We start from the raw sequence: 113349 nt of genomic DNA, 5'->3' as shown, positions 1-113349 counted from the left end.
GTACGCCTCACCGAGGCCGATCTTCGGGTTCTCCGCGAGCCGGCCGAAGAGCGACTCCGGGCGCTGCAGGACGATGCCCGGCCGCCCCTCCGTACGCGAGCCGCCTCGGCGGTTGAGAAGAGCGCCGTCCGGGAGCACGACGTCCACCGGGACATGCCGGGTCACCAGGCGCAGAATCTGCTTGGCGACCCCGGCTCGCAGGCCCGCGGCGGCCGCGGGCACCCTCTGCACCGGCAGCTCGAGCGACACCGGCTCTGCACTCATGATGTGACCTCTTTCGGGCTGGCTGGACGAGGGGTGAGGGGCAACCGGCGCAGCCACAGCCGGATCCCGTGGAACCGGATGAGCGCGCTGACCCGGTGGGGCATCAGCAGGTGGGTGAGGCTGACCCGCAGCAGCGCACGACGCGTCGCCGGCTCCGGGATCCCGCAGGTGGTCGCCGTCAGCACGCGAGCGCCGTCGCGGTCGAGGCCGACTGTCACGGAGACCTGTCCCGGGTCGACCTGGAGCCGGATGTCATAGGTCCCGGCCATGTCGTTGAACGGCGAGACGTAGAAGGCCTTGTCAGTGCGGGCGCGCCCACTGCGATCGATGTCGAGCAGGTAGGCGTGGCGGCCGCCGTAGGTGTTGTGCACCTCGAAGACGACCGCGCGCAGCACACCGTCGTCCGACTGCACCCAGAAGACGGTGAGGGGGTCGAAGACGTGGCCCAGGACCCGGGCGTTCGCCAGCATCAGCACTCGATCGGTCGATGCGAGGTCGACACCGTGGCCTGCCAGGAACACGCCGAGATCGCCACGGACGCCGGCCCTCGACGAGCCCCCGTCGAGATGGTCTTCGGCCCGGAACCCGGCCAGGGGACGCAGCCAGAGCGGGAGAAGGGGCAGCTCGTCGACGTCGATCAGCCACTGGTAGCTGCGGTGGCGGAACGCGTGCCGCAACGGCCTCTCACGGGTGTGGCTGACGTGGCCCACGACCAGCGCGGGCACCTCGGGAAAGAGCGGTGACGGGATCACCACGTCACCCCGAACGACTCTGCCGCCTCGACGCCGGAGCGGCAGCCGTCCTCGTGGAAGCCCCAGCCGAGGTGGGCGCCGGCGAAGGCCAGGCGAGGTCCGCCGGCCGTACGCAGCCGGGCCGCTGCCGCGACCGCCTCGGTGGTGAAGACCGGGTGCTCATAGCTCATCCGTGCGGTGACCTTGGCGGGGTCGACGTGCTCGGTGGCGTTGAGCGTCACCACGTGCTCGTCGCGGTCGTCGAGACCCTGCAGCCGGTTCATCCAGTAGCTGACGACCACCTTGTCGGCGCCACCTCCGCACGAGGCGAGGCGATAGTTCCACGACGCCCGGGCACGGGGCGAGGCTGGCAGCAATGCGGCGTCGCGGTGCAACCAGGTCTCGTTGCGCGAGTATCCGATCGCGGCCAGGTCCGCCTTCTCCTCCGGGGTCGCATCAGCCAGGAGCCTCAGAGCCTGGTCGGCATGGGTCGCCAGGACCACGCGGTCGAAGTGCCTGGACCCAGCCTCGGTGCGCACCTCGACCCCGTCGGCGTACCGCTCCACGGCGGTCACCGGTTCGCCGACACGGACCTCGCCCACCCGCTCCGCGATCCTGTCCACATAGGCACGGGAGCCGCCCACGACCGTGCGCCACGTGGGCGACCCGGTGACCTGGAGCATCCCGTGGTGGTCGAGGAAGGCGAAGAGGTGCCGAGCCGGGTAGGCGGCCGCGTCCTCGTCACCGCACGACCAGACGCAGGAGACCAGGGGCACGGCGAAGTGCTGGACGAAGTAGTCGCTGAAGCCGCCCTCGTCGAGGAACTGCCCCCACGTCAGATCGCTGTCGGTCTCGAGCAGACGGCGGGCGCGACGGTGGAACCGCGGCACCTGCGCCAGCATGCGGAGGAAGCGCGGGTCACCGAGACGACCCGGATCGGCGAGGATGCCGCTCAGGCCCTTGCCGCCGGCGTACGACAGGCCGCAGTCGTCGCAGACGATGCTCATGCTCATCTCGGTCGGCCGGGTCTCGACGCCGAGCTCTGCGAAGAGGCGGAGCAGGTTCGGGTACGTGCGCTCGTTCATCACGATGAAGCCGCTGTCCACGCGCAGGACGGCTCCCGACGCGGCCTGGACCTCGTGGGTGTGCGCGTGGCCACCGAGCCTCCCCTCGGCCTCGAAGAGCGTGACGTCGTGGCTGCGGCCGAGGAGGTATGCAGCGGTCAGCCCGGAGACTCCGCCACCGATCACGGCAACCGTCGGCCGCGGGGTGTTGGCCGCTCGGCTCATGGGAACTCCCTCGTCAGGCAACGGCATGGTCGCTGGCTACTTTCGGAGATCGAACGTACAATGTTTGTACAAGGTATGTCAAAGGTTTGAAAGGGGCACGATGATGAAGATCGATCGAACCGTGGAGACCTCCGCACCGACCTCCGAGGTGTTCGACTTCCTGGCCGACTTCACCAACACCGAGGAGTGGGATCCGGGCACCGTGCGCACCGACCGCATCTCCGGGAACGGCGGGGTCGGGACGGCGTACGCGAACACCTCTCGCTTCCTCGGGCGCAACACCGATCTCACCTACGTGGTCGAGATCTACGAGCCCGGCAAGCGGGTCAGGCTGCGAGGCGAGAACAAGACGGTCGTGGCCCATGACACGATGACCTTCGTACCGACAGCCACGGGCGGAACCTCTGTACGTTACGTGGCCGAGTTCGAGCTGAAAGGCATGGCCAGGATGGTGGCCCCACTGCTGACCCCCGCATTCACCCGGTTGGGTGACTCCGCCTCCGAGCAGATGCGCGCGACCCTGGACCGACTGGCCCGGTAGCCACGCAGATGTACACCATCAAGCACGCGGCACAGCGGGTCGGCATCACCACCGCGACGCTTCGTGCCTGGGAGCGCCGATACGGCGTCATCGCTCCCCACCGGTCCGAGAGCGGCTACCGCCTGTACGGCGACCACGACGTCGCCGTGCTGCGCTCGATGAAGCAGCTCGTGGACCAGGGATGGTCGGCCGGCCTGGCTGCGGCCGAGGCGATCCGGCTCGATCGTGCGCAGCCCGCTCACGAGGTCACCGCGGAGGCACGGGGCGACGGGGCCGGCCCCTCCGCCGACCTCGCGGAGCGGCTGACGACCGCCGCGTCGGCACTCGACACCACCGCCCTGGCGGCGACCCTGGACCAGGTGTTCGCCCTCGGCGGCTTCGAGACGGTGATGGCCGAGCACGTCTTCCCCGCCCTGGAGGAGCTCGGAGACGCCTGGGCCGACGGCCGGGTCAGCATCGCCGGCGAGCACCTGGCCTCGAACGCGGTGATGCGGCGCCTCGCCCTCGCCTACGAGGCGGCGGCCGCCCATGGCCACGGCCCCCGCATCGCCCTCGGGACCGCACCCAACACCCGCCACGAGATCGGTCTCTTCGCCTTCGCCGTCGCCGCCCGGCGACACGGCATGGACACCGACTACCTGGGTGCCGACCTGCCGATCGACGACTGGCTAGGCGTCGTCGACGATCCCGCTCTCGCCGCCGCGGTGCTGGTGATCCCGACCACCGCCGACATCATCGCCACCGCCGCGGTGATCACCGCCCTGCACGACCACCGCCCCGAGCTGATCGTCGCCGTCGGCGGAGCCCAGCAGAGCCACGCCCCCGAACCCGCGATCCGCCTGGGCCACGACATCGCTGCCGGCGCGAAGACCCTGGCGGCCACCATCTCGCAGCAGCAGCGCTGACCAGCTCGCGCAGACGAACCTGGCCGGGCTACTCGGGCAAGGTGGCACGGAGCACGCGCAGCGTGTTGCCTCCCATGATCGCGGCGACCTCGGTCTCGTCGTAACCCCGATCGACGAGCTCCTGGGTGATCGCGGCGAGGTCGCTGGCGTCCCAGCCGACGGTGGTGGCGCCGTCGTAGTCGCTGCCGAGCGCCGCGGTCTCGATGCCGCCGACCTCGACGACGTGGTCGATGGCGTCGACGACGGCCTTGACAGTCAGGTCGCACACCGCGGCGTCCCAGTAGCCGACGCCGACGACACCCCCGGTCGCGGCGACCCCGCGTACCTCCTCGTCGGTCAGGTTCCGGTTGACGTCGCAGGTCGCCTGTACGCCGCCATGGCTGAGCACCACCGGCTTGGTCGCCATGTCGAGCATCTCGGCGACTGCGGTGTGGCTGGCGTGCGCGACGTCGACGATGATGCCGCGACGCTCCATCTCGGCGAAGACGCGGCGCCCGAGATCGGTGAGACCGCCCTTCTCGACCCCGTGCATGGAGCCGGCCACCTCGTTGTCGAAGAAGTGGGTGAACCCGGCCATCCGCATGCCGGCGTCGTAGAGCGTGTCCAGGTTGTCGAAGTCCCCCTCGAGGTTCTGGAGGCCCTCGACCGAGAAGAGCGCACCGGTGACCTGCTTTCCGGCCTCACGGTCGGCGATGAGGGCGTCCAGGTCGGCGCGGGTGCGGATCAGCCGCAGCTTGCCGTCGGAGTCCGCCGCCGCCTTGTCGAGCTTCTCGGCATGGAAGAGCGAGCGGTCGAGCAGCGACGTCCAGGTGCGGGGAGGCTGGAGCTGGGCGAAGGTCAGCAGGGTGATGTTGTCGCTGTCGCCGGTGTTGCTGTCGTAGTTCTGCCCCTTGGGCGACTTCGACACCGACGAGAACACCTGGAGCGCGACGTTGCCGTCCTCCATGCGATGCAGGTCCATGTGACCCCGGTCGGAGTGCTCCAGAACGTCGCGGTCCCACATCAGGGTGTCGCTGTGCATGTCGATGACCTGCAGGGAGTCGTGGAGCCGTCGCGTCTCGGCCGTGACCTCCGGCAGGCTGGCCGGACGGATCTTGTTCTGGCCGTTCTCCACGATCCCGGGCGCCAAGGCGAAGAAGCCGGCGCCGCAGATGACGAGTATGGCGAGTACGGCCAGAAGCAACGGCTTCATCCAGCGGATCATGTTTTCGGGGTCCTCTCGGGGCAGGCTCGGAACGGGCCGAGCGCACGGGCGGGGACGAGTATCGCGGCGCGTACCTCGACGGCCGGCGAATTGGACCGAATCGCTCGTCCGGCGGGGTGATCCGACAGGATGTGACCATGGCGACACTGGATGAGGACGACTTTTCGCTCATCCACGCACTCCAGATCAGGCCACGCGCATCCTGGACGGACCTCGCGGCCGCGCTCGGCACCTCGCCGACGACGCTGAGCCGCCGCTGGGAGCGACTGCGGGCCGACGGCAGCGCCTGGGTCATCGGCCATCCGCGGGTCCGAGGGCACTACGGGACCAGCCTCGCCATCGCCGAGATCTCCTGTGTCAGCGGGCGCGCGAGCACGCTCGCCCAGGAGCTGGCCGGGTGGCCGATGATCATCACCATCGAGGAGGCTGCCCGTGACTACGGCCTGATCGTGACCGCCGTCGGTCTCGGGCCCGGGGACATGCCCAAGCTGCTTCTCGACGACCTGTCCGCGCTGCCGGGCGTTCTCGGCGTACGCGCCCACCACGTCGCCCGGCTCCACCTCGACGCGAGCAGCTGGCGTGTCGGCGGGCTCGACCACGAGCGCGCCCAGGCCGTCGCTCGCATCCCCGACCACGGTGGCGCCGGAGGCGCCCCGTCCGCCCCGGTCAACCCCTGGGCGGAGCCGTACGCCGGCATCACCCAGGCTCTGATCCGGAACGGCCGCAGCAGCGCTGCCGACATCGCCCGCCAGACCGGCCGGCCGCTGTCGACGTCCCGCCGCCAGCTCGGCCAGCTCCTCGCCTCTGACGCTCTCACCTTCCGCTGCGAGGTCGCCCAGGGCCTGACCCCTCTGCCGATCGTCGTGCAGACCTGGTGTCAGGTGCCGGTCGGCGAGGTCAATGAGTGCGTGAACCGCCTGCGGACCACCCCAGGCGTACGCCAGGTCGTCGGCCTGCCCGGACCGACGAACCTGCTGATCGGCACCTGGGCGCGCTCGGTCGAGAGCGCGATGCTCCTCCACGAGCACCTCCAGCGCGATCTCGCTCTCAAGGTGGTCGAGTCCGCGATCATCCTGCGCCAGATCAAACGCCTCGGCTGGAAGCTCGACGAGCTCGGCCGCGCCACCGGGCCGCTGGTCTCCTACCCACCCAGCGCCCCCATGTGACTGACGCCCTGTCAGGCGTCCCCGGACTCCAGTCGCTCGGTCTCGACCTTCAGCGCCTCGATCACACCGGTGACCCAGCGTGCGATGGCGGCCAGCTCCTGCTGATCGAAGCCCTGGTTCATCGCCTCGATCCGCCGAGCGAGCCCGGCCGCTGTCGGACGTGAGGTCTGCTGGAAGCGCGGCGTGGTGTGGATCCTGAACGACCGGCGATCACGGGAGCTGCGCTCGCGGCGTACGTAGTCGACGGCGACCAGCTTGTCGACGATCTTGGTGACGGCGGCGTTGCTCAGGCCGGTGGCGGCCGAGAGCTCCCCGGGGGTGATGCCGTCGGGGTGGCGGGCGACTAGATCGAGCATCTTGTGCTCGCTGTTGCTGACGCCCAGCCGGTGGGCGATGGCCTCGTGGAACATCACCACATGGAGGCTCAGCTCGGAGCCGAGCCGGTTCCCGTCCTCGGACATGGGCCCCCTCACCTCTTCCCGAAATTTGTTTCACCTTAGTGAAATAACAGGTTAGTCTCCAGCCATGGAGATCGAGCTCTCGCCACCCCGGACGACCACTGATTCCCCCACCTTCGCCGGCGCTCTGCTCCGGTGCTACGTCGCGGCCCTGCTCGTGGGAGCCCCGCTCGCGGCATTGCTGCTGACCCCGGGCCTCATGCGGAGCCGTGTCGCCTTGGTTCCCGGGATCACCTCGTTCGGCATCACCGCGTTCATGGTGCTGTCGTTCCTGCTGATCGCGGTGGCACCACGGCTCTCGGCCCGGGTCGCGCCCGGTCCTGGATGGCGGCCGGGGCTCGTCCGCAAGGTCGGTCCCGCGCTCCGTCGCGAGCTGCCCCGCCAGTGGTGGGGCCGCGCCGGCGAGGCGCTGCTGATCTTCATCGCGTCTCAGCTGACCGGCGGCTTCATCGCCTGGATGATGCCCTACATCTGGGCCGACCCGGCCTCCCCCGACGACCAGGTGATCTGGGTGCTCCACTACCCCAACTACGCGACCCAGGCGGTCTCGATGTACCTCGTCATCTGCCTGGCAGCCGCCTGGTTCGGCACCCGGCTGCGCCAGCTGGCCCTCGGCATCGACTTCATCGACCAGGGACAGCCGGTGTCGTAGGCCGCCGTGTCGCCAGCGCTCGTCGCAGGTCAGCGCCCGAGAACGGCGCGGAGCCGGTCCACCTGGGCGGTGCGCTCGGCGAGACGCTGCTCGTCGAGGCTCCGGCTCGACACAGCCGCCAAGAGCTCGTGCGTACGCCGCACCGCGGTCGCATCGTGGGCGACGAGCGACCCGATCAGGCCGGCGAGCGTGGGGTCCAGCTCGGCCGCCGACACGACGCTCTGCGCGAGACCGATCCGCCCGGCCTCCTCAGCGCCCACCTTGCGCGCAGTCGCACAGATCTCGAGCGCTCGCGAGTAGCCCACGGCCTCGACCAGCGGCTTGGTGCCGGCCAGGTCGGGAACCAGCCCCAGGGCAGGCTCCTTCATGCAGACCCAGGCGTCGTCCGCCATGATCCGCAAGTCGCACGCCAGCGCCATCTGGAAACCAGCTCCGATCGCGTACCCCTCGACGACGGCGATCGAGATGAACCTCGGGTCGGCCAGCGCGACGAACGGCCGCTGATACTCGCCGATCAGGTCGATGACCTCCTCATCGCTCCGCGCCAGCGTCGCGACCAGGCTCCCCGCCACCTCGGTCTGCCCCGGGTCGACCAGCGACAGGTCCAGCCCCGCGGAGAACGTGCCGCCTGACCCACGCACCACCACGACCCGCACCTCAGCCGGAAGCGACTCGAGGAACTCCGCGATCGCCGCCCACATCCCCGGATGCTGCGCGTTGCGTACGTCAGGACGATCCAGCAGCACCGTCGCCACCACACCGTCGATGCTCAGATCCACACCTGGTTCGTTCATGTTCATGGCTTCGCCGATCCCTTCGGGCAGGAGTACGTCGCGCGACGCGTCACCAACCTAGAGGACCCCTGCGTTGGTGTAACGCGAGCAGTGCCTATGCGTCCGGCGGGAGCGTCGCCGCAGCCTCATCGAAGAGCCCTCGTAGCGAGGCCTCCCACGCCTGCAGGTCGCTCGCGAGCGTCAGCCAGGTGAGCTCACGGTTGATCTCGTCGTACTGATGGATGATGAAGTTGCGGTTCGCAACGGCGAGCGCCCACTCCACCCCGTCGGGCGCCAAGACACCCAGCCGGGAAAGCCGGTTCGCAGCCTCGCCGAGCTTCATCATGAGCGAGTCTCCAGCTTCTTGAAGAAGCGCGTCGGCGAGATACGCATCCTTGCCTCGACGCACGATCTCGTCGGTCCGCACGAGCCAGGCCTGAATGTGCAGCAGCTCCTTGGCTCCCTTCAGATCCATCAGAGCAACACCGCATCACGACGTACGTCATCGTCGAGCCGCGGCTTCAGGCCGCCATAGTCGACCAGGTCGATCTCCCGTCCGAGGATCTGTTCGAGCACCCTCTTGAACCGGATGAACCCGAAGGACGACGTCCCTTCCGGCGCCTCGACGACGAGGTCGATGTCGGAGTCGAATCGCGCCTCGCCACGAGCCACCGATCCGAAGACCGCGAGTCTGCGGTAGCCCGCATCCTCGGCAACACTCCGGAGGACCGGCCCGACAGCCTCGACCAGAGTTTCGGGGTGAATCCGCGCCAGGCCATTCGCCACCTTCAGCTGCTGACTGACCGCCGGCTGGCTCACCCCGAGCTCGTCGGCGATCTCCCGCTGGCTCATCCCCGACGCCACCATCGCCCGCAGCGCAAGCACACGTCGAAGCCGCGCGACCTCTTCGTCATGTCGCGCTTGGCGGTACGCAGCCACCACGGTCATAAGGGAACCTTATCATCGGGTGCCCGAACTGCCACGTTCACGCCATTGCGTTGTATCGACCTAGAGGTCAGCCGGGAGTGTCGACGAACACGCGACCCATCGCGAAGATGCCGCGCTGCGGGATCCAGAAGTCGCCGAGACGCGCCTGCTGCGACAGGGGCGCCGGCGCACCCGCATCCATGCCGTTGATCGTCGCCGTCGCGTCCACGACTCGCCAGATCCGGAGCGGGTTCGCATCGAACGGGAGACCGTTCGCGGTGAGCCCGGTCATGGAGACCTTGCCGACCCCGAGGGTTGCGGATGCCATGGCGCCCATCGCCCTGAGCATCGCGGACGAGCGCCAGGCCGCCATCGGCATCCCGCCACCCACAGCGTTCATCACTCGCGTCATCGGCGACGCGGCCAGCGTGAGCCGCCAGTCCACGCGTCTCTCGGCTGTCACGCGCAGCTGCGTGGGCCCGTCCCAGGTCACGTCGATCGGGACGACCACGGACTCCTGGACGCCATGGCCGAACCACCGCGAGCACGCGAACTGCGGCTGCGCCGACTCGTAGAAGTGCCAGGACCCGTCCGGCTCGCGGTGCCAGATGGAGGTGAACTGCTCCCCCACGGACGACGCCGTCCACCGCCGCAGCCCCAGCACATGTCCCGACTCGAAGGTCTGCCCCATCACCCCGTAACCCGCGACGCGCTCCTCCGACCCCGGCGGCAGCTTCGGGTGCCGCCCGGACTCCTCGGCGTACTCGCGCGGTGGCCTCATCTCCACAGGCTAGACCCCCTCAGGCGCCCGGTCGATGACCATCACGGGACGGCCGCAGGCCCGGCGCGATGCGCCGGGCCTGCGATGGTGATGCTCCCAGCACGAAGCCGGGTCAGCGGGTCCCTAGGAGCGGGCCGCCTCGATCTGGGCGCTCACGTCGTAGGGGAACTCCGAGGTGATGCCGATCTTGTCGTACTCCATCTTCGAGGCGTCGAACCCGTCGTTCCAGTTGCCGTTGGTGACCTCGTTGCACTGGTAGGACTGGTAGGACTGATCGGTGGTCTCGCCGACCTCGATGTTGGCGAAGGAGAACCCGCAGCCGCCGGCGTCCATGTGGATACCGCGGGTGCCGGAGTCGGGCATCTCCCCGACCGGGTCGGTCAGCACGTCACCGATCACCATCTGCTCCACCTTGTTCTTGATCGGGTGCGGATCCTGGTTGGCCACGCCGTAGGTGTAGAACGCGCCCATGTCACCTGAGTCCAGGCCTGCGTTCTGGATCTCGATGTAGCGGAAGGTGTTGTTGTCGGTGTACTGCTCGCCATCGACGACCTCCGGACGGGACTCCAGGCTGATGCCGTACCGCGCGGAGTGGTTGACGAAGATGTTCTCGACCAGGTTGTTGCCGGTGTCCATCAGCTCGATGCCGGACGCATCGCCGGGCACCGTCTCGCCGATGTGGTCGATGAACACGTTGGAGATCGTGTGACCGTGGCTCAGGTCGCCCTCCCCCGGCCAGCCACCCTCGATCTTGATCGCGTCCGCGCCGATGTTCTCGAACAAGCTGTTGGTGACCTTGAGTCCCTCGTTGGCGAACAGGGCGTAGACACCCATGAACCCGGTGTCGGAGACGTGCAGGTTGGTCAGCGTGACGTCCTTGGTGTTCTCCAGCGTGATCGCACCGAACCGGTTGCGCGGCATCTCGATCTGCCGGTCGTACTCGGGGTACTTGTGCGGCTCGCCCGAGTCGCCCGCCGAGATCCATCCCGCGCGGTACCAGTCGACGAAGTCGCTGTGCTGCAGCCCGATGCCGTCGAAGGTGATGTCGTGCGCGCGTCGCTCCGGCGTCGCGCCCTTCACATCGATCAGCTTCTTCACCGTCGGCGCCATGATCCGCACCTTGCTGATGTCGCCCTTCGGCTTGTAGTAGATCTCGTTGTTGGCGTAGTCGAAGTAGTACTCACCCGCCTGGTCCAGGAACGGGAGGGCGTTCTGGATGAAGTAGCGCGAGCCGCCACCGCTGTTGACCAGCGCGTAGCGGGTCCAGTACTTCAGCGTGGTGAAGCCCTTGCGGTAGTCGGCCCCACCGAGCGGCACGGTGTCGGTGAACCAGCTCCAGGAGCCACCGGACCACACGGTCACCTGGGCGTTGGCCAGGGGGTTGCTGGTCGGGGTGTCGTCCCACGCCGGGTCCCAGTCACCTTCCTCCCAGTACAGCCACTGCCGCACAGCCTCCTTCTCGGGCTCGCCGAGCTTGGAGAAGAGGTACGGCCCGTGCGAGTCCACCGACCCACGGTTGGGATAGCGGGCGACCTCGGCTCGCGCGCCGTCCTCGAACAGCGTGTAGAACCGCTGCCCCGGCTCGACCTTGGTCTTGTAGATCCCGTCGCGGAACGGCTCCCAGCCGGTCAGCTCCTTCGCGCCGGTCAGAACCGCCTTGCCCGGTCCATCGACCGACCGGTACACCACGTCGTGGCCGTTGCTGCCGCTGTCGCGGTCGTCGAGCTCGAGTGTCGAGTCGACCTGGTACTCACCGCCTCGTACGTTGACCGTGACGTCGCAACCCATGTTGGCATTGAGCTTCTTGTCGCGGATCTCGTCGCGGGCACGCTCCGGGGTCGCGAACGGCGCCGCCTCCGAGCCGGCGGCCTCGTCGCTTCCGTCGGGCGAGACCCAGAGGGTCTTGCACTTTCCTCCCGCCGCGTCGGCGGTTTCTGTGGTGACGGCGAAGCCGGTGACCGCGACGACGGCTGCCGCGGCCAGCGCGCCGAGACGGCGCGTCCTTGGTTGCTGCATGGTCCGTTCCCTTCTCTATGGGGGCGGAGCGCCCGGCGAGAGGCAGAAGAACCACCCGAGGGTGGCCACGCGGCCTCCGAGACGAGCTCCGTGTGACATACGCCACGCCACTAGCGTGATGTCAGACATATGACGTGTCAAGACCTGCCTGGATGATGAGATGTCGCACCCGGCCACGCCGCACGCCCAATGCCCGCGCTCGGCGACGTACGATGTCCTACACTTCCGGGTATGCCGCAACCGCTTACCCGGACCACCACGGTCCTCTCTCAGCCGCGTGACCGGCAGCCGATGCTCGGTGTGGTCGTCGTCGACGAGCTCGTCGATGCGATCGTCTCCGGACGCCTGGCTCCGGGCGACGCGCTGCCGCCCGAAGGCCCCCTCAGCGAGCAGTTCGGCGTGAGCCGCACCGTCGTTCGCGAGTCCGTGAAGCGCATCGAGGAGAAGGGCCTGGTCACGATCGCGCGCGGTCGCGGCACCGAGGTCCGCCCGATGACGGCGTGGAACACGATGGACCGAGTGGTCCTCACCGCCTTGATCAAGCACGACGAGACGCTGGGCATCCTCGACGAGCTCAGTGTCGTACGCGCCCAGCTCGAGTCCGTGATGGCGGCAGAGGCCGCCCAGCGGCGATCGGACGACCAGATCGCCGAGCTCGACCAGGCGATGCAGCGGATGCGGGAGAGCACCGCCGACGAGGACGTCTTCCGCGCCGCCGACGTGGCATTCCACGAGACCGTCATGGAGCTGTCCCGCAACCGGCTCGCCGGCAACATCGCACGTACGCTCATGGACCACGCCCTGGAGAGCTCGCGCTACCACGGGGTCGACACCCCCGACGCGTTCGCGCTGACCCTGGGTGAGCACGAGGCCGTGCACGCCGCGATCTCCGAGGGCGACCCGGTGCGGGCGCAGGACGCGATGAACAACCACATCCTCGAGGCGTGGCGCCGCCGCAGGCTGCCGTTGCCCGAGGCCGGCAACAGCGAAGGCTGAACCCGGGTGTGGGCGGCCGCCACCTGGCCGCCCACACCTCAGCCCTTGACCGCTCCGGCGGCCAGGCCGCTCATCACCCAGCGCTGCGTGAGCACGAAGATCACCAGGATGGGCAGCACGGCGAGCAGCAGCGTGGGGAACACCTGCGTGTAGTCGGCGGAGTACTCCCCCACCGAGGCGTAGACACCGGTGGTGACCGTGTAGAGGCCCGAGCCGGGTCCCAGGATGAGCTGCGGACTGGCGAAGTCGTTCCACACGCTCAAGGTGTTCAGGATGAACACGGTCGCCAGGATCGGCTTCATGAGCGGCAGGATGATCGTCCACAACGTCCGATAGGGGCCAGCGCCGTCGATCGCCGCGGCCTCGTCGAGCGAGGCTGGCAGCATGCGGATGAACCCGGTGAAGACGAAGATCGTGAACGGCACCGTCGCCGAGGCCATGAAGAGCACCAGCCCGGGGAACGTCGACATCAGCCCGAGTGCCCGGAGCACGAAGATCACCGGCACGAGAATCACCTGGGTCGGGATGAACATGCCCGAGATGAAGAACAGCAGCGCCGCACCGAACACCGGACACGGCGAGCGCGCGATGACGTACGCCGCGGGCGCGCACACGCCGATGGAGACGATGTTGACGCAGATGACCAGCCCGATCGTCACGGCGTAGCCGAACGCGATGTCGAAGTCCGGGTTGTTCCAGGCCGCGACGAGATGCTCGAGGGTGAACTGGCCGGGCGACAGCGAGAAGGGCCTGCTGACGATGTCGCGCTGGTCCTTGAACGCGTTGACGACGAGCAGGTACATCGGCACCAGCATGAACAGGCACAGCGCTGTCACCGCGGCGTACCAGCCCGGCGTACGACGCTCGCCGATCGGGCTCCGGCGACCCGTTAGTGCTCGCAGCGCGCTCATTCCTGGACCCCCTGGTCGTGACGGCGTCGCAGCGCGAGTACGCCGAACGCGAGGATCGCAGCCACCAGGATGAGGACCACGGCCTCAGCCGAGGCCAGCCCGACCTGCCGCTTGGGGAACTCCACGGCGAGGATCTGGTAGGCGAAGGTCTTCGTGGAGCCTGCCGGCCCACCGCCGGTCAGGGAGACCACGACGTCGTAGGTCTTGAGCAGCGAGATCATCGAGGTGATCAGGGCCACCGTCACCGAGGGCGCGAGAGCCGGCCAGGTGACGTGGCGGAAGGTCTGCCAGCGGTTGGCGCCGTCCATGCGCGAGGCCTCCAAGAGCTCGGCGGGCACGGCCTGCAGCCCCGCGAGATAGATGAGCAGCTGGACGCCGAACTGCGCCCAGGCGATGACGAGGATCAGGGTGGCGAGCGCCCAGGTCTCGTCACTGAGGAACGGGAGCGGGCTGCTGCCCAGGTTCTCCAGCAGCGAGTTGACGGCGCCCTGCGGGCCCAGGATCGCCGACCAGAGGAAGCCGACCACGATCAGGCTGAGCACGTGCGGGTAGAACATGACCACCCGGGCGAACGCGGTGAAGCGCGTGGTGCGCCACAGCAGGAGAGCCAGGCCCAGTGCCGCGGCGTTGATCACCATCGAGCCCGCGACCGCGACGATCGCGGTCACGACCATGGAGCCTCGGACGTCCGTGGATTCGAAGAGCCGGACGTAGTTGTCGAAGCCGACGATCTCCGGGGTCTGTGTCGGGAAGCCGTTGTAGTCGGTGAAGCTGTAGTAGACGGCGTACCCGACGGGCACGACGAGGAGTCCGACGAAGACCACCAACGCGGGCAGCACCATCGAGGCCTCTACCCACCGCGAGGTGCGCGGACGGGAACCGGAGGACCGGCCGATCGCCCGGCGAGGCGGGGCCCCTCCCTCCCGCGGCAGGTCCACTGCCGCGGGAGGGCTGTCGGTGTTGCTGGCGCTCATGAGAGCCATCATCGTTCTCCTCGTCGTGGCCCCGAGGGGTCAGCCATTCTGCTCGGCCCAGTCGTCGAGTGCCTTCGCGGCGTCCTCGGGGCTGGTTCCGGTGTAGAGGCTCTGCACGATCTCGGTGAACTTGTCGTTGAGACCCACGACAGGCAGGCGGATGTCGCCCGCGCCCTCGCCCACCGCCACCAGCTCGGGTGCCTCGTCGATGATCGCCTGGATCTCCGTCGCGACCGGGGACTGCTCGACGGAAGCTCCGGCACGGAACACGCCGTCGGCGGTCAGCTGGCTCTCGATCGCGGCCTGGTCGGTCACCAGATACTCGACGAGTTGGAGGGCTTCGTCGGAGTGCTCGCTACCGCCGTAGACCATGTAGGGGCTGGCCATGGTGGCGCCCTGCGGGCCGGGGTAGGCCATGCCCTTGTCCACCGGCGGGGAGAAGACGCCCACCTCGAAGGGGAGCTCGCCGGCGTTGTCCAGGCTGGCGACGAGCCAGCTCCCGAGCGGGTACATCCCGACCTTGCCGTCCATGAAGTTGGCGTCGGCCGTGGTCGGGTCGAGGCCGACGTCGGTCTTCTTGATGTAGCCGTCGCCCAGCCAGGTGGCGTAGTGCTCGAACATCGGCTCGAAAGCGTCGCCGAGCGTCAGCTTCTCGTCGGCGACGGCCGTCTGCCACTCGGGCTGCTCGGTGTTGAGGGTGGGGTGCCACAGCTGCTGGAGCTGGAGGCCGGTCTCCCACTGGCCCGCGGTCTGGAGCGGGGTGTAGCCGGCAGCGGCGAGCTTGCCGAGCGCGGCGTCGAACTCGTCCCAGGTCTGCGGCGTGGCCTTGATGCCGGCCTTCTCGAAGGCGGTCTTGTTGTAGTAGACGAGCGACTGCGCCTGGGAGCCGACACCGGCGACCAGTCGCTTGCCGTCGATGGCGTAGGTGTCGACCATCGGGGTGTCCTCGACCCAGCTCTCGTCGGAGAGATCCAGCACCTCGGGAGCGATCTGATCGTCCGGGAAGATCGACTGGACCACGTCGGGGGCGGTGCCCGCCGCGAGCTGAGAGCTGAAGGTCTCGCTCACGTTGGTGCCGGTCGGGCCCTCGATCTTGACGTCGATGCCGGTCTCGTCCTCGAAGGGCTTCACCAGGTCGTTCCAGAAGTCCTTGGTGAGGTTGTCGGTCAGGTTGACCAGCACCCGCACCTCCTTGCTGTCGTCGCTGGCGGCGCCGTTGCCTCCGCAGGCCGCGGTCGCGATCAGGGGAAGCAGAGCCGCTGCGACAGCACCCGCCCTCCACAAGCGTCGTGTCTCCACAGGAATCTCCGTTTCGTCGTCCGTCGATCTTCATCCGACGGAGGTTGTACGCGTGGACTCTGGCGATTCGGACTGCCGACCACCGGAGTGAGGAAAGCGCTATCCCGGGCGCCAACGTGACGAAGATAACACATCTTATGTTTAAATGGGCAAGCCCAGATCTCGCCGTTTCCGAAACGGCTCCGACAGCCTCGACGACCGAGAGGATCCGCCTCGTGCGCGCCGCTTTTGCGATGACTCCCCATCTTCAGCATCGGTTCTTCGATGCGCCCCTACTGGCCGAGCTGGGCGAGCTCGTCGACATCGATCCCGACCTCGTACTGACGTCGTACGACGACCCGCGTGCCGCCGACGTGGACGTGCTCGTCACCGCCTGGGGCACGCCGACCATCGACGCACCGGCGCTCGCCCGGATGCCTCGGCTGCGCGCCGTCGTCCATGCCGCCAGCTCGGTGAAGTACTTCCTCACCCCGGCGGCCTGGGAGCGTGACCTCCGGGTCACCTGCGGCGTGGAGCCCAACGCTCGCCCGGTCGCCGAGTACGCCCTGGCCGCGGTGCTGTGGGCGACGAAGTCGGTCCTGCCGCTGACCGAGCGGTTCCGCGCCGATCGGGTGGCACCCGATCTCACCGTCGATGACACCATCGACGGTGCGTACGGCACGACCATCGGTGTGCTGGGCGCCTCGGCCACCGGCCGGGCGCTGATCGAGCTGCTCGCCCCGTTCGACCTCACCGTCCTGGTCAGCGACCCCACGATCGACGCAGCGCGCGCCGCCGAGCTGGGCGCAGACCTCGTGGACCTCGACCAGCTCTTCACGCGCTCGCGCGTCGTCTCGCTCCATGCGCCGCTGCTGCCGCAGACCCGACACCTCGTCGACACCCGCCTGCTCGAGTCGATGGGCGACGGCGCGACGCTGATCAACACCGCTCGGGGAGGCATCGTCGACCACGACGCGCTCCGTGCCGAGCTCGTCTCGGGCCGGCTGCGCGCGGTCCTGGACGTGACCGAGCCCGAGCCGCTCCCCGCTGACGATCCGATGTGGACCCTGTCCAACGTCACCCTGACCCCGCACATCGCCGGCTCGCAAGGCGGTGAGCTGCGCCGTCTGGGCCGCTGCGCCGTCGACGAGGTGCGCGCCCTGATCGAGGGCCGGCCGCCGCTGCGCCCGGTCGACCCCACCAGCCTGGCCACCAGCGCATGACCGACACCTTGAAACCGGAGACCGACGTGACGACCCCCACCACCGCGCCCGACCTCGCCCATCTCACCCGCTGGTTCCTGACCTGGGTCACCGACGAGGGGGCGATCAACGGCTTCCACAACCACAGCGTGTGGGGCACGAACCCCGCGACCTTCCTCGACTGGACCAGCGGTCATGCCGCCTTCTCCGCGCCGGCACTCGGCGCCGTCGCGCAGCTCCTCGCCGCACAGCCCGACGACCGGGCCGCCGAGGTGTGGCGCCGGATGATGCGCTTCCAGAGCAGCGCCCTGCAGGACGACGACCAGTACAAGCACGTCGGCTTCCAGGTCGGCGAGTCGGCCACGACCGGCCTGATCCACAACGCCACCGGCAGCATCGGCCTGCTCCTCGGGCTCAAGCACGCCCGGCACCTGCTCGACGACGCCGAGGTCGACCGCATCGTCGACGTGGTGCGCCGCAACCTGGTCGCCCTCCACTCCTTCGGCGGTGGCCGCCCTGCCGAGGACGGCACCTGCAACCAGGAGTACGCACGGGTGTGGGTCAAGCTGCTGCTCTCCGAGGTGACCGGCGATGACAGCGGCCTGGCCGAGATCGGCGAGGACCTCGACGTCCTCATCGCCCGCCACCACGAGCCCGGAGTCCCGGACGCCGACTCCTCGGGCACCTGGCGGCAGGCCGAAGACCGGGTCACCGGCGGGATCCTCGAGCCCGCGGAGTACTACGGCCTGATGATCATGCCGCTGCTGCTCGGCCACCTCCGCCTGGGTGAGCAGCGCTACCTCGACGAGGCGGTCCGGCTGTGCCGCCACGTCGCCCGCTCGGCGTGGACCGACGCGGACGAGCAGACCCGCTTCCACCGCTACTGGTACGTCGCACCCAGCACGACCCTGAAGAGCGACACCCCCATGCTGATCGCTGGCATGGGCCTGACGCTGCACGGCATCCGTGAGGTGTGCCGGGTGCGCCCCGACGCCGAGCTCGAGGAGTTCATGGCGCGCTGCCGAGCGACGTACGCGCACTATCAGGCGCCGGCCGGCTACTTCGCCTCGGCGACCCACTGGGGCACCGAGGCCGACGTCGCCCCGAGCACCGCGTGGCACGCCCACGACCTGGTGTTCCTCGCCGACGACGTCGAGGACCCGGGCCCGGACTTCTGGACGACGGTGCTCACGCCCGACGAGCGCCAGTCGGTGCTGATGACCAACCGGGCCGTATGGGCCGAGTACGGCGCGCACTGGTGCATCCGCAGCCCGCTGACCGCAGGCGACCTCCACCTCTACGGCCGCAAGGACCGGGCGGTGTTCGGGCGCGACTTCTTCGCGTGGACCGACAAGGTGCCGCTCGACGACGAGCTGCGCTACCCCGACGCGCCGCTCTTCCTCGAGACCAACGACGGCATGCGTCGCGTGGACGCCTCCGATCGCCCCACGGACGTCTCGACGCTGGGCACGACCTACCGGGGCACGCTCTGAGCGCGCCCACCGGCTGGCCCCTGCTGCGGCCCGGGATGTGCTCGGTCACCGCCCGTCATCTTCCGACGGACGGGGTGCTCGAGGTCGCCGCGAAGGCGGGTCTGGCCTGCATCGAGTGGGGGGCAGACGTCCACGCCCCGCCTGCCGGCGACCTGCGCGGCCTGGCCGATGCGACCGCTGCTGCCGGGCTGGCCGTCGCCTCCTACGGCACCTACTGGCGGGCGCCGGCGGACGACGACGGGGCCGCGCTGATCGACGCGGCCGTGGCGCTGGGCTGCACACGCCTACGCATCTGGGCCGGCACCACCGGCTCGGCCGAGGCCTCCCCCACCGAGCGCGCCGAGGTCGTACGTCGCGTACAGAGGCTGGCCGACGAGGCGGCGGGCCACGGCCTCGAGCTCGCCTTCGAGCACCACGACCGGACACTGGCAGACACCGCCGAGTCCACCCTCGACCTCCTGGCCGAGGTGGACCGGCCGAACCTCGGCACCTACTGGCAGCCCCGGGTGGGCGAGCCGGCAGAAGTGGCCCTGGCCGGGCTGGCTCGGCTGCTCCCGCACGTACGTGCGGTGCACGCGTTCTCCTGGTGGCCAGGTCTCGAGCGCCTGCCGTTGGCGGCCCGCGCCGACCTGTGGCCACCGGTGCTGGAGATGCTCGCCACCACCGGGCGACCGACGGACGTCCTGCTGGAGTTCCTGCCCGACGACGACCTGACCCTGCTGACGAGCGAGGCAGGTCGCCTGCGCGAGTGGATCGCGCAGGCGACCTGACAGCTCAGCCGGCGGCCGGGCCGCCGGGGAGCCCGATGCCGTCCCTGGTGACCAGCCGGTTCCAGTCCGCCACCCACTCCTGACCGAAGGTCTGCGCGACCTCCCCGGTGTAGCTGAAGCTCAGCGTGTCGAGGTCGAGCCCGGCGGCCTCGAGCGACGCGGGCTTGCTGAGGTTGGTGTTGATCGCGTCGCTCCAGGTGGCGAGGCGATAGGTCGCGGCCGGGTTCGCGAACGAGTTCTCGCCGGCGCGGTACTCGCCGCCGCCGATGATGACCGAGCGGTCGATCGCGTTGCGGGCGGGCACGTAGAGAGAGTTCGGGTTCTCCCACACGGTTGCCCGGTCGCATCCGTTGGTGGCGGCGGGCGCGTAGTCGGCCTTCTTGCAGTCATCGCCGGTCGCGGTGACGCGCGGGACGTACCAGTCGCCGATCTCCGGGAACACGATCGGCTTTCCGTCCGAGTAGCGGGCCTTGCGGTCGGTGTAGTGCCGGTGCCAGCGGGCGACGTCCTCTTCAGTGGCTGAGTACTTCTCTCCGGGTCGCACGTCGAGGAACGAGTTGTAGCGGCTCTGCACCACCCAGCCGTTGGGCACGGGCAGGCCGGTCTCGCCGTTGCGGTGGTAGAGCTGGTCGTGGCCGGTCTGGTCGACGTCGATGAACACGTTGTCCGTCGCCTTGTTGCTGTGGCCCGACTGGAAGAACACTCCCGAGTGGGCGTTCTTCACGACGTTGTGGTGGAACCGCATCCCCGAGACACCGTCGTCCATGTAGAACGCGTCGTTGGAGCCGCCGATGGTGTCGAAGAAGTTGTACGCGACCTCGTTGCCCAGATAGGTGTAGTCGCGCCCGGTGTAGACGACGCCCTGGTCGCCGGCGTTCTTCACCAGGTCGTAGAAGTGGTTGTGGTTGACGCGCATGTCGTTGCCCATGATCTGCACCGCCATGTGAGGCGCGTCGTGGACGTAGTTGTTCTCGAAGCTGTTGCCGACGCCGTACAGGTAGCCGGCAGGCGTGTAGGTCGCCAGGCGCGAGAAGCGAGCGATCTCGTTGTTGCGGGCCACGTTGTCGCCGCGCTCGAGCGTGCTGCGGTCACCGCCCCCGAGCAGGACTCCGCCGCCGCCGAGGTCGTGGAGGTAGGAGTTCTGCACGATGTTGTCGTGGCCGCCGCGTACGGTCTCGTAGTCCGGCAGCGCGGTGATGGACTCGGTGGTCTCGCCGATGCGGATCGCGTCCATGCTGACGTTGGAGATGTCGACACCGTCAATCAGCGTCTTCTCGGCGTCGAGCAGCTGGACCGCGCTGACGAGCGAGTCCGACATCGACAGATCCTCGATCCGTACGCCGGTGGTGCCCTCGAGCCGGAAGATGTTGTCGTCGAAGGCCCGCAGGGTCGCGCTCTTGCCCTCCATCGTCCCGCCCGACGGCTTGTAGTAGACGACATCGTTGCCCGCGTGGCGGTCGATGTAGTACTCACCCTCGACGTCCATCTCGGAGAGGATGTTCATCGCCTTGACCTTGGTGTAGTCGTTGCGAGGCCAGTACATCGAGGGGTACTTGGCGTACATCGTGGTGCCGCTCCAGGAGACCAGCCGCACCATGTCGTTGGCGTAGTTGTTGCCGAGGTAGCCCGAGAGCCACGCCTCGGTCTCGTACGCCGTGTTGTCGACGTCGGTGAGCTCCTGCGGGTCGGCCTGCACCGGGATGTGGGAGTAGGCGCCGAAGCCGCGGGTGCCGTGGTCGATGATCTCCGGCACGCCCTCAGGAGCCCAGCCCTGGTAGCGGTTGTTCTCGAGCAGCCGGCCACCGACCTCGTAGAGGGGAGGGGTCATCTTGCGCATCTCCTCCTGGGACCAGGTGTCGCGGTCCTCGGGGTTCGCGAGCTGCTGCTTCTTGTCCTCGAACTGCGCGCGCGGCGTCGTCCCGCTGATCCCCCAGTCGGGCTCCATCCCGAACCGGTCGCGCAGCGTCCACTGGATGAGGTCGTTGGTCGCGGGGACCTTCCACTTGCCGCCGTCGCCGTAGAGGTGGCAGCTGGAGTCGGCGCCCGTGCAGCCTTCCTGGTTGGGGAACTGCGCGAGCGTCTGCGTCCCGCCGTCGACGACGAGCTCGGGCGCGAAGGGCTGCGGCAGCCAGTTGAACCCGTTCTTGTAGAGCGTGCCGGGGTCGATGCCCTCGGCGCCGAGGTCGTAGACCCACACGCCCTCGCGCAGGGCCGCTGAGTCGAGCCGGGTGTTCGAGGAGAACTGCGGCTGGGCGAGCTCCTCCTCGGACAGGTCGGCGAGCGGCCGCCAGCCCTGGGCGTCCAGGGCGTGCGCGCCCGTGAGGCGGGCCTTCTCCCCCGCCGCGGCACGGTAGGTGACCCACGAGTGCTCGGGACCGCTCAGGTCGATCGCGTCGTCGAGGACGTACTCGCCTCCGTGCACGATCACCGTGCCCCGGTTCTCCGCTGAGGTACGTCCGGCCAGCGCGTCGCGGGCCGCTTCCACCGTGCGCAGCGGCTGGCCCTTCGTGCCTGGGTCGGCGTCGTCGCCGTCAGGGGCGACGTGGATCGTGAGGGTCGTCTCGGCCGCGGTGGCGGGCTGCGTACCGGTGACGAGGACCGTCGAACCGAGTGCTGCCAGGACCACGGCCGCCGCCGCGCGGGCGCGGCGTGTCGTGCGAGTCTGCATGTCCGTCTCCTTGAGATATGACGTATGACATGTGTCTAACATCACAGACAAGGTGCGGGCAAGCGTTTTCCAAGGTTTCCCGGCGGGCGGGAATCAGCCCACCGATCAGGCGACGCCGTAGACCCGTGCGGCCGTGCCACCCCAGACGTCGGCGCGGCCGGCGTCGTCGAGCCCGGCGAGGACCGTGTCGGCGAGGTCGATCACCTCGCCGTAGGGCGAGCGCAGCAGGCAGACCGGCCAGTCCGAACCGAACATGGTGCGCGCGGCGCCGAAGACGTCGACGACGTGTGCGGCCCAGGGAAGGACCGCGCCGATGGGCTGGTCCGGGGCGAGCTCGGTGACGAGCCCGGACAGCTTGCACGCCACGGAGTCGTGGCGGGCCAGGGCAGTGACATGTCCCGCCCACTCGTCGAAGGCGGCGGGGTCGATGACGGGCTTACCGACGTGATCGAGCACCCACCGCCCGTCGGGGACCCGCTCGACCGCGCCGACGGCGGCCGGCAGCTGGGGCTGGCGCACCAGCAGGTCGTAGACCAGGCCGGCGTCAGCGACGGCGGTGAGGCCCCGCAGTACGTCGTCACGGAGCAGCCACTCGGGATCGGGCTCGGACTGCACCAGGTGCCGGATGCCGACCAGGAGGTCTCCCCCGGGGCCCTCACGCAGTTCGGCGAGCCGGTCGGCGACGTCCGAGGCGGTGAGGTCGACCCAGCCGACGACGCCGAGGATCTCAGGCGTGGCAGCCGCCAGCGCGAGCAGCTCGGGGGTCTCCTCGGCGACCGCGACGGTCTGGACGAGGACGGTCCCGGCGATCTCGTGGTCGCGAAGATGGGGCCGGAGGTCGTCGAAGGAGAAGGAGCGCCGGATGGCCGGGAGGTCGCGCGTCCAGTCCTGGTCGCGGACCTCGAGGTCCCACACGTGGTGGTGGGCGTCGATGCGCCGGGACTCAGTCAAGGGCCCGACCGAGGGCTCAGTCAAGGTGGAAGACCTCGGTCATCGTGGACCACTGCTCGTCCTCGGTGGCGGTGGGCAGCCGCTCCTGGCACGGAGCGGTGAGCTCCCACCACCGCTGGGTCACGTCATGGGCGGCGATCGCGGCCATGTCCGCCTCGTAGTCGGTCCCGACGTACTCGAAGTAGCTGAAGAGCCAGCCGTCGCGCAGGAAGATGGAGTAGTTGCGGATGCCGCTGGCGGTCAGGCGCTCGAGCACCTCGGGCCACACAGCCGCGTGCAGCTCGACGTACTCCGCCTCCTTCTCGGGGCGCAGCCGGACCACGGAGCCGTGGCGGGTCATGGTGGGGTCCTCTCAGCAGTGGTGGGGAACGGTCAGAGGTCGTCGACGAGGACGACGTGCAGGGTGCGCGGGCCGTGGACGCCCTCGACGCGGTCGAGCTCGATGTCGCTGGTCGCCGACGGGCCGCTGATCCAGGTCTGCGGCCTCGCGGGGTCGAGCCGGGCGACGGCCTGCGGGACGCCGGCCACTACCTGGGCGGCTCCGAGCACGCACACGTGCAGGTCCGGGACGAGGGTGAGCGCTCGACGTCCCTGGCCGGGGCCGTGGTCGAGCACGACCGTGCCGGTGGCGGCGATGCCGAGCGCGGCCGCTGAAACGACCGCGTCGATCGCATCGAGCTCGGCGGCCGACTGCCCGGTGTCATCGACCGATCCGGGGACCGGCCACGGCAGGCCCGGGGGTACGACGACGCTCAAGCCTGCGACCGCCCGCGCCAGCACCTCGGCGACCTTCGCTTCGCGGCACCGGGTAACCGTGGCGCGGTAGTCCTCGACCCTCTCCACGAACCGGGCGAGCACCGTGGACCGGTCGAGGTCGTCGCCGACAGCCTGGTAGCCGCGTGGCACCTCGGCGGTCGGGTGGGGCGCGTCGCCGAGCGCCCGCCGGACTCGACCCAGGATCTCCTCACGGGTGCTCATCGGCACCTCCTTCGGTGCGGCGCCACCAGGCGCGGAAGGACTCAGTAGGCGCATCCGGCAGGTCGCGAGCCTGCGTCCAGGGGCGCGCCCCGGCGCGGCGGGCGAGCCTGACGCCGGTGCCGACGAGGCGCTCGGCGAATCCGAGCCGGCGCCCGGACGCGAGCGTCGCCCCGGCAGCCTTCATCGCCACCGCCTCGGGCTTGGGTACGCCGCCCCTGTGGGCGTCGACGACCTGCGAGCGCAGCTCGACGAGCACCGAGGGGATGTCGATGCGTACCGGGCAGGCCTCGAAGCAGGCGCCGCACAGCGTCGAGGCGTACGGCAGGGAGTCGGTCTGCTCGTCGTGGCCCACGCCCTTCAGCAGCGGGTTGAGGATGGCGCCGATCGGACCGGGATAGACCGAGCCGTACGCATGGCCACCCGTGCGCTCGTAGACCGGGCAGACGTTGAGGCAGGCCGAGCAGCGGATGCAGCGCAGCGCCTGGCGGCCAACCTCGTCGGCCAGGGCCCGGGTGCGGCCGTTGTCCAGCAGCACGACGTGCACCTCCTGCGGGCCGTCATCCGGGGTGACCCCGGACCACACCGAGGTGTAGGGGTTCATCCGCTCCCCCGTCGCCGAGCGCGGCAGGAGCTGGAGGAAGACGTCGAGGTCGTCCCAGGTCGGCACGATCTTCTCGATGCCGACAACCGAGACCAGCACCTCGGGCAGGGTCAGGCACATCCGGCCGTTGCCCTCGGACTCCACCACGACGAGGGACCCGGTCTCGGCGACCGCGAAGTTGGCGCCCGAGACACCGACCTTCGCGCGCAGGAACTTCTCGCGCAGGTGCAGGCGGGCGGCCTCCGCGAGCCGCGCGGGCTCGTCCGTGAGGTCGTCAGGAGCGGGACGGCCGACCTCACCCATCGCGGAGGCGAAGATCTCGCGGATCTCGGCGCGGTTGCGGTGGATGGCGGGGACCAGGATGTGGGAGGGGAGATCGTCGCCCAGCTGCACGATGAGCTCGGCGAGGTCGGTCTCCCAGGCGTCGATGCCGCGGGCGGCGAGCGCCTCGTTGAGTCCGATCTCCTGGGTCGCCATCGACTTCACCTTCACGACCTCGGTGGCGTCGTGCGCGGCGGCGATGTCGCCGACGATGCGGCATGCCTCGGCGGCGTCGCTCGCCCAGTGGACGGTCGCGCCGGCTTTCGTGAGCGACTCCTCGAGGCGTACCAGGTGCTCGTCGAGGTGCAGCAGCACGTTGTCCTTGATGGCCGCACCGGCCAGGCGCAGCTCCTCCCATTCCTCGACCTCGCCGACCACGGCGGCGCGCTTGGCGCGGATGGTCCCGGTGGCGTGCGCGAGGTTGCGGCGCAGCTGGGAGTCGCCGACCGCCTCGCGCGCGGCCTTCGGGAACACCGGCATCCCGACGAACGTGCCGGTCACGAGGCGACCACCGGGGCAGCAACCGAGGCAGGCTCGGTCTGGGCGAGAACGTCGGCCAGGTGCATGACGCGTACGCCGGCGCGCTGCCGGGAGAGCAGGCCTCCGACATGGGTCAGGCAGGACCGGTCACCGGCGACCAGCACCTCGGCCCCGGTCTCGCGTACATGCCGGGCCTTGTCAGAGCCCATGGCCACCGACGTGTCGGAGTTCTTCATCGCAAAGGTGCCGCCGAACCCGCAGCACTCGGTCGCGCCGGGCAGGTCCACCAGGTCGATCCCCCGGACGTGCTGGAGCAGCCGCAGCGGCCGGTCGCCGACCCCGAGCATCCGCAGCGAGTGGCAGGTCGGGTGGTAGGTGACCCGGTGCGGGAAGTAGGCACCGACGTCCTCGACGCCGAGCACGTCCACGAGGAACTCGCTGAGCTCGTAGACGCGCCGGGACGTCTCGCGGGCGGCCGCCCGCAGACCGTCGTCGCCGCTGCGGCGCGCGACGAGGTCGTGCTGATGGCGGGCCGAGCCGGCGCACGAGCCGGACGGCGTCACGACGGCGTCGTACCCCTCGAAGGCGCGGACGAAGGTGCGCAGCACCGGCACCGCCTCGTCGAGGTAGCCGGTGTTGACCATCGGCTGGCCGCAGCAGGTCTGGGCCTCGGGGAAGTCCACCTCGACGCCGAGGCGGCGGAGGAGCCGGACGACGTTGCGCCCGGTGCCGGGGAACAGGGCATCGTTGATGCAGGTGACCATGAGGGCTACGCGCACGACGGCACCAGCTCCTGGCCGGCCAGGTCGGCCCACAGCGCCTCGGGGACCGTGGCTGCCAGACGCTCGAGGTTCTGCCTGATCTGCTCGGGCCGCCCCGCGCCCGCCACGACCGATACGACCCGCGGGTCCCGCAACGGATAGTGCAGCGCAGCGGTGGCGATCTCGACCCCGTGCGCCTCGCACACCTCGCCGATCCGCAGCGCGCGTTCGAGGATGTCCTCCGGCACCTCGCCGTAGTTGTACATGGCGCCCCTGCGCGGGGTGGTGGCGAGCAGGCCGCTGGAGAACACGGCCGCCGCGACGATCCTGGTGCCGTGCCGGTCGCACGCCTCGAGCAGGCCGTCGGCGACGGACTGATCCAGGAGCGTGTAGCGGTTGGCGACCATGACCACGTCGGCGAGGCCGGTCTCGACCGTCGCGGTCAACGCCTCGACCGACAGGGAGCCGGTCCCGATCGCATCGACCATCCCCTCCTCGCGGAGCTTCGCCAGACCGGTGAGCGCGGTCTCGACGGCCGCCGGGTCACCGGACAGCTCGGGGTCGTGCACGTAGAGGATGTCGACCCGGTCGAGGCCGAGCCGGGCCAGCGACTCCTCCAGGCTGCGGCGTACGCCGTCGGCCGAGTAGTCCAGGACCCGGTGCGAACTTGCTGGGACCGCGAAGCCCATGTCGTCCTGGGACTCCCCGTCCCAGGACGGGTTGGGCCGCACGAGCCTGCCCACCTTGGTCGAGATGACGAACTCCGACCGCGGACGCGTCGCCAGGAACCGCCCGATCCTCTCCTCCGACAGCCCCAGCCCGTAATGGGGCGCGGTGTCGAAGTGACGTACGCCTGCCTGCCAGGCCGCGTCGAGCGTGGCGTAGCAGTCCTCGTCGGTGCGCGGCCGGAACAGGTTGCCCATCGGTGCACAGCCGAGTCCGAACAGCGGGATCTCCATCCGCCCTCCTCAACCTCTGACTCCACGGTCGTCCGACCGCCACATCGAGGCTAGACATCTGATGTTTAGACTGTCAATATGCATTCGGTGCCTCATTTGGCGCTTCCAGACCACCATAGATCCGATTAATCAACGTTGGAGGCCACACCATGAAGTTCGCCCGCCTGGGACCCGCAGGTGAGGAGCTGCCCGTCGTCGTGCTCGACGACGAGGTGCGCAGCCTGGCCGGTCTCACCAACGACATCGACGGAGCCTTCTGGGCCTCCGACGGACCGGCGCGAGCCGCCGCTGCCCTCGCCGCGGGGGATCTCCCGCTCGTCGAAGACGCCGACACGCTCCGCGTCGGTGCCCCGATCACCCAGCCCGGCGCGATCGTCTGCATCGGCATGAACTACGCCGCACATGCCGCCGAGTCCGGCGCGGAGCCGCCCACGGTGCCGGTGATCTTCTTCAAGGCCCCCAACACGATCGCCGGGCCGAACGACACCGTCACGATCCCGCGCAACAGCACCAAGACCGACTGGGAGGTGGAGCTCGGCGTGGTGATCGGAAAGCGCGCGTCGTACCTCGACTCCCCCGACCAGAGCCTGGAGCACGTCGCGGGCTTCGTGGTCGCCAACGACCTCTCCGAGCGCGAGTTCCAGCTCGAGATCTCCGGGGGCCAGTGGAGCAAGGGCAAGATCGCCCCCGGCTTCAGCCCGATCGGCCCGTGGGTCGTGACACCCGACGAGGTGGAGCACCAGAAGCTCGGCATGCGGTCCTTCGTCAACGGCGAGCCGCGCCAGGACTCCGTGACCGCCGACCAGATCTTCGACGTCGCGGCTGTGATCCACCACCTCAGCCAGTTCATGGTTCTCGACCCGGGCGACCTCATCATGACCGGGACCCCGGAGGGCGTCGCGCTCTCCGGCCGGTTCGCCTACATCCAGCCCGGCGACGTCGTCGAGATCGAGATCGACGGACTCGGCCGCCAGCGCCAGGAGTACGTCGCCTACGGGACGCAGTCATGAGCAGCCAGGGAACGCCCGAGCTCGACGGGCTCGTCGCCCTCGTCACCGGTGGCGCGTCCGGCATCGGCGCCGCCGTCGTCGAGGTCCTGCTGGAGCGGGGCGCCCAGGTCGCGGCCCTCGATCTCGACCCCGACGGCATCAACCCCAAGGCCCTCGGCATCCGCGCCGACGTCACCGACGACGCGAGCATCCGGGCGGCGGTGGAACAGGCGATCGCCACCTTCGGCCGCCTCGACATCGTGGTCAACAACGCCGGCATCGGTGCTCAGGGCACCGTCGAGGACAACCCTGACGAGCAGTGGCACGCGGTCTTCGACGTCAACGTCCTCGGTGCCGTACGAGTCTCGCGCGCCGCGCTCCCCCACCTGCGGCGCTCCTCTGCCGCGGCGATCGTGAACGTGGCCTCGGTGGCCGCGACCACGGGCATCCAGCAGCGGGCCGTCTACTCCGCGAGCAAGGGCGCGGTGCAGTCCCTGACGCTCGCCATGGCCGCGGACCACCTCCGGGAGGGCATCCGGGTGAACTGCGTGAACCCCGGCACCGCGGCGACCCCGTGGGTGCAGCGCCTGCTCGACTCGGCCGAGGATCCCGAGGCCGAGCGTGCCGCCCTGGACGCTCGGCAGCCGCACGGCCGGCTGGTCAGCGCGGACGAGGTCGCCCTCGCGGTCGCCTACCTGGCCGGCCCTTCTTCGGGGTCGACCGCCGGAGTGGCCCTGGCAGTCGACGGCGGCATGGCAACGTTACGGTTGCGACCGACCGAGTGAGAGGACCAGGATCCCGATGGCGCTGACCGACGAGGCGATCGAGAAGATCAAGGAGATGATCCTCGACGGCAGGCTGAAGCCTGGCGACCGTCTCCCGCGCGAGGCCGACCTGTCCGTGCAGCTCGGCATCTCCCGCAGCTCCCTGCGAGAGGCGGTGCGCGCGCTCTCGATGATGCGCATCCTCGACGTACGCCAGGGTGACGGAACCTACGTCACCAGCCTGACGCCGGAGATCCTGCTGGAGACGATGGGCTTCGTCATCGACTTCCACCAGGACTCCAGCGTCCTGGACCTCTTCGAGGTACGACGGGCGCTGGAGCCGCTGGCGGCCGAGAAGGCGGCCCTGCTGATGCTCCCGGACGAGTCCGCCGAACTGCTCGCGCTGGTCGACTCCGTCACTCCGGAGACGGCGTTGGAGGAGGTCGTCGCCAACGACCTGGAGTTCCACCACCGCATCGCCCGCGCCTCCGGGAACACCGTGCTGTGCTCGTTCATCGACGGCGTCGCCAACCGCACCCAGCGGGCCCGGATCTGGCGTGGCGTGACCCAGCAGGACTCCTTCGACCAGACGCAGCGCGAGCACCGAGGCATCGCCCTGGCCATCGCGGACCGACAGCCGAGCATCGCCGCCGCGCTGTCCCTGGCCCACGTCGCGGGCATCGAGAACTGGATCCGCCGCAGCCTCGCCGAGGACCGGGAGGAGGAGTGAGCACGCCGAACCAGGGCCGGCTGCACGTCTCCTTCCGGCCGAGCGACCGCGCCCGCCAAGCGCTGGACGGACTGCCCGGGCCGGTGACCTGCGCTGCGGAGCCGTCCGGGCAGGACCGCTCGGAGCTGCTGTCGGACGTACGCGGGGCCGCCGCGCTCGTCTGCCTGCTCACCGACCGCGTCGATGCCGAGCTGCTCGACGCGGCCGGTCCGTCGCTGCGCGTCGTCGCCAACATGGCGGTCGGTCACGACAACATCGATGTCGCCGCCTGCACCGCTCGCGGCATCACCGTGACCAACACGCCGGGCGTGCTCGACGAGGCGACCGCCGACCTCGCCTTCGCGCTGCTGCTCGCCACCTCCCGTCGCGTGGTGGAGGCCGATGCATTCGTACGCAGCGGCGGCGAGCCCTGGTCCTGGCGGCCGGACCTCTTCGTGGGCCTCGACGTCAGCAGCGGCGCCACCTTGGGCATCGTCGGCCTGGGCCGGATCGGCCTGGCCATGGCGCGGCGCGCCCGCGCCTTCGACATGCGCATCGTCGCGACCCCGTCCCGCTCCGCCGGCGAGGAGGCGGCGCGCCTGGGCATCGAGACCCTGCCGCTGCCCGACCTCCTGGTCACCTCGGACGTCGTGTCGCTGCACTGCCCGCTGACCCCTGACACCCGGCATCTCATCGGCGCCAAGGAGCTACGGCTGATGGGACCGGGCTCGGTGCTCGTCAACACCGCTCGCGGCCCGATCGTCGACGAGGCCGCCCTGGCGACCGCGCTCGCCGACGGCACGATCGGCGCCGCCGGGCTGGACGTCTTCGAGAACGAGCCGGCCGTCCATCCCGACCTGCTGGCACTCCCCAACGTCGTCCTGCTGCCGCACATCGGCAGCGCCGGCCGTGCCACCCGCGACCGGATGGCGATGCTCGCGATCGACAACGCCCGCGCCGTGCTCGCCGGCGAGCCCGCGCCGACTCCGGTCCACCCGTAGACAGACTCAGGCCGGCCGCGGTCCACCCGCGGCCGGCCTGAGATGGTCCTACCGCGGAACCACGGTGTAGGTGCTGCCGCGCCGAGTGTCGAACTCGACGACGCCCTCCTCCGGGCGGGAGACGTCCGTCCCGGTCACCTTGACCGGCTGCTGCGTACGCAGCCGGAGCCGGTTGCCGAGCAGCGACCGGATCCGCGCCACCTCGACCTTGCCGTCAGCCCACTGCAGATCGACCTCGAAGCCCCCGCGGGCGCGCAGGCCACGGACCTTCCCCTCCGGCCATGCTGCCGGCAGCGCCGGAAGGAGGAAGACCTCACCGGAGTGGCTCTGCATGATCATCTCCGTGATCCCGGAGACGCCACCGAAGTTCCCGTCGATCTGGAAGGGCGGGTGCAGGTCGAAGAGGTTGGGAGCCGTCCGGGAGGGATGGAGCATGTGCCCCACCTCCTTGTAGGCGTTCTCCGCCTCGAGCAGCCGCGCGCGGATGTTCATCTTCCACGCCAGCGACCAGCCCGTGGTGATCGCCGGGCCGCGCAGCTCGAGCGCCTTGCGGACGCCGTCGGCCAGCTCAGGCGTACGCAACGGGGTGATCTGGTCTGAGGGGAAGATGCCCCACAGGTGGGAGACGTGACGGCTCCGCTCCAGTGCCGCATCCTCCCAGTCGATCAGCCACTCCTGCAGCTGGCCCAGGTAGCCGATCTGGTTGGGCGGCAGCTGATCCCGCATCGCCACCGCCTTCTCGACGAGCGGGTCGTACTTGCCGAGCGCCTCAGCGGCCTTCTCGAACGCGGTGAACAGGTCGCGCAGGATCTGGCAGTCCATCGTCGGGCCGGCGCAGATGCTGACCCCCTCGTCGTCCTGCTCGTGGTGCTTGATCTCCGGCGAGTGCGACGGGCAGGTGACCATGTAGCCGGACTGCTCGTCGCGCACCATCGTCTCGAGGAAGAACTCGACGGCTCCGCGCAGGGTCGGGAAGTGCTCGGCGAGGTTCGCCTTGTCGCCGGTGTACTCGTAGCGCTCCCAGAACAGCAGCGACAGCCAGGCGCCGCCCATCGGCCAGACTCCGTAGTAGGCGAAGTCGACCGGTGCAGTCCCCCTCCAGCCGTCGGTGTTGTGGTGGGCGACCCAGCCCTTGTCCGACCCCCACATCTTCTTGGCGGTGTTCCGCCCGACCTCCGCGAGCTCCTCGGTCATCGCGAACATCGGGTCCCAGCATTCCGCGAGGTTGGCCGGGCCCGCGGGCCAGTAGTTCATCTGGGCGTTGATGTTGAGGGTGTACTTCGACTGCCACTCGGGCTGCATCTTGTAGTTCCACAGGCCCTGCAGGTTGGCCGGCTGCCCTGGGGTCCGGGAGGACGAGATCAGCAGGTAGCGCCCGAACTGGAACCACAGCGCCGCCAGCTGCGGGTCGCCGCCGGCCCGGAACCCCGCCACCCGCTCATCGGTCGGCTTCTCGATCGCGGCGGAGGTGCCCAGGTCGATGTCGACCCGGCCGAAGAGCGACTGATAGTCGCGCACGTGCGCCGACCGCAGCTGCCCGTAGCCTCGCCCAGTTGCTGCCTCAAGCGGCTTCGTCGCTCGGCCGATGTGGTCGGCGTTCACGTCGGCGTAGTTGCGGTAGCTGGTCGCCATCGAGAGCAGCAGGGTCACCGATGTGGCGTTGCGTACCCGAAGGTGGGCGCCCTGGCACTGGACGGTTCCGTCCTCGGTCTCGGCGCGGACGAGGCTGACGAAGCGGACGGCACCTTCCATCCCTTCCGTGGGCCCGCTGATGCCCTCCAGCGCGAGCGTTCGCGCGTCGTGGGGACGTACGTCGCTCTGCTGCGGTGACTCGAAGGTGGCGTTGAACGAGACCTTCTCGGCCTGGTCCGCGGTGAGGTGGACGACCATCACCTGGTCCGCGTGGCTGACGAACGCCTCGCGGCGGTAGCGGACGCCGCCGACCTCGAACTCCGAGATCGCCGTCGCCGACCGCAGGTCGAGCGAGCGCCGGTACGTCACCGGCTCGCCCTCGATGCCGAGGAACTCGAGCAGCAGGTCGCCCACCGGCTGGTAGAAGGCCTGCTCGCTGGGTCGCCCGAGGAACTCCTCGTCGGCCAGACGCTGGGCACCCACCCAGTTCTCCTCGAAGATCATCCGACGAATCTCGGGGAGCACCTCCGCCCCACGCGGTGGGTCGTAGCTGTGCGGGTGGCCGGCCCACACCGAGTCCTCGTTCAGCATCAGCTTCTCGCTGGCCACACCGCCGAAGACCATCGCGCCCATCCGGCCGTTGCCGATCGCCAGCGCCTGCAGCCACTCCGCGGCGGGCTGGCGGTACCAGAGCTCCAGCGGGTTGGTCTCCGGCTCATCGTCGGCGGCCGCGGCCGCCTCGGCGACGACCGGCTGCACCAGGGCGCCGCCCGCCAGCGCCGAGGCGGCCTGCAGCACCCGTCGTCTCGTGAAGTCCACCATCAGCTTCCTCCTGACTCACGCCCCAGGTGGGGCAAACATCGGTTGTTTCAATGTAATAGACATCACACGTCATGTCGATGCTTGCCGAGATTTGGGCTCGTGATGGCCGATATAGGCCGAGCGGTGACAGCCAGAACGGACAAATGATCTGATCTCTGAGGATCAGAGCGCGTTCCGAGCGGACGCCTCCGCCGCTGCCAGCCGCTGGTCGTCGAGCTGATAGAAGCGCCGCGCGCTGCCGGCGTAGATCTCCTCGCGCTCGCCGCTCGACAGGCCCGCCAACGCGTCCCGGAGCCCGGCGAAGACCCGCTCGTAGCCACCGGCGGCAGTGGAGATCGGCCAGTCTCCGCCGTACATCAGCCGGCTCGGGCCGAACACCTCGACCGCCCGGTCGACGAAGGGCTGGATGCCGGCAACGGTCCAGTCGTCCGGGGCCGCACCCGGATAGAGACCCGAAATCTTGCCGAACACCTTCGGGTTCTCTGCCGCCCGCTCGATGAGGCTCCACCACGGCTCCCGCTCGGCCTCGCCGATCGGTGGTTTGGAGAGGTGGTCGATCACGATCCGCAGGTCCGGGTGGCGTTCGGAGAGCGTCGCGACGTGCTCGAGGTGGCGCGGCAGCACCGAGACGTGGTCGTAGGTGAGCCCGAGACGTTCCAGCAGCCGCAATCCCTCGGCGACGTCCGGACGGAGGATCCAGTCGGGGTCGGGGATGTTGTGGATGAGGTTGCGTACGCCGACCACCCGGTCGTCTCCGCGCAGCGACTCGAGCCGTTCGGCGGCCAGGTCCGGCTGGTCCAGCGGCACGTAGACGACGATCCCCACCACCTCGGGATGTCGGTCGGCGACCTCGATCATCAGGTCGGTGTCCCCGTCGTGGTCGTCGGACTGGACCAGCACGGTCGCGTCCACTCCCTGCGCCCGCAGCTGCGGCTGGACCTCGTCGAAGGTGAACGTGCGGTTGTACTCGGGCACGTCGGGGCCGAGCCACGGGTAGGGCGAGCGGGCGAGGTCCCAGACGTGCTGGTGGCTGTCGATGATCATCCGAGGCCTCACCGGGTCGCCCAGTAGCTGCCGTCCGGATAGGCGTACGTCGCCACCGACGCGGGGTGCATCTCCGCGCTGTAGCCGGGCCTGGACGGCAGCCGGTAGGCGCCGTTCTCGACGATGCAGGGGTCGGTGAAGTGCTCGTGGAGATGGTCCACGAACTCGGTGACCCGGTCCTCGAGCGTGCCTGAGACGGCGACGTAGTCGAAGACGGAGAGGTGCTGGACGAGCTCGCACAGGCCAACTCCGCCGGCATGAGGACAGACCGGCACATCGAACTTCCTCGCCATCAGATAGACGGAGAGGATCTCGTTGATGCTGGCCAACCGCGCGGAGTCGAGCTGGCAGAAGTCGATGGCCTCCGCCTGGAACATCTGCTTGAAGAGCACCCGGTTCATGCCGTGCTCACCGGTGGCCACCCCGATCGGGGCCACCGCCTTGCGTACGGCGGCGTGGCCGAGGATGTCGTCGGGACTGGTCGGCTCCTCGATCCACCACGGCTCGAAGCGCGCCAGCGCGTTGACCCACTCGATGGCCTGCGGCACGTCCCAGACCTGGTTGGCGTCGATCATCAGCTTCGCGTCCCAGCCGATCACCTCCCGCGCGATCTCGCAGCGCCGGATGTCGTCCTCCAGGTTCGCGCCGACCTTCAGCTTGATGTGCGTGTAGCCGGAGTCGACGGCTTCGGCGGCCAGCCTGCGCAGCTTGTCGTCGGAGTAGCCCAGCCAGCCGGCGGACGTGGTGTAGCAGGGGTAGCCGGTCGACTCGAGGTGACGGATCCGCTCCTCACGGTGAGGGACGCTGGCGCGGAGGATGTCCAGGGCCTCCTCCCGGGTGAGGGCGTCGCTGAGGTAGGTCAGGTCTGCGACGTCGACGAGCTCCTCGGGGGTCATGTCGGCCAGCAGACGCCACAGCGGCTTGCCGGCCTTGCGGGCAGCCAGGTCCCAGACCGCGTTCATCACCGCGGCGAGGGCCAGGTGCTCGACCCCCTTGTTCGGGCCTAGCCAGCGCAGCTGGGAGTCCGAGGCGAGATCCCGGTAGACCCCGCCCAGGTCACCGACCACGTCGCCGACCTCTCGCCCGACCAGGGGCTCACCGCGGCGCTGCGCGGCCAGGGTGCAGATGTCGTTGCCGCGCCCGATGGTGAAGGTGAAACCGAAGCCGGACAGCTCCGGGTCGTCGGTGCTCACCACGACGTACGTGGCCGAGTAGTCACCGTCCTTGTTCATGGCGTCGGACCCGTCCATCGACACGGAGGTCGGGAAGCGGACATCGGTGACATCGACGGCGGTGATACGGGTCACGAGGGATCCTCCTGTGGGGATGGGTGGCGCTTGTTCACGAGGTAGAGGTGGGTCAGCACCAGCACCGTCTCGCCACGCTGATTGGTGACGGTGACGAGCTCGTGGACGTAGCCGAGCTCGTCCGGCTTCTTCCGGTGCTGCGCCGTCTCGGTGATCTCGGCGGTGACGGTGATGGTGTCGCCGATGAACACCGGACCGATGAACCGGATCCGGTCGTAGCCGTAGGACATGGACTGTGGGTTGATGTCGGTGGCCGTCATTCCGACCGCCACCGCGAGGATCAGCGTCCCGTGTGCGATCCGCTGACCCGCCGGCTGGGTGGCCATCCACTCCGCATCCATGTGGTGCGGGAAGAAGTCGCCCGTCTGACCGGCGTGCAGGACGATGTCGGCCTCGGTGATCGTGCGGCCCAGGGTGGCCCGGGACTCCCCGACCGCGTAGTCCTCGAACCAGCGCTCCTCGACTCTCATCGGGATGCTCCTTCCTCGACGCCGTGCGCGTCAGCCACCATGAGCAGGCGCTCGGCGAGCTCGCCGGCCCGGCGGACCAGCTCGGCGTCGGTCATCCGGCCGGCCAGCGCCTCCGTCACCCACGGAGAGACGGTGTCCTGGAACTCCAGGTAGCCGGCGGTACGCGGCCGCACCCACGCGCCCTCGAGGGTCGCCCGGGTGCCACGGAAGAAGTCCCAGGAGTCTTCGTTGAGCCGATCGTCGTCCCACGACGACGCGTAGCCGGGCTGGCCACCGGCGTCGTAGTAGATGCCCGACTGGATCTCCGGCGAGGCGACCCACAGTGCGTACGCGCGGGCGGCGTCCAGATCTCTCGACCGGGCCGAGACCGCCACGCCGGCACCCCCGAGCTGCGAGCCGGCCACCCCTCGGGGACCGGAGGGCATGTCGACGTACTTGAGGCGATGTGGCCGGAACCCGGCCCGGGAGTAGTTGCTGTAGCCGTACATCAGCGGTGCGTAGGCCCACGGCTCGGTGGTGTCAGCGGCGAGCGCCTCGGCGACCTCGATCGGGTTCGCGTCCAAGCACCACGACGGCACCTGCTCGCAGAGCCGATGCATGAGGTCGAGGATGCTCAGCGCATCCTCCTCGGCCAGGAAGCTCCCAGGCTCGGCGTTGACCGGCGTCCCTCGGTTGGCCGCCAGGGTGCACAGGGTCGAGTAGGCATCGATGGGCTTACAGGGCCAGAGCACCCGGCCGCCGGTGGCGAGGTCGAGCACCTCCTCCCACGTGCGGGGCGGAGCCGGCAGCCGGTCCGGGCGGTACGCAGCCACCTGGGCGGCGGCGTCCGTGGCCAGGCCGTACTGGCGCCCGCCATGGCGGTACGACGCGTGGCTGCTGCCCACGGCATCGGCGGCCAAGTCGGCCAGCTCGTCGTCGTGTCCTGCACCGTCCAGGGGCGCGAGTACGCCTTCCGCGACGGCCAGGGGCACGTGCGGGTGGTCGATGACCAGGAGGTCGAAGCGCTCCGCCAGCTCAGCCAGCGGGGCGTCGGCGAAGGCCTGCAGGGAGCGGTACTCCCAGCGCACCTCGACCCCGGTCCGGCGTGCGTACTCCCGAGAGGCCGCCACCTGGCAGTCGTAGCCACGCGGGTGCTCCCAGGTCATGCCGTGCAGGACGGTCATCGATCCCCCTCGAGGTCGTGCTCGCCCAGGCGTGGAGCCGGACGCGGGTTGGTCAGCCGCTCCCCGTCGATGCGGATCGGGCTGCGGGTGGTCGTCAGGGAGAGGCCGTCACGACGGATCTGCTGGGTCATCGCGATGGCCTCGAAGCCCTTGTGCTCCACCAGCTCGGAGAGGGTGAGCACCGGGGCACACCACACGTCCTCGGCGTCCAGGACGGCCAGCCAGGCGTCCCGGGTGTCGCTCCGGAGACGGTCGCCGATCGCCTCCTCGATCTCCGACTGCCGGTCCCACCAGGTCTGCGGATCGGTCATCGCCTCCAGCTCGGGGAGCCCGAGCAGCCGCCCGATGGTGGGCACGGGGTTCATCGCGATGGCGAGGTAGCCGTCGCTCGTCGGGTAGATGCCGTAGGGAGCGGAGAGGAAGGCGTGGGCGGACCGGGGGCCCTTGCGGCGGACCTCGACCGACGGGTCGTTGAGCCGCGTGGTCAGCAGCTCGAACTCCAGGTCCAGCAGGGACTCCATCAGGCTCGTCTCCGTCAGCCCGCCCTTCCCGGTCCGGAACCGTCGGACCAGCAGGGCGGTGATGCCCTGGGCGAGGTGACAGCTGGCGAGGTGGTCGGCCACCGCCAGCCCGACGGGGACCGGCGGGTCGTCGGCCGACCCGTTGAGCCAGGGCAGCCCGGCGATCGCTTGGGCGAGCAGGTCCTGTCCCGGGCGGTCCTGGAACGGGCCGACGCCGCCGTACCCGGTCACGCTGCCGTAGACGATGGCGGGGTTGAGCGCCCGGACGGAGTCGTAGTCGAGACCGATCCGCTCCATCACGCCGGGGCGGAAGTTCTGGACGATCACGTCGGCCTCCGCGACCAGTCCGCGTACGCGCTCGAGGTCGGCGGGATCCTTCAGATCGGCCGCCACGCTCTCCTTGTTCCGGTTCATCGCGTGGAAGGAGAGGCTGTCGCCGTTCACCGTCCGTCCGGCGAAGGCCAGACTCCGGCCTGCGTCTCCCCCGGCGGGTCGCTCGATCTTGATGACCCGGGCGCCGAGGTCGGCGAGCCTCAACGCCGCCACCGGACCGGCCAGGAACTGGCTGAAGTCCAGGACCGTGACGCCCTCAAGTGGCAGGTCGGAGGCGCGGAGGCGGGTGCCACTCATCGGCGTTCCTTTCAGATGATCACTGGTCATAAGCCGGCGGCTCTCCACCGCGGGATGCGTCCGTGTACGCCGCCTCGACGACCGCCATGGTGCGGAAGACGTCCTCGACCCCGGTGGGCAGAGACGGGATCGACCCCTCGAGAAAGCGTTGGACCACGGCCATGGAGCCGATGAAGGCGTCGGGGAACCAGGAACCCTCGAACGGCACCGGTCGCCAGCCGGCGTCGAGCCGATCGTCGGTGACCACCTCGAGCGAGTCCTCACCACCGCGCGGGTAGTCCAGCAGCAGGCCGAGCTGTGCGCGGATGGCGCCGCGGGTGCCCTCCCACTTCACGAAGGCCTCTTCGTGCCGGGGTCCGTAGTGGTGGTCGTGGTTGGTGGAGACGACGACCCTGATCGGTCGGTCCCCGTAGCTCAGCGCGATGTCGGAGCGGGAGTTGGCGTGAGACTTCTCGGGGTGGCGCACGGTGACGGCGTGGACGCCGGTCGGGTCCCCCAGGAAGGAACGCACCAGATCCAGGTAGTGGACGCTGTGCATGTTGATCTCGAGCCGGTCCAGGTCGAGCACGTAGGGAAACATCTCCCACGGGGTCCGCACCGAGACCCGGACCTCCAGGTCGTAGAGCTCCCCGATCGCGCCCGCGGCGATGAGCTCGCGGGCAGCGACGACGTACGGCGCGAAGCGGAGCTGGGTGTTGACCGCCGCCACCAGCCCCTTGCGCCGGCACACCTCGCGGATGCGGACTCCCTCGGCCAGGTGGTTTCCCAACGGCTTCTGCAGCAGGACCGCTGCACCGTCCGGCAGCTGCTCGAGGACCTCGACGTGCGCCTCGGGCGGAAGCGCGACGTCGTAGACCGCGTCGGCCGGAGCCGACCGGACCGCGTCCGCGACGCTCTCGCACACGGCCTGGATGCCATACCGTTCGGCGAGATCCTGCGCCCGCTCGGGGACGAGGTCGGTGATGCTGGCGACCTCGAACCCCGCTTTCGCGTACGCCGGCAGGTGAGCGTCACGGACGATCCCGCCGGCGCCCACGAGCACGATCGGACGCGGGCTCTTCGGCATCTCGGACGAGTAGCCAGTGTGCGGGTCGAACTCCGGTGGCGGATGCGGGGCCATCAGCCCTTCACCGCCCCCATCGTCTCGCCCCGCATCAGGAACTTCTGCGCGCCGAGGAAGACGATCAACAGCGGGAGCATGGAGATGAAGGTCGCCAGCGCCAGCTGCGGCATGTAGAGCTTCACGTCCAGCCCGGCGGCGACTGTCGGATTGAACAGCGGACTGGCGCCGATCAGCTGCTGCAACCCGACGGGGAGGGTCTGGTTGTTCTGGTTGGAGGAGAGCAGCGCCAGCGGCAGGAAGAAGTTGATCCAGTTGGCGACGAAGGCGAAGAAACCGACCAGCACCGCTGCCTGGCGGGAGATCGGGAGCGCCACCCGCCAGAAGATCGCCACCTCGCTGAGACCGTCGATCCGGGCTGCCTCGACGAGCTCCTGGGGCATGGTCGTCATGAAGTGGATGTAGGCCAGGTAGACCCCGAACGGGAAGAAGCCCATGATCAGCCCCACCGGCCAGAGCTGGCCGACCGCGCCGATGGCGTTCACCTCGAGGAAGATCGGGATGACCAGCACGGTGTTCGGCATCACCATCGTGATCAGGGTGATCAGGAGGACGGCCCGGCGGGCGCGGAACCGGAGCCGGGCCAGCGCGTATCCGGCCGGCAGAGCGGCGAAGACCGCCAGCAGCGCGCCACCGCCGGCGACGGCGAGCGTGTTCATCAGCCAGCGGGTGTACAGGCCCCCGCCGTCGGGTCCGAACCCGTTGACCTGGGACCAGCTGTACTGCGCGTTGTCCCACGACATGTCGCCGAAGCCGAACGGGCCGCCGGCACCGGATGCGACACCCTCGTTGGACCGGAACGCCATCGCGATGAAGCCGGTGATCGGCAGGACGAACAGGCAGGCGACGAACAGCATCGTCACGACGCGTGCGGTCTTGCCGACGCTCCAGTCGAACATGCCTGGCTTCTTTCCGGCCTCCCGGCGCTCGGCCACGGTGGTCTGGCTCATCGGTGCTCCTCCTCGCCGAACAGCCCGGTTCGGAAGACGACCAGCAGGCCGATGCCCAGCGTGATCACGAGCAGGATCAGCGACATCGCGGCGGCTGCGGGGAAGTTGTAGCTGCTGAAGGCGAAGGCGTACCCCAGCTGGGTGGGGGTCCAATGATCGTCCAGAGCGTTGCTGGCGACCTGGTCGAGAAGCTGTGGCTCGAGGAACAGCTGGAACCCGTAGGCGAGGTTCATCAGCACGGCGTACCCGATCCACGGCCGGATGATCGGCAGCTTGACGTGCCAGGCCAGCCGCCATTCGTTGGCGCCATCCAGCCGCGCCGCCTCGAGCGTCTCCTCGGAGATCCCGTTGAGGCCGCCGTTGACCACGATGACCCACTGACCGACACCCTGGAAGAACATCATCGCGGCCAGGATGAACGGCAGATTCCCAGGTCCGGCGACCGCCTGCTTGATGGTGTCGACGCCCAGCGCCTGCCAGAATCCCTCGATCGGGGACTGGCTCGGGTTGAGGAGGTAGACCCAGAGCACGAGGTTCGCGACGCCTGCCAGGGCCCCGGGGATGTAGTAGATGAAGCGCATCGACGACCCGAACCATCCGGGGCTGGCATGGACCAGCAGAGCCAACCCGACGATGCCGATCGTCATGATCGGAAGCCAGACGACCAGGGTCGCGAAGATGTTGACGAACGTGTCGACGAACCGGTAGTCGGTGACGACGGTCCTGAAGCTGTCCACACCCCCGAAGCCCCCGGTCGGGTCGAGCGGCGTCGGCGCCTTCTCCAGGGATGTCTTGATCGCGTACGCGACGGGGATGATGCCCGCGATCATCAGCAGGACGAGGTAGGGCGCCATCAGCACCCAGGCGCCGCGCGTCTCGCTGGGCCGCGCGACGCGTCGTCGGGGACGGCGCCTCGAGCCCACCTCGGGCGGCGAGGTCGCGACGTCCTCCATCAAGGCGGTCGACATGTTGCTCCTCCGATGTGTCCGGGATGGTGCTCCCTCGGCCCGGAGGTTCCGGGCCGAAGGAGCTCGTGCGCGGCCGGGTTATTCGACCGTGTAGCCCATCGCCTTCGCCTGGCTGACCAGCTCGTCCCCGAAGGATGTCCAGGCCTGGTCGACGTCGCCGCCTGAGGCAAGGGCGGCGGCCACGGTCTCGGTCCACACCGCTCCGGTGTTGTAGAGCATGTAGGCGTGGCCGTCGACGACGTAGTCGTTGGCCTTCTTCATCGCCTCGAACGTGGTCTCGTTGTCGGCGAAGTAGTTGGCCTTGGCCTGCTTCTCCGCCCACGCGTCCTGCACGGGACCGTACGCCGGCAGGCCGGTGGAGAGCTCGACCTGCCACCTCGGGTCGGTGGCGACGAACTCGGCGAAGATCAGCGTGTTCTCGAGCTGCTTGCCCGTGATGTGGTTCGAGACGCCCCAGAGGCCGCCGCCCTCGTTGCCGGTGGAGGGCTCGCTCTCGCCGTCCCAGGCCAGGGGTTCCACGGCGGTCATCTGACCGGCCGGGATCTTCCAGGTCTGGTTGAAGAGGTAGTCGCCCCACCATGCAGCGCCGGGGCTCATGACCAGGTCTTTGCCGACCTTGGCCGCGTCCGGGTCGAAGATGCCGACGGTGGAGACTGCCTTGCCCTCCAGCATCGTGCCGATCAGGTCCACCGCGCGGGTGCACTTGGCGTCGGAGGTGTCGATGTGGACGACGGTCTCGGACTGCCGGTCGTTGGTGGGACAGCCCGACCCCCACAGGTAGCGGTCCGGGGCGTACGCGTCACCGGTGAAGCCGCTGATCTTGCCGGGGTGCTCCTTGGCGATCCGTACGGCCAGGTCGCCGTACTCCTCCCAGGTGGTCGGCGCCTCGTAGCCGTTGGCGTCGAAGAAGGCCTTGTTGTACCAGAACACGTCGGGTGCCGCGTCGTTGCGCAGGCACCGGACCTGGCCGTCGATCTCGCAGGCGGCGTTGATCGAACCCTCGTAGCCGTCGAGCACCTCGGGCAGGTGGTCGGTCAGGTCGAGCGTGTAGTCGATCTGCGCACCGGAGGCCCAGGCGATGTCGTCGTTGGAGGGGAAGAAGATGGCGTCCGGCCACCCCTGTCCGGCCTCGTTGAACTGGGCGAACTGCTGCTGGAGGGACTTGCCTCCGACGGTCCCGTCGATCTGGTTGATCTTGATGTCGATGTCGGGGTACGCCTTCTTGAAGGCGTTCGCCGCAGGCACTCGCGGCGGGTCGACCCAGACGGTGATCGCGCCACCGGAGTCCGTCTTCTCGCCCGCGGCATCATCTCCTCCGCCGGAGCCACAGGCACCCAGGACCGAGGCGGCCAGCAGGGTCACGGCGGCCACCAGGGCCGCCCGGTGACGTGAACCGAGTGGGTTTCGCTTCATGGACATGGCTCCTTCGACGATGTGTCCCGAGCGGGTGCAGTGTGACGCAGGCCACTGCTCAAACGTTAGAGCAGATCACTGGGACTGGTCAATCGTTTGAGTAGATCTTCCTTCGGGCGGGGAGGCGAGAGGCCCAGTGACCGCCGATTCCGGGCGCGCGGACGCACGCCCCAGCCGAGGGCGTGCTCTTCCGGCCGAGTTCTCAGACGTCCCGGCGCGGTGGCGCCGTGGACTCCCGCACGATGAGCTCCGGGGCGGGGTCGGTGATCATCTCGTCGGCCATCTCACCGGTCTCGATGCGGCGGACCACCCTGCGTACGGCCGCGCGGCCCATGTCGTAGAACTGCATCTTGACCGCGGTCAGCGGCGGCCAGGTGTTCTCGGCGGTCCAGGAGTCGTGCACGGTGGCCACGGACAGGTCCTCAGGAACACGGATCCCGTCGGCTCGAGCGGCAGCGAGGAGACCGATCGCGGCGTTGACGTTGGCGACCACGATCCCGGTGGGCCTCGGCTCGCGCTCCATCAGTCGCCGCAGGGCCGTACGGCCGTTGTCGGCGGTGTAGCCGACCCGGGTCTCGTACCCCTGAAAGATCGGCAGGCCCGCCTCGACGAGGGCCTCCTTGTAGCCCACCCGCCGCCGCTTCGCGGTGAACGAGCGGGGAAGGCCGTTGGCGAAGGCGATCCTCTCGTGGCCGAGGTCGATCAGGTGCTGGGTGGCGATCCGGGCACCGGTGCGGTCATCGAGGGCGACCGAGCCGGCGTGTCCCGGGTAGGTGGAGTTGATCAGCACGATCGGAGCGCCCGAGGCCAGCAGCTCGCCCATCCCGGCCGGCGCGACGCCGTCGCCCACTTGGATGACCATGCCGTCCACGCGTCCCTCGCCGATGAGCCGGGCGATCATCTCGCCTTCGGGACGTACGTCGTCGGCGCGGCCGAGCAGGAGGGTGTAGCCCTTCGCGGCGGCCTCGTCCTCGGCGCCGTGCATGAGCTCGGTGAACAGGGCGTTGGTCAGGTCGGGCACCACCAGACCGACCACCTGGGTTCGCGCCGACTTCAGGGCGCGACCGGCGAAGTTGGGGCGGTACTGCAGGTCCCTCGCCGCCTTGACGATCCGTTCGCGGGTCGCCTCGCTCACCCGGGCCGACGGCGCGTCGCTGAGCACCCGCGAGACAGCGGAGATCGAGACGCCGGCAAGGGCTGCGACATCGCCGAGGGTGGCCATGGGCCGCAGCCTAGCTCTGCCCGGCAGCGGCGGCTTGGGACCCGGCGGCTCCGGCGTGGCAGCAGCCGGTTGGCCGTCACCGGCCATGCGGATCGCCTCCGAGCGGGTCGGCTCCGTCGCGCAGGCTGCCGTGCTCGCCGAGCTGCGGTGCGCCGCGTCGATGGCGGAGGATCTCGCCGTCGACGCGGATGGGGCTCCGTGTGGTCCTCAGGGTCACAGGCGTTCCGCCCGGCTCCACGGCCGAGCGCTCGACCTCCTGTGTCATCTCCAGCGCGGCGAACTCCGGTGAGGCGAGCAGCTCCTCGAGGGTGAGCACCGGCGCGATCCATTCGCTCGGCCGATCCTGGGCAGGCAGCGCGGCCAGCCAAGCGGCCGTGGTGTCGCGGCCCAGAGCGGCGGCGATCAGGTCGCTCACCCGTTCGGTCTCCTTCTCGCACGACCCGGTGGCCGCGAGCTGGGCCAGCTCGGGGTCGCCCAGCGCCGTCGCGAGCTCGTCGAGGGGCGCTCCTGCCAGGGCGACGAAGCCGTCCTTGGTGGCGAAGATCCCGGTGGGTGTCCAGGCGGACGTCGGACGGGTCGAGCCCGCCAGGTTCTCGCCCTCGGGGCGGGTCAGAAGCGTGGCCTGCAGGTCCAGCATGCCCTCGAGCAGGCTGGTCTCGACGAGCCCGCCCCGACCGGTCCTGGCCCGACGTACGAGCAGTGCGGTCACGCCTTCGGCGAGGTGGCAGCTCATCAGGTGGTCCGCGAGGGAGAGCCCGACCGTCATCGGCCGGTCCGCACCGGCGAGCCAGGTCACCCCGGACACCGCCTGAGCCAGGAGGTCCTGACCGGGTCGGGTCGCCCAGGGGCCGATGTCGCCGTAGCCCGAGGCGCTCGCGTAGACCAGCGCAGGGTTGAGCTCACGCACGCTCGCGTAGTCGAGGCCGATACGCTCCATGACCCCCGGCCGGAAGTTCTCGATGATCACGTCGGCGCGGGCAACGAGGTCCTTCACCCGAGCCAGGTCAGCCGGGTCCTTGAGGTCGGCGACCACGGCTTCCTTGTTGCGGTTCATGGCGTGGAACGAGAGCGTGTCCCCCGCTGCCGAGCGGCCTGCGAACGCGAGCGTACGGCCGATCTCGCCGGTGTGCGGCCGCTCGACCTTGATCACCCGCGCACCCAGGTCCGCCAGCCGAAGTGCGGCGACGGGGCCCGCCAGGAACTGACTGAAGTCCAGGACGACGGTCCCGGCGAGAGGCAGATCCTCCGGTTGCATCGCCACTCCCCCATCGCGCGATCAATCGTTTGCGCAATAGTACGGCTCCGCCCACTCGGAGACAAGCAGCGCCGAGGCGTCACCTAGGTCGGCCGAGGCGTCACCTACGCCGGCCGAGTTGGCAGGGCGCTGCCCACTCGGCCGACGCGGCTGACCTCTCGGCCGACGCGGCTGACGCCTCGGCTTGTGTCAGGCGTACAGCGTGCCGTCGATGCGGCGAGGGGTGCCGGTGTGTCCGTCGCGCAGCTCTTCGGGCAACAGCTCTTGGGGCGCGTCCTGCCATACGAGCGGGCGCAGGAACCGGCGCACAGCGGTGACGCCGACCGAGGTGTGCAGGGTGTTGGTGGACGGCCACGGTCCGCCGTGGTGCTGCGCCCACGAGACACGTACGCCGGTGGGGAAGCCGTTGAAGACCAGGCGTCCGGCGAGCGGGGTGACCACCTCGACGAGTCGTCGGGTCAGCGCTGACTCCTCGGGCTCGGAGTGGAGGGACGCGGTGAGCGATCCGGGCACCTGCCTCAAGGCGGCGACGAGGTCTGCCTCGTCGGCGTACCTCACCACGACGGCGGCGGGGCCGAAGCACTCCTCGAGGACCTCCTGGAGCCCGGCCGAGCCGGTCACCAGAAGCCCCGCGGCGGCCCAGGCGGGCTCGCTCTGCTTTTCCGCCGTCACGGCGGCGGTGACGCCGGACGCCGACGTGAGGCGGCCGAAGATCTTTCGGTACGAGTCGGCGATGCCGACGCTGAGCAGCGGCTGCGCGACCGACTCGGCCAGGGTCGCGGCCAGCTTCTCGACCAGCTCGTCGCCGGCCTCCCCCGTCGGCACGAACACCAGTCCCGGCTTGGTGCACAGCTGCCCGGCCGACCCGGTGATCGAGGTGGCGAGGCCCTCGGCGACGGCTGCCCCGCGAGCCGCCGCGGCGCCGGGGGTGACGACGAGCGGGTTGAGGCTCCCGAGCTCGCCATAGAACGGGATCGGCTCGGGGCGCGCGTTGACCAGATCGAGCACCGCCCGGCCCCCGGCGGGCGAGCCGGTGAAGCCGACCGCCTTGATGAGCGGGTGGACGACCAGGTCAGCTCCAGCCTGGCGGCCGTGGACCAGGCCGACCGTCCCGGGCGGTAGCCCGAGGTCCTCGATCGCGGCACGCAGCGCGTCGAAGGCGAGCTGGGAGGTCAGCGGGTGCGACTCGTGCGCCTTGAGCACGACCGGGCACCCGGCCGCGACCGCGGAGGCGGTGTCGCCGCCCGGCACCGAGAAGGCGAGCGGGAAGTTGCTGGCGCCGAAGACGGCGACCGGGCCGAGCGGCACGAGCATGCGGCGTACGTCGGGGGCGGGCCCGAGCGGTGTCTCGCCTGCGTGGTCGATCGCAGCCTCGAGGAAGCTGCCCTCCCGGACGGCCTCGGCGAAGAGGCGCAGCTGGAAGGTGGTGCGGCCGACCTCACCCTCGAGGCGGGGCCTGGGCAGCCCGGTCTCCGACATCGCGGTCTCGACGAGCCGGGCGCGGATCTCCTCGAGCCGACCGGCCATCGCTTCGAGCAGGCGGGCGCGCCCCTCGCGGCCCAGCGCTGCCAGCGCCGGCACGGCGAGATGCGCCTCCGCGACGACCCGGTCGACCTCCTCGATGGTGGTCGTTCGAAGCCCGGTCGGGATCTCCTCGCCGGTGGCGGGGTTTCGGGAGGACAGGGCGGTCACAGCAGCTTCCTTCCGGCGAGGTTGCGCATCAGGTCGGCGATGCCGAAGTCCCACGGCGCGCACTCCTCGCTCGCCCTGACGAGGTTGACGAGCGTGCCGAGCTCGGGCGCGGAGATCCGGACGACGTCGCCCGAGTGATGGGTGAACCCCATGCCGGGCTCGTCCCGGTCGTCGGAGGGCGCGAACATGGTGCCGAGCAGCAGCACGGCGCCGTCGGGGTACTGGTGGTGCGGGCCGATCAGCTGGCCGACCAGATCCGCGGGATCGCGGCTGATCGCGCGCATCGACGACGTGCCCACCATCTCGAAGTCGTCCTCGCCACGCACCTCGAGCGAGACCGTCATCGCGCGGACGTGGTCGAGGGTGAAGCCGTCGTCGAAGAGACGTACGAACGGACCGATGGCACAGGCGGCGTTGTTGTCCTTGGCCTTGGGCAGCAGGAGCGCCGAGCGGCCCTCGACGTCGCGCAGGTTGACGTCGTTGCCGAGGGTGGCGCCGACGATCCGGCCATCGGAGGTGACGACCAGCGCCACCTCCGGCTCGGGGTTGTTCCAGCGCGACGCGGCCAGCACCCCGACCTCGGTGGCGGTGCCGACCGCGGACAGCGGCTGGGCCTTGGTGAAGATCTCGGCGTCGGGTCCGATGCCGACCTCGAGGTACTGGCTCCACATGCCGCGCTCGCGCAGCACCTCCTTGAGCCGCTGCGCCTCCGGCGAGCCGGGGACCAGCTCGTCGAGCCCGCCGCCGATCGCCGCGGTGATCTCGGCACGTACCTCGGCCGCGGCGTCGGCCTCACCCCGAGCGCGCTCCTCGATGAGCCGCTCCAGCATCGAGACCGCGAAGGTCACGCCAGCGGCCTTGACCGCCTGCAGGTCGACCGGCGCGAGCAGCCAGGGACGGGCGGGATCGCGGCCCTCCGGCGGCGTGTTGGCGAGCAGGTCGGCCACCGTGGCCAGCGGCTCGCCGGGAACGCCGGCCAGCGCGGCGCCGGGGTCGGCCTGCTCGCAGAGGTCGCGCACCGTCGCGAACCTGCCGCTCACGTCGTACGCCGTGCCATCCCGCACCACGACGACGCTCGGGCCCCGCGCCTCCGGATCCCAGACGCGCCCCACGAGGGTGGGGACGGCGCCATCGGCGGGCATGGTGGTGGCCAGGTCGGGCCCCCAGTCGGTGGTGACTGTCATCGGTGGTCCTCCGGTCAGGCTCGGACGAATCGGGGTGCGCGCTTCTCCATGAACGCCGCGCGGCCCTCGGCGGCGTCGGCGGTCGCGAAGCACACGGTCTGGATGTCGCGCTCGTAGGTGACCGCCTGCTCCAGTGGCATGTTGGCGGCGGCGGCCAGGTTGGCCTTGGCGGTCTCGACCGCGATGGGCGCGCGGCTCGCGATGGTCTCGGCGAGCTCGAGGGCTCGCGGCAGGAGGGCGTCCGGCTCGAGCAGCTCGCTGACCAGCCCCCAGGCGAGCGCCTGCTGGGCGTCGATCGGATCGCCGGTCATCAGCATCACCGCTGCGTTGCTGGGGCCGATCGAGCGGTCCAGCAACGCCGACATGCCACCGCCGCCGATCCAGCCGAGCTTCACCTCGGCGGCGGCGAGCTTCGCGGTGGTCGACGCCAGCCGGATGTCACAGATCAGCGCGGTCTCCAGCCCACCGCCGAGGGCGTACCCGTTGACGGCGGCAATGATCGGCTTGCGCAGCACCTTGAGCGAGTCGCAGTAGTCCTCCCGATTGCGGAAGGCCCACGGGCTGGCGTACTCGTCGAGCTCGGCAATGTCCGAGCCCGCGCAGAAGGCGCGCTCTCCGGCGCCGGTGAGAACCACGACCCGGACCTCGTCGGCGTCGTTGCACCAGCGCGCCAGCGCGACGAGCGCGTCGGACATCTCCTGTGTGACGGCGTTGAGCTTCGCTGGCCGGTTGAGGGTGATCACGCCGATGTGGCCGCGCTGCTCGAACAGCACCTCCGGGCAGGTCGACTCGGGTGCGGTCATCGGGCAGCTCCTTCCGGGTTCGTGCGGCCGAGGGTGGCCAGGTGGCTGTCGTCGATCCGGCCGAGGGCGGCGGCGATGCTGATCGAGCCGGCCAGGGCCTCGCGTACGACCTCGGCGGCCTCGGTCTGGAACGTCACGTAGCCCGGGTGACGGGGCCTGACCCACGCACGTTCGACCGTCTCCAGGGTGCCGCGGTAGAAGTCGCCGACCGGCTCGTTCACCGTCGGCGAGGTCCACGCGGAGCGTGCGGACGGCTGGCCGGCGTGTGCCGGGATGAAGTCCTCCTGCACCGGCCCCGACATGAGGTGGCGTACGTGGTCGAGCAGCTCAGGCGTGACCTCGCACCGTGCCGTGAGGGCCAGGCCGGTTCCGCCGAGGGTCGATCCCGGACGCGTACCGGGTGCCAGCCTGGGGGCATCGGTGAAGCGCACCGGACGGTCGAGCGTTGTCTCGGCGTAGGTGACGTAGCCGTAGACGAGTGGCACGTGGGCAAGCGTGTCGCCCGCGGTCATCTCGGCGAGCAGGCCGATCGGGTCGAGGTCCAGGGTGTGGCGCGGCGCCCGCACGGCCAGGTCGGCCATCAGCTCGAGGGCCTGCCGTCCGACCTCGTCGGAGACGAAGCGCTCGACTCCCCCAGGCTCCTCCCCCAGCGCGACGCAGACCGAGGAGAAGGTCAGGAGCGCGTGCGGGCCGGCGACCGACAGCGCGACCGGCGCCCGATGGGACAGCGCGGCGACCTCCGCCCACCGCCGCGGCACGGCGTCGACGAGGTCCGCGCGCGTCGCGGCGACCTGCGTCGCGGCGTCGAGAGGCACTGCCCACAGTCGTCCGTCCATGACGTACGACGCCAGGCTGGGACCGACAGCCGCGTCCGCCCACGCCGCGACCTGCTCGTGACCGACGAGGTCGTCGAACGGCTGCAGGCAACCGCGCGCGACGGCGTCGCCGAGGTGAGGGTGGTCGAGGACGACGAGGTCGTAGTCGGCGGCGATCTCCTCGATCGGGGTGGACTCGAAGCCGCTGAGCGGATGGACGTCCCAGGCCAGGCCGAGGTCGCTCGCCTCGGCCGCCGCGACCAGGGCGTCCCGGCCGCGGGGGTGGTCCCAGGTCAGGCCGCGGAAGGTCGGCTGGGTCATCAGACCGGCTGCTCGGGACGGGTCTCGGCGACCACACCGCCGGCGGTCAGCGCCGCGATCTCCTCGCCGGTGAATCCAGCCTCTGCGAGCAGCTCACCGGTGTGCTCCCCGACCAGCGGAGCGCCCCGCTCGATCGAGGCGGGCGTGCGGGAGAAGACGTACGGGAATCCCGGGGTCGTGACCCGGCCCTCGGTGGGGTGCTCGTAGTCGACGAAGGTCCCGTTGTGCTTGATCTGCGGATCCTCGACCAGGGCCGCGTAGTCCTGGACCGGCCCGCACCAGATGCCGGCGGCGCCAAGAGCGTCGAGCCACTCGGCCGTCGTACGCAGCACCAACCGGTCCGCGGTGCGGCGGTGGACCTCGTCCCGGTGGCTCCAGCCGTGCACCTCCGAGCTCATCTCGGCGAACGCGGGCTCGTCGATGACCTTGCCCAGCGTCGGCAGGTCGGGCATGGCGAGGGCGAGGAAGCCGTCGGCCGTCTTGAACGTGCCGTAGGGCGCACGGATGTAGACGTGCGCATGCGGCTCCGCGCTGCGCTGCTGGGGCACCTTGCCGGCCACGAACACCGACAGCTCCTGCATCTGCAGGGTGGTGATCGCGTCCAGCATGTTCACCTTCACCAGCTGCCCCTCCCCCGTACGCTCGCGGTGGAGCAGCGCGGCCAGCACAGCCTCGAACGCGGTGGACGCGGTGACCGCGTCGACGAGGTACTGCCCCGCCGGCTGCGGCGGCTCACCGTGGCGACCGGTCGAGAGCATCGCGCCGCTGCGGGCCTGCAGCAGCAGGTCCTGCCCGGGCTGGTCGACGTCGGGGCCGTCCTCGCCGTAGCCGGACATCGAGACGTAGACCAGGCGCGGGTTGATCGCCGAGAGCGTGGCGTAGTCGACGCCGAGCCGTTCGGCCACGCCTGGGCGGTAGTTCTGGAGGAACACGTCGGCCGTCTCGACCATCCGCAGCAGCACCTGCTTGCCGGCGTCGGCCTTGAGGTCGACGGCCAGCGAGCGCTTGTTGCGGTTGAGGGAGAGGAAGGAGACGTTGATCTGGTTGCCCTGCGCGCCACCGGCCGCGGCGTGGCGCTGCCACTCACCGGTGACCGGCTCGACTTTGACGACGTCGGCGCCCAAGTCACCCAGCCGCTGCGCGGCGAACGGGCCGGCCATGGCGATCGAGCAGTCGAGGACGCGGTATCCCTCGAGGATCCTGGGTGTGGTGGTCATCAGTTCGGGTCTTCCTTGCCTGGATGGTGGGCCGGTCAGTCGGGCTGGTCGCCGAGCGCGCGGATCGCGGCGCGGGACGCCCGGACGTCCTCCGCGCCGTCGAGCACGCGGATCGTCGTGGAGTAGCTGCGCGAGTCGCCGTGCTCGAGCCAGGTCATCGACCCGTCCGCACGGGCGGCGGCGTCGCCGGCGACCGCATGCGTCGACGGCTCCAGCCCGATGGCGTACTGGCCGCTGCGGAGGTTCTGCCACTCGAAGAAGTGCGGCATCGTGGCGGAGTCCCAGGACACCTCCACGCCGAGGGTCTCGTCGCCGCGGAGCAGTGCGACCCGGTGCCGGCCGTCGCCCTCGGCGACGAGGGTGTGCTCGTGGACCTGCTCGACGAACCGCAGCTGCGGCTCGGGGAGGGTGCGATAGGAGACACCCTGCTCTGCGACCGAGTCGGAGCGCCACGGGGTCTCGCTGATCGCCGCGACGAACTCGGTGCCCGCGTCGACCAGGGGCCAGCCGAAGTTGAGGTGGTAGAGGAACATGTGCGGCGTCGGGTCGAAGCCGAGGTTGTCGACGATGTCGTGGAGGCGGATCTCGAGCCCGTCGAAGTCGACCTCGATCGTGCGGGTCAGGCGCAGGTGCTCACCGAAGGACGTCGCCTGGACGACCTCGCCACGCACCCGCAGCACGCAACGGTCGCCGTCCCACACCTCGCCGGCCTCGAGCAGACGCCCCGGGATCGCGGTGAGCCGGCCGTGCAGGCCGTGGTTGACCGTCTGCTTGGGCGGATAGTTGTACGCCGTCGCGTCGACGTCACCGCCGAAGAGGGTGTGGTCGAGGCCGCCGGAGACCAGCAGGCCGTCGAGAGCGCGCAGCCAGGACAGGCCGCCCTCGTCGTGGTGCTCGTGCAGGCCCGGATGGCGGAAGCCGTTGCCGCTGCGCCACCCGAAGGGCACGCCCCGCAGCCTGGCCGCGCCGAGGTCGAGCGCCCGGTCGACCAGCACCTCGAGCTCGAGCCCGGCCGAGGTGCGCAGCTGCACCGCCCGTACGCCACGCTCGGAGCCGTTGTCGAGGACGACCTGGCGCACTCCCGCGACGGACTCGGTGTCGCCGGTGCGCTCGCGCAGCGCGCGTGGGGCGAGTCGGTGTCCGAAGATGTCGAGCTTGTTGTCGGGTTCGCTCATTGCATGTTCCATCCGCCGTCGACGTTTAGGGTCTGCCCGGTCATGAAGGACGCGTCGGGCCCGACCAGGAAGGCGACCACGGCCGCCAGCTCGGCGGGCCGGCCGCGCCGTTTGAGGGACTGGTGGTCCAGCACGTGGGCCGTGTAGGCCTCGGGATCCTCGTGGATCTCCTCGGCCTTGGTCGGGAAGGCACCGGGGGCGACCGCGTTCACGCGGATGCCCTGCGGGCCGAGCTCGCGCGCGAGCGCACGGGTCAGCGCCACCGCGGCTCCCTTGGTCGAGACATAGCTGGCGAGCTTGTCCCAGCCGCCGGAGAAGGTGATGGAGCCGATGTTGACGATCGAGCCGCTCCTCCGCGGCGCCATCAGTCGGGCCGCGGCCTGGGCGGCGACGAAGTAGGCCCGCTGGTTGACCGCGACCACGTCGTCGTACTCGCTGACCGGGATGTCCAGGAACGGAGTGGCTGGATAGATCGCGGCGTTGTTGAGCAGCACCTCGAGGGGGCCCAGCTCGCGGTCGGCCTCCTTCAGGGCGGCGACCACGGCATCAGCGTCGCGTACGTCCACCGACAGGGTGGCCTGCCGGGCTCCCGTCGCCTCGACCTCGGCGGCCGTGGTGGTCAGTGCGTCCCCGGCCAGGTCGAGCAGGGCGAGCGAGAAGCCCTCCTTCCCCAGGCGTACGGCGCTGGCGCGGCCGAGCGAGCCGCCCGCTCCGGTCACCACGGCACAACCGCGGGTCTGCATGGTCGGGGACGTCATCTGGCTGGTCCTTTCGTGGGTGTAGCGGGTCAGCGTGCGGAGGGGCCCTGGGAGCGTGGGTGGAGGGACGGCTTGCGCACGAGCCGGCGACCGGCCCGCTCCGGGCGTACGTGGGGGCCGATGTGGCGACCCCAGTCGGCGGCCTCGTTCATGCGCTCGATCGCCGCCTCGTCGACGACCAGGCCGAGACCGGGGAGGTCGCCGAGCACCAGGTGCCCGTCCTCGATCTCCTGGTCGGACTCGATGCCGAAGGGCAGCTGCAGATCCTGCACCTCCAGCGAGAGATGGTTGGGAACGACCGTGGCCGCGTGGGCGATCGGATTGGCGTTGTAGCCCACCGGGCTCACCGGCAGGTCGAACGCCAGTGCCAGGGCGGACACGCGCAGGAAGTGGCTGATCCCCCAGACGCTGCCGGTCTGCACGACGTCGACCGCGTTGGCCTGCAGCAGCGGCCGGAACTGCTCGAGTCCGGTGAGGTTCTCCCCGGTCGCGACGGCCGCACGCACCGACTGGGAGACGCGAGTCAGGCCGTCGACGTCCCACCGGCGCACCGGCTCCTCGACCCAGGCGAGGTCGACCGACTCCTCGAGGCGGCCGATGTGGCGTACGGCCTCCTTGCGAGACCAGGACTCGTTGGCGTCGAGCATCAGCGCGGGCGCGGCGCCCGTCCGGTCGTGGAAGACGTCGCTCACGAGGTGGAGGCGCCGCAGGTCGGCTTCGACATCCAGACCGCCCTTGATCTTGACGGCCGTGAAGCCACGGTCGGCGAACCGTTCCTGGAGCGCGGCCAGCTCCTCGTCGGTCAGCGGCCCGTCCAAGCCGGAGGCGTACGCCGGCACGACCCGGTCGCGCCCGCCGAGCAGGCGCCACAACGGCTGGCCTGCGGCCTTGGCCTTGAGGTCCCACAGCGCCATGTCGAGTGCGCCGATCGCCCCGAACACCGCGCCGGCGTGCCCGGACTTGAAGACCCACGACAGCATCCGGTCATAGAGCGCCTGCACGGCGAGGGGGTCTTCGCCCTCCAGGGCCGGGAAGACGACGTCGAGGCCCTGGTGATGGCCCAGGCCGATGCCCTCCAGTCCCGAGTCGGTGGTGAGCACGACGATCGGGACCGCCGTCTTGCCCGAACCGACGACGCCGTTGACGTCGCCGATGGGACGTCCCCAGTCGTGCACCGTCGTCAGCGTGCGATAGCCCGTGATGTGCATAGATCGTCGGCCCCTTAACTCTTTCATGGAGTCCGTGAATCATCAGACATCATTTGTCTGTTGTCAACTGTATGCTGTTTGCATGCAGAGGTAGTCACCGTGCTCGCGCGAGCACGGTGACCGAGGCGTACAGAAGCTCCGATAGCCGGCCTCAGGCCGCGCCGTCGCGTTCCAGGAGACCTGCGATGCGCCACTCCAGTGCTCCGTCGACGGCGCGGCTGGCCCGGAAGCCTCGCTGGGAGAGAAGGCGTACGGCGTCGTGCGCGAGCACGCAGTACCGGCCACGGCAGTAGGCGACGATCTCGCGGTCGGCCGGGAGCTCGGAGAGGCGGGCGGCGAGCTCTTCGACCGGGATGTGGAGGGCGCCCGGGAGGTGGCCCCCGGTGTACTCGGGCTCTGGCCTGACGTCGAGGATGACGACCTCTCCATCGGTGATGCGGGCGAGGAGCGTCTCGGTGGTGACGGCTTCGGCGTCCTCGGGCCCCAGGTAGGCGGCGCGGGCGCGTTCGGTGTGGGGACGGTGGCGCAGGGCGACGCGCCTGAGGTCGTCCCACAGGCTCGCGACGTCGTCGCCGACGAGGGAGTAGTAGATCCGTCTGCCGTCACGGCGGGTCTCGACGAGCCCCGCTTCGCGCAGGGTCTGCAGATGGGCCGAGCAGGTGCTGATGGCGAGGTCGGCGGCGTCGGCGAGGGCCTCGACGCTGCGGGGCCCTTGGGCGAGCAGGTCGAGGAGCTCGAGGCGCCCGGGGCTGGCCAGAGCCTTGCCGACTGCGGCGAACTCGGCGAACAGGGCGTTCTTGGCGGTGCGGTCACCCACGGGAGGCTCCTTCACGGTCATCGGCGCCGGAACCGGAGATTGGCGCACTGCGGGGATGGGTCTCGTACATCCGGAGGGCGACGAGGAGGGCGGAGAGCGCGCTGACGGCAGCAGCGGCCCAGACGGCAGCACTCAGGCTCCACCGGTCCGCGACCACGCCACCCATGAGTGCGCCGACCGCATAGCCGAGGTCACGCCAGACCCGGTAGATGCCCACGGCTCGTCCACGCCACGCCGGGTGTGCGACGTCTCCGATCACGGCGAGGAGCGTCGGGTAGACCATCGCGGTGCCGGCGCCGAGGAGCATGGTGCCCGCCGCCCAGGGAGCGAACGTGTCGGCGGAGGCGATCACCGCAAGGGCAGTCGCCTGGGTGAACATGCCGATGCTGATCAGATGTTTGCGGCCCCATCGGTCCGACAACGCTCCGGTGAGCAGCTGGCCGAAGCCCCAGACCGCTGGATAGAGCGCGAACAGCACTCCGATCTGGCCTACGGGCAGGCCCGACGTTGCGAAGAGAAGGGGAAAGAGTCCCCAGGAGAGTCCGAAGTTGAGGTTGTTGACCAGTCCGGCCTGGCTCGCCGAGGACAGCGCCCTCTCCCGGAAGCTGGTCTGCACGAAGACCTCTCGGTTGCTGAGCCCGCCGTGGAGATGGTCGTGAAGTCCGTCGGATCGCGGAACGTGACCGGCGGCTTCCGCGTACGCATGGCCCCGGGTCTCCTTGACGGCGATGACCGAGAGCCCGAGTGCGAGCGCGGTGTAGGACAGGCCGAGCAGGAAGGGCGCCGGGCGAAGGCCGTGATGCGCTGCCAGGTAACCGGCGGCGATTGATGTGAGAGCTACCGCTCCGTAGCCGGCGGCCTCGTTGAGTCCCATCGCGAGGCCTCGTTGCCGGGAGCCGACGAGGTCGATCTTCATGATCACCGTGGTCGACCACGTCAGACCCTGGTTGATGCCCAGCAGCACGTTGGCGACCACGACCCAACCCCAGCTGGGAGCCCAGATCAGCATCAGGGGCACCGGTATCGCGACCAGCCATCCGGCGATCAGCACCGGCTTGCGGCCGTACCGGTCAGACCAGGCGCCCGCGAAGTAGTTCGCGGCCGCCTTCGCGATCCCGAAAGCGATCACGTACGTGAAGATGAAGGTGTATCCGCTCAGCCCGAACTCGCGTTCGGCGAGCAGTGGCAACACTGTCTGTTGTTGACCGACCATGCCGCCGACCAGTGCGTTGATCGCAACCAGGAGCGTGAACTGGGCGGCGTTGGCCCGCAACCCGAGGCGAGGCCGGGCGCGGGGGCCCTGTGCGCCGGCCTGGTTCACGATCCCGCCTCGAGACGGTGACCGGTTGCGTCGGCCCAGTCGCCCGGGCCGCCGACGAGAACGGCGACGTCCTGCTGGCCCGCCCGGGCCAGGAGACTGGCGGCACCCATGGCGCGTTCGCCGTGGCCGCACATCACGACGGTCGGGCCGTCGTGGGCGCTGTACGCCGCCTTGCCCGGTAGGTCGCCGAGCTCGACGTGCGCAGCGCCAGGGATGTGACCGGCAGCGAACTCGCTGGTCTGCCGGACGTCGAGCACGCTCGCGCTTCCGATGTGGCGAGCGTTGACGAGCGGGATGGAACCGGTCGGGCGCCCGCCCTGCACCCAGGCGCCGATGCCGCCCTCGAGCTCACCGATCAGGTGGTCATGGCCGATCTTGCGGGCCTGCCAGAGGATCTCGGCCGGGTCCTGGTCGGCGTCGCGGACGATGACCACCGGCTTGGCCGCAGGCAGGAGCCATCCGAGCCAGGTCGCAAACGCCGGTCGCAGCGGGATCGACACCGAACCCGGCAGATGGGCCGCAGCGAAGTCATGGACCGAACGGACATCGACGATCTCGGCGCCGGTCTCCCGCAGCCGAGCGACCGCGCCGGGCGACAAGCCGGGCAGCGAGTCGCCCGCGACGAGGTCGGGTCCACGGCGGTTGATCTCGCCGAGGGTCAGGAAGTACGGCGGGAAGCTGCCGAGCGAGTCGAGCAGCTGTTGGACGAAGGCGTCCTCGGACTCCGCCCGGAGCAGGGAGTTGGTGGCCCGTTCGGCGCCGATGGTCGACGTACGCTCGGCGCCTGGGGGTGCCGAGCAGAACGAACCGGCGCCGTGAGTGGGCCATACCGCAACGTCGTCGTCGAGCTCGGCCAGTCGCCGGAGCGACCTGTACTGAGCGCGGGCGAGCTCCTCGGTCCGCTCCGGCGAGACGAGGTCGGTACGTGCGGCCGAGCCCACGATCAGAGAGCCACCGGTGAACACGCCGACGACCCGGTGGTCATCGAGCAGCTCGAAGGCGATGTGCTCGTGGGTGTGGCCCGGGGTGGCCAGTGCCCGCAACCTCAATCCGCCGAGGTCGACCTCGTCGCCGTCGGAGAGGCCACGGTGCGGGAACTCCCGCCCACCGGCCCGCGACGCGAGGACGCTCGCCCCGGCGTCGGCCGCCAGCTGCACCGCCCCGCTGAGGAAGTCGGCGTGCAGATGGGTGTCGGCGGCGTACGCGATCTGCAGGCTGCGACGGTCCGCTTCGGCTCGAATCGTGCGCAGGTCACGGCTCGGATCCACCACGAGCGCCCGTCCGTCGGACAGATCCACCAGGTAGGCGGAGTTGCCCAGACCTTCATCGACCACCGGGATGACGGAGATGCCCATGGATTGACATTACGTCATTCCAAGGAATATTGGAATGACTTGCCTCGGACGCCGCGACATCGCCGCCAGCAACCCGTTCGTCACAGAGCGATCTCCGGACGTACGCGCTTGGGCGTCCAGACCCGTTGCCGACGGGCGCCGTAGCTGGTCAACAGCAGCGCGCCGACGAGGAAGGCGGCCAGGACGAGGGCGTCGGCGACGACACGTCCAGAGAGCCCGCCGTACATCAGCTGGCGCAGCCCGTCGACGGCGTAGCTCATCGGCAGGATGTGGTGGAGCCAGTGCAGCGGCTCGGGAATGGTCTGCCAGGGGAACGTGCCGCCGGCGGTGACGAGCTGGACGACCATCAGGACCAGGCCGAGGAACTGGCCGGGCGCTCCGAGGAGCGCGTTGAGCATGTGCACGATCGCGATGAAGGTCGCGGAGGTGAGCAGCAGGAATCCCAACGTGCCGAGCCAGTTGACCGGGGTGATGTCGACGGCGAGACCGACGACCACGAGCACGACGACCATCTGCGCGACGCCGATGAGCGCCGGGGTGAGCCAGCCTCCGAGAGCCACCCGGAGCGGGGTCTGGTTCGCGGCCAGCGCTCGGGTCGAGATCGGCCGGACGAGCAGGAAGAGGACGTACCCACCGATCCATGCGCCCAGCGCGAGGAAGAAGGGCGCCAGCCCGGCGCCGTACGAGGACGCCTTCGCCTCGGAGACCGAGTCGATGGCGACCGGGTCGGCGATCGTCGAGGCGATCCGGTCGCGCAGCTCCTCGTTGGTGGCGGGTGCGTGTGCGGCGCCGTCCCGCAGCCCCTTCTCCAGGTCACCGGCACCGGTGGCGAGCTGGGCGGCACCGTCACGCAGCTTGGTCGCGCCGGTACTGAGCTCGCCGGCTCCGTCGGCAGCCGAAGAGATCCCGGCGACGAGATCGGGCATCGCGGAAGCCAGCTGCTCGTTGCCGTCGGCCACCTGGTTCGCACCGGTGGCGAGCTGGTCGAGCTGGCCGGAGACATCGCCGACGCGCTGGTCGACACGGTCGAGAGGGGCGGAGCCGCGGTCGTAGATGGCCAGCACCTCGGCTCGCTGCTGCTCATCCAGCCCCTGCGCCTCGAGTCGGGCGTCGAGGTCGTCCCGATTCGATTCATAGGCCGCGACGGCGTCGTCGACGGCGGTCGCGGCCCGCTGCCCGGTGGCGGCGATCTCGCCGTTGGCGTCGGCGACCTTGCGGGCGCCGGTGGCGAGCTCACGCGTCTTGGTGGGCAGGTCGGTGACCTTTCCCTCGATGGTGTTCAGGCCGTTCTCGAGGTCGCCCGCGCCGGTGGCCAGCTTGCCGGCTCCGTCGCGGAGCGTGCCCGCGCCCTTCTCCAGCTTCGCGGCACCGTCGGCGGCCTTCACCAGCCCCGAGCGGAGGTCGGAGATGCCGAGCAGGAAGTTGGCCGCGGCCTGCTCGGAGACCTCACTGGCGATGGCGTCGCGGACCTTGTCGGTGACGTTGGTCGCGATCGTGGTGGACAGGTAGGAGTTGGCGTCGTTGGTGATGACCTGGATCTGCGCCTGCTTCGGGTCGAGCCGCTCCGCGCCGGCCAGCGTCCGGGAGAACCCCTCCGGGATCCGCAGGGCGAAGTAGTAGTCGCCCTCCCGGATGTCCTTCTCCGCCGTCGCGGCGGAGACCTCCGACCAGTCGAAGTCGCCCGACTTCAGGAGCTTGTCGGCGACGTCGCGCCCGGCGTCGATCTTCGTGCCGTCGGTCGTGGTGGCCCCGGCGTCCTCCACGATGAGCGCCGCCGGGAGCTCGTCGAAGTGGGCGTACGGATCGTGGTTGGCGTAGAGGTAGAGCCCGGCGTAGAGCGTGGGGACGAGGACGAGCGCCACGATGACGAGCTTCGCCAGCCGTCCGGCCGTGATCCGGCGCAGCTCGGTCAGGGCGATACGCAGCGAGTTCATGCTTCCTCCGTCGGACCGATGGTGAACGTACGCACGCCGGCGGGGATCGCGACCGCACGACTCGCGGTGACCAGCACCCCGGGCCGGCTCTCGGAACCGGCGAGGTCGTTCGCGATGTCCAGCCACCGTGCGACCGGCAGGCCGAGGCGTTCGGGGTAGGTGAGCACGAGGAAGCGGGTGCCTGGCCGCAGCAGCGCCATCCGCGCGAGGATCTCCAGGCGCGGCACCGGCGGGACCGCCTCCGTGGTGATGCCGGTCGCGAGGTCGTACTCTCCCAGCCAGCGGTCGATGGCCGCGGCACTCGGCTTCTGCTTCGCCATCGCGAGCTCCTCACCGAGGATCGTGCGGAACGGCACCACCTCGTCCGGCTCGGAGACACCCGGCACGTCGACCAGCGCCACCGCGGCCTGCAGGACCCGAGGCGACGCGTCCCTGTCCAATTCCACCCTGCCCGCATCCAGCCGGAGCCGCCCGGCCAGCGCCAACGCCAACGACGTGTGCCCACCTCCGGGAGGGCCGACAGCCACCGCGACCTCTCCCCCGTGCAGCGTCAACGAAGTGGTCGGGAGCAGGTCCCGAGCCCCCTGCCGAACACGTACGCCGAGGGCTCGCAGCCTCTTCGTCTCCTCTTCGACCGCGTCCTCGCTCATGGCCAAACCCTGTCACCAAATGTCGGCAAAGACGGTCAGGCGCAACGATCCAGCCGCAGCCACACCGAGAACGTCGTACCGTGATTTCAGCCGTACGACCCGAACGGAGGTTCCCGCGATGCCCGATGTCGACGTGGTCGTGGTGGGAGCCGGTCTGGCCGGCCTGAGCGCGGCCGACAAGCTCGCCGGTGCCGGCAGGTCCGTGGTGGTGCTGGAGGCCAGGGACCGGGTCGGCGGTCGCACCGAGGGCGCAGTCCTCGAAGGGCATCCGATCGAGCTCGGTGGCACCTGGATCGGCGAGGGGCACACCGAGATGTACCGGCTCGTCGACGAGCTGGGCCTGGAGACGTTCCCGACCTGGAACGACGCCGGTGAGCTGCTCCTCGACCTAGGCGGCAAGCAGTCCCGGCTCGGCCCGCAGAAGGGCGCGACGCCCAAGCTCAACCCGATCGTCCTGGCCGACCTCGCCCAAGGCCAGGCCCGCTACGAAAGGCTTGCCCGCAGCGTCGACGTCGAGCGTCCGTGGGCTCATCCGAAGGCCACGCTGCTGGACGGACAGACCTTCGAGTCGTGGATCCGCCGCAACCTGAGGACAGCGATCGGGCGTTCCTACTTCCGCGCGCTGGCCGAGGCGCTCTACTCGGCCGACTCCTCCGACCTCTCCCTGCTGCACACGCTCTTCTACACGATCAGCAACGGCGATCTCGAGACTCTCGCCTCCACCGACCAGGGTGCCCAGAAAGACCGCGTCGTCGGTGGATCGGTGCTGGTCTCACAGCGCCTCGCCGAAGGCCAGGACGTACGGTTCGGGTCGCCGGTGGCTCGCATCGTCCAGACCAGCGAGCGTGCCACCGCCATCACCCGCGATGGTGCCGCGCACACGGCACGACACGTCCTGGTCACCCTGCCTCCGACCCTCGCCGGGCGACTCGACTACGACCCGATCCTTCCACCCGGCCGCGACCAGCTCACCCAGCGCGTGCCGGCCGGAACGGTGGTGAAGTGCTTCGCGGCGTACCCGAAGCCGTTCTGGCGCGAGCAGGGACTCAACGGCCAGGCGTTGTCCGACCTCGGCCCGGTCAAGGTCACCTTCGACGTCTCCCCTCCGGGGGCGGAGGTGGGCATCCTGATCGGCTTCGTCGAGGCGGGTGAGGCCCGCAGCTGGCAGCGTCTTCCCGACAACGAACGCCGCAGCGGCGTCATCGACTGCTTCGTGCGCTACTTCGGGCGCGAGGCAGCCACACCCACCTCGTACGTCGAGAAGGACTGGAGCGCCGAGGAGTTCACCCGCGGCTGCTACGGCGCCGGTTTCGGGCCCGGGGTCTGGACGAACTACGGACCGATCCTGCGCGAGCCCGTCGGACGGATCCACTGGGCCGGCGCGGAGTACGCCACCGAATGGAGCGGCTACATGGAGGGAGCCGTCCGCTCGGGCCGACGGACCGCCGACGAGATCCTCGCCGCCCTGGCGTGATCCCTGAAAGATCCGAAGCCGCGGCAACCCTTTGCAGTGCCTGCGACCACTAGGGAGCGGATCAGGCCACTCAGTTGCCCGGATCCGCCTTCCTCCGGTCAATGACATGCAAGGAGCACATCCCCCATGGACAACCTCACGCACCGCGTGCGCCGCGGGCGGTACCGCCGCCGCTGGATCGCGACCGTTCTGTTGGTCGGCGTGCCCGCCATCGTCGTGCCGTCACTCGTGTTCGCGCAGGAGGACACGCCGGCCGCGACGGCCGACGGCAGCGCCGACAACCAGCTGACTTCCGTGCGCAGTGGCAAGGTGATCGACGGCAACGGCTCCTCCACCGCCGACGGCACCCGTATCCAGCAGCGGAAGCTGGTGAAGTCGGCCCAGCCCCAGGCGGCCGGGTCCGGACCGTACAGGTGGAAGAACGCCCAGGTGGTGGGCGGCGGTTACGTCACCGGGCTGGTGTTCAACCCGCGGGAGAAGGGCCTGCTGTACGCCCGCACCGACATGGGCGGCGCCTACCGCTGGGACGTGGCGGCCGAGCAGTGGATCCCGCTGACCGATTGGCTAGGCGAGAAGGACTGGAACCTGCTGGGCATCGACTCGGTGGCCACCGACCCTGTCGACCCCGAGCGGCTCTACCTCGCGGCGGGGACCTACACCAACGAGTGGGCCGGCAACGGCGCGCTTCTGCGCTCCACGAACCGGGGCCGCACCTTCAAGCGCACCCCTCTGCCCTTCAAGCTGGGCGCCAACGAGGACGGCCGCGGGGCGGGCGAACGGCTGGCGATCAACCCCAAGGACAACGGCACCCTGCTGCTGGGCACCCGCAAGAACGGCCTGTGGCGCAGCACCGACCGCGGCGTGACATGGCGTCAGGTCGCCTCGTTCCCCGTGAAGGACGGGGCGAGCAGCGGCGTGGGCATCTCCTTCGTGACGTACGACCCGAAGAACAGCAAGACGATCTACGTCGGCGTCGCCGACAAGTCCGCCTCCCTGTACCGCTCCACCGACGGCGGCAGCACCTGGCAGGCCGTCCCCGGGCAGCCCACCGGCCAGATGCCACAGCACGGAGTGCTCTCCGGTAACGGCTCGCTGTACCTGACGTACACCGATGTCGTCGGACCCAATGGCGTCACCGCGGGCTCGGTGTGGAAGTACACGCCGGCCAGCGGGGCGTGGAAGAACGTCTCGCCGTCCCAGGGCGGTTACGGGTTCTCCGGTCTGGCCGTCGACCCGCGGAAGCCGTCCACGGTGATGGTGACCACCCTCGACCGCTGGTGGCCTGACGACGAGATCTACCGGAGCACCGACGGCGGCGCGCACTGGAAGGCGCTGGCCGACAAGTCGAAGCGGAACGCCTCCGGCGCTCCTTACGTCGGTACCGACACCGGGCACTGGATGACCGCCCTGGCCATCGACCCCTTCAACTCCGGGCACGTGCTGTACGGCACCGGCAGCGGCATCTGGCGCAGCAAGGATGCCAACGCCTCCGACAGCGGCGGCACCAGTCACTGGACCGTGGGGGCCCGAGGTCTTGAGGAGACCGCGGTGCTGGACGCGATCGCCCCGCCCGGGGGTGCCACCGTCATCTCCTCCATGGGTGACCTGGGAGGTTTCCGCTACGGCTCCTCCGGCTCCCTGGCCAAGGTGCCCGCCGGGCGGCTCAAGAACCCGATGATGGTCACCAGCACCGACATCGACTTCGCCCAGTCCAAGCCCTCGGTGATGGTCCGCGTCGGCCGTGGCGCCGAGCAGGACGGCGCCTACTCCACCGACGGCGGCAGCAGTTGGAAGGGCTTCAAGTCGGAGCCGGTGGGCAGTGCCGACAGCGGCCAGGTCGCGCTCTCGGCGGACGGCTCCGCCATCGTCTGGACCGAGGAGGGTCAGGCCCCGTACCGCTCGACCGACAAGGGGGCGAGCTGGTCGAAGGTGAGCGGTCTGGGCACCGGCGCCGTGGTCATCGCCGACCGCTCCTCGGCCAGGACCTTCTACTCACTGTCCGGCGGCACGCTCTACGCCAGCACCGACGGCGGCGCGACCTTCACCGCCCGCGCCGGCAACCTGCCCACCGGCCGCCTCACGACCGTGCCCGGCATCGCCGGGGACCTGTGGATCGCCGGCAGCGACAAGGGACTGTTGCACTCCACCGACGGCGGCCGGAACTTCGCCACGCTCAAGTCCGTGCAGTCCTCCTCCGCCCTCGGCTTCGGCAAGGCAAAGCCGGGCACGGGCTACCAGGCCCTGTACCTGATCGGCACCGTCAAGGACGCCACCGGAGTCTTCCGCTCCACCGACAAGGGCGTCACCTGGCTCCGCGTCAACGACAAGGCCCACCAGTGGGGCGCCATCGGCGCCGTCGGCGTCATCACTGGCGACCCCGACACCTACGCCCGCGTCTACATCGGCACGAACGGACGCGGTCTGCAGTACGGCGACCCGTCCTGACCCCACGACCCATCGAGCCCCGGGTCGGCCTGTCAGCAGGCTGGCCCGGGGCGGCAACCTTTTCGGCGCCGGCGGCAACTGCGCTGCGGAACGTCGACTCGATCTACCGAACGGATGGACATGAGGACAACGAATCACGGCGCGGCGCAGGCGCGGCGCAAGCACCGGCGGGCCATCGGCATTCCGCTGGCACTGCTGGCTGTCGGCGTTGTGGCCTGCCTCGCCACCGTGCTCCTCGCCGGGGGCAGCACCGACGCCTGGCGTACCACCGACGGGTCCGTCACGGCTGCGTCGGCGAGCGGCTCTCCGACCGCGGCACCCGACGCCACGATCGCTTCGCCGCAGCCACCAGACGCGAGTCCGCTGCCATCGCCCCGCGGTACCCCAACGCCGTCGGCCAAGAGCAGGCCGCGTACGGAATCCGCGGAGTCCACCGGGTCGTTGACTGGTCGGATCAGGCCCGGCATCCGTTACCGGGGCGTCGCGACCGCCTACGAGGCGGGTGACGGGAATGGCGCCTGCCTCTACGGCCCGTCCGACGACCTCATGGTCGCAGCGATGAACCACACCGACTACGAGTCGGCCAAGGCATGCGGGGCGTACGTCCTGGTCCGCGCCGCCAACGGGGCTTCCATCAAGGTGCGGATAGTCAACGATTGCCCCCTGCCCTGCAAACCCGGGCAGATCGACCTCAGCCAACAGGCCTTCGCCAAGCTCGCCGACCTCAAGGTCGGCCGGCTCCCGATCACCTGGAAGCTGCTGAGCCCCGCCGCGTCCGGCACCATCTCGATCCGATACAAAGACGGGTCCAGCCAGTGGTGGTGCGGCGTCCAGGCGATCGGCCACCGCAACCCGTTGGCCAGGCTCGAGGTCCGGACCGGCAACGGCTGGCGAAAGCTGCAGCGCACCGGCTACAACTACTTCCTCGCCACCGACGGTAGGGGGTGCGGCAGAGCGATCAGGATCACCGACATCTACGGTGAGCGGCTGACCATCCGCGGGATCGCTCTCAAACCGGACGTCGCGCAGCCGACCGGGGTCCAGTTCGCCCGGCATTGACCGGGGGAGGGGCGCTGCTACGCTCAGCCGATTGTTAACGCGCACATCGTAGGGAGAGGGCAACCGCGGGAGATGCTCGCCGACGACGCGTACGCAGAGTTCCACGATTTCTTCGAACGCCACTACGCCGAACTGGCCCGTCTCGCCCACCTCTTGACCGGCGAGAAGGATGCGGCGGACGACCTCGCCGCCGATGCGCTGGTCGCCCTGTGGCAGCGCTGGGACCGGTTGCGGGCAGCGCATCACCCGGTCGCCTACGCCCGCGGCGTAGTGGCCAATCTGGCTCGGGAGAGGATCCGGAGCAGGGTGCGCGAGCGACGGCGAGTAGCGCTGTTCTGGTCCCTCGGTACGGAACTGGTGGAGGGGCCGGACGTTGCGGCCGTGCTGGACGTCCGAGCCGCGCTCACCCGGCTGCCGTTCCGCAAGCGGACGTGCGTGGTCATGCGCCACGCCCTCGACCTGTCGGAGAAGGACACCGCCGCTGCGCTGGGCATCTCGGTCGGTACGGTGAAGAGCCAGACCTCGAAGGGGATGGCCGAGCTGGAACGGTTGCTCGGCGCGGAAGCGGTCGGAGAGATGGCGACAGGGGGGAGGAACTGGTGAACGACGAGATCAGCCGACGGCTGCGAGAGACCGCCGCGGCTCACGAGCCCAACCGCGCAAGGATCCTGGCACGTGTGGAGCGCGGCGCGGCCGACCCCAGTGTCCGGCATCGCACACGTTCGATCGCGAGATCAGGGCCCCGGGCGGCGATAGTCGGTCTCGTCGCCGCCGCCACCCTGGCGACCGGCGGTCTCGCCGTCGCTGTCGCCGCCATCGGCGGAGATCCGTTGCTGCCGGCCACCACACCCGCACCCACTCCCACGGCCCCGTCCGCGACCACGACCGTCACGTCCGCTCCGACGCCATCAGCCCGCCCCACCACCACCGCTCCGGCCCCTGCCCCGGCCCCGACCTCGGGCAGCGCGCGACCAGCTCCGCCGGACGGCAGCCGGGTCAAGAACGGGCCGTTGTGGTCCGAAGGCTCGCTGGGCGCCAACAGCAACATCTACTGGGCTCAGAGCAACCTGACCCTGAAGACCGCCAAGCCGCTCACCTCAGTCACCGTGGAAATGCGCATTGCCCAGACCGGCGGCGTGCGAAGCACCGGCCACTGGCGGACCCTGCCGAGCGACGACTTCACCGTCACCGTTCAGGAGTCCGGCGGTGCGCTGCTCTACCGCTGGGTCCTCAAGCCGGGCCGCACCGTGCCGGCCGGACAGCACGTGTTCGCCAGCCAGTACAACCACGCGACCGGCGCCCGCGATCTCGAGCGCGACATCTACCACGTCGATGCCCAGAGCTCAGGCGGTTCCTTCGCAGTCTGGGGAGGGTTCACCACGACCCGGTGAGGCTGGACTGACTGCCGTGTCGTCAGGGCTCGAGGATCTCCTTGAGCCTGGCCAGGTCCTTGGTCGTCGCTCGCCGCATCGCCCGCTCCATGACCGGCGCAGCGACCCGAGAGAAACCGGACGGGTTGCCGCGGTTGCGCAACGTCATCCGCGTTCCGCCCTCCTCCGCCGGCTCCCACGTGTAGGTCGTCTCCATCGGGAACGGTCCGTCCGACGTACGCATCAGGAGCCGCTCACCTGGCACCCACTCGACCACCTCGTAGGTATAGGCCAGCCGGCGCCCGAGGAACTGCGCGACGAAGTCCATCCGCGACCCCACCCGAACCGGCGGCGCCGTACGCCAGTCGACCGAGCGGATGTTGGCGTAAGGCCGGCGCGTTGCTCGGGTCGCCGGCGTACGCAGACACCTCGACCGGCGATCGCCGAATCACCGTCTCCACCAACACGTCCACGCTCATCGCCCCATCGTCCTCCGAAATCGGGCCGTTGTCCTCCGCCACGGTCGGCGCTTGCGCGTTGAGCATTGTTCGCCCTGAAGACGCCTCGACCAGGGCCCGGATCTCTAGCGTATGTCGCGCACATTTCCATCTGCCGAGACTCCAGAAGGACTCCACCATGGATCGTCGCAACTTCTTACGTGCCGCCGTTGTCGGCGCTGGAACCGTCGCCTTCGGGTTCAGCGTCACTCGTCCCGCCATCGCCTACCCAGCCAAGACCGGACCGAGCCCCTATGGCGCTCTCCTGGGCGCCGACGCCAACGGCATCATGCTGCCGGCAGGGTTCACCAGCCGGGTGGTCGCCCGCTCGACGAGGACCGTCGCGAACACCGGATACACCTGGCACAGCGCCCCGGACGGCGGGGTCTGCTTCGCCGACGGGACCGGCTGGATCTACGTCTCCAACTCGGAGATGAGCAGTGGCGCCGGCGGCGCGAGCGCCGTCAAGTTCGACAGCAACGCCAACATCACCAGCGCCTACCGCATCCTCGGCAACACCACCCGGAACTGCGCGGGCGGGCCGACGCCGTGGAACACCTGGATCTCGTGCGAGGAGCACGACACGGGCTACAGCTGGGAGACCGACCCGTGGGGCGTCAAGCCCGCCGTCCGTCGTGCCGCGATGGGCCGGTTCACGCACGAGGCCGCAGCCTGCGACCCGGTCCGCAAGGTCGTCTACCAGACCGAGGACAAGAGCGACGGCGGCTTCTACCGCTTCGTCCCGACCACCTGGGGAGACCTGTCCGCCGGGAAGCTGCAGGTGCTCACCACGAGCCTCACCTGGGCCGACGTCCCCGACCCCGACGGCTCCCCCAAGCCCACGCGCGACCAGGTGTCGACCATGAAGCTGTTCAACGGCGGTGAAGGCGCCTACTACCGCAATGACATCTGCTACTTCACCACCAAGGGCGACAACAAGGTGTGGGCCTACAACGCAGCCGCCAACACCCTCGAGGTGGTCTATGACGACAACCTGACCAGCAACCCGCCGCTCACCGGCGTCGACAACATCACCGGCGCCTCGGCAGGAGACCTGTACGTCGCCGAGGACGGCGGCAACATGGAGATCTGCATCATCACCCCCGACGACGTCGTGGCGCCGTTCCTCCGGGTCACCGGGCAGAGCTCGTCAGAGCTGTGCGGCGTGGCCTTCAACCCTGCCGGCAACCGCATGTACTTCTCCTCGCAGCGAGGCACGAGCGGCTCGTCCAGCGGCGGAATCACCTACGAGATCAGCGGCCCGTTCCGCTCGTAGCCGACCGAACCACCTAGCCCAGAAAACCACGAAGGCCCGGACCTCTCGGTCCGGGCCTTCGTCTTGGAGTAGCGGGGACAGGATTTGAACCTGTGACCTCTGGGTTATGAGCCCAGCGAGCTACCGAGCTGCTCCACCCCGCGTCGCAAGAAGAACATTACACGCGAGGGGAAACGAACCCCTAATCGGAGGTGTCCTCAGCCTCCCGAAATGAGGTCGGCGGCCTGGTCGACCTTGTCCTGAGCCTCGGCGATGAGCCGCTCGCGCTCGGCGTAGTCGCCGGACTTGCCGGCCTCGTCGGCCTGGGCGAACAGGGCGCGCGCGTCCTCGAGGAGCTGGCCGACCTCGCCCGGTGAGTCACCGGATGGTGGCGGGGTGGTCTCGGCCGGGTCCTCGTCGGGATCGGAGGCCGTCGGCGGCGTCGGCGCGGCACCGGTGAGCGCGACCTCGAGGGCCTCGCTCAGCGTCGAGCCGTAGCCGACCCGTCCGTCGTAGGAGACCAGCACGAACGCCAGCTGGGCATAGCCCGAGGTCGAGGCGGTCGCCCGGCGGGCGTAGATCGGCTCGACGTACAGGATGCCGTTCTTCGCCGTCGGATAGGTGATGACCTGGCCCCACACCGGCGCGGAGCCGGAGCGGTTGAACGAGGCGACCTCGTCGGCTATCGCCTTGTCCGTACGGAACTCGTTGGAGACCATGCCCGGACCCTGGGTGTCGTCGGGGAAGCCGGTGGTGATCCGGATCTTCCCGTAATCCTCCGAGGTGGCGTCCGAGTCGACCGACATCATCGCCGCCAGGTTCGGACGGTTGTACGGCACGAAGGCCGACGTCAGCGACCACCGCGCGGTCCCGGAGCCACCGTCGAGGAACATCCGGTAGGGCGTCTGCTGGTGGTTGTCGTCGTTCGGGTCCTCGGGTACGGCCCAGCGCTCGTTGCCGGAGAAGAAGACGTCCGGGTCGGAGACGTGGTAGCGCGCCAGCTGGTAGCGCTGCACCTTGTAGAGGTCCTCGGGGTAGCGAAGGTGCTCCATCAGCTCCTTCGGGATCGACGACTTCGGCATCACGGTGCCGGGGAAGGCCGCCTCCCACGTCTGCAGGATCGGGTCCTCCTCGTCCCACTGGTAGAGGGTGACGGTGCCGTCGTACGCATCCACGGTCGCCTTCACCGCGTTGCGCATGTAGTTGATCTCGTCGGTCGGCAGCGTCTGCACCCCGGCCGAGGTCTGGGTGGCGTCGTCGGTCATCGAGGCGAACGAGTCGCGCGCGGCCTGCGGGTAGCGGTCGGTGGTCGTGTAGCCGTCGACCACCCACTGGATCCGCCCACCGACGACGACTGGATAGACGTCGTCATCGAGGGTCAGCCACGGCGCGACCTTCTGCACCCGCTCCTTCGGGGAGCGGTCGTAGAGGATCTCGGAGTTCTCGTTGACGCGCGAGGAGAGCAGGAAGTTGGTGGAGCCGAACTGGATGGCGTACATCAGCTGCCGGAAGTTGGACCCGATCGGGACGCCACCGGCACCTTCGTACGTCGTCCGGGTCTCGCCGTCCTCGGAGTTGTAGTCGAGCTCGACGGCGGCGCTCTTGCCGCCCTTGCCGACGATCGAGTACTCCGGCGAGTCCTCGCCGAAGTAGACCTTGTCCTGGAACTTGCCCTGGCCCGAGGTCAGGTCGTGCTGGCCGGTGCGGTCACCCTCGGCCCACTGCATCTGGTTCGACTCCGACTTGTCATCGGCGCCGCGCATGTTGGCGTAGGAGGCGATCACGCCGTTGGAGTGGGTATAGACCGTGTGCAGGTTGGTCCAGGTGCGGTCGGAGTCGGAGATGCCGGCCTGGTTGAGCTCGCGTACGCCGAGCACGACCGCCCGCTCCTTGCCGCCGACCTCGTAGGTGGAGATGTCCAGCGGCTCGTGCACCGAGTAGTAGGAGCGACCCTGCTGGACCTGCTCGAACTCACGGTGGACGACCGCGGGGTCGACGATCGGCAGCGAGGACGCGGTCTCGTCGAGCTGGTCGGGAGAGGCGCCGTCGGCCTCGGCCTGCGAGGTGTACTCGGTCACCTCGAGGTCGTCCTTGGCGATCCCGTAGGCGTCCTGCGTGGCCTTGATGTTGGCCGCCAGGTAGGGCTTCTCCTTGTCCTGCTCGCTCGGCCGGACCTGGAAGCCCTGCACGACCGCGGGCCAGATCATCCCGATCAGCAGCACCGAGATCGCGAACAGCGAGATCGCGATCGAGGGCAGCTGCCAGCTGCGCCGCCACATGTTGAGGATGAACAGCACGCCGCAGATCACCGCGATGCCGAGCAGGATCTGGTTGGCCGGGAGCACCGCGTGCTCGTCGGTGTACGTCATCCCGTCCAGGCGGGGCCCGGAGCCGTTGACCAGGTCGTAGCGGTCGACCCAGTAGTCGAGCCCCTTGACCAGCAGGATCAGCCCGATCATGGCGCTGAGCTGGATCTGCGCCGAGCGGGTGAACCGGTCGCGCTGCGCGGTGAGCCGGATCCCGCCGTAGACGTAGTGCACGATCATCGCGCCGATGGTGCCGAGGATCAGCCCGGTCAGCGCGAAGTTGACCAGGTAGTGCCACCACGGCAGGTCGAAGACGTAGAAGCCGATGTCCTTCTTGAAGAACTCGTCGGTCTTGTCGAAGTCGCGCCCGTGGCGCCACATCAGATACGTACGCCACTGGCCGGCGCCCGAGAAGCCGGCGAAGATCCCGGAGACGCCCGCGATGCCGATCAGCAGCCAGGTGCGGATCGGGGCGATCGCGTCGCGGTAGCGGTCGAGGCCGCCGATGTCGTCGGCCGGGTGGAAGTAGGGACGTGTGCGGTAGGCGAGCGCCGCGGGCAGCCCGATCATGATCGCCATCAGCACGCAGAAGATGACGAAGAGTGCCGTACGCGTCCAGAAGACCGTGCCGAAGACGCTGCTGAAGTCGATCGCGTCGTACCACAGCGCGTCGGTGTAGATCGCCGCGAAGGCACTGATGCCGAAGAAGAGCACGATCACCGAGACGGCCGCGATCGCCAGCCATCGGTTGCGGCCGGTGCTCTGTGTGCGCGCCGGCGCCTGTGCCGGGTCGTCGTCGTCGAACAGGCTCATGCGTCAGCCTCGCTGTCGGGGTTCTCCTCAAGAGTGACACGCAACAGTTCGAGGAGCTCGGGGACCAGGTCGACGCCGCCGATGACCGATTGGTCGTCGTCGTGCGCCTTCAACCGCAGAGCACAGTACGTGGCACCAGCACGTGTCGCGCCGGCCACGATGCGTACCTCTTGACGGTCGGGGTGCGCCTTGGCGAACTCCGCGGCCGCCTCGGCGTCATCGGGGATCTTGCCGTCGGCGTCGGGCGGCAGCACCAGGCGCTCGACAACCGCTGCGCAGCCGGTGACCCCTGCGGGCCAGGCGGTCGTCTGGAGGACCTCCTCCAGCTGGGTCGTCACCGGCACCTGGTCCTGCTCGATCGGGGTCAGCGACCCGTCCTGATCGGGAGCGTCGAGGCCCATCATCGCGGCGAGCGCGGGCTCGGCCTGGACCAGCGCGGCGGTGTCGACGAGCGCGAAGAGCCTCGCCGGTCCGTCCCAGCCTTCGCCGGCGACGTGGGCCTCGATCTCGAGGACCGCTGTGGCCAGGGCGGGGTCGGTCTCCAGGTCGAGACCGCGGCTGAGCTCGGGGGTGGGCTCAGGGGTGTCGTTCACTTCGTGCTCCCACAGGTCGGCAGCTTGGCATTCGGGTCCTCGGTCCAGGTTTCGATCGCCTTGACGGCGTCATCGAGAGTCTCCACACGGGTCAGGCGCATGTCACCGTTCTCGGCACCCTCGACGTCTTGGCAGTTGCCGGCGGGCACCAGGAAGAGCTCGGCTCCGTCCGAGGCCGCACCCGGGATCTTCTGCTGGATCCCGCCGATCGGGCCGACGTTGCCGTCGCCGTCGATGGTGCCGGTGCCGGCGATCTTCTTCTCGCCGGTCAGCGGCCCCTCGGTGAGGGTGTCGTAGACCGAGAGCGCCATCATCAGCCCGGCGCTCGGTCCGCCGATGGCCGGGTCGAGGGTGATCTTGACGTCGTAGGGGAACTCGTAGGTCGCTCCCAGCGAGACGCCGATGAAGGCCTTGCCGTCCTTCTCACCGGTCTTGATGGTCTGGGTGAGCGTCTTGCCCTTGCGCTCGATGGTCAGCTCGACGGTGTCACCGGGCTCGACCTTCTGCACCTCGGCGACGACCTCTTCGGGGGTGTCGACCGCCTTGTCGCCGACCTTGGTGACGACGTCGTCGGCCTTCAGCTTGCCGGCGGCCGGCGCGTCCTTGGTCACCTCGGCGACCGAGACCTCGTCGACGTCCTCACCGAGCTTGGTGAACGCCGCGGCGATCGCCGCGTCCTGGGCGCTGGCCATCTGCACCTGCCCGGCCTCACGGTCGTCCTCGACGGTGCCCTGGTCGGGGTAGGCGACCTCGCGCGGGTAGACCGCCTCGGTGTCGCTCATCCATGCGCCGAGCAGGGTCCAGAGCCCGAGCCGGGCCTCGCGGGTGGTCTCGGAGACCGTGGTCATCCGCAGCTGCCCCTTGTCGCGGTAGCTCTTGTGACCCTCGACCTGGACGATGTCCTTGCCGTCGAACTCGCCCAGGACGTTCACGGTCGGCCCGGGGCTGTAGATCGTGTACGGCAGCGGAACGACCCAGGCGATCACGATCAGGGCAACCACGAGCGGCAGGGCGACAAGGCCGGCCAGGGTGCGCTGTGTCATAGCGTCACCTTCTCATTCGAGACCAAGTGCACCCCAAGAGGCGTCGCGGTTGACGCGGACCGCGACTCCGGTCGACCTGTCGGGCGGCGGCTGGGGCGCTGCGTACCTTCTCGAGCGCTCGCGCGTCTTCTCCTTCTCCAGCGCGATGCCGAGGCGGCGTACGACCTCTTCGCGGTCCTGCTCGCGCCCCTCACGTCCGAGGAACGCGACCCAGGCCATCGCCAGCACGGTGATGACCGCCGACGGTACGAGCCAGAGCAGGATGTCCACGTACGCAGCCTATTTGGTGGGCACAACGCCGCGCATCAGGGCGCGCCGACCCACTCGTCTGTGCCGTCGGTGAAGACCTGGTGCTTCCAGATCGGCACCTCGGCCTTGAGGGTGTCGATGAGGTCGCGGGAGGCGGCGAAGGCCTCGCCACGGTGGCCGGAGGCGGTGGCCACGATGACGGCGATGTCGCCGATGTCGAGGTGGCCGGTGCGGTGGACGGCGGCGAGGCCCGCGACGCCGTGGTCGGCGGCCACCTTCTCGGCGACGTCCGCGAGGCGTGCGAGGGCGCTCGGATGGGCCTGGTAGTCGAGGCCGGTCACGCCCTTGCCCCCGTCGTGGTCACGTACGCGGCCGACGAAGAGCGTCACCCCGCCGGAAGCGTCGTCGTCGAGTGCGTCCAGCACCTCGGTGACATCGAGAGGGGTCTCCCGGATGTCGAGAAGCTTGACGGCGCCATTCTTCGGTTCAGCCATAGGAACAGGGTAGTGCTTGCTGACAGCGGGCTTCCGTAACCGCGTAGGCTGGACATATGAGTCAGACCCCAGGTGGCCCCGACGAGCCGGAGGAGCCGGAGAACCCCTTCAAGGGCACGCCCTTTGAAGCATTCTTCGGTGGTTTTCCTATCGGCGGCGTCGGCGGAGGCCCCGGCGGCATGCCTGACCTGAGCCAGATCTTCGGTCAGATCCAGTCGCTGCTACAGCCCTATGACGGCCCGCTGAACTGGGACGTCGCGATGGACCTCGCCCGCAAGGTCGCCGCGTCCTCGCCCGACCCGACGCCTTCTCAGCGGCAGAAGGACGCGGTCGCAGATGCGATCCAGTTGGCCGACCACTGGTTGGAGGAGACCACGTCGTTCCCCTCCGGCGTGAAGTCCGCCACCGCCTGGTCGAAGGCGGAGTGGCTGGTCAACACGCTGGACGCGTGGAAGCCGCTGATCGAGCCGGTCGCGGCCTCGACCGCGGCTGCGATGAGCGGTCAGCTCCCCGAAGACATGAAGGCCCAGATGGGCCCGATGATCGGGTTCGTCGGCAAGGCGATGGGCGCTTTGTACGCGAACCAGGCCGGCACCGGCCTCGGTCATCTCGCCGGCGAGGTCATCTCCGTCTCCGACATCGGCATCCCGCTGACCGAGCCCGGTCAGGCCGCGCTGCTGCCGGTCAACGTCGAGCCCTTCGCCGAGGGCCTGGGCGTCAGCACCGACGACGTGCTGCTCTTCCTGGCCCTGCGCGAGGCCGCCCACCAGCGGCTCTTCGCCGGTGTGCCGTGGCTGCGTGACCACGTGGTCTCGGCCGTGACCGACTACGCGCGCGGCGTCGAGCTCAACATGGAGGCCATGCAGCAGCGCATCGAGGAGCAGATGCGCGGCCTGGACCTCTCCGCGATGCAAGACCCCTCCCAGCTTCAGAACATGTTCGAGGAAGGCATGTTCGAGGTGCCCGACTCACCCGCGCAGAAGGCGGCGCTGGAGCGGCTCGAGATCGTGCTGGCGCTCGTGGAGGGCTGGGTCGACGAGGTCGTCGCCCTGGCCACCGCCGAGCGGATGCCGGTCGCGGCGCAGCTGCAGGAGGCCGTACGCCGCCGCCGCGCTGCCGGCGGTCCGGCCGAGCAGACCTTCGCGACGCTGGTCGGCCTCGACCTGCGGCCACGACGGCTGCGGGACGCGGCCGCGCTGTGGGGCTCGCTGCGCACCCGGCAGGGCATTGAGGCCCGCGACGGCGTCTGGATGTCCCCGGCGCTGCTGCCCACCTCGGCCGATCTCGACGACCCGCTCGGCTTCCGTGAGGGCGCCGAGGCTCCCGATGTCGACTCGATCGACTTCGATGCGGAGCTCAAGAAGCTGCTCGGTGGAGACGCTGACGAGTGACCCTGCACGCTGACGCGCTCGCGAACCTGCGGGCGTGGGACGCTCCGTCGGCTCCCCAGGAGACCTTGCGGCAGCGCTACGTCTCCCATCTCGAGGCCGAGCCCACCGGGGTCTTCAAGTCGTGCGTCCCCGACCACCTGACGGCCTCGTGCGTGGTGCTCTCCGACGACGGTTCCTCGGTGCTGCTGACCCACCACCGCAAGGCGCGGCGCTGGTTCCAGTTCGGTGGTCATCTCGAGCAGGACGACGCGACCCTGTGGGCGGCTGCCGCCCGCGAGCTGCGTGAGGAGTCCGGCGTGCCCGACCTGGTGCCGCTGCCCGGGCTGGTGCAGCTCTCCGAGCACCCGGTGCCCTTCTGCGCTCCGTCCGGGGACGTCCACCACCTCGACGTACGCTTCATGGCCATCGCCCCCGCCGGTGCGGTTCCGGAGGTGAGCGAGGAGTCCCTGGACGTACGTTGGTGGCCGGTCGATGCGATCCCCGAACCCGAGGACAACCTGATCGAGCTCATCAAGCTCGCCCAGGCTCGCCTCTAGCTGCCCGGCCATCTGGGCTCGTGCCGAGCGCGGTGTGAGCGGTCGGACGCCGGCTGACGGCGAGCGCGGACGGCGGTTCGCCGGCGTACCTGACGACATCGCGGGTCAGATGGCTCTGGTCGGCATAGCCGTGACGGGCGGCGACCTCGGCGACGGTCAGCGTGCCGAGGCGATGTATCGAGCTTGTCGAGATGTCGGCGGCCGCGCGCTCGAAACGTACGACACCGGCAGCCGCCTTCGGGGTGAGCCCGACGGCGCCCTGGAAGCGGGTCGTGACGTACCGGTGGCTCCATCCGGTCTCGGTCACGAGGTCCCGGATGCGCACCTGACCCCCGGACTCGGTGATCCGGTCCCACAGCCAGGACACCAGTGGATCGGCCGGCGGACCGGCCCGCGCCAGCAGAGCGGACTGGACCAGGTCGAACCTCGGCCGCCAAGTGCCAGCCTCTGCGAGCTGCTCCGAGAAGGACGGCCCGAACTGCGGGATCAGGTCCTCGGCCGCCATCACCCTGCCGGCCACCTCACGACCTGGGACGTTGAGTAACCGAGAGACACCGAGCGGCGTCAGATAGACCTGCACGCACGCATGGCTACGACCGGACCGGGTCGAGACAGGCCCAGGCATGAAGCCGGAGAGGAACGACCCGTACGTCCCGACGCCCACCCCCGCGGCGACGTCGAGGACCTCGAACGGGTCCCCGAAGGAGAGGACCAGCGGCAGCAGGGTCCCCGCGGGCTGGCGCCGCTCGAGCGGCGCGGCCGACTGCTCGCGGAAGCCGACGACGCCCGCCACCAGGCCCCGCAGACCGGGGTGAGTGGGCAGTCGTACGATCTCGCGGGTCTCGCCCGTCATACATCGATGATCGCCGGTCGATTTCGTTCAAGCCAGTCGATTCGAGCAGGGCGCAGGCTGTTGTCATGCGAAAACTTGCGATCGTGGAGTTCCTGAGCGTCGACGGCGTCATGCAGGGACTGGGTTCCCCCGACGAGGACCGGGACGGTGGCTTCGAGCACGGCGGCTGGGGCGCGGCCTACGGTGCCGCGGTCGGGGAGGTCCTCTCCCCCGACGTCGGTGCGCAGACCTCGGCGTACGTCATGGGACGGCGGACCTACCAGAAGATGGCGGAGTTCTGGCCGACCCAGCCCGATACCAACCCGATGGCGGCGAGCCTCAACTCCACCCCGAAGCACGTCGCGACCCGCGCGCTCCACGACCTCGCCTGGAGTGGTGCGAGCGTGCTGGAGGGAGACGTCGTCGAGGCGGTCGCCGGACTCAAGACCGAGGGGCAGGGAACCATCGTCGCGCTCGGGAGCGGTGACCTCGTGCGTCAGCTGATGAGCGCCGGGCTCGTCGACGAGCTGCGGCTGTTCGTGCATCCGTTGCTGCTCGGCACCGGCAAGCGACTCTTCGGCGACCTGCCGTCGCCGTGTTCCCTGCGGCTCGAGGACATCGCCTCGACGAGTCTCGGCACGGTCGCGCTCACCTACGCCGTGGGTCCGTCGATCTCTTCGGCCCCTTCGACATCGTCGTCCTCCTCGCCCGGAGGGGCGGGAAGCTTGGCGGCGGCGGACCAGCCGGCCAGGTAGCCCTTGGCACGCTCGGCCTGGGGGTAGCGGTCGACCCACGCCCAGAACGCCTCGTTGTGCTTGGCCTCGAAGAGGTGGGCGAGCTCGTGGACGAGGACGTAGTCGACAACCCAGCTCGGCATGCCCCGGAGACGGTCGCTGAGCCGGATCGAGCGGTCACCCGGGGTGCACGAGCCCCAGCGACTGTTCTGGTTGTCGACCCATCGCACGGAGTCGGGCTTGGCCAAGCCGCCGAAGTACTGGTCGCTCAGCGCGGCCGATCGCCGCACCAGATCATCGTCACTGGGCTTGCGACGCTTTTCGGCCTTCTCCAGGCGGGCGACCATCTGCTCGACCCACTCCGCCTCCTCCCGCTGAGACATCGCGGCCGGGATCATCACGATGATGCGGTCGCCGTCACGGTAGGCGGAGACCGTACGCCGACGCCGCTTGCTGCGTCGCACCTCGATCTCCGGGCCGTCCATAGGTCAAGAAACTACCTGTTCGCCCAGGCCAGCAGGCGATCCCGAGGCCAGGTGTTGATGATCCGTTCCTCTTCGATACCCGCCATTTCGGCTCGTTCGCACCCCAGGACGAGGAAGTCGAGCTGCCCCGGAGCGTGTGCGTCGGAGTCGATCGAGAAGAGGCAACCGGCGTCACGAGCGAGCTCGAGGAGCTTGGTCGGCGGGTCTCTCCGCTCCGGTCGGGAGTTGATCTCGACCGCGACCTCGTGCTCGGCGCACGCCTCGAAGACCTTGCGGGCGTCGAACTGGCTTCCGGGGCGGGTGCCGCGGTTCCCGGTGACCAGCCGGCCGGTGCAGTGGCCGAGCACGTTCATCCGGGTCGTGGAGACCGCGGTGACCATCCGCTTCGTCATCTGCTCCTTCTCCATCTTGAGCTTGGAGTGGACGCTGGCGACCCGGAGCTGGAGCTTGGCGAGCATCTCGTCGGTCTGGTCGAGGCTGCCGTCGTCGAGGATGTCGACCTCGATCCCCTTCAGCAGGGTGAACCCGTGTCCGGCGAGGTGGTCGTTGACCGCGTCGACGACACCGAGCTGGCGCTCCAGGCGGGCGGCGCTGAGACCGTTGGCGATCGTCAGGCGCGGGCTGTGGTCGGTGAGCACGAGGTATTCATGGCCCAGCTCGATCGCGGTGAAGGCCATCTCCTCGATCGGCGAGCCGCCGTCGGACCAGTCGGAGTGGCTGTGCAGGTCGCCGCGCAGCTTGCTCCGCAGCCTCTCCCCCGCTCCGGTCAGCGGACCGCCGTGGATGCGCTCGGTGTCCTGTAGGCGCTGCGGAACCTCGCCGCGCGCAGCCTCGGTGATGACCTTGGCCGTGCTCGCCCCGACCCCGCTCAGCTCGGTCAGGGTGCCCTCGGCCGCCCGGCGGCGTACGTCCTCCTCGGAGAGGGGAAGGATCGCTGCCGCCGCGGTGCGGAAGGCCTTCACCTTGTAGGTGTCCTCGCGTCCGCGCTCGAGCAGGAATGCGATCCGACGCAGGGCTGCGACGGGCGACAACGGCTCGTCTACCAAATCTTCCTCCAACTATTTTTGCCTCCACAGGCGGTGGAGAATGCTTTTCCCAGGTCAAGGTCTGGATTCAACCGAATATTCTCCGTCCGGTCACCTTGGTTACTCACAGGAAAGCGGATGTCTTCCACCGGATGTCCCCAAGCAAAGCGGGGTTGTCCACATCTTGTCCACAAGCAACGCGGAGTGGGACGTTGACGCGCTCCCACATCCTCTTTAGGTTCGATGTCAGTGGGACCCCCGGCGCCGCCGGACGGCCTTCGCAAGGGGAAGGCGAAGGACGATCCAGGCACCGGGGGTCCCTCCAGTCTTAGCGCCACCTCGAGACCTTCGCGAGAGCCTTCGACAGACCTTCGATGCGTCCTCGAAAGCCTCGAATCCCCCGGTATGACGCCAACACGCCGACACTCGCTTGGTAGCCCGTGTTGCCGCAGGAAGCGCCGCGTGTCGTAGGGTCGAGTTGGCTCGTCATGACGAGCTTCCGACGGGCTTCCCTGACAACCCCGTCGCGACGACCAGTTACATATAGGCAAGGAGGCCGTCATGGCGGAGACCTGGAGCGGCGAGTTCTACTGCGTGAAGTGCAAGGAGAAGCGCGAGGCAACCGGTGAGATCCGGGTGAACGACAAGGGCACCAAGATGGCCAAGGCCGTCTGCCCCGTCTGCAGCACCAACCTCAACCGCATCTTGGGCAAGGCCTGATCACTGAGCTCATCCTGAGCCCACGCGGCGGCGTCCCCCGGCAGTTTCGGGCGGCGCCGCTGCCACGTTTTCCCGAAGCGTCAGCCCCGTCGGCCGAAGCGTCAGCCCCGTCGGCCGAAGCGTCAGCCCCGTCGGCCGAAGCGTCAGCCCCGTCGGCCGAAGCGTCATCTAAGTGCCAACTCGGCCGACGCGCGTGACGTCTCGGCAGTTATCCACAGGGTCTGTGGATTGTCGGTGCAGGAATTCTGGCACGGTGTGAGACTCCCGGCATGAGCACGCGCTACCGGATTCGGCCGGGGTATGTGGCCGTACGACGTGATGAGACCCGACTCCAGATCGGCATCGACCCGCCACGGCGGGCGATCGTGCAGGACGGCGTGGAGGTACGCCGCCTGCTGACCGACCTCGCCGCCGGCCGGGCGGTCGAGCCCGACCACCTGCCCGGACGACACGCGATGCAGCAGCTGGGCAACGCCGGCCTGCTGATGGAAGCGGACGGCGTCGAGCCGCCACCACGGGTGGGCTTCGACGGGCCGCCCGCACTGCTCTCTGCGGCTCGGGCGCTGATCGGACCGGGTCCGGCGGCGCCGAGCAGCATCGTCGTGCTCCTCTCGGAAGGGCCGCTGGACCGCGAGCGGGCCGATGAGATGGTGCGCGAAGGCCGGGCACACCTCGTTGTCGAGAGCGGACCCGACACCTGGACGGTGGGTCCGCTGGTCGTACCCGGCGTCACCGCCTGCCTACGATGCGTCGACGCGACCCTCGCCGAGGAGGACGAGCGGCGGGCCGTGGTCGTGAGCCAGCTCGTCGGCAACGAGGTGCCGAGCGACGCGCTGCTGCAGTCCCTCGCGCTCTCCTGGGCCGTACGCGACGCCCGCACCTACCTCGCCAGGCGCACCCCGGCCTCGTGGTCGACGTCGGTGATCCTCACCCGGGACGACGCGCCAACCGTCCGATCCTGGCTGCGGCATCCCTACTGCGGCTGCGCCTGGGACCTGATCGCCTCGGCCGGGCCGGAGGCGGGCGAACCGGCTTGACCTCCGCCGATGCCTCCGGCACCCTTGCGGACATGGTCACGAAGAGTGCGCTGCGACGACGAGGCATGGGTCTCTGACCCCGCCCTCGCGTCAGCCTGCCCTCTTCACCTCCTAGGACCACTCTCGTGCACGAGCACACTCTTGCCCTGTCCGCATACCTGCAGGACGCCGTCGTCGCCTGCTTCGGCGACGCCTACGCCGGGATCGATCCCGAGCTGCGGCCGGCCACCCGGCCCGAGTTCGGCCACCTCCAGTCCAACCTCCCGCTGCGGTTGGCCGGTCCGCTCGGCCTGTCCCCGCGGGAGATCGGCGCCCGCCTCGTCGACGCCATCGATCTGGGTGACATCTCGACAAGCTCGATACATCGCCTCGGCACCCTCGACTTGGCCGGTGCCGGGTTCCTCAACTTCACCTGGTCCCCCGCGGTCCTCGGCGCGGTCGTCAGCGACCTGCTGACCGACCCACACCTGGGCGTACCCACCCCGGAGAACCAGAAACGGGTCGTCGTCGACTACTCCTCCCCCAACGTCGCCAAGCCGATGCACGTCGGCCACCTGCGCTCCACCGTCATCGGCGACGCCCTGGCCAGGGTGCTGGCCTACGCCGGCCACGACGTCGTGCGGCAGAACCACCTCGGCGACTGGGGCACCCAGTTCGGGATGCTGGTCGAGGAGCTGCTCGGAGAGGGTCTCGACGACCCGGCGACGGTCGCCGACCTGGACATGACCGAGCTGCTCGCGCTCTACCGGCGGGCCAAGGCGCACTTCGACGACGACCCGGGCTTCGCTGACTCCGCCCGGCGCCGGGTGGTGGCGCTCCAGTCCGGCGAACCGACCACTCTCGCGCTCTGGCAGGCTCTCGTCGACGCCTCGATGGCCGAGTTCGACGCCACCTACAGCCGGCTCGGCGTACTCCTGACCGACGACGACTTCGACGGCGAGAGCCGCTACAACCCGCAGCTTCCGGGTGTCGTCGACGACCTGCGGGCATCGGGTCTGCTAACCGAGTCGGCCGGTGCCCAGGTCGTCTACCCCGACGGCTTCACCGGCCGCGACGGCGGACCGCTGCCGCTGATCGTGCGGAAGGCCGACGGTGGGTTCGGGTACGCCGCCACCGACCTCGCCACGATCCGGCACCGCGTCGACGACCTGGCCGTGGACCGGGTCGTCTACATCGTCGACCACCGGCAGAGCCAGCACTTCGAGATGGTCTTCGCCGTCGCCCGGGCCGCCGGCTGGCTGCCCGACTCGGTGGAGGTCCAGCACATCGGCTTCGGCACCGTGCTCGGCCCCGACGGCCGGCCGTTCAAGACCCGCTCGGGCGAGACGGTCACGCTGACCGCACTGTTGGACGCCGCCGAGGAGGCGGCCGCGACCAGCTACGCCGGCCCCGAGGTCGTACGCGCTGTCGCCAATGCCGCGGTGAAGTACGCCGACCTCTCCAACAACCTGGCCCGCGACTACGTCTTCGACCTCGCCCGGATGTCGGCCACCACCGGCGAGACCGGCCCGTATCTGCAGTACGCCCACGCCAGGGTGTGCAGCATCCTCGCGCAGACGCCGCAGCAGACGTACGCCATCGGCACCCTGTCCCACCCGGCCGAGCAGCGGCTGGCGCTGGAGCTGACCGGCTTCGCGTCGGTGGTCGCGAAGGTCGCCGACACCTTGGAGCCGCATCACCTGACCGCGTACCTCTATGGTCTGGCGACCGCCTTGACGGCGTTCTACGAGAACTGTCCGGTGCTCAAGGCCGAGGGTGAGGTCAGGCAGACCCGGCTCGCATTGTGCGAGGCGACCCGGCGAGTGCTGTCAGAGGGACTCAGGCTCCTCGGGATCGAGGCGCCACAGAGGATGTGAGCGTGGGGGTCAGGCCCACCAGTCGGAGTCGAGCTTGGCTTCCATGGAGCGTACGTGACGCCGCGAGCAGGCCTCGCAGAACGACTTCGCACGCCCACGCTCAACCGCGGTGGTCCACGCGAGGAGGCGGTTGGGGTCGGCCTCGTAGCATCCGCAGAAATCGCAGGTCTTCATGTATCAACGATAGGTCGAAATCCTGCGGTTCAGAGGGTGCAACACCGAAATTCTGCATCACCTGAATGTCAGCGCCGTGTTACCTCCCGGACGGCAGGACACAGGCGGTGTCGAGGCCCAGAACATGGTTCAGACGACCGAACGCCAGCCATGAGCCGAGGCACATGCTCAGCTCCACGATCTCGGCATCGGTGTAGTGGGCCGACATCCGATCCCAGAAGTCCTGGTCGATGCCGTGGTGGTCGATCGCATAGCGCTCGGCGAACTCGGCAGCGAGTCGGGTGCGGTCGTCGAACGCGTCGGTCGTACGCCACTGCTCGACCGCCTCGGCGAACGACTCCTCGACCTTCTCGCCGTCTCGTTCGGTGCGCCAGTCGAGGCAGAAGACGCAGCCGTTGATCTGCGCGATCCGCAACCGGGCGGCCTCGAACTCGCGGAGCCCGAGCGTGGTGTGCTCGTAGACCGCTAGCGAGAGACCGGCGGCGGCCGGGCCGATGCCGGGGACCATCTCGCCCCAGACGTACGCGATGGGGTCCTTGTCCTCGGGGACATCGATGATCATGCGGTCGCACCTTTCTGGGCGACCTTGGCCGCACCGAGCTTGCCGGTCGCCGGACGCAGCGGGACGTCGAGCGCATCGTAGAGGCCGGGAGCCGAGTCGACGAGCCACTCGATCGCGCCGACGAGCCGTCCGACAGCGGTGGCGTTGCCGCCTGCCGCCCGGTTGCCGGCCTTGTCGGTCGCCTCGATTGTCACCTCGATCCGCGGGTCGCCCTCGATGATCACCCGGTGGGCACCGTCACCGTCGGGTGGCGTGGGCCAGTCTGGCGCGCAGGAGGGGTGGATGCGGGTGACGTGCTCGATGACGATGAGCGGCTCCCCGGCGACGATCCCCTGGACCTCGAAGCGCACCGCACCCTGGGTGCCCTTCTCGAAGTCGCCCATCGACTCGGTGGTCACGGTCTCGTCGAGCGGCAGCCGCTCGACGGTCTCCCGGATCTCGTCGAGCTCGACCTCGAGGCCGCGGGCCAGCAGCCGGACCTGGCCGCCCCACACCATGGTCGGGACGGTTGCCGCGAGCATCGGGGCGTCGTAGTCCATCGGCTGGCCCATCCCGACGAGATAGCGGACGGAGTCGGGCTGGTCGTAGGTGGAGTAGTCGAAGATCTCCTGGCAGCGGACGACGTCCACGGTGCTTCCCAGGCCGCTGACCAGCAGCGGCAGCACGTCGTTGCCCCACCCGGGGTCGACACCGGAGACGAAGAGCGACCCGCCGCCCTCGGCGATCGCAGCCAGCACCGGCTCGCGCATCTCCGGCGGAGCGTTGCGCTGGTCGTAGAGCGCGTAGAGGGCGGGCGTGACCACCACGGCCCCGGTCCCGAGCGCTCGCACGATGTCGGCGAGGGCCTCGTCTGGGCGGATGTCGCCCGATGCGGCGTACACGATCGCCTGCGGACGCGTCGCGAGCACCGAGTCGATGTCGTCGGTGGCGGCGACGCCGAGGTCACGGCCGAGCTCCGCGAGGTCGCCCGCGTCGCGGCCGACCTTCTCGGGGTCGTGGACGAGCACGCTCGTCAGCTCGAGTCGTGGATGTGCGTCGACCGCGCGGATGGCGAGTCGACCGATGTTTCCCGTGCCCCAAACGCATGCGCTGACCATGCGATCTCCCTTGCCGGTTGCCCTGGTTGGTTTGCGTTGCCGGTTTGCGCGAATGTTGCGAAACCTGTGACACCCCCACCGGCATACTAGAACATGTTCTAGGAATCAGTGATGAAAAGGGAGGTCATCTTGAGCAACACACCACGAGAGGACAGGTCGCGAGGCCTGTCACGCCGAGGGTTCGTGCTCGGCGCGGGCTCACTGGCTGGTGTCGGGATGCTGGGAGGAGCATTCGGAGCCAGCCCGACATGGGCATCAGCCGCAGCGTCGTCGATCGGCAACGGCGCGCAGGTCCCGGTGCTGGTCATCGGCACCGGCTACGGCGGCTCGGTCGCGGCCCTGAGGCTGGCCCAGGCCGGCATCAACGTCCACATGGTCGAGATGGGCCAGGACTGGGCCACAGTCGCACCGGGGAGCGACGGCAAGATCCATCCGAAGATCACCAGCCCGGATCACCGCGCCTTCTGGATGCGTACGCGGACCAAACAGCCGCTCAGCAACTTCCTCGGGTTCCCCATCGACAAGGACATCACCAAGCATGCCGGCATCCTGGACGCCGAGGACTTCGCCGGGATCTCCGTCTACCAGGGACGCGGCGTCGGTGGCGGCTCGCTCGTCAACGGAGGCATGGCCGTCACGCCGAAGCGGGAGAACTTCGGAGCCGTCCTCCCCTCGGTGGATGCCGCGGAGATGTACTCCACCTACTACCCGCGGGCCAATGCCGCCCTCGGCGTCGGATCCGTCGACCCCGCCTGGTTCGAACGGACCTCCTACTACCAGTACTCACGCGTGGGCCGGAAGCACGCTCAGCGCTCGGGCTTCGCGTGGACGTTCGTCCCGGACGTGTACGACTGGAACTACATGATGGCCGAGGACAACGGCAGCGTCCCGAAGTCGGCGCTGGCCCAGGAGGTCATCTACGGAAACAACCACGGCAAGAAGACGCTGCCGAAGACGTACCTCGCCCAGGCGGCCGCCACGGGGAAGGTCACGATCTCCTCTCTGCACCGGGCCACCTCGGTCCGGCCCGCGGCAGCCGGTGGATACGACGTCGTCCTGGAACAGATCAACACCGCCGGCGACGTGGTGGCGACGAAGACGGTCAATGCGGGCAAGGTGTTCTTCGCGGCCGGCAGCGTCGGTACGAGCAAGCTGCTGGTGAAGCTGAAGGCGACCGGCGCGTTGCCCGCGCTGAACGGCGAGGTCGGCCAGGGCTGGGGCGACAACGGCAACGTGATGGTCGGGCGCGCCAACCACATGTGGGACCCGACCGGTGACGTGCAGTCGACGATCCCGTGCTCGGGCATCGACAACTGGGACGCCGGCGGCGCCTTCGCCGAGGTCGCGCCGCTGCCTGCCGGTCTTGAGACGTTCGCGTCCTTCTATCTCGCGATCACCAAGACCCAGCGCCGGGCGGCGTTCAGCTACAACTCGGCCACTGGCAAGGTCGACCTGTCGTGGCAGACCGCGTGGAAGCAGGACTCCATCACGATGGCGAAGACGATCTTCGACAAGATCAACAGGACGGAAGGGACGATCTACCGGACCGACCTCTTCGGCACGAACAAGATCTGGGGTGACCACCTGACCTACCACCCGCTGGGCGGCGCCGTCCTCAACAAGGCGACCGACAACTACGGCCGGCTGCACGGTTACAACGGTCTCTACGTCATCGACGGCTCGCTCATTCCGGGCAACACGAGCGTCAACCCGTTCGTCACGATCACCGCCCTCGCGGAGCGGAACATCGAGAGGATCATCGCCACCGACCTCTGATCGGATCAGGGCACAACATAGGACCGGCCAGTCCGAGGGTTTCTCGGACTGGCCGGTCATCTTCCACACCCGCGATCAGAGGGGTGAGGTCTTCTGCCCTGAGAAGGGCTTACAGCGCGCGGGCAAGAGCCAGCTTCGCCTGGACGGCGGCTCGCTCGGCCTTGCGGCCCAGGCGAGCGGCCTTGACGAGGGCATGTCCTCGCCGCAGTTCGCGCGCCTCTCCCAGGCGCGCGGACATTTGCGCGCGCGCCAGGTCTTCGTAAAGCAAGTTCATCTGAGTGCTCCGTACTCGGTTGGTGTTCATGTCTGTTGTTCTCCTGCTGGTCAGCGGGCTCCGGCGCCCATGGTCATCACGATCGGGTTCATGGCTGTTGGCCTTTCGTCGTTGAAACGGCTGCTGGTGTTGAGGTGCTCGGTTGTTCAGGCGGCGTCCTTGCGGGGCCGGCCACGGGGCCGCTTGCGGGGGATCACCTTCCCCTGCAGGAGCAGCTGGCCGCCCCAGACGCCCCAGGGCTCACGCCGGTCGAGAGCGCTGGCGAGGCAGAGCGGCTGCACGGGGCAGGTCGCGCAGAGCGCCTTGGCGAACTCGACGTCGGCAGGCGACTCGGCGAACCAAAGCTCCGGGTTGTTGACCCGGCAGGGCAGCTGGTCCTCGTCGTAGCGGTTGGCGCGGTCGTGGAGAACGCCGAGAGTGACCTCGGGCTCGAGAATGCTGGTCATATGTACACCTCCTTTGTGACTGATCGCGGGTTTTGAGAAACAGAAAGGCCGCGGATCCCGGGTTTCGGGTTCCGCGGCCTGGAGGCTGCTGTGACTACGTGGTTCTACGTAGTCGGACAGCTCCAGGCTCGAATCCCGTGGGACTTGACCTTGATGGCATCCGCCTGCGGGGACACGAGTCCCTCGAAGCGCGTGCCGTAACCGGCGCCCATAAAGGCACCAGCAGCCGGGGTGGCCCAGGTCGGGCTGGACAGCTCGGGGTGGCCGCACGCGGACATGGCGATGCCATTGATCGGCGTCTGGATCGTGTTGATCTTCACTGGGGCCACCTCCTTCGGGGCTGTCGGGCGCGCCTCATCGGCACGCGGCTTTACTTGATGAAAGAACAGTAACCGGCCGGGCAGGTCGGCCGCAAACGATTAAACCCGTTGATTTCGACGAATTTCCGTGAAGGACTTTTAGGCCTCAGCGGCAATCACACCAAGGACTTCCGAGCCGTACGTCTCCACCTTGCTGCGGCCGATGCCGGCGATGCGCTGCAGATCCTGGAGGGTGCCCGGCTTCCGCTCGGCGATCTGCTCCAGCGTCGCGTCGGTGAAGACCACGAATGCCGGCTTGCTGATGGCCTCGGCAGTCTCCTTGCGCCACTGCTTCAGCCGGCCGTAGAGCTCCTCGTCGTAAGGCGCGTCGCAGCCCTCGTGACGGCCCATCCGCTTCTCGGCCGCCGAGCCGAGCGGCCCACCGCAGGCCTTGCACATCCGCGCCTTCCCGGAGCCGGGGCGCCGCGTCGGCGCCGCGGACCGCGCCGGCCGCAGCGGGTCGAGGAACCGCGACGGCCTGCGCCGGGCGGCCTGGCCCGGCTGGCGTGCCAACGCCCAGGACAGGGTCAGGTCCACCCGTGCCCTGGTGAGGCCGACGTAGAGCAGTCGCCGCTCCTCCTCGATCTCGGCCGGGGTCGGCTCCTCGCCGCGGAGGATGAACGGCATCGTGCCGTCCTGGAGGCCGACCAGGAACACCGAGTCCCACTCCAGCCCCTTGGCGGCGTGGAAGGTCGCCAGGGTCACTCCCGACGGAACTGGTGCGTGCTGTTCGGCCGCACGACGGTCGAGCTCTGCGACGAGGCCGGCCAGGTCGCCGCCGGCCGCGGAGAAGGTGCGCGCCTGGTCGATCAGCGCCTGCCACGACTCCCAGCGGTCGCGGGTCTGCCCCCGGCCCTCGGGCGGCTCGGAGGTCCAGCCCATCCCGGCCAGGATCCCGTGGACCGACTCCAGCAGCTCGTCGCCGATCACGGCGCCCTGGCCGCCTCGCGCCGCGCCGCGGATCCGGGTCACCGCCTCCCGGACCTCGGGACGGTCGAAGAACCTGGCGGCGCCGCGCAGGACGTAGGGAATCTTGCGCGCGGTGAGCGCGTCCTCGTACGCCTCCGACTGGGCGTTGATCCGGAACAGGATCGCCATCTCGTTGTAGGGCTTGCCGGACTGGTGCAGCCGCAGGATCTCGGCCGCGACGCCCTCGGCTTCGGCGACCTCGTCGGGCTGCTCGACGTGCTCGACGGCCGGCCCGGCGTCGCGCTGCGCCTGCAGTTGGACACCGGCGCTCGGCGTACCTTCCAGGATCTTGTTGGCGGCCTTCACGATCTGCGGGGTGGAGCGGTAGTTGCGGACCAGCTCGACCGAGGTGGCGGCAGGATGCTTCTTCGGGAAGTCACGCAGGTAGGTGGCGTCGGCGCCTGCGAAGGTGTAGATCGTCTGCGCCGGGTCGCCGACGACGCAGAGCTCGCTGCGCCCGCCCAGCCACAGGTCGAGCAGCGCCGACTGCAGCGGCGACACGTCCTGGAACTCGTCGACGGTGAACCACTTGTACTGCCGCCTGACCTGCGCCGCGACGCGCTCGTCGTGCTCCAGAAGGCCTGCGGTCAGGAGCAGTACGTCCTCCATGTCCATGCGCGCCTGGGTGCGCTTGACGTCCTCGTAGGCCGCATAGATGTGTCCCACCATCGACGGCGTCAGCCCGCCGACCTCCCGGCCCCGCGTCTCGGCCGACTTCGGGTAGTCGTCGGGGTGGACGTTGGATACCTTCGACCACTCGATCTCCGAGGCCAGGTCGCGCGCCTGAGCCTGGTCGACATTGATCCGCTGGCGCTGCGCGGCCGCGCGGACGAGAGGGATCTTCGACTCGGTCAGGTTGGGCAGCTCGGTGCCGTAGACCTTCGGCCAGAAGAACCGCAGCTGGCGCAGGGCGGCGGAGTGGAAGGTCCGTGCCTGGACCGCACCGGCGCCCATCGCGCGCAGCCGCTGCCGCATCTCGCCCGCGGCCCGGGTGGTGAAGGTGACCGCGAGGATCTCCTGGGGCGCGTAGACCCCGGTCGCGACGCCGTACGCGATCCGGTGGGTGATCGCCCGGGTCTTGCCGGTCCCCGCGCCCGCAAGCACCCGGACCGGACCCCGCAGTGCCTCAGCCACCCGGCGTTGCTCAGGGTCGAGGGCGGCGAGGAGGGACTCGGGGGTCACGGGCGGGGCAGGGTTCAATTGGGAATGGCTCCTCGGGGTGGGAACGTTGTGCCTTGCGGGTCAAGACTATTGGCTCGCACCGACAGTTCTGATGAGGAGAGCCCCCCAATGAGCAGCTTCACGATGTACACCACACCCTGGTGTGGATACTGCCAGCGACTCAAGGGACAGCTCGGCCGTGAAGACATCACCTTCGACGAGGTCGACATCGAGCAGGTCCCAGAGGCCGCGCAGATCGTCGAGCAGGTCAACGGCGGCAACCAGACCGTCCCGACCCTCGTCTACGCCGACGGCACCGCGATGACCAACCCGTCGATCGCTCAGGTCAAGGCGAAGCTCGCCGAGCTGGTCTGACGCGGGTCACCACGAGCCGGGCAGCTCCCCGCCGTACCACTCCTCGACCAGCGAGCGGCTGATCGAGATGCCGCTGGGCAGCTTGATCTCACCGCTCTCCGCGACCGCGGCGAGCTCCGCGCGGGTGAACCAGCGCGCCTCGCGGATCTCGTCCTCGTCGACCGTGATGTCGGTCGACGCCGCACGCGCGAAGAAGCCGAGCATCAGGCTGGCCGGCAGCGGCCAGGGCTGGTTGCCGAAGTAGTCGACCTGCCCGACGCGTACGCCGACCTCTTCGGCGACCTCGCGACGGACCGCGTCCTCGAGCGACTCCCCCGGCTCGACGAAGCCGGCGAGGGTGGAGAAGTTGGGTGCGGGCCAGCGGGTGTGGTTGCCGAGCAGACAACGCTCCTCGTCGCTCCCGGGCTCCCCCGACGTCACCAGCATGATCACCGCCGGGTCGGTGCGCGGGAAGATCACGTGTCCCTCCGCGCAGGCCAGCTCGTGACCAGCCGCGCGGGGTTCGAGGGTGCCGCCGCACCTGGAGCAGAACCGGGTCGCCCGGTGCCACTCGGCCAGGCCGATCGCGTGCATCAGGAAGCTCGCCTCGGTCGTGTCGGCGAGGAGCGCGGGGAAGAGCCCGCGCAGGTCACGCCACGTCTCGCCGGCCTCCTCGCGACCGGTGAGCACCGCGAACCGGGCGCCTTCGGCGGTGTCGCCGAGGAGCAGCCGGATCCCCTCCGGAGAAGCCTCCGGCGTACGCCACCTCACTCCGGTCTCGCCTGACGGCTCGACCCTGTTGCCGGCGACCACGAGGACCCTCGTCGTCTCCTCCAACCAGGCCTTCTCTACCCAGCCGTCATCGGCGCGCAGATGGCCAGAGCGGTCGTGGGGATCCTGAATGATTCGCAGATGGATGGGCAGCTTCGGGGAGTCCACCCGTCAGAGCCTATGAGGTGGGTATAAGTTCCGCCGCGTGGATCGGTTCTGGCGCATCGCCGCTGTCGTCTCCGTCGTGGTCGCTCTGGCGATCAACGTCTACATCGCCTGGGGCTCCAACCTCTCGTTCATGTACGACGAGATCGGCACCGTCATCCATGGACGGACCGTCCTCGGGCTCGATTCGCCGCAGCTGAACACCCCCGGCTACTACCCCGGGTGGGGTGTGCTGCTGGCGCCGTTGTGGCTGGTCGCGTCGAATGTTTTCACGTTCTACCAGATGGCGATCGTCGTCGGCCTGGTGATCAGCATGCTCACGATCTGGCCGCTGGCCCGGGTCGCGGTGCGGCTCAGCGGGGTCACTCCGGCGCAGGGTGTGGTCGCCGGCGCCGTCGTGATCGCCCTGCCGCCCCGCGCGATCCAGGCCGACTACATCCTCTCCGAGCGGCTGATCACACTGCTCGTCGTCCTGGCCACCCTGGCGGCGTTCCGGCTCTGGGACAAGCCCACCTACCGCGGCGTACTCCTGCTCAGCCTGCTCACCGGGCTCGCGCTCTTCTCCCATGCCCGGATGCAGGTCTTCGTCGCCGCGGTCGCGTTGTGGCTGATCTTCTTCTTGGTACGCAAGTGGCAGATCGCCCTCGTCGGGCTGGTCGCCACCGGCGTGCTCGCCATCGTCGCCAACAGGGCCGCGCTCTGGTTCCACGCGCAGCTGGTGCCGTGGAACTTCATCCAGGCGCAGGGCTTCTTCGACAAGGTCGTGCAGGCCAACCCGCGGTACTGGGTCGACACCTTCGCCGGCGAGGCCTGGACGCAGATGATCGGCAGCTTCGGCGTCGTGGTCGTCGGCCTCGTCGTGGTGACCGCCCTGTTCTGGAAGGAGCTCCGCTCGCGCCAGGTGGGGCCGGCCGGGTTCGTGCTGATCGCGGCCGGGTCGATGTACGTCCTCAGCTGCCTGAACTGGGGCAACGAGTACTCGCTGTTCACCATGGAGTGGCGGCGCTTCGACTACTGGATCTACGGGCGCTACATCGACCCCGTCTTCGCGGTCCTCGTGCTGGCCGGGGTGTGCGCGGCGATCCAGGCCGTACGCTCCCGGGCGGTCCTCGTCTGGACCTGGGTGATCGTCGCCGGGATCTCGCTGGTGACCATCCTCGTCGTCGCCCCCGACGCCCCCACCTGGGCCTACACCACCCCGGCGCACATCCCGGGCGCGATCCCGTGGTGGTGGGCGCTTCCGGACGGGCAATTCCCCCAGCCGGGGCCGATCCCGTCGTTCACCAACGACAACCGCTTCTGGCTGATCGCCACTCTCTGCTCCCTGGTTCCGCTGGCGATCTGGACGCTCCTCGCCGCCCTCTCCCGGTTCAGCCCGCGACTCGGTGACCGGGTGCGCTCGGTCGTAGTCACCGCGCTCGTCCTCGTCGTGGGCACCGCGGGATCTGCCGTCGCCGACGTGGCCTCCGACGAGTTCCACGACCGCTTCGACCACGCCACCCCGGTCGTCGACGACCTGCGCTCGATCCTCGCCGAGCACCCCGACGCGGTCGTCGCTTACGACGACAACTGCCCCCGCCGCCCCTCGGCGATGAACTCCGAGCGCAACTGGCTGATGTGGTGGATGCTTCCCACCATTGTCGAGCGTGAGTGGGAGTGGGGCGACGACATCGTCTTCTCCTGTCCCGACGGCGAGCCGGCGTACGTCACCGGAGCGGTGATGCTGCGCGAGCGGCCCTTCCCGTATGCAACCGTCTGGATCCTTCCTGGCGATCTGCTCGACTCGTTGCGTGAGTCGGGTGAGTTGCCGGAGGTTGCGCGGACGGTGAAGTAGTTTCGGCTGCTCGCCGCGTCGGTTCGGGTTTTGGTTTCTCGGTCTGGCGCTTGGATGGGACCGATTTCTGTGGCTGGTCTTGGGCCGCCGACCCGTTCTTTGAGGGTCTCCCGATCTGGACCGGCGTCAAGGACGCCCTTCGGGCGCCGGCTTCGCCGGCCGCTTCGCGGTCCTGGACTCCGGACCAGATCGAGAAAAGACTTGGCTGGCTATCGGGGCGGCGGCCCGAGTGTGGCCACGGCACACTCACCCAGAAGGTGACCGCTCCGTGCCTAGACCAGACAAGGGTCTCCGCGTGAAAGAAAAATTTCTTCCACGCGCCAACCCCACCCCGGGCCGAGGCCGGCCTTTGCGGGGCGAACGAATTTTCGTTCGCCCTCCAACCCTCCTGCGGAGAACGGGGCTCTGGGTGGAAAGAAAATTCCTTCCACCGGCCGGACCGACCACCCAAGCTCCCAAGCCCCCGCCCAACCCAAATCCCCGCACCAAACCCCTGCCGCCGACCCGATACACAGCCAAAATTCTCGGTGGAGCCCGGTGTCAAGGCGATGTATCGAGCTTGTCGAGATGATCGCCGCAGGCGACCGGCGTCAGCCGGCGGCCGCAGGCCGTCCTTGACTCCGGGGTTCGGCGAGAACACCCTCCAAGAACGGGTCGGCGGCAAACAGCCCCCCGAAAAACGGGTCAGCGACCCCCGCCCAAGATCCGCTCCAACTCCTCCCGCCCCGGAAGCAGAGAAGGCTCGACAAGCCGACCAGAGCGTACGTAATAGAAGGCAGCCCGAACCCGAGACAACGGCACCCCCATCAGCTCAGCCCACCCAAGCCGATAAAGAGCCAGCTGAAGCGGATCGGCGTTCTGCGTTTGGTTGGTCTTCCAGTCGACGATCAGGAAGCTCCCGTCAGGCTCCTGGTAGACCGCGTCGATCCGCCCACGCACCACCTGACCTGCCAGGACGATCGCGAAGGCCGCTTCGACCCGGTACGGCGGGCGGTCGGCGAACGGGCCCTGTTCGAAGGCGGCGATGACCTCCTCGAGACCGGACTCGTCCTCGATGCCGTGGTCGGCACGACCGGGCAGGTCGTCGGGGTCGAAGAGGTCCTGCTGGCCGAAGCGGGCCTCGACCCAGGCGTGGAACCGGGTGCCGAAGCGGGCCTGGGAGGAGGGCTTGCGGGGCATCGGGCGGACCAGGTCGGCGGCGAAGCCGAGGGGGTCGTCGCGCAGCTTCGACATGGCGGTGGCCGACAGCGACGACGGCAGGGGTACGACCACCTCGGGAGCGCGCTCTCGCTCCGCCTCGGTGAGCAGCCGCTCGATCTCCTCGTCCCACTGGTTCACCGTCTCGAGCAGGGTGAGGTCGTCGAGGTCATCAGGCCCCGGGCCCACCTCTCGGACCAGCCTGGCCGCCTCCAGACGCCGCTCCACCTCGGGGGTGTGGTGGTTGATCGGCCAGGGCAGGTCGACCTCCTGCGCGGCGTACGGACTCTCCTCCTCACCCTTCACCACGACCTCGGCCCACCGGTCGGGCTTGGCTCCCCACTGGAGCAGCGCCTCGCGGGTCTTCTCCACGTAGACCGACGGACCCCGCCCCTCCTTCAGCGAGGGCGACCAGCGCCAGCACGAGACGAACTGGATGTGGCGGGCGCGGGTCCAGGCGACGTACGCCAGCCGAAGCTCCTCGACGCGCTCGTGCTCCTTGCGCTCGGCGAGGAGCTCGTCGATCGAGTCGGCGTCGTGGCCCTGGAGCTGCGGCAGGTCGTCGCGGTCGCCGCGGAGCGCGGCCGGCATGACCGAGGGGACGGTCAGCCACGACGAGCGCGTCTGGCCGGTGGGGAACTTCTTGTGGGTGACCCCGACCAGGAAGACGACGTCCCACTCCAGCCCCTTGGCGCGGTGGACGGTGAGCAGCTTCACCGAGTCGGCCTCCGACGGCGTGGCGACATCGAGACCCTGGCCGTATTCGTCCTCCGCCTCCAGGTAGGCCAACAGCGCGGCGAGGGTGACCTGGCCGTCGAGGCCCTCGAAGTCGGCGACCGCCTGGACGAAGAGGTCGAGGTTGTCGCGCCTGGCCGAGGCCGCCGGGGAGACCGAGGCGGCCAGCTCGACGTCGATGCCGGTGACGTCGATGATCCGCCGGACGAGGTCGAGGAGCGGCTCGTTGACCGCGCGCCGTAGCCCGCGGAGCTCGTCGGCGAGAAGCTTGAAGCGCTCCCGGGCCTGCGGGGAGTAGTCGTAGTCGGCGGCGTCGCCGGGATCCTCCAGCGCGTCGTTGAGCGAGGGGATCTCGGTGGGGTCGGTGCCCTCGACCGCCGCCTCCAGCTGCCGCTCGATGTCGGCGAACTCCTCCGCGCCGCCGACGACGCCGGCCAGGTCACGTGACCTGCGGCCGAGGATGGCCAGGTCGCGCGGCCCGATCGCCCATCGCGGACCGGCGAGCAGCGTGAGCAGGGCGGCGTTGGCGGTGACGTCGTGGAGCAGCTCCATGGTGGCCACGACCTCGGCCACCTCGGGCAGCCGGAGCAGCCCCTTCAGACCGACGATCTCGACCGGGATCTCGCGAGCGGTGAGCGCGTCGAAGACCGCCGCCGCCTGCGAGTTGTCCCTGGTCAGGACGCCGATCTCCTTCCACTCCCCGACCGCCTCATGGGCCTCGATCACCTTGTCGGCGAGCCAGAGCAGCTCTTCGTCGTACGTCTCGTGGACATGCACCCGGACCTCACCGTCGCGCGCCCCCTCGGCGGCGACCAGGCGCTCCTTCTCGCGGCCCTCGTAGAGCTGGGCGGCCAGATGGTTGGCGGTGTCGAGGATGCGCGCGTCGGAGCGGCGGTTGACGGTCAGGGAGTAGGCGGGGCGGCGGCCGTCCTTCGTCGGGAAGTCGCGGCCGAACTCGAGGATGTTGCTCACCGAGGCGCCGCGCCAGCCGTAGATCGCCTGGTTGGGGTCGCCGACGGCGGTGACCGGGTGTCCGTCACCGAAGAGGCGGGCCAGCATCTGGGCCTGGGCCACCGAGGTGTCCTGGTATTCGTCGAGCAGCACGACCTTGAACTTCCCGCGCTCGATCTCACCGACCTCGGGGGTCTCCACGGCCAGCCGGGCGGCCAGCGCGATCTGGTCGGAGAAGTCCATCAGCCCGAGCCGGTCCTTCAGCCGCCGGTAGCCGTCGACCAGGTCGAGCAGCTCGTAGCGCTTGTCGATCGCGTCGATCGCCTTCTCGACCTTGGTCAACTTGGTCTTGACCCGTTTCCCGTCGGCCAGCTGGGCGTTGAGGTCGGCCACCTCGAGCGCGAACAGCGACCGCTCGTTGCGGTCGTAGGCCCGCAGCCTGGCCGGGTCGATGAGGTGCTCGGAGAGCTCGGAGTCGAGCGCCAGCAGCTGCTGGACGGCCAGCTTCGGGTAGTCGGTCAGCTTGTCCACCGGGTTGGTGTGCCGGGCCACGGCTCGAGCCGCAAGCTGGTAGCGGGTCGCATCCGCGATCAGCCGGGTGTCGGGCTCGTGACCGATCCGCAGCCCGTGCTCGGAGAGCAGGCCGGAGGCGTAGGAGTGGTAGGTCGCGACCGTCGGCTCGGTGGGCTCATCCTCTTCCTCGCCGGGCCGCGGTGGGCCCTCGCGCCGTTCGGGCCACAGCCCCGCCTTCTGCAGCGACTCCCGGATCCTGGTGGCCAGCTCGGCGGTCGCCTTCGTGGTGAAGGTCAGACCGAGCACCTCCCCGGGAAGTACGCGGCCGGTGGCGACCAGCCAGACGACTCGGGCGGCCATCACCGCGGTCTTGCCGGACCCGGCGCCGGCGATCACCACGGCCGGCTCCAGCGGAGCCGTGATCGCGCGGAACTGCTCCTCGCTGTAGAGCCAGTCGTGGCCCATCAGCTTGGCGAGCTCTTCGGGGGTCTCGACCTTCATCGCCGGGTTCATGAGAGCACCGATCCCGAGGTCTGCGCCGGGCAGAGCGCGACGAACTGGCACCGGTCGCACTGCTTGCCCGGCCTGGCCACGAACTCCTCGGCCCGCACCGTCGCCACCGCCTTCTCCAGCTGGGTGATGATCTCGGGCGGCTCAGGTGCCTGCACCTGCACCTTCGGCAGCTCGCTCCCCGAACCCGCGGGATGGCGCAGCTGGATCAGCTCCGCTCCCCCGGAGGTCGCGTCCGGCGCCAGCGACGAGGCCGCGCCGTGCTCCACCGCCAGCTGGTAGAGGCCGAGCTGGCCGTGCTCCTTGACCTCCTGCGCGGTGGGCGGGTACTTCCCGGTCTTCAGGTCAACGACCACGATCCGGCCGCTCTCATCGAGCTCCAGGCGGTCGGCATAGCCGTTGAGCCGCACCGTTTCCCCGCTGGGCAGCGAGACCTTCGCGGTCAGCTGCTCCTCGAACCCGATCACGGTCCGCGCGCCGGGGCGACGGTGCCAGGTCAGGAACCTGGCCAGCACATCCCGGACCGCCTCGCGCTCGCGGGCAGCGGACCAGGGCGTACGGAACTCGAGGCGACCCCAGACCTCGTCCACGAACGGCATCAGGTCCTCGACGGTGGCGGCGTCGAGGTCGCCGCGGGCGAGCTGCTCGGCGATCGCGTGCACCACCTTGCCGAACCCCTGGCTCGAGGAGTCGGTGACCGCGCCACCCGCCTCCCGCGCCAGGAACCACTGCGCGGGGCAGGTCAGGATCGCCTCCAGCGCCGACGCGCTCAGCGTGATCGGACGGTCCTCGGGGCGCACCGCGGCCGAGGCGTACGTCGGGGCCCGCAGCCCCCACCAGGTCGACGGGTCGGCGGCGAGCGCGATCCGCTTGCCCCGCACCTCAGTGGCGGCCAGCTTCTGCAGCCTTCTCGCGGCCGCCTCGCGCAGCGCGTCGGGCTGGGCCGGATCCGCGGCGGTGCGGCGCAACTCGGCGACCAGACCTGCCAGCGACAGCGGTCGCGCCGGCCGGCCGACGCGATGACGGATCTGGTCCTCACGGAGGCCGAGCTCGTTGATGAACCGCGACGGCTGGTCACCGTCGTCGTCGGGCGACTTCACCGCGGTCACGATCAGCCGGGACCGGGCCCGGGTGGCGGCGACGTAGAAGAGCCGGCGCTCCTCGGCGAGCATCGCCGAGCGGGTCAGTGGCGGCAGCAGCCCGCCGTGACGGCCGTCGGGCAGCGCCGGGGCGATCCGGTCGGGGCCGAGGAGCGAGTCGCGCCGGCGCAGGTCGGGCCAGGCGCCCTCCTGGACGTGGGCGACGACCACGAGACCCCACTCCAGCCCCTTCGAGCGGTGGGCGGTGAGCAGCCGCACCGCCGAGCCGCGTACGCCCTTGTCGGCCAGGGTGTCGGCCGGGATCTCCTGGGCCCGGAGCGTGGCGAGGAAGGTCTCCACCGAGGTGAACTCCTGGCGGCCCTCGATCTTGGCGGCGGTGTCGAAGAGCGCCACGACCGCATCCAGGTCGCGGTGGGCCAGCCGCGCCGCGGCACCGCCCGACTCCACCTGCGCCCGGAGCCGCTGCCCCCACTCGGCCCCGTCCCACAGCGTCCACAGCACCTGCTCCGCCCCGGCCCCGTCCTTCAGCGCGGCCCGGGCCTCGGCGAGAAGGGCCGCGAGCCGGCGCACCCGACCCAGCACCCGCTCCTCGCCCTCCCCATTCACCTCCGGGTCGAGCAGCGACGGATCGAGCACGGCACGACGTACGAGATCGTGGGCGGCGACGTCGGGGAACCTCGCCCGCAGGGTGCGGGTGAGGGCGCGTACGTCGGTGGCGTCGAGGCCGCCGAGAGGACCGGTGAGCAGTTCCTCGCAGCGATCGGGGCGTACGTAGCGCTCGTCGAGGTCCGACTCGAGGTCGGCGTCGACGACGACCCCGAGCGCGTCGAGGAGGACCGCGGCGGCGGGCTCGCGGACCAGCGGGGTCTCGTCGGCGGCGACCTCGACCGGCACGCCGGCGGCGGTCAGCGACCGGCGCAGCTGCGGGATCGAGGTGCGTCCTGAGCGCACCAGGACAGCCATGTCGGACCAGTCGATGCCGTCCTCGAGATGCGCCCGGCGGAGCAGGTCGGCGATGTGCTCGGTCTCGGCGCGGTCGGTGTCGAAGGTGAGCACCTCGGCACGGCCCGGGTCCTGGGCCAGCGGGTGCGGGTTGCGGAAGGTGTCGTAGGCCGCGGCCGGGATCGAGCCGCGCACCGAGATGCCCGCCGCGATCGAACGCGACGCCCGCAACAGCCTCGACCCGAACCGGCGGGTCGTCCCGAGCGCCACCACCGGCGCATGCCGACGCTCCCGGGTCAGGAACTGCGAGGGGAAGTCGAGGATCCCGTTGACGTCCGCACCCCGGAACCCATAGATCGACTGGTCGGGGTCACCCACCACGATCAGGTCGCGCCCGTCGCCGGCCAGAGCCTGCAGCAGCGCGACCTGGCTCGGGTCGGTGTCCTGGTATTCGTCCACAAACACGCAGGCGAACTCGGCCCGGAGCTCGGCCGCATGCCGCTCGGCCTCGATCACCCCACGCATGATCAGGTCGGGGTAGTCGATGGCCGACTGCGCACCGAGCACGTCGAGATACTGCTCCAGGAACCACCCGGCCGCGACGAACTCCTCGATGCCCTCCTCCCGGCCGAGCGCCACCAACTGGTCAGGGTCGAGCCCGCGCTCGCGCGCCCGCGCGATGACGGTCTGCACCTCGCGCGCGAACCCGCGCGTGCCGATCGCCATCCGGAACCGCTCCGGCCACCTCACCGACTCCGGGTGGTCGGCCAGCAGCTCCTGCAGCACCACATCGGCCTCCGGCGCGGAGAGCAGCGTCAGCGGGGCGGCGTAGAGCTCGGCCGGCGCGTAGCGCCGCACCAGCCCGTAGGCGAAGGAGTGAAAAGTCGAGGAGACCGCCCCCGACAGCGTCCGCCCCAGCCGCGCCGTCACCCGGTCGCGCAGCTGCTCGGCGGCCTTGCGGGAGAAGGTCAGCGCCAGCAGCTGGTCAGGACGTACGCCTCGGTTCTCGATCCGGTCGACCACCGCCTCCACCAGCGTGGTCGTCTTACCGGTCCCTGGTCCGGCCAGCACCAGCAGCGGTCCGCCGGGATGCTCCACGACCGACCGCTGGTGCTCGTCGAGAACCGGCACGCCGACAGCACTCGACGGCGGGGCAAGGCGGTAGGCGACACTCACGGGGACTACCCAATCAGACGGCGCCGACAGTTTCAGGCGTCCCTTCAGACGTCATGCCCCAGACGCATCCGCACCGCGACGACATCGTCCAGATCGAGACCCTCCGCCTTCCGCACGACCACCTTCAACGGCAGCAGATAGGTGCCGTCCTTGGGGAAGAGCGCGGTGGTGAAGGTGGTCGCGCCGATGGTGGCGGTGACGGCGACCTGGCCCCAGTACTCCAGACCCTTGGCGTCCTCCTTGAGGTCCTCGGCGTCCTCGACAGGCATCGGCACGTAGTAGAACGGCGCCGGCCCCCGCCACTCGATCACGGCTCCTTCGAACGCGTACTCCATCTCCTTACTCCGAGACGAGCTCGAAGTCGTCGAAGTCGAACCCCGGTGAGACCACACAGGAGACGAGCGCGTCCTCGGCCGAGGGGACCGTACGCTGCCACACCCCCGCCGGCACGACCGCCTGCGGCACTTGGCCGGCGGCGACGTCGACCCCGACGAGCACGGTCTCGCCATCGACCGGCGCCGAGCCGGCGCCGCCGAACTGCAGGGACACGACGCCGGTGTGCGCCAGCCAGATCTCGTCCGAGGTGACGCGGTGCCACGCGGACGACTCCCCGGCCAAGAGCCGGAAGTAGATCAGGGTCGCGGTCGGACGCACCCGCCCGTCGGGCAGGGTGACGGTCTCGGCGGCAGCCCAGGTCTGCCGGAACGCCCCACCTTCGGGGTGCGGCGCGAGGTCAAGAGCGGAGGTGATGGAGTCAGCGGTCACCCGGCTCATTGTGCCGGGTCTCGTTGGCCGGGTCGTCGGGGAAGCGCGGGTCGCCGAGCAGGTACTGCCAGAAGAGTCCCGGCTCCTTGTGCGGCAACGGCTTCGGGTTACCGACCGACCGGCCCTCGACCGAATCCCAGATCGCGTCGATGGGACGGGCCAAGCGGCGTACGACCTTTCCGGACAGGCCGGTGTGCGGGAGATGGGGGTGCGGGCGCGAGGGCGCCCTCCGCTCGGCCAGCGTCATCCGACCCGCGACGAGGACGAGCACGTCGTCGGAGGCCTCTTCGGCGAGGTGCGAGACCATTTCGTCCTCCTTCACCTCCTGGGCGACGAGCGCCTCCTCGACCTCGCCCCACAGGGTCGGCCAATCGTGGGTGGTCTCCCAGGTGGAGCCGTACTCGTGCGCCTTCACGTGGAAGAGCAGCACCTCCAGGTGCCGCGCCGTGGGGAGGTATTCATGGACCAGAGCGGATCCGTTCTCGACGTGAGCGGAGACCGCCGGCAGCAGCGCCTCGTCCACCGCGTGCAGGTGACGGGACGTACCGGCGTTGAACTGGTCGATCGGCGGGCAGCCCCGGCGGGTCTGCTCGGGCCTGGCGATGATGCTCCGAGCGCGGGCCAAGCGCCCGACGAGCTCGTCGTGCTTGTGTCGCAGCTCTTCCTGCAACACGGTCGTGGTGGCCATCTGCCTCACCTCGGCTGCTAGCCCTCTGATTTATCGGTCACCCTCCAGAGTGCGCCCCTTCGCGCCCCGGCGCAACAGGCAATCAGACGTCGGCGGGCCGCTCGTTGTAGACCCCGGCCAGGTCCTGGCCGCTGAGCGCGGCGATCGCCTCCATGACCTCGTCGGTGAGGGCCCGGCGGGCCTTGCCGAGAGGTACGCCGTCGAACCGGCCGGCCACCTGGATCGGCTGCCCGAACTCGACCGTGACCTTCGCCAGCCGCGGCAGGCTCGACCCCACCGGCTGGAGCTCCGCGGTCCCCCGCAGCCCCACCGGCACCACGGGCACGCCGGCGGTCAGCGCCAGGTGCGCCACCCCGGTGCGTCCGCGGTAGAGACGACCATCCCGCGACCGGGTGCCCTCCGGATAGATCCCGAAGGCCTCACCCTTGCCGAGGACCTCCAGGGCCACCTCCAGCGAGCCGATCGCGGCCTGCGGGTCGTCGCGGTCCACCGGCAGCATCCCCAGGCCCTCGAACCACGCCCGCTGGGCAGCGCCCTTGAGCCCGGTGCCGGTGAAGTAGTCGGACTTGGCCAGGAAGTGCACCCGCCGAGGCGAGACAGACGGGATCACGATCGAGTCGGCGAAGCTGAGGTGGTTGCTGGCCAGGAGCACCCCACCGGTGCGCGGGACGTTCTCTGCCCCCATCACCGTGGGGCGCCAGACGGCCCGTAGCAGGGGTGGCACGACGGCGTGGAGGACGCGATACATCACGTGCTCATCGTAGGCGGCAGCCACAGCGCCGCGCGCAGGTCCACCGCCCCCGAGACACGGCGCGGGGTGCCCTCCTCGAGATAGGCCTGCCGAGCCTCCTCGCCGTGGGAGGCGGGGAGCGAGCCATCGGCCCGCACCACCCGCCACCACGGCATCCCCGCGCCCTCGCGCGCCATCACCGAGCCGACCTGCCGAGGCCCTCCCCCGAACTCGTCGAAGAGGGCATCGGCGATCGCGCCGTACGTCGTCACCTGTCCACGTGGGATCTGCTCGACAAGACGCAGAACGGCCTCTACGTACGCCTCCCGGTCGGTCATGTCGCCGCCTCCGTAGCGCAAGCGCAACCATACGGACGCGGCGACCTGACCCTTATTGTCGCTCGCTGGCGCTCGCTCATGCCGCGCACATTAGCGCGGTGTCACAGGCAGTGCTCAGAGGATCGGGCTGAACGGCTCCGTGCCCTCGACCAGACGCAGACCGGAGATGCCCGAGTTCGCCTGGGCGTACTTCAGCTCGAGGTCCATGTCACCGATGTTGTTGGACCCGGCAAGCGGAAGCAGACCCAGCGTCGACAGGGTGCCGACCGCCTTGCCGTCGGCGTTCAGGAAGCCGGAGCCGGAGTCACCGGGGATGCCGGGGGTGAGGTTGTAGAGCGGGTGCGACCAGCGGGTGCCGTTGACACTGTCACCGAGCGAGAGGCCGATCTTCGGCGAGAGCAGGTCGACGTCGGCGCGCAGCGAGGAGTTGCCGTAGGAGTAGACCTTGTCGCCGGCCACGGTGCCGTCGGTGTCGATGCCCGTCGGACCGCCCCAGATCGGCACGCTCGGGTTGACCTTGCCCGCGTCGGCGGCGTTCACCTTGACCAGGGCGAAGTCGTTGTAGGCGCAGGCGTTCTCGTCCTTGGTGCCCAGCTTCTGCATGGTGTCCCAGGAGGAGTACGCCAGCTTGCCCTTCCCCAGGACGGTGCCCTCGCTCAGCAGCGAACCGCCCTCGTTGAAGGTCACCTCGGTGCCCAGCGGGAGCGACTTGGCGGCGCAGCCGTTGGTGTCGGTGGCCTCACCGAGACCCGCGCAGTGGGCGGCGTAGCCGACGTAGACGTTCGAGGCGGAGTCGGCGAAGACGAAGTTGGCGGTGCACTGGGCACCGTCGGTGTACATCATCACGCCCGGGGTGATGGTGGCCGTGTCGGCCGGGGCCCAGGCGTGGGCCGGAGACGGGATCAGGGCCGGGACGAGCGCGGCGGTCAGAGTGCCGGCGGCAACGGCTGCGGCGCGGCGTACGGAACGGCGTGTGCGGAGCATGTGGGGGCCTCGGTCTGTAGGTGATGTGACTCACAAGTAACGAGGCTCGACGGCTCCGGGTTACGGGACGGCCACCACCACGGTGTTGCCCTGGAACGAGGTGCCGTCCCAGTCGTCGCAGGTCACCACGACCAGCTTCGGCTCGCCGTCGGGGTCGAAGAGCCGCTTGCTGCGCTTGGCGACCTGCTCCTTGGTGAGGTCGCGCACCGACCGGACGGTGTAGCTGAACTCCCCGTCCTTGGTCCGTACGACGATCTCGTCGCCCTCGTTCACCTCGCCCAGCCGGTCGAGGATGCCGCCGCCGTTGTGCAGGGTGTGGCCGACGATCAGCACCGAGCCGTCATCCGCCCCGGGCTTCGCGCCGCCCTTCCACCAGCCCATGAGCGAGGCGTCGGCGGGCGGGGTGAGCGTGCCGCCGTCCATCGCCAACGGCACCACGTCGGCGTGCACGTTGAGCGAGGGGATGGAGACGCCGCGTACCTTGCCCTTCTTCTTCGGCACCTCGGCCAGCGCCTCGGCCGGGATCGAGGAGGTCGTCCCGGGCGGGGTCGCGTTGCTCTTCTCCGCCTCGTCGATCTTCGTGTAGTAGTCGTAGGCGGCGTAGCCGAGCACAGCGACCGCGACCACGAGGACGACGATGAAGATCTCCCCGATGAAGGTCCTCAGGCTGGGTTGACCGTTGCTCACTCGGCCGAGCGTGCCACAGCCTCAGCCCGTTTGCGACGTACGGCCAGACCGGCACCCGCTCCCATCAGCAGCGCACCGACCCCGGCGAAGACATAGGACGGAGGTACGCCGCGGGTCGGGTCCGCGACATTCGACTCCAGCCTCTCCGGGTCGATCGCAGAGCCTACGGCCGCGCCGGAGGCCGGCTCCGGACCCTGGTCGCTCGCGTGGGCAGGGGCACCGAGAAACAGTCCGCCGGCCAGGGTGGCACCGGCGAGCGTCGCGCTGAGACGAGCGCGTGTGGACAACGTCGAATCCTCCGAGGTTCGTGCATTGATGCAACTCCGCCCCCCGCAGCTGCGACCGCAAAACTATCGGTATCTCCACGTACAGATAAAGCCAGCGGCGGCCCCAGAGGAGCCACCGCTGGCCAACAGTTCAGTAATGCTCAGCTGTGTTGATTCAGTACGAGGGCTGCGAGGGGTCGATCTGGTTGACCCATGCCACCACACCGCCGCCGACGTGGACCGCGTCCGCGTAGCCGGCGCCCTTGGCGATCGCGAGCACCTCGGCGCTGCGTACGCCGCTCTTGCAGTGGAACACGAGCGGCTTGGCACCGTCGCCGGTGAGCTCGGCGACCTGCGGGATCGCGTTGCCGTTGAGGAACTCGCCCTTGGGGATCAGGACGGCACCGGGGATCTTGTTGATCTCGTACTCGTTCGGCTCGCGCACGTCGACGAGGACGAAGTCGCGGCTGCCCTCCTCGCGCTCCTTGATCATCTCGGAGAGCTGGGTGACGGAGATCGTCGCGCCGGCCGCGGCGTCGGCCGCCTCGGTGGAGATCGCACCGCAGAAGGCGTCGTAGTCGATCAGGTCGGTGACCGTCGGGTTCTCGCCGCACAGCGCGCAGTTGGGGTCCTTGCGGACCTTCAGCTTGCGGTACTCCATCTCGAGTGCGTCGTAGATCATCAGCTTGCCGACCAGCGGCTCACCCATGCCGGTCAGCATCTTGATGGCCTCGTTGACCTGGATCGAGCCGATCGAGGCGCAGAGCACACCCAGCACGCCGCCCTCGGCGCAGGAGGGGACCATGCCCGGGGGCGGCGGCTCCGGGTAGAGGCAGCGGTAGCACGGGGCGTCGTCGGTCAGGGTCGGCGCGAACACCGAGGCCTGGCCGTCGAAGCGGTAGATCGAGCCCCAGACGTACGGGATGCCCAGGAAGTACGCCGCGTCATTGACCATGTAGCGGGTCGCGAAGTTGTCGGTGCCATCGACGATGAGGTCGTAGCCGGTGAAGATCTCGCGCACGTTGTCGTTGTCGAGCCGCACGTCGTGCAGCACGATGTTGACGTACGGGTTGACCTCCTTGATCGCCGCCGCGGCGGAGTCGGCCTTCGGCTGGCCCACCGTCGACTGCTTGTGGATGATCTGGCGCTGCAGGTTGGACTCGTCGACCTCGTCGAACTCGACGATGCCGAGGGTGCCGACGCCGGCCGCGGCCAGGTAGAGCAGGGCGGGCGAGCCGAGACCGCCGGCGCCGATGACCAGCACCTTGGCGTTCTTCAGGCGCTTCTGCCCGTCCATGCCGACGTCGGGGATGATGAGGTGGCGGCTGTAGCGGCGCACCTCATCGATCGTCAGCTCGTCAGCGGGCTCCACGAGCGGGGCTAGGGACACAACTGCTCCTCAGTTCGGACGTACGTATGCCTACTTGAACACCGCAGGCACTTCTCCATGTTCCCTCATCCATGGGCGAGGCAACGACGCGTCCCGCGATCCGAGTACCAGCGGGTAGGCTGCTGGGGTGACCACGCACCAATCCGAGCTCGACCCCACTCGACCGCGAGGGGCGCGACTGCCCCGGACGGAACGACGAGCCCAGCTTCTCGATTCCGCTCTCGAGGTCTTCGTCGCCTACGGCTTCCACGCCGCCGCGATGGACGACATCGCCGAGAGGGCCGGGGTCTCGAAGCCCGTTCTCTACCAGCACTTCCCCGGCAAGCTGGACCTCTACCTGGCCCTGCTGGAGAAGTCCGCGAACGAGATCATCGATCGCTGCCGGGAGGCCCTGGCGTCGACTGATGAGAACAAGGAACGCGTGGCCCGCTGTGTCGCGGTCTTCTACGACTACGTGGCCTCCGAGACCGGTGCCTTCCGGCTCGTCTTCGAGTCCGACCTGACCAACGACCCCGCCGTACGCGAGCAGGTCGACCGGGTCACCAACGAGTGCGCCGAGGCGGTCGCCGAGGTCATCGCCGAGGACACCGGCTTCGCCGCCGCGGCCTCGCACCTGCTCGCCGTCGGCCTGGTCGGCCAGGCACAGGTCAGCGCCCGCTACTGGCTCCACAACAACGGCGACCTCTCCCAGGAGGACGCCGCCCGCCTCGTCGCCGGCCTCGCCTGGCGCGGCATCCGCGGCTATCCCAAGACTGATTGATTCCGCTCGTAGCGCAACGACGGGGTTCCTCACGGTCCGTGTGAGAGGATTCCGAAGCATTGATCGACCCATCGCAAGGAGGACCCGTGGAGGTCAAGATCGGCGTCCAGCAGGCCGCCCGTGAGCTCGTCGTAGAGACCGAGGAGTCCAGCGAATCGGTGGAGAAGCTCATCGCCGACGCCCTCGGCGGCGGCGCTGTGCTCGCTTTGACCGACAGCAAGGGCCGCAAGGTCATCGTCCCGACCGAGAAGCTCGCCTACATCGAGATCGGCCCGGCCAAGGTCGGCAAGGTCGGCTTCGCCGGCTGAACTACTCCGGACTCAGGGATGGCCCTGATTCCGGCGGCGAACTTCCGGTTTTGAGCCATGTTGTCCGTGCATTCGAGTCCCAACAGGTGCAATATCAAATGATGGGCGCATTCATGGCGCCACTCACAACCTGAAGGGAAATGGGCATGATCTCTACGATCCTCGTCACCCTCATCGGCGGCGTCATCATTGGGGCCCTCGGCAAGTTCTTCGCGCCGGGCGATAAGGACAACATCCCGTTCTGGCTGACGATCGTTTGCGGCATCGGCGGCATGCTGATCGGCAGCTTCGTCTACTGGTTCATCTTCGGCCAGAACAACGGGCCGTTCGACGGCCATGCGGCTACGTGGGACAACGCGACCAACGGCATTGACTGGTGGCGTCACATCTGGCAGGTCGTGATCGCCGCCGTTCTGGTGGTCATCGCCTCCGGTGTCACCGGAAAGTCCAAGGCCTGAGCTTCATCCAGGTCATCGAAGCGGTCCCGCCCCTGTGGGGTGGGGCCGCTTCTGTCGTTGCAGCCAGCCTCACCAGTTCGGCTGCGCCGGCGGCTCCGGCAGGGCCACGTCCGGCGGCCGGAAGACGTAGACGATCCGCCCGGAGCGGGCCCAGGCGCGGTCGAGCTCGCCGAGGTCGTACGTCGTCCGCACCGCCGCATCGCTGACGATCTTGTGGGACGCAGGGTCGTGGACGACCGGGTCGCCGCCGTCGTCGAAGCCGGTCAGCACGAGCAGATGGCCGTTGGTGACGTAGCCGGCGCCGGTCAGCTCGCCGTCCTGGTGCGAGACGGCCAGCACGAGCGGGATCCCGGCCTCGAGGAACCGGGCGGCCTCCGCGAAGGAGCGGAGCCGGGTGACGTACGCGACCAGCCCCCGAGCGCCCGCATAGGCGGTGTTGAAGGCCCAGTTGCCGGCGCCACCGAAGGACTCGTCGTAGACCTCCCGGACGGTGAACGGCACCTGCGGGTCGGGGGTCTCGTAGTCGACCCAGGCCGTCTCGGCGGGCGTCGGCCCGGCGCCCCAGAACTCGGCGACCATCGCCGTCGAGGCGGCGCTGCACCAGGACTGCCCACCGCCGTCCCAGTGCGGATAGCGGTCACGATGGAGCTGCTGCGAATAGGCGGGTACGCCACCCACGACCGTCCCGCGAGGTACCGCCCCCGGCGCCGGCGCCGAGTCCCGGGCGTCGGCCGAGACCATCGCCCCGAGCAGGCTCGCCCGCGGCAGGTTCCCCCCGGAACCGTGCAGGCTCAGCCGCAGCGAGAACGCCGTGAACCTGCGCCCGCCTCGCCCCAGGATGGTGTCGTCGGACGCAATCGCGACCGGGTCGTCCTGACCTGCGACGGAGGTGGAGGTGAAAGCGGGGTCCGAGGACCAGCGAGCCAGCACCAGCCAGCCGCTCCGCTCCCCCGACTCGCCGATGACCTGAGCCGCGACTTCCGCCCAGGTCCCGGGCGGGGTCGCCACGTTCCAGGAGGCGACCAGCTCGTCGAAGCGAAACCCGGGGCTGACCTCGGGAGACGTCCACACACCGGCTTCGGGGACGATCTGCGTCCCTACCCAGCCGGTCCAGTGGATGTCAGTGCTCAAGCCCGAGCTTGCCCATTCGCTCGACGTGGCGCTGGGTGAGCCGGGTGAGCATCTCGCCGATGGTGCCGAGGTCGAGACCCGGAAGGTGGCCACCGGCGATCAGCTCGCTGAGCCCCTCACGGGCGGCCGCGACCTGCTGCGCCTGAGTGATCGCCTCGCCCATGAGGCGGCGGCCCCACAGTGCCAGGCGTCCGCCGATGAGGTGGTCGGCCTCGATGCCGGCCCGGACCCGGTCGACGACGAAGTCGGCGCGCCCGGCGTCCTCGAGGGTGGTGACCACGAGCTTGTGGGTGTCCTCGTCGAGGAACCCAGCGACCTCACGGTAGAAGTCGTTGGCGAGCCCGTCACCGACGTACGCCTTGACCAGCGACTCCCACCAGTCCGCGGGCTTCGTGTGGATGTGGAACTCGTCGAACCCCTCGCGCAGCGGCTCCATGGCCGCGTACGGGTCGGTGCCGAGCTCCACCAGCCGGTCGAGGACTGGCTGGATCTTGGCGTGCTGAGCGGCCGCCATCGCGAGAAGAGCCGTCTTGTCCTCCAATGACGGCGCCATCTTGGCGTCGTCGGTCAGCCGCTCGACAGCCGAGACCTCGCCATAGGCGACCGCTCCGAGAAGGTCGATGACGGCGGCCTTGTAAACAGGATCACCGAACGGATCCTGAGGACCCGTGAACTCTGACGATGCAACCACGAGAGAACCCTACCGATAGAATGCCTTTTGACCGACCCAGCGCCGCTGTAATGCACTTCATATCGCGGTGGTCTGGTTCCCGTATGTGCGCGGCGTGGCACTCGCTTGGCAAGCTCGAGACACCCGTGAGTCGCTCGCCGCATTCGATGAGACAAGCGAGTAGCGACGAATCATGACAACGTTCAAGGACCTCGGTGTACATCCCGAGATCTGCGCTCCCCTCGAGCGCAAAGGCATCACCACCCCCTTCGCCATCCAGGAGATGACCCTCTCGGTCGCCCTGCAGGGCACCGACCTGATCGGCCAGGCCCGCACCGGCTCCGGCAAGACGCTGGCCTTCGGCATCCCGGTCGTTCAGCGCAGCGTGTCCCCCAAGGACCCCGACTACGTCGACCTTCCGCAGGGCAAGCCGCAGGCGCTGATCGTGGCTCCGACCCGCGAGCTGGCCATGCAGGTCTCGGCCGAGATCTCGCTGATCTCCGAGGACCGCGGCCTCCGCGTGCTGACCGTCTACGGCGGCGCGGGCTACGACCCCCAGCTCGACGCGCTGGAGAAGGGCGTCGACATCGTGGTCGGCACCCCCGGCCGCCTGATCGACCTGGCCAACCGGAAGGTCCTCGACCTCTCCCACGTGCACGCCCTCGTCCTCGACGAGGCCGACGAGATGCTCGACCTCGGGTTCCTGCCCGACGTGGAGAAGCTCGTCACCCTCACCCCGGAGACACGTCAGACGCTGCTCTTCTCGGCCACCATGCCGGGTGCGATCGTGGCGCTGGCGCGCTCTTACATGCGCCACCCGATGAACATCCGCGCCGAGTCCGCGAGCGAGCGCGAGACGGTGCCCGCCACGGCGCAGTTCGTCTACCAGGCCCACGACCTCGACAAGCCCGAGATGATCGGCCGCCTGCTGCAGTGCGAGGACCACGACAAGGTCGTCGTCTTCGCCCGCACCAAGCGGCAGGCGCAGCGCGTGGCCGACGACCTCGCCGAGCGTGGCTTCCCGGCCTCTCCCCTGCACGGCGACATGCAGCAGGCCGCCCGCGAGCGGGTGATGCAGAAGTTCCGTGACGGCAAGGTCGAGGTCCTGGTGGCCACCGACGTCGCCGCCCGCGGCATCGACGTCACCGGCGTCTCCCACGTGGTCAACTACACGACCCCCGACGACGAGAAGACCTACGTCCACCGCATCGGCCGCACCGGCCGCGCCGGCGCCTCCGGTGTCGCGGTCACGTTCGTCGACTGGGCCGATCTCCACAAGTGGAAGATGATCAACAAGGCTCTCGACCTTCCGTTCGACGAGCCGCAGGAGACCTACTCCTCCTCGGAGCACTTCCTCCACGACATGGGCATCCCGAAGGGCACCAAGGGCCGGGTCAAGGCCGCCGCGCCCGCGAAGCCCAAGGACAAGGACTCCGACAAGGACGGCGAGAAGCGCGAGCGCGCTCCCCGCAACCGCGACCGTCAGCGCACCCGTTCCCGCAGTGGCCAGGTCGTCGACAAGTCCGCTGCTCCGGCGACCGCCGAGTCGACCGAGTCGACGAAGCCCGCCGACGGCGAGGCCAAGTCCGAGGGCTCCGCGCCCCGTCGCCGCCGTCGTCGCCGCTCTTCGGGCTCGGGCGGTTCCGCGCCCAAGGCCGACGCCTGAGCCTGAGCCCGCCTAAGGGATCACGACCACCTTGGTGCCGAGCCGCGCGAAGCGCCACATCGCCTTCGCGTCCGGCTCGGCCTGGCGGATGCACCCGTGCGACAGCGGTGTGCCGAGCTGGGCGCGGGTCTGCACGCGCTTGCCCTTGTCCACCGGGATGTTGTGGAAGCCGATCGCGGCGCGGGGGCCCTTGGTGAAGCGTACGAACCACTTCATCCGGCCCGAGTCGTCGATCCCCCTCGCGTGCTCGGAGCGGGAGAAGACCTTGTAGGTGCCGGGCTTGAGGTTGTCGTAGATGCTGCCCGAGACCGGATACGTACGCCGCGTCCGGTCGGCCGCGGACACGATCCAGACCCGCTGACGGCTGATCGAGAAGACGGCCCGGCGACCGGTGCCGGAGTCGTCCGGAAGCACCTTCTCCGCGGCGGCCGTCCTCGCGTCGACGTGACGGTCGATCGCGGCCTCACGCTGGCTGTCGTGCGGCCAGACCGGAGTGCGTGCCCCGGCGTCCGCGCCCAGCTTCATCCCGCTGTCGGCCACACTGGGCCGGCCGTTGGCCACCGGCTCGGCGATGACCTCCATCCCGACGAACAGACCGGCCGACGTCAGCAAGGACGCAGCGAAGAGCATCTTGGTGCGCCGGAGAGGCCGAGATCTCATGTGGCGCGCACTGCGGCTCACTTCTCCATCACGCGCCCGAGTCCCCCTACGAAATCCACGTCGAACATCATCCAAACACGTATGACCGCAAGTCAACTGTCACACGACAGACAGAAACCGTGATTCCGCGGGCGAACCGACGGCGCGGCGGCCGGATCACCCTCCCGACAGGTGGTGGCAGGATTGCCCCATGTCGAACCCCACCTCCCTGATCACCGGCGCGACCGCCGGCATCGGACTCGCCTTCGCCCAGCAGCTCGCCGCCCGCAGGCACGACCTCGTTCTCGTCGCCCGTGACGAGGAACGTCTCAACGGCGTCGCCAAGGATCTGACGGACGCTCACGGCATCGGCGTCGAGGTGCTCCGCGCCGACCTGACCGACAGCGCCGACCTGGCCAAGGTCGAGGCCCGCCTGGCCGACGCCGAGCACCCGGTCGACCTGCTGGTCAACAACGCCGGTCACGGCCTCAAGCACCGCTTCCTCGACAACACCGCCGACGAGGAGACCGCGATGGCGGAGGTGCTCATCATCGCCCCGTTGCGCCTCTCCCACGCCGCCCTGGGCGCCCAGGCGGCCCGCGGCCACGGCGGCATCATCAACGTCGGCTCCGTCGCCTCCTACCTCCCCCGCGGCACCTACTCGGCCGCCAAGGCGTGGATCAACTCCTTCACGGAGTGGGCCCACAACGAGTACGCCGGCCAGGGCATCAAGGTGATGGCCCTGCTGCCGGGGTTCACCAAGACCGAGTTCCACGAGCGCCTCGGCTCCGGCTACGACTCGGCCCCCTCCTGGATGTGGCTCGACGTGAACGACCTGGTCCGCGAGGCGCTCGAGGACTACGACGCCGACAAGACCTTCTCGATCCCGAGCAAGCGCTACAAGGCCCTGGCCACCATGGCGAGGGTGGTCCCGTCCGGCGTACTCCAGAAGTTCCAGTCGCTGGGCCGCAAGTAGCCCGGCGCGGCTCAGGCGTTCGCGATGAAGGTCGTGACCGCGTCGGCGACCATCTGAACGGCGATCGCAGATAGGAGCAGACCGGCGATCCTGGTGATGAGAAGGACGCCGGACTCCTTGAGCACCTTCAGGATCGGGATGGAGAAGACCATCGCTACCAGGAGGGCGAGGTGGACGACGACGAGTCCGAGGCCGAGCCCGAAGGCGGTCCCGACGGAGTCGACCTCCTGGGTGAAGACCATGGTGGCGACGATCGCACCGGGGCCGGCCAGGAGCGGGGTGCCGAGCGGCACCATCGCCACGTTCGCTCCGGCGGCGGCGACGGGGTCGTCGAAGTTGTCGGTGAGCAACTCGAGGGCGACCAGCAGCAGGAGCAGGCCGCCGGCGCACTGCAACGCCTCGAGGGAGATGTGCAGGAAGTGCAGGATCGCCTGTCCGAACAGCGCGAAGATCGTGATCACCAGGAACGAGACCGCGACCGCGAGCAGCGCCGCGCGGCGCTGCTTGCCCGGTGACTGTCCCGCGGTCAGCGACAGGAAGATCGGGATCGTGCCGACCGGGTCCATGATCACGAAGAGCGTCACGAACGTGGAGACGAAGATCTCGGTCAACGTACGACCTCAGGGGTGGCTCGTCCGGAGGCGGCCGCGGCTGCGGCGGCGCGCTCCAGGAGCCGCTCGTACTCGGCGGGTGCGGTGGTGTTCACTCCCAGATGGTGACCCACCTTCCCGGTGCCGTGGTAATCGCTGGATCCGGTCACCACGAGGTCGAGGTTTCGGGCGATCACCCGCAGCTTCTCGCGTACTTCCGGGCTGTGATCCTGGTGGTCGACCTCGAGCCCGGACAGGCCCGCGTCGACCAGTGCGGAGATGGCCGCCTCGTCGGGCTGCTCGTGTCCGGACCGCCCCCAAGGGTGGGCGATCACGGTGACTCCTCCGGCGGCGGCGACGGTGCGGATCATCGGCTCGAGCGGGGCCGCGTAGCGGCTGACGTTCGCCGGTTTGCCGGCCCCGAGGTAGCGGTTGAACGCCTCGTCGCGACTGCGCACATATCCCTTGGCAACGAGCGCGTCGGCCAGGTGCGGGCGGCCCGAGGCGGCGGCATCACCGGAGACGGCGGCGACGTCCTCGAGCGACACCTCGATGCCGAGACGGGCCAGCCGGGCAAGCATCAGCGGCAGCCGTCCGTCCCTGCCGGCCAGTATCCGGGCGAGCTCGGCAACCAGCGGCGGGTGGGTCCGGTCGGGCAGGTAGGCCAGCAGGTGCACGCTGTGGCCGACGTAGTCGGTGCTGATCTCCATGCCGCGCACCAGCTCGATCCCGGCCTCGGTGGC

The 113349-nt window shown here is 69.5% G+C and carries 110 protein-coding genes and 1 tRNA gene (2 of these 111 only partly in view); 32 read left to right on the top strand and 79 right to left on the bottom strand.

Features of this window, described 5'->3' with window-relative positions:
• The 3 genes in view from ABTW65_RS08255 to ABTW65_RS08245 are tightly spaced (each overlapping or abutting the next) and all read right to left on the bottom strand, a layout consistent with a single transcriptional unit that may run on beyond the window.
• On the bottom strand, positions 1-264 hold the 5' end (the start) of the coding sequence (locus tag ABTW65_RS08255; protein WP_350659517.1) for a class I SAM-dependent methyltransferase. Its footprint begins 1005 nt before the window's first position; the window shows 264 of its 1269 coding nt (coding positions 1-264); it begins with the start codon at positions 262-264; its stop codon lies off the left edge, out of view.
• Positions 261-1016: a DUF1365 domain-containing protein gene (locus tag ABTW65_RS08250; RefSeq protein ID WP_350659516.1), complete on the bottom strand. Its 756-nt coding sequence runs from the start codon at positions 1014-1016 to the stop codon at positions 261-263. Before ABTW65_RS08250 ends, ABTW65_RS08255 begins: the two co-directional genes overlap by 4 nt.
• On the bottom strand, positions 1013-2284 hold the full coding sequence (locus ABTW65_RS08245; protein WP_350659514.1) for an NAD(P)/FAD-dependent oxidoreductase: 1272 nt from the start codon (positions 2282-2284) through the stop codon (positions 1013-1015). Before ABTW65_RS08245 ends, ABTW65_RS08250 begins: the two co-directional genes overlap by 4 nt.
• 103 nt (positions 2285-2387) lie before the next feature.
• Here ABTW65_RS08245 and ABTW65_RS08240 point away from each other — a divergent pair, with 103 nt between their 5' ends.
• Both ABTW65_RS08240 and ABTW65_RS08235 read left to right on the top strand, forming a co-directional pair.
• A complete protein-coding gene (locus ABTW65_RS08240) occupies positions 2388-2825 on the top strand; it encodes an SRPBCC family protein (protein ID WP_350659513.1) in 438 nt (145 codons plus the stop codon).
• A gap of 8 nt (positions 2826-2833) precedes the next feature.
• Positions 2834-3730 (top strand): MerR family transcriptional regulator, encoded by an 897-nt coding sequence (locus ABTW65_RS08235; protein WP_350659512.1) that lies wholly within the window; start codon positions 2834-2836, stop codon positions 3728-3730.
• 28 nt (positions 3731-3758) lie between these two features.
• On the opposite strand, the gene ABTW65_RS08230 is transcribed toward ABTW65_RS08235, so the two are convergent.
• Complete coding sequence (locus ABTW65_RS08230) at positions 3759-4922, bottom strand: dipeptidase (RefSeq protein ID WP_350659511.1); 1164 nt, start codon at positions 4920-4922, stop codon at positions 3759-3761.
• Positions 4923-5071: 149 nt separating this feature from the next.
• On the opposite strand from ABTW65_RS08230, the gene ABTW65_RS08225 reads away from it, so the two are divergent.
• Positions 5072-6100, top strand: coding sequence for an Lrp/AsnC family transcriptional regulator (locus tag ABTW65_RS08225; RefSeq protein WP_350659509.1), 1029 nt, complete (start codon positions 5072-5074; stop codon positions 6098-6100).
• Between the two features lie 11 nt (positions 6101-6111).
• On the opposite strand, the gene ABTW65_RS08220 is transcribed toward ABTW65_RS08225, so the two are convergent.
• Positions 6112-6561 carry a MarR family winged helix-turn-helix transcriptional regulator gene (locus tag ABTW65_RS08220; protein WP_350659508.1) on the bottom strand — a complete coding sequence of 150 codons (450 nt, stop codon included), beginning with the start codon at positions 6559-6561 and terminating at the stop codon, positions 6112-6114.
• 64 nt (positions 6562-6625) lie between these two features.
• Between ABTW65_RS08220 and ABTW65_RS08215 the strand changes: the two genes are divergently transcribed.
• Positions 6626-7210, top strand: coding sequence for a hypothetical protein (locus ABTW65_RS08215; protein ID WP_350659507.1), 585 nt, complete (start codon positions 6626-6628; stop codon positions 7208-7210).
• Between the two features lie 29 nt (positions 7211-7239).
• On the opposite strand, the gene ABTW65_RS08210 is transcribed toward ABTW65_RS08215, so the two are convergent.
• From ABTW65_RS08210 to ABTW65_RS08190, 5 genes are all read right to left on the bottom strand, one after another.
• Positions 7240-8010: an enoyl-CoA hydratase/isomerase family protein gene (locus ABTW65_RS08210; protein ID WP_350659505.1), complete on the bottom strand. Its 771-nt coding sequence runs from the start codon at positions 8008-8010 to the stop codon at positions 7240-7242.
• An 88-nt stretch (positions 8011-8098) separates the two neighbouring features.
• Entirely contained in the window at positions 8099-8458 is a 360-nt protein-coding gene (locus ABTW65_RS08205) for a HepT-like ribonuclease domain-containing protein (RefSeq protein WP_350659503.1), read from the bottom strand.
• Positions 8458-8931 (bottom strand): nucleotidyltransferase domain-containing protein, encoded by a 474-nt coding sequence (locus ABTW65_RS08200; protein ID WP_350659502.1) that lies wholly within the window; start codon positions 8929-8931, stop codon positions 8458-8460. Before ABTW65_RS08200 ends, ABTW65_RS08205 begins: the two co-directional genes overlap by 1 nt.
• 67 nt (positions 8932-8998) lie before the next feature.
• Entirely contained in the window at positions 8999-9691 is a 693-nt protein-coding gene (locus ABTW65_RS08195) for a hypothetical protein (RefSeq protein WP_350659501.1), read from the bottom strand.
• Positions 9692-9814: 123 nt separating this feature from the next.
• On the bottom strand, positions 9815-11707 hold the full coding sequence (locus ABTW65_RS08190) for a right-handed parallel beta-helix repeat-containing protein (protein ID WP_350659500.1): 1893 nt from the start codon (positions 11705-11707) through the stop codon (positions 9815-9817).
• Positions 11708-11938: 231 nt separating this feature from the next.
• Here ABTW65_RS08190 and ABTW65_RS08185 point away from each other — a divergent pair, with 231 nt between their 5' ends.
• A complete protein-coding gene (locus ABTW65_RS08185) occupies positions 11939-12703 on the top strand; it encodes a FadR/GntR family transcriptional regulator (RefSeq protein ID WP_350659499.1) in 765 nt (254 codons plus the stop codon).
• A 38-nt stretch (positions 12704-12741) separates the two neighbouring features.
• Here ABTW65_RS08185 and ABTW65_RS08180 read toward each other — a convergent pair whose 3' ends face one another.
• Genes ABTW65_RS08180 through ABTW65_RS08170 form a run of 3 tightly spaced genes read right to left on the bottom strand, consistent with a single transcriptional unit; the run spans position 12742 to position 15887 of the window.
• Complete coding sequence (locus ABTW65_RS08180) at positions 12742-13614, bottom strand: carbohydrate ABC transporter permease (RefSeq protein WP_350659498.1); 873 nt, start codon at positions 13612-13614, stop codon at positions 12742-12744.
• Positions 13611-14588 (bottom strand): carbohydrate ABC transporter permease, encoded by a 978-nt coding sequence (locus ABTW65_RS08175; RefSeq protein WP_350659497.1) that lies wholly within the window; start codon positions 14586-14588, stop codon positions 13611-13613. The genes ABTW65_RS08180 and ABTW65_RS08175 overlap by 4 nt, the downstream gene beginning before the upstream one ends.
• A 39-nt stretch (positions 14589-14627) precedes the next feature.
• On the bottom strand, positions 14628-15887 hold the full coding sequence (locus tag ABTW65_RS08170) for an ABC transporter substrate-binding protein (protein WP_350659496.1): 1260 nt from the start codon (positions 15885-15887) through the stop codon (positions 14628-14630).
• Positions 15888-16102: 215 nt separating this feature from the next.
• Between ABTW65_RS08170 and ABTW65_RS08165 the strand changes: the two genes are divergently transcribed.
• From ABTW65_RS08165 to ABTW65_RS08155, 3 genes are read left to right on the top strand one after another with little or no spacing between them, the layout of a single operon-like run.
• Complete coding sequence (locus ABTW65_RS08165) at positions 16103-17089, top strand: hydroxyacid dehydrogenase (protein ID WP_350659494.1); 987 nt, start codon at positions 16103-16105, stop codon at positions 17087-17089.
• Positions 17086-18561, top strand: a complete 1476-nt coding sequence (locus tag ABTW65_RS08160; protein ID WP_350659493.1) for a hypothetical protein — start codon at positions 17086-17088, stop codon at positions 18559-18561. Before ABTW65_RS08165 ends, ABTW65_RS08160 begins: the two co-directional genes overlap by 4 nt.
• A gap of 35 nt (positions 18562-18596) precedes the next feature.
• Positions 18597-19331, top strand: coding sequence for a sugar phosphate isomerase/epimerase family protein (locus tag ABTW65_RS08155; RefSeq protein WP_350659491.1), 735 nt, complete (start codon positions 18597-18599; stop codon positions 19329-19331).
• A gap of 4 nt (positions 19332-19335) precedes the next feature.
• Here ABTW65_RS08155 and ABTW65_RS08150 read toward each other — a convergent pair whose 3' ends face one another.
• From ABTW65_RS08150 to ABTW65_RS08120, 7 genes are all read right to left on the bottom strand, one after another.
• Entirely contained in the window at positions 19336-21999 is a 2664-nt protein-coding gene (locus ABTW65_RS08150; RefSeq protein WP_350659490.1) for a right-handed parallel beta-helix repeat-containing protein, read from the bottom strand.
• 105 nt (positions 22000-22104) lie between these two features.
• A complete protein-coding gene (locus tag ABTW65_RS08145; protein WP_350659489.1) occupies positions 22105-22950 on the bottom strand; it encodes an amidohydrolase family protein in 846 nt (281 codons plus the stop codon).
• Between the two features lie 16 nt (positions 22951-22966).
• Positions 22967-23290 carry an L-rhamnose mutarotase gene (locus ABTW65_RS08140; RefSeq protein ID WP_350659488.1) on the bottom strand — a complete coding sequence of 108 codons (324 nt, stop codon included), beginning with the start codon at positions 23288-23290 and terminating at the stop codon, positions 22967-22969.
• A 32-nt stretch (positions 23291-23322) separates the two neighbouring features.
• Positions 23323-23928 (bottom strand): LutC/YkgG family protein, encoded by a 606-nt coding sequence (locus ABTW65_RS08135; RefSeq protein WP_350659486.1) that lies wholly within the window; start codon positions 23926-23928, stop codon positions 23323-23325.
• Positions 23915-25351, bottom strand: a complete 1437-nt coding sequence (locus ABTW65_RS08130; protein WP_350659485.1) for a LutB/LldF family L-lactate oxidation iron-sulfur protein — start codon at positions 25349-25351, stop codon at positions 23915-23917. The genes ABTW65_RS08135 and ABTW65_RS08130 overlap by 14 nt, the downstream gene beginning before the upstream one ends.
• Positions 25348-26094, bottom strand: a complete 747-nt coding sequence (locus tag ABTW65_RS08125) for a (Fe-S)-binding protein (RefSeq protein ID WP_350659897.1) — start codon at positions 26092-26094, stop codon at positions 25348-25350. Before ABTW65_RS08125 ends, ABTW65_RS08130 begins: the two co-directional genes overlap by 4 nt.
• 5 nt (positions 26095-26099) lie before the next feature.
• Positions 26100-27050, bottom strand: coding sequence for an aldo/keto reductase (locus ABTW65_RS08120; RefSeq protein ID WP_350659483.1), 951 nt, complete (start codon positions 27048-27050; stop codon positions 26100-26102).
• 149 nt (positions 27051-27199) lie between these two features.
• Here ABTW65_RS08120 and ABTW65_RS08115 point away from each other — a divergent pair, with 149 nt between their 5' ends.
• From ABTW65_RS08115 to ABTW65_RS08100, 4 genes are read left to right on the top strand one after another with little or no spacing between them, the layout of a single operon-like run.
• Positions 27200-28060: a fumarylacetoacetate hydrolase family protein gene (locus tag ABTW65_RS08115; RefSeq protein WP_350659482.1), complete on the top strand. Its 861-nt coding sequence runs from the start codon at positions 27200-27202 to the stop codon at positions 28058-28060.
• Complete coding sequence (locus ABTW65_RS08110) at positions 28057-28824, top strand: SDR family NAD(P)-dependent oxidoreductase (protein ID WP_350659481.1); 768 nt, start codon at positions 28057-28059, stop codon at positions 28822-28824. Before ABTW65_RS08115 ends, ABTW65_RS08110 begins: the two co-directional genes overlap by 4 nt.
• Positions 28825-28840: 16 nt before the next feature.
• On the top strand, positions 28841-29533 hold the full coding sequence (locus tag ABTW65_RS08105; RefSeq protein WP_350659480.1) for a FadR/GntR family transcriptional regulator: 693 nt from the start codon (positions 28841-28843) through the stop codon (positions 29531-29533).
• Complete coding sequence (locus ABTW65_RS08100) at positions 29530-30513, top strand: 2-hydroxyacid dehydrogenase (protein WP_350659479.1); 984 nt, start codon at positions 29530-29532, stop codon at positions 30511-30513. Before ABTW65_RS08105 ends, ABTW65_RS08100 begins: the two co-directional genes overlap by 4 nt.
• A gap of 48 nt (positions 30514-30561) precedes the next feature.
• Here ABTW65_RS08100 and ABTW65_RS08095 read toward each other — a convergent pair whose 3' ends face one another.
• From ABTW65_RS08095 to ABTW65_RS07975, 25 genes are all read right to left on the bottom strand, one after another.
• Complete coding sequence (locus ABTW65_RS08095; protein ID WP_350659478.1) at positions 30562-32967, bottom strand: glycoside hydrolase family 95 protein; 2406 nt, start codon at positions 32965-32967, stop codon at positions 30562-30564.
• Between the two features lie 162 nt (positions 32968-33129).
• A complete protein-coding gene (locus tag ABTW65_RS08090; protein ID WP_350659477.1) occupies positions 33130-34011 on the bottom strand; it encodes an amidohydrolase family protein in 882 nt (293 codons plus the stop codon).
• Between the two features lie 8 nt (positions 34012-34019).
• Positions 34020-35318 carry an L-fuconate dehydratase gene (locus ABTW65_RS08085; protein WP_350659476.1) on the bottom strand — a complete coding sequence of 433 codons (1299 nt, stop codon included), beginning with the start codon at positions 35316-35318 and terminating at the stop codon, positions 34020-34022.
• Entirely contained in the window at positions 35315-35788 is a 474-nt protein-coding gene (locus ABTW65_RS08080; protein ID WP_350659475.1) for a MaoC family dehydratase, read from the bottom strand. Before ABTW65_RS08080 ends, ABTW65_RS08085 begins: the two co-directional genes overlap by 4 nt.
• Positions 35785-36951: an extracellular solute-binding protein gene (locus ABTW65_RS08075; protein ID WP_350659474.1), complete on the bottom strand. Its 1167-nt coding sequence runs from the start codon at positions 36949-36951 to the stop codon at positions 35785-35787. Before ABTW65_RS08075 ends, ABTW65_RS08080 begins: the two co-directional genes overlap by 4 nt.
• On the bottom strand, positions 36948-38102 hold the full coding sequence (locus ABTW65_RS08070) for a CaiB/BaiF CoA transferase family protein (RefSeq protein ID WP_350659473.1): 1155 nt from the start codon (positions 38100-38102) through the stop codon (positions 36948-36950). Before ABTW65_RS08070 ends, ABTW65_RS08075 begins: the two co-directional genes overlap by 4 nt.
• A 19-nt stretch (positions 38103-38121) precedes the next feature.
• Complete coding sequence (locus ABTW65_RS08065; RefSeq protein ID WP_350659472.1) at positions 38122-39222, bottom strand: Gfo/Idh/MocA family protein; 1101 nt, start codon at positions 39220-39222, stop codon at positions 38122-38124.
• The gene (locus tag ABTW65_RS08060; RefSeq protein ID WP_350659471.1) at positions 39222-40172 is read right to left on the bottom strand and encodes a carbohydrate ABC transporter permease; all 951 of its coding nucleotides are present in this window, start codon (positions 40170-40172) and stop codon (positions 39222-39224) included. Before ABTW65_RS08060 ends, ABTW65_RS08065 begins: the two co-directional genes overlap by 1 nt.
• A complete protein-coding gene (locus ABTW65_RS08055) occupies positions 40169-41140 on the bottom strand; it encodes a carbohydrate ABC transporter permease (protein WP_350659468.1) in 972 nt (323 codons plus the stop codon). Before ABTW65_RS08055 ends, ABTW65_RS08060 begins: the two co-directional genes overlap by 4 nt.
• A gap of 78 nt (positions 41141-41218) precedes the next feature.
• Positions 41219-42553, bottom strand: coding sequence for an ABC transporter substrate-binding protein (locus tag ABTW65_RS08050; RefSeq protein WP_350659466.1), 1335 nt, complete (start codon positions 42551-42553; stop codon positions 41219-41221).
• Positions 42554-42755: 202 nt separating this feature from the next.
• Positions 42756-43775 (bottom strand): LacI family DNA-binding transcriptional regulator, encoded by a 1020-nt coding sequence (locus ABTW65_RS08045; protein ID WP_350659465.1) that lies wholly within the window; start codon positions 43773-43775, stop codon positions 42756-42758.
• Positions 43776-43851: 76 nt separating this feature from the next.
• Complete coding sequence (locus ABTW65_RS08040) at positions 43852-45030, bottom strand: CaiB/BaiF CoA transferase family protein (RefSeq protein ID WP_350659464.1); 1179 nt, start codon at positions 45028-45030, stop codon at positions 43852-43854.
• A gap of 189 nt (positions 45031-45219) precedes the next feature.
• Positions 45220-46722: an aldehyde dehydrogenase (NADP(+)) gene (locus tag ABTW65_RS08035; protein ID WP_350659463.1), complete on the bottom strand. Its 1503-nt coding sequence runs from the start codon at positions 46720-46722 to the stop codon at positions 45220-45222.
• Positions 46719-47906, bottom strand: coding sequence for a fumarylacetoacetate hydrolase family protein (locus tag ABTW65_RS08030; protein ID WP_350659462.1), 1188 nt, complete (start codon positions 47904-47906; stop codon positions 46719-46721). Before ABTW65_RS08030 ends, ABTW65_RS08035 begins: the two co-directional genes overlap by 4 nt.
• A 14-nt stretch (positions 47907-47920) precedes the next feature.
• The gene (locus ABTW65_RS08025; RefSeq protein ID WP_350659460.1) at positions 47921-48709 is read right to left on the bottom strand and encodes an enoyl-CoA hydratase/isomerase family protein; all 789 of its coding nucleotides are present in this window, start codon (positions 48707-48709) and stop codon (positions 47921-47923) included.
• On the bottom strand, positions 48706-49845 hold the full coding sequence (locus tag ABTW65_RS08020) for an extracellular solute-binding protein (RefSeq protein ID WP_350659459.1): 1140 nt from the start codon (positions 49843-49845) through the stop codon (positions 48706-48708). Before ABTW65_RS08020 ends, ABTW65_RS08025 begins: the two co-directional genes overlap by 4 nt.
• On the bottom strand, positions 49845-51062 hold the full coding sequence (locus ABTW65_RS08015; RefSeq protein WP_350659458.1) for a CaiB/BaiF CoA transferase family protein: 1218 nt from the start codon (positions 51060-51062) through the stop codon (positions 49845-49847). The genes ABTW65_RS08020 and ABTW65_RS08015 overlap by 1 nt, the downstream gene beginning before the upstream one ends.
• A 35-nt stretch (positions 51063-51097) precedes the next feature.
• Positions 51098-52237: an aldose 1-epimerase family protein gene (locus ABTW65_RS08010; RefSeq protein WP_350659457.1), complete on the bottom strand. Its 1140-nt coding sequence runs from the start codon at positions 52235-52237 to the stop codon at positions 51098-51100.
• The gene (locus tag ABTW65_RS08005; RefSeq protein WP_350659456.1) at positions 52234-52995 is read right to left on the bottom strand and encodes an SDR family NAD(P)-dependent oxidoreductase; all 762 of its coding nucleotides are present in this window, start codon (positions 52993-52995) and stop codon (positions 52234-52236) included. The genes ABTW65_RS08010 and ABTW65_RS08005 overlap by 4 nt, the downstream gene beginning before the upstream one ends.
• A gap of 29 nt (positions 52996-53024) precedes the next feature.
• Positions 53025-54203, bottom strand: coding sequence for a mandelate racemase/muconate lactonizing enzyme family protein (locus tag ABTW65_RS08000; RefSeq protein ID WP_350659455.1), 1179 nt, complete (start codon positions 54201-54203; stop codon positions 53025-53027).
• 151 nt (positions 54204-54354) lie between these two features.
• A complete protein-coding gene (locus ABTW65_RS07995) occupies positions 54355-55020 on the bottom strand; it encodes an ArsR/SmtB family transcription factor (RefSeq protein ID WP_350659454.1) in 666 nt (221 codons plus the stop codon).
• On the bottom strand, positions 55013-56341 hold the full coding sequence (locus ABTW65_RS07990; RefSeq protein ID WP_350659451.1) for an MFS transporter: 1329 nt from the start codon (positions 56339-56341) through the stop codon (positions 55013-55015). Before ABTW65_RS07990 ends, ABTW65_RS07995 begins: the two co-directional genes overlap by 8 nt.
• Positions 56338-57696 carry an MBL fold metallo-hydrolase gene (locus ABTW65_RS07985; RefSeq protein ID WP_350659450.1) on the bottom strand — a complete coding sequence of 453 codons (1359 nt, stop codon included), beginning with the start codon at positions 57694-57696 and terminating at the stop codon, positions 56338-56340. Before ABTW65_RS07985 ends, ABTW65_RS07990 begins: the two co-directional genes overlap by 4 nt.
• A gap of 80 nt (positions 57697-57776) precedes the next feature.
• Entirely contained in the window at positions 57777-59630 is a 1854-nt protein-coding gene (locus ABTW65_RS07980) for a YhgE/Pip family protein (RefSeq protein WP_350659449.1), read from the bottom strand.
• Positions 59627-60280 (bottom strand): ATP-binding cassette domain-containing protein, encoded by a 654-nt coding sequence (locus ABTW65_RS07975; RefSeq protein WP_350659448.1) that lies wholly within the window; start codon positions 60278-60280, stop codon positions 59627-59629. Before ABTW65_RS07975 ends, ABTW65_RS07980 begins: the two co-directional genes overlap by 4 nt.
• A 118-nt stretch (positions 60281-60398) precedes the next feature.
• Between ABTW65_RS07975 and ABTW65_RS07970 the strand changes: the two genes are divergently transcribed.
• The 5 genes from ABTW65_RS07970 (at position 60399) to ABTW65_RS07950 (ending at position 66649) form a co-directional block, all read left to right on the top strand.
• Positions 60399-61754 carry a flavin monoamine oxidase family protein gene (locus tag ABTW65_RS07970; protein WP_350659446.1) on the top strand — a complete coding sequence of 452 codons (1356 nt, stop codon included), beginning with the start codon at positions 60399-60401 and terminating at the stop codon, positions 61752-61754.
• 126 nt (positions 61755-61880) lie between these two features.
• The gene (locus ABTW65_RS07965) at positions 61881-64199 is read left to right on the top strand and encodes a carbohydrate-binding protein (RefSeq protein ID WP_350659445.1); all 2319 of its coding nucleotides are present in this window, start codon (positions 61881-61883) and stop codon (positions 64197-64199) included.
• Positions 64200-64319: 120 nt separating this feature from the next.
• Positions 64320-65258, top strand: a complete 939-nt coding sequence (locus ABTW65_RS07960) for an expansin EXLX1 family cellulose-binding protein (RefSeq protein WP_350659444.1) — start codon at positions 64320-64322, stop codon at positions 65256-65258.
• Positions 65259-65330: 72 nt separating this feature from the next.
• Positions 65331-65861, top strand: a complete 531-nt coding sequence (locus ABTW65_RS07955; RefSeq protein ID WP_350659442.1) for a SigE family RNA polymerase sigma factor — start codon at positions 65331-65333, stop codon at positions 65859-65861.
• The gene (locus ABTW65_RS07950; protein ID WP_350659440.1) at positions 65858-66649 is read left to right on the top strand and encodes a hypothetical protein; all 792 of its coding nucleotides are present in this window, start codon (positions 65858-65860) and stop codon (positions 66647-66649) included. The genes ABTW65_RS07955 and ABTW65_RS07950 overlap by 4 nt, the downstream gene beginning before the upstream one ends.
• A 22-nt stretch (positions 66650-66671) precedes the next feature.
• Here ABTW65_RS07950 and ABTW65_RS07945 read toward each other — a convergent pair whose 3' ends face one another.
• Entirely contained in the window at positions 66672-66956 is a 285-nt protein-coding gene (locus tag ABTW65_RS07945) for an SRPBCC family protein (RefSeq protein ID WP_350659439.1), read from the bottom strand.
• Between the two features lie 308 nt (positions 66957-67264).
• On the opposite strand from ABTW65_RS07945, the gene ABTW65_RS07940 reads away from it, so the two are divergent.
• A complete protein-coding gene (locus tag ABTW65_RS07940; protein WP_350659438.1) occupies positions 67265-68401 on the top strand; it encodes an alkaline phosphatase PhoX in 1137 nt (378 codons plus the stop codon).
• Positions 68402-68470: 69 nt separating this feature from the next.
• Here the strand turns inward: ABTW65_RS07940 and ABTW65_RS07935 are convergent.
• The 6 genes from ABTW65_RS07935 to ABTW65_RS07910 all read right to left on the bottom strand — a co-directional run bounded on the left by ABTW65_RS07935 (position 68471) and on the right by ABTW65_RS07910 (position 73878).
• Positions 68471-68544, bottom strand: a tRNA-Met gene (locus ABTW65_RS07935).
• Between the two features lie 54 nt (positions 68545-68598).
• On the bottom strand, positions 68599-71499 hold the full coding sequence (locus ABTW65_RS07930; RefSeq protein WP_350659436.1) for a UPF0182 family membrane protein: 2901 nt from the start codon (positions 71497-71499) through the stop codon (positions 68599-68601).
• Positions 71496-72092, bottom strand: a complete 597-nt coding sequence (locus tag ABTW65_RS07925; RefSeq protein ID WP_350659435.1) for a PPA1309 family protein — start codon at positions 72090-72092, stop codon at positions 71496-71498. Before ABTW65_RS07925 ends, ABTW65_RS07930 begins: the two co-directional genes overlap by 4 nt.
• Positions 72089-73135 (bottom strand): YlbL family protein, encoded by a 1047-nt coding sequence (locus tag ABTW65_RS07920; protein ID WP_350659433.1) that lies wholly within the window; start codon positions 73133-73135, stop codon positions 72089-72091. Before ABTW65_RS07920 ends, ABTW65_RS07925 begins: the two co-directional genes overlap by 4 nt.
• 12 nt (positions 73136-73147) lie before the next feature.
• The gene (locus ABTW65_RS07915; protein WP_350659432.1) at positions 73148-73405 is read right to left on the bottom strand and encodes a hypothetical protein; all 258 of its coding nucleotides are present in this window, start codon (positions 73403-73405) and stop codon (positions 73148-73150) included.
• 35 nt (positions 73406-73440) lie between these two features.
• On the bottom strand, positions 73441-73878 hold the full coding sequence (locus tag ABTW65_RS07910; RefSeq protein WP_350659431.1) for a molybdenum cofactor biosynthesis protein MoaE: 438 nt from the start codon (positions 73876-73878) through the stop codon (positions 73441-73443).
• A gap of 56 nt (positions 73879-73934) precedes the next feature.
• Between ABTW65_RS07910 and ABTW65_RS07905 the strand changes: the two genes are divergently transcribed.
• Entirely contained in the window at positions 73935-75269 is a 1335-nt protein-coding gene (locus ABTW65_RS07905; protein WP_350659429.1) for a zinc-dependent metalloprotease, read from the top strand.
• On the top strand, positions 75266-75805 hold the full coding sequence (locus ABTW65_RS07900; protein ID WP_350659428.1) for an NUDIX hydrolase: 540 nt from the start codon (positions 75266-75268) through the stop codon (positions 75803-75805). The genes ABTW65_RS07905 and ABTW65_RS07900 overlap by 4 nt, the downstream gene beginning before the upstream one ends.
• On the opposite strand, the gene ABTW65_RS07895 is transcribed toward ABTW65_RS07900, so the two are convergent.
• Entirely contained in the window at positions 75780-76658 is an 879-nt protein-coding gene (locus ABTW65_RS07895) for a helix-turn-helix domain-containing protein (RefSeq protein WP_350659426.1), read from the bottom strand. The two genes, ABTW65_RS07900 and ABTW65_RS07895, sit on opposite strands and share 26 nt — an antisense overlap.
• 65 nt (positions 76659-76723) lie before the next feature.
• Here ABTW65_RS07895 and ABTW65_RS07890 point away from each other — a divergent pair, with 65 nt between their 5' ends.
• Positions 76724-77392 carry a dihydrofolate reductase family protein gene (locus tag ABTW65_RS07890; protein ID WP_350659425.1) on the top strand — a complete coding sequence of 223 codons (669 nt, stop codon included), beginning with the start codon at positions 76724-76726 and terminating at the stop codon, positions 77390-77392.
• On the opposite strand, the gene ABTW65_RS07885 is transcribed toward ABTW65_RS07890, so the two are convergent.
• The gene (locus ABTW65_RS07885) at positions 77290-77856 is read right to left on the bottom strand and encodes a M48 metallopeptidase family protein (RefSeq protein WP_350659424.1); all 567 of its coding nucleotides are present in this window, start codon (positions 77854-77856) and stop codon (positions 77290-77292) included. The two genes, ABTW65_RS07890 and ABTW65_RS07885, sit on opposite strands and share 103 nt — an antisense overlap.
• Positions 77857-77867: 11 nt before the next feature.
• Entirely contained in the window at positions 77868-78887 is a 1020-nt protein-coding gene (locus ABTW65_RS07880) for a PHP domain-containing protein (RefSeq protein ID WP_350659423.1), read from the bottom strand.
• Between the two features lie 555 nt (positions 78888-79442).
• Here ABTW65_RS07880 and ABTW65_RS07875 point away from each other — a divergent pair.
• The 3 genes from ABTW65_RS07875 to argS all read left to right on the top strand — a co-directional run bounded on the left by ABTW65_RS07875 (position 79443) and on the right by argS (position 82494).
• The gene (locus ABTW65_RS07875; protein ID WP_091051197.1) at positions 79443-79601 is read left to right on the top strand and encodes a DUF5679 domain-containing protein; all 159 of its coding nucleotides are present in this window, start codon (positions 79443-79445) and stop codon (positions 79599-79601) included.
• Between the two features lie 269 nt (positions 79602-79870).
• Complete coding sequence (locus ABTW65_RS07870) at positions 79871-80638, top strand: hypothetical protein (protein ID WP_350659422.1); 768 nt, start codon at positions 79871-79873, stop codon at positions 80636-80638.
• A 158-nt stretch (positions 80639-80796) separates the two neighbouring features.
• Entirely contained in the window at positions 80797-82494 is a 1698-nt protein-coding gene (argS, locus tag ABTW65_RS07865) for an arginine--tRNA ligase (protein WP_350659896.1), read from the top strand.
• 9 nt (positions 82495-82503) lie between these two features.
• Here argS and ABTW65_RS07860 read toward each other — a convergent pair whose 3' ends face one another.
• The 3 genes from ABTW65_RS07860 to ABTW65_RS07850 form a co-directional block, all read right to left on the bottom strand.
• Positions 82504-82668 (bottom strand): hypothetical protein, encoded by a 165-nt coding sequence (locus ABTW65_RS07860; RefSeq protein WP_179659503.1) that lies wholly within the window; start codon positions 82666-82668, stop codon positions 82504-82506.
• A 79-nt stretch (positions 82669-82747) separates the two neighbouring features.
• Entirely contained in the window at positions 82748-83230 is a 483-nt protein-coding gene (locus tag ABTW65_RS07855; protein ID WP_350659421.1) for a carboxymuconolactone decarboxylase family protein, read from the bottom strand.
• The gene (locus tag ABTW65_RS07850) at positions 83227-84327 is read right to left on the bottom strand and encodes an NAD(P)H-dependent amine dehydrogenase family protein (RefSeq protein WP_350659420.1); all 1101 of its coding nucleotides are present in this window, start codon (positions 84325-84327) and stop codon (positions 83227-83229) included. Before ABTW65_RS07850 ends, ABTW65_RS07855 begins: the two co-directional genes overlap by 4 nt.
• A 129-nt stretch (positions 84328-84456) precedes the next feature.
• On the opposite strand from ABTW65_RS07850, the gene ABTW65_RS07845 reads away from it, so the two are divergent.
• Entirely contained in the window at positions 84457-86103 is a 1647-nt protein-coding gene (locus ABTW65_RS07845; RefSeq protein WP_350659419.1) for a GMC oxidoreductase, read from the top strand.
• A gap of 109 nt (positions 86104-86212) precedes the next feature.
• Here the strand turns inward: ABTW65_RS07845 and ABTW65_RS29405 are convergent, their stop codons facing one another.
• The 4 genes from ABTW65_RS29405 to ABTW65_RS07825 all read right to left on the bottom strand — a co-directional run bounded on the left by ABTW65_RS29405 (position 86213) and on the right by ABTW65_RS07825 (position 89333).
• Entirely contained in the window at positions 86213-86527 is a 315-nt protein-coding gene (locus ABTW65_RS29405; protein WP_502890553.1) for a putative WhiB-interacting protein, read from the bottom strand.
• Entirely contained in the window at positions 86524-86823 is a 300-nt protein-coding gene (locus tag ABTW65_RS07835; RefSeq protein ID WP_141802912.1) for a WhiB family transcriptional regulator, read from the bottom strand. Before ABTW65_RS07835 ends, ABTW65_RS29405 begins: the two co-directional genes overlap by 4 nt.
• 104 nt (positions 86824-86927) lie before the next feature.
• Positions 86928-87143 (bottom strand): hypothetical protein, encoded by a 216-nt coding sequence (locus tag ABTW65_RS07830; RefSeq protein ID WP_350659418.1) that lies wholly within the window; start codon positions 87141-87143, stop codon positions 86928-86930.
• Between the two features lie 138 nt (positions 87144-87281).
• Positions 87282-89333 carry an ATP-dependent DNA helicase UvrD2 gene (locus tag ABTW65_RS07825; RefSeq protein WP_350659417.1) on the bottom strand — a complete coding sequence of 684 codons (2052 nt, stop codon included), beginning with the start codon at positions 89331-89333 and terminating at the stop codon, positions 87282-87284.
• Positions 89334-89441: 108 nt separating this feature from the next.
• Here ABTW65_RS07825 and ABTW65_RS07820 point away from each other — a divergent pair, with 108 nt between their 5' ends.
• Complete coding sequence (locus ABTW65_RS07820; RefSeq protein WP_091051217.1) at positions 89442-89687, top strand: mycoredoxin; 246 nt, start codon at positions 89442-89444, stop codon at positions 89685-89687.
• 6 nt (positions 89688-89693) lie between these two features.
• Here the strand turns inward: ABTW65_RS07820 and nudC are convergent, their stop codons facing one another.
• A complete protein-coding gene (nudC, locus tag ABTW65_RS07815) occupies positions 89694-90605 on the bottom strand; it encodes an NAD(+) diphosphatase (RefSeq protein WP_350659416.1) in 912 nt (303 codons plus the stop codon).
• Positions 90606-90642: 37 nt separating this feature from the next.
• Here nudC and ABTW65_RS07810 point away from each other — a divergent pair, with 37 nt between their 5' ends.
• Positions 90643-92436, top strand: a complete 1794-nt coding sequence (locus tag ABTW65_RS07810; RefSeq protein WP_350659415.1) for a hypothetical protein — start codon at positions 90643-90645, stop codon at positions 92434-92436.
• A 684-nt stretch (positions 92437-93120) separates the two neighbouring features.
• On the opposite strand, the gene ABTW65_RS07805 is transcribed toward ABTW65_RS07810, so the two are convergent.
• The 11 genes from ABTW65_RS07805 to moeZ form a co-directional block, all read right to left on the bottom strand.
• Positions 93121-96396: an ATP-dependent helicase gene (locus ABTW65_RS07805; protein ID WP_350659414.1), complete on the bottom strand. Its 3276-nt coding sequence runs from the start codon at positions 96394-96396 to the stop codon at positions 93121-93123.
• On the bottom strand, positions 96342-99560 hold the full coding sequence (locus ABTW65_RS07800; RefSeq protein ID WP_350659413.1) for an ATP-dependent helicase: 3219 nt from the start codon (positions 99558-99560) through the stop codon (positions 96342-96344). Before ABTW65_RS07800 ends, ABTW65_RS07805 begins: the two co-directional genes overlap by 55 nt.
• Positions 99561-99604: 44 nt before the next feature.
• Entirely contained in the window at positions 99605-99895 is a 291-nt protein-coding gene (locus ABTW65_RS07795) for a DUF1905 domain-containing protein (RefSeq protein ID WP_350659412.1), read from the bottom strand.
• A gap of 4 nt (positions 99896-99899) precedes the next feature.
• Entirely contained in the window at positions 99900-100334 is a 435-nt protein-coding gene (locus ABTW65_RS07790; RefSeq protein ID WP_350659411.1) for a cupin domain-containing protein, read from the bottom strand.
• Entirely contained in the window at positions 100315-101013 is a 699-nt protein-coding gene (locus ABTW65_RS07785; protein WP_350659409.1) for a hypothetical protein, read from the bottom strand. The genes ABTW65_RS07790 and ABTW65_RS07785 overlap by 20 nt, the downstream gene beginning before the upstream one ends.
• An 82-nt stretch (positions 101014-101095) precedes the next feature.
• Positions 101096-101761, bottom strand: coding sequence for a lysophospholipid acyltransferase family protein (locus ABTW65_RS07780; protein WP_350659895.1), 666 nt, complete (start codon positions 101759-101761; stop codon positions 101096-101098).
• A complete protein-coding gene (locus ABTW65_RS07775) occupies positions 101761-102081 on the bottom strand; it encodes an MGMT family protein (protein ID WP_350659408.1) in 321 nt (106 codons plus the stop codon). Before ABTW65_RS07775 ends, ABTW65_RS07780 begins: the two co-directional genes overlap by 1 nt.
• Positions 102082-102195: 114 nt before the next feature.
• Positions 102196-103065, bottom strand: coding sequence for a S1 family serine peptidase (locus tag ABTW65_RS07770; RefSeq protein ID WP_350659407.1), 870 nt, complete (start codon positions 103063-103065; stop codon positions 102196-102198).
• Between the two features lie 60 nt (positions 103066-103125).
• A complete protein-coding gene (locus ABTW65_RS07765) occupies positions 103126-103752 on the bottom strand; it encodes a class F sortase (protein ID WP_350659406.1) in 627 nt (208 codons plus the stop codon).
• Positions 103749-104039 carry a hypothetical protein gene (locus ABTW65_RS07760; RefSeq protein ID WP_350659405.1) on the bottom strand — a complete coding sequence of 97 codons (291 nt, stop codon included), beginning with the start codon at positions 104037-104039 and terminating at the stop codon, positions 103749-103751. Before ABTW65_RS07760 ends, ABTW65_RS07765 begins: the two co-directional genes overlap by 4 nt.
• Positions 104040-104193: 154 nt before the next feature.
• Positions 104194-105408, bottom strand: a complete 1215-nt coding sequence (gene moeZ, locus ABTW65_RS07755) for an adenylyltransferase/sulfurtransferase MoeZ (RefSeq protein WP_350659403.1) — start codon at positions 105406-105408, stop codon at positions 104194-104196.
• 127 nt (positions 105409-105535) lie between these two features.
• Between moeZ and ABTW65_RS07750 the strand changes: the two genes are divergently transcribed.
• The 3 genes from ABTW65_RS07750 to ABTW65_RS07740 all read left to right on the top strand — a co-directional run bounded on the left by ABTW65_RS07750 (position 105536) and on the right by ABTW65_RS07740 (position 106934).
• On the top strand, positions 105536-106168 hold the full coding sequence (locus tag ABTW65_RS07750; protein ID WP_160027381.1) for a TetR/AcrR family transcriptional regulator: 633 nt from the start codon (positions 105536-105538) through the stop codon (positions 106166-106168).
• An 86-nt stretch (positions 106169-106254) separates the two neighbouring features.
• Positions 106255-106476, top strand: coding sequence for a DUF3107 domain-containing protein (locus ABTW65_RS07745; protein ID WP_091052608.1), 222 nt, complete (start codon positions 106255-106257; stop codon positions 106474-106476).
• A gap of 146 nt (positions 106477-106622) precedes the next feature.
• Positions 106623-106934 (top strand): DUF1129 domain-containing protein, encoded by a 312-nt coding sequence (locus ABTW65_RS07740; RefSeq protein ID WP_350659402.1) that lies wholly within the window; start codon positions 106623-106625, stop codon positions 106932-106934.
• 69 nt (positions 106935-107003) lie between these two features.
• Here ABTW65_RS07740 and ABTW65_RS07735 read toward each other — a convergent pair whose 3' ends face one another.
• Both ABTW65_RS07735 and ABTW65_RS07730 read right to left on the bottom strand, forming a co-directional pair.
• Positions 107004-108065, bottom strand: coding sequence for a C39 family peptidase (locus tag ABTW65_RS07735; protein ID WP_350659401.1), 1062 nt, complete (start codon positions 108063-108065; stop codon positions 107004-107006).
• Entirely contained in the window at positions 108055-108756 is a 702-nt protein-coding gene (locus ABTW65_RS07730) for a ferritin-like fold-containing protein (protein WP_350659399.1), read from the bottom strand. Before ABTW65_RS07730 ends, ABTW65_RS07735 begins: the two co-directional genes overlap by 11 nt.
• Before the next feature lie 172 nt (positions 108757-108928).
• On the opposite strand from ABTW65_RS07730, the gene ABTW65_RS07725 reads away from it, so the two are divergent.
• Positions 108929-110401, top strand: a complete 1473-nt coding sequence (locus ABTW65_RS07725) for a DEAD/DEAH box helicase (protein ID WP_350659398.1) — start codon at positions 108929-108931, stop codon at positions 110399-110401.
• 12 nt (positions 110402-110413) lie between these two features.
• Here ABTW65_RS07725 and ABTW65_RS07720 read toward each other — a convergent pair whose 3' ends face one another.
• Positions 110414-111061, bottom strand: a complete 648-nt coding sequence (locus ABTW65_RS07720) for a L,D-transpeptidase (RefSeq protein ID WP_350659397.1) — start codon at positions 111059-111061, stop codon at positions 110414-110416.
• A gap of 190 nt (positions 111062-111251) precedes the next feature.
• Here ABTW65_RS07720 and ABTW65_RS07715 point away from each other — a divergent pair, with 190 nt between their 5' ends.
• Positions 111252-112016, top strand: coding sequence for an SDR family NAD(P)-dependent oxidoreductase (locus tag ABTW65_RS07715; RefSeq protein ID WP_350659396.1), 765 nt, complete (start codon positions 111252-111254; stop codon positions 112014-112016).
• Positions 112017-112027: 11 nt separating this feature from the next.
• On the opposite strand, the gene ABTW65_RS07710 is transcribed toward ABTW65_RS07715, so the two are convergent.
• Entirely contained in the window at positions 112028-112627 is a 600-nt protein-coding gene (locus ABTW65_RS07710) for a MarC family protein (protein ID WP_160027365.1), read from the bottom strand.
• Positions 112624-113349: the 3' portion of a PHP domain-containing protein gene (locus ABTW65_RS07705; RefSeq protein ID WP_350659395.1), read on the bottom strand. Its footprint extends 150 nt past the window's final position; the window shows 726 of its 876 coding nt (coding positions 151-876); its start codon lies beyond the right edge, outside the window; it ends in the stop codon at positions 112624-112626. The genes ABTW65_RS07710 and ABTW65_RS07705 overlap by 4 nt, the downstream gene beginning before the upstream one ends.

It is taken from the genome of Nocardioides sp. NPDC127503 (assembly GCF_040302165.1).
Taxonomy (GTDB): domain Bacteria; phylum Actinomycetota; class Actinomycetes; order Propionibacteriales; family Nocardioidaceae; genus Nocardioides.
This window is presented reverse-complemented; position numbering and strand designations above follow the sequence as displayed.

Excerpts from the sequence above, each read along its gene's own strand:
- ABTW65_RS08245 (WP_350659514.1), bottom strand. The coding sequence starts at position 2,284 with ATGAGCCGAGCGGCCAACACCCCGCGGCCGACGGTTGCCGTGATCGGT.
- ABTW65_RS08240 (WP_350659513.1), top strand. The coding sequence starts at position 2,388 with ATGAAGATCGATCGAACCGTGGAGACCTCCGCACCGACCTCCGAGGTG.
- ABTW65_RS08235 (WP_350659512.1), top strand. The coding sequence starts at position 2,834 with ATGTACACCATCAAGCACGCGGCACAGCGGGTCGGCATCACCACCGCG.
- ABTW65_RS08230 (WP_350659511.1), bottom strand. The coding sequence starts at position 4,922 with ATGAAGCCGTTGCTTCTGGCCGTACTCGCCATACTCGTCATCTGCGGC.
- ABTW65_RS08225 (WP_350659509.1), top strand. The coding sequence starts at position 5,072 with ATGGCGACACTGGATGAGGACGACTTTTCGCTCATCCACGCACTCCAG.
- ABTW65_RS08220 (WP_350659508.1), bottom strand. The coding sequence starts at position 6,561 with ATGTCCGAGGACGGGAACCGGCTCGGCTCCGAGCTGAGCCTCCATGTG.
- ABTW65_RS08215 (WP_350659507.1), top strand. The coding sequence starts at position 6,626 with ATGGAGATCGAGCTCTCGCCACCCCGGACGACCACTGATTCCCCCACC.
- ABTW65_RS08210 (WP_350659505.1), bottom strand. The coding sequence starts at position 8,010 with ATGAACATGAACGAACCAGGTGTGGATCTGAGCATCGACGGTGTGGTG.
- ABTW65_RS08205 (WP_350659503.1), bottom strand. The coding sequence starts at position 8,458 with ATGGATCTGAAGGGAGCCAAGGAGCTGCTGCACATTCAGGCCTGGCTC.
- ABTW65_RS08200 (WP_350659502.1), bottom strand. The coding sequence starts at position 8,931 with ATGACCGTGGTGGCTGCGTACCGCCAAGCGCGACATGACGAAGAGGTC.
- ABTW65_RS08195 (WP_350659501.1), bottom strand. The coding sequence starts at position 9,691 with ATGAGGCCACCGCGCGAGTACGCCGAGGAGTCCGGGCGGCACCCGAAG.
- ABTW65_RS08190 (WP_350659500.1), bottom strand. The coding sequence starts at position 11,707 with ATGCAGCAACCAAGGACGCGCCGTCTCGGCGCGCTGGCCGCGGCAGCC.
- ABTW65_RS08185 (WP_350659499.1), top strand. The coding sequence starts at position 11,939 with ATGCCGCAACCGCTTACCCGGACCACCACGGTCCTCTCTCAGCCGCGT.
- ABTW65_RS08180 (WP_350659498.1), bottom strand. The coding sequence starts at position 13,614 with ATGAGCGCGCTGCGAGCACTAACGGGTCGCCGGAGCCCGATCGGCGAG.
- ABTW65_RS08175 (WP_350659497.1), bottom strand. The coding sequence starts at position 14,588 with ATGAGCGCCAGCAACACCGACAGCCCTCCCGCGGCAGTGGACCTGCCG.
- ABTW65_RS08160 (WP_350659493.1), top strand. The coding sequence starts at position 17,086 with ATGACCGACACCTTGAAACCGGAGACCGACGTGACGACCCCCACCACC.
- ABTW65_RS08155 (WP_350659491.1), top strand. The coding sequence starts at position 18,597 with ATGTGCTCGGTCACCGCCCGTCATCTTCCGACGGACGGGGTGCTCGAG.
- ABTW65_RS08150 (WP_350659490.1), bottom strand. The coding sequence starts at position 21,999 with ATGCAGACTCGCACGACACGCCGCGCCCGCGCGGCGGCGGCCGTGGTC.
- ABTW65_RS08140 (WP_350659488.1), bottom strand. The coding sequence starts at position 23,290 with ATGACCCGCCACGGCTCCGTGGTCCGGCTGCGCCCCGAGAAGGAGGCG.
- ABTW65_RS08135 (WP_350659486.1), bottom strand. The coding sequence starts at position 23,928 with ATGAGCACCCGTGAGGAGATCCTGGGTCGAGTCCGGCGGGCGCTCGGC.
- ABTW65_RS08125 (WP_350659897.1), bottom strand. The coding sequence starts at position 26,094 with ATGGTCACCTGCATCAACGATGCCCTGTTCCCCGGCACCGGGCGCAAC.
- ABTW65_RS08120 (WP_350659483.1), bottom strand. The coding sequence starts at position 27,050 with ATGGAGATCCCGCTGTTCGGACTCGGCTGTGCACCGATGGGCAACCTG.
- ABTW65_RS08115 (WP_350659482.1), top strand. The coding sequence starts at position 27,200 with ATGAAGTTCGCCCGCCTGGGACCCGCAGGTGAGGAGCTGCCCGTCGTC.
- ABTW65_RS08110 (WP_350659481.1), top strand. The coding sequence starts at position 28,057 with ATGAGCAGCCAGGGAACGCCCGAGCTCGACGGGCTCGTCGCCCTCGTC.
- ABTW65_RS08105 (WP_350659480.1), top strand. The coding sequence starts at position 28,841 with ATGGCGCTGACCGACGAGGCGATCGAGAAGATCAAGGAGATGATCCTC.
- ABTW65_RS08095 (WP_350659478.1), bottom strand. The coding sequence starts at position 32,967 with ATGGTGGACTTCACGAGACGACGGGTGCTGCAGGCCGCCTCGGCGCTG.
- ABTW65_RS08090 (WP_350659477.1), bottom strand. The coding sequence starts at position 34,011 with ATGATCATCGACAGCCACCAGCACGTCTGGGACCTCGCCCGCTCGCCC.
- ABTW65_RS08080 (WP_350659475.1), bottom strand. The coding sequence starts at position 35,788 with ATGAGAGTCGAGGAGCGCTGGTTCGAGGACTACGCGGTCGGGGAGTCC.
- ABTW65_RS08075 (WP_350659474.1), bottom strand. The coding sequence starts at position 36,951 with ATGACCGTCCTGCACGGCATGACCTGGGAGCACCCGCGTGGCTACGAC.
- ABTW65_RS08070 (WP_350659473.1), bottom strand. The coding sequence starts at position 38,102 with ATGAGTGGCACCCGCCTCCGCGCCTCCGACCTGCCACTTGAGGGCGTC.
- ABTW65_RS08065 (WP_350659472.1), bottom strand. The coding sequence starts at position 39,222 with ATGGCCCCGCATCCGCCACCGGAGTTCGACCCGCACACTGGCTACTCG.
- ABTW65_RS08060 (WP_350659471.1), bottom strand. The coding sequence starts at position 40,172 with ATGAGCCAGACCACCGTGGCCGAGCGCCGGGAGGCCGGAAAGAAGCCA.
- ABTW65_RS08055 (WP_350659468.1), bottom strand. The coding sequence starts at position 41,140 with ATGTCGACCGCCTTGATGGAGGACGTCGCGACCTCGCCGCCCGAGGTG.
- ABTW65_RS08050 (WP_350659466.1), bottom strand. The coding sequence starts at position 42,553 with ATGAAGCGAAACCCACTCGGTTCACGTCACCGGGCGGCCCTGGTGGCC.
- ABTW65_RS08045 (WP_350659465.1), bottom strand. The coding sequence starts at position 43,775 with ATGGCCACCCTCGGCGATGTCGCAGCCCTTGCCGGCGTCTCGATCTCC.
- ABTW65_RS08040 (WP_350659464.1), bottom strand. The coding sequence starts at position 45,030 with ATGCAACCGGAGGATCTGCCTCTCGCCGGGACCGTCGTCCTGGACTTC.
- ABTW65_RS08030 (WP_350659462.1), bottom strand. The coding sequence starts at position 47,906 with ATGACAGTCACCACCGACTGGGGGCCCGACCTGGCCACCACCATGCCC.
- ABTW65_RS08025 (WP_350659460.1), bottom strand. The coding sequence starts at position 48,709 with ATGACCGCACCCGAGTCGACCTGCCCGGAGGTGCTGTTCGAGCAGCGC.
- ABTW65_RS08020 (WP_350659459.1), bottom strand. The coding sequence starts at position 49,845 with ATGACCCAGCCGACCTTCCGCGGCCTGACCTGGGACCACCCCCGCGGC.
- ABTW65_RS08015 (WP_350659458.1), bottom strand. The coding sequence starts at position 51,062 with ATGACCACCACACCCAGGATCCTCGAGGGATACCGCGTCCTCGACTGC.
- ABTW65_RS08010 (WP_350659457.1), bottom strand. The coding sequence starts at position 52,237 with ATGAGCGAACCCGACAACAAGCTCGACATCTTCGGACACCGACTCGCC.
- ABTW65_RS08005 (WP_350659456.1), bottom strand. The coding sequence starts at position 52,995 with ATGACGTCCCCGACCATGCAGACCCGCGGTTGTGCCGTGGTGACCGGA.
- ABTW65_RS08000 (WP_350659455.1), bottom strand. The coding sequence starts at position 54,203 with ATGCACATCACGGGCTATCGCACGCTGACGACGGTGCACGACTGGGGA.
- ABTW65_RS07985 (WP_350659450.1), bottom strand. The coding sequence starts at position 57,696 with ATGGGCATCTCCGTCATCCCGGTGGTCGATGAAGGTCTGGGCAACTCC.
- ABTW65_RS07980 (WP_350659449.1), bottom strand. The coding sequence starts at position 59,630 with ATGAACTCGCTGCGTATCGCCCTGACCGAGCTGCGCCGGATCACGGCC.
- ABTW65_RS07975 (WP_350659448.1), bottom strand. The coding sequence starts at position 60,280 with ATGAGCGAGGACGCGGTCGAAGAGGAGACGAAGAGGCTGCGAGCCCTC.
- ABTW65_RS07970 (WP_350659446.1), top strand. The coding sequence starts at position 60,399 with ATGCCCGATGTCGACGTGGTCGTGGTGGGAGCCGGTCTGGCCGGCCTG.
- ABTW65_RS07965 (WP_350659445.1), top strand. The coding sequence starts at position 61,881 with ATGGACAACCTCACGCACCGCGTGCGCCGCGGGCGGTACCGCCGCCGC.
- ABTW65_RS07960 (WP_350659444.1), top strand. The coding sequence starts at position 64,320 with ATGAGGACAACGAATCACGGCGCGGCGCAGGCGCGGCGCAAGCACCGG.
- ABTW65_RS07955 (WP_350659442.1), top strand. The coding sequence starts at position 65,331 with ATGCTCGCCGACGACGCGTACGCAGAGTTCCACGATTTCTTCGAACGC.
- ABTW65_RS07945 (WP_350659439.1), bottom strand. The coding sequence starts at position 66,956 with ATGGACTTCGTCGCGCAGTTCCTCGGGCGCCGGCTGGCCTATACCTAC.
- ABTW65_RS07940 (WP_350659438.1), top strand. The coding sequence starts at position 67,265 with ATGGATCGTCGCAACTTCTTACGTGCCGCCGTTGTCGGCGCTGGAACC.
- ABTW65_RS07930 (WP_350659436.1), bottom strand. The coding sequence starts at position 71,499 with ATGAGCCTGTTCGACGACGACGACCCGGCACAGGCGCCGGCGCGCACA.
- ABTW65_RS07920 (WP_350659433.1), bottom strand. The coding sequence starts at position 73,135 with ATGACACAGCGCACCCTGGCCGGCCTTGTCGCCCTGCCGCTCGTGGTT.
- ABTW65_RS07910 (WP_350659431.1), bottom strand. The coding sequence starts at position 73,878 with ATGGCTGAACCGAAGAATGGCGCCGTCAAGCTTCTCGACATCCGGGAG.
- ABTW65_RS07905 (WP_350659429.1), top strand. The coding sequence starts at position 73,935 with ATGAGTCAGACCCCAGGTGGCCCCGACGAGCCGGAGGAGCCGGAGAAC.
- ABTW65_RS07895 (WP_350659426.1), bottom strand. The coding sequence starts at position 76,658 with ATGACGGGCGAGACCCGCGAGATCGTACGACTGCCCACTCACCCCGGT.
- ABTW65_RS07890 (WP_350659425.1), top strand. The coding sequence starts at position 76,724 with ATGCGAAAACTTGCGATCGTGGAGTTCCTGAGCGTCGACGGCGTCATG.
- ABTW65_RS07885 (WP_350659424.1), bottom strand. The coding sequence starts at position 77,856 with ATGGACGGCCCGGAGATCGAGGTGCGACGCAGCAAGCGGCGTCGGCGT.
- ABTW65_RS07875 (WP_091051197.1), top strand. The coding sequence starts at position 79,443 with ATGGCGGAGACCTGGAGCGGCGAGTTCTACTGCGTGAAGTGCAAGGAG.
- ABTW65_RS07870 (WP_350659422.1), top strand. The coding sequence starts at position 79,871 with ATGAGCACGCGCTACCGGATTCGGCCGGGGTATGTGGCCGTACGACGT.
- ABTW65_RS07860 (WP_179659503.1), bottom strand. The coding sequence starts at position 82,668 with ATGAAGACCTGCGATTTCTGCGGATGCTACGAGGCCGACCCCAACCGC.
- ABTW65_RS07855 (WP_350659421.1), bottom strand. The coding sequence starts at position 83,230 with ATGATCATCGATGTCCCCGAGGACAAGGACCCCATCGCGTACGTCTGG.
- ABTW65_RS07850 (WP_350659420.1), bottom strand. The coding sequence starts at position 84,327 with ATGGTCAGCGCATGCGTTTGGGGCACGGGAAACATCGGTCGACTCGCC.
- ABTW65_RS07835 (WP_141802912.1), bottom strand. The coding sequence starts at position 86,823 with ATGACCAGCATTCTCGAGCCCGAGGTCACTCTCGGCGTTCTCCACGAC.
- ABTW65_RS07820 (WP_091051217.1), top strand. The coding sequence starts at position 89,442 with ATGAGCAGCTTCACGATGTACACCACACCCTGGTGTGGATACTGCCAG.
- ABTW65_RS07795 (WP_350659412.1), bottom strand. The coding sequence starts at position 99,895 with ATGGAGTACGCGTTCGAAGGAGCCGTGATCGAGTGGCGGGGGCCGGCG.
- ABTW65_RS07790 (WP_350659411.1), bottom strand. The coding sequence starts at position 100,334 with ATGAGCCGGGTGACCGCTGACTCCATCACCTCCGCTCTTGACCTCGCG.
- ABTW65_RS07785 (WP_350659409.1), bottom strand. The coding sequence starts at position 101,013 with ATGGCCACCACGACCGTGTTGCAGGAAGAGCTGCGACACAAGCACGAC.
- ABTW65_RS07780 (WP_350659895.1), bottom strand. The coding sequence starts at position 101,761 with ATGTATCGCGTCCTCCACGCCGTCGTGCCACCCCTGCTACGGGCCGTC.
- ABTW65_RS07775 (WP_350659408.1), bottom strand. The coding sequence starts at position 102,081 with ATGACCGACCGGGAGGCGTACGTAGAGGCCGTTCTGCGTCTTGTCGAG.
- ABTW65_RS07770 (WP_350659407.1), bottom strand. The coding sequence starts at position 103,065 with ATGCTCCGCACACGCCGTTCCGTACGCCGCGCCGCAGCCGTTGCCGCC.
- ABTW65_RS07740 (WP_350659402.1), top strand. The coding sequence starts at position 106,623 with ATGATCTCTACGATCCTCGTCACCCTCATCGGCGGCGTCATCATTGGG.
- ABTW65_RS07725 (WP_350659398.1), top strand. The coding sequence starts at position 108,929 with ATGACAACGTTCAAGGACCTCGGTGTACATCCCGAGATCTGCGCTCCC.
- ABTW65_RS07720 (WP_350659397.1), bottom strand. The coding sequence starts at position 111,061 with ATGAGATCTCGGCCTCTCCGGCGCACCAAGATGCTCTTCGCTGCGTCC.
- ABTW65_RS07715 (WP_350659396.1), top strand. The coding sequence starts at position 111,252 with ATGTCGAACCCCACCTCCCTGATCACCGGCGCGACCGCCGGCATCGGA.